Origin of the sequence: Streptoverticillium olivoreticuli subsp. olivoreticuli, from assembly GCF_003391135.1 — a bacterium.
Lineage (GTDB): Bacteria > Actinomycetota > Actinomycetes > Streptomycetales > Streptomycetaceae > Streptomyces > Streptomyces blastmyceticus.
Genome location: NZ_CP031455.1, coordinates 568,807 through 684,149, shown reverse-complemented (window position 1 = coordinate 684,149; position 115,343 = coordinate 568,807). Strand labels below are relative to the sequence as shown.

The 115,343-nt window shown below is 69.0% G+C and carries 89 protein-coding genes and 9 pseudogenes (2 of these 98 only partly in view); 53 read left to right on the top strand and 45 right to left on the bottom strand.

The genetic code is table 11. The features are described 5' to 3' along the window. Both DXZ73_RS03095 and DXZ73_RS03090 read right to left on the bottom strand, forming a co-directional pair. On the bottom strand, nucleotides 1-399 hold the beginning of the coding sequence (locus DXZ73_RS03095) for a patatin-like phospholipase family protein (protein WP_116209499.1). Its footprint begins 2,487 nt before the window's first position; only the first 399 of its 2,886 coding nucleotides appear in the window; the start codon lies at nucleotides 397-399; the stop codon falls past the left edge of the window. Between the two features lie 15 nt (nucleotides 400-414). Continuing rightward, nucleotides 415-2,229, bottom strand: a complete 1,815-nt coding sequence (locus DXZ73_RS03090; RefSeq protein ID WP_116209498.1) for a peroxidase family protein — start codon at nucleotides 2,227-2,229, stop codon at nucleotides 415-417. A gap of 808 nt (nucleotides 2,230-3,037) precedes the next feature. On the opposite strand from DXZ73_RS03090, the gene DXZ73_RS03085 reads away from it, so the two are divergent. Next, complete coding sequence (locus DXZ73_RS03085) at nucleotides 3,038-6,307, top strand: ATP-binding protein (protein ID WP_116209497.1); 3,270 nt, start codon at nucleotides 3,038-3,040, stop codon at nucleotides 6,305-6,307. A 283-nt stretch (nucleotides 6,308-6,590) separates the two neighbouring features. Continuing rightward, complete coding sequence (locus DXZ73_RS03080) at nucleotides 6,591-7,613, top strand: alpha/beta hydrolase (RefSeq protein ID WP_425315814.1); 1,023 nt, start codon at nucleotides 6,591-6,593, stop codon at nucleotides 7,611-7,613. On the opposite strand, the gene DXZ73_RS03075 is transcribed toward DXZ73_RS03080, so the two are convergent. The 5 genes from DXZ73_RS03075 to DXZ73_RS03055 all read right to left on the bottom strand — a co-directional run bounded on the left by DXZ73_RS03075 (nucleotide 7,608) and on the right by DXZ73_RS03055 (nucleotide 11,182). After that, a complete protein-coding gene (locus DXZ73_RS03075; RefSeq protein WP_162889995.1) occupies nucleotides 7,608-7,877 on the bottom strand; it encodes a hypothetical protein in 270 nt (89 codons plus the stop codon). The two genes, DXZ73_RS03080 and DXZ73_RS03075, sit on opposite strands and share 6 nt — an antisense overlap. A gap of 115 nt (nucleotides 7,878-7,992) precedes the next feature. Continuing rightward, a complete protein-coding gene (locus DXZ73_RS03070) occupies nucleotides 7,993-8,757 on the bottom strand; it encodes a class I SAM-dependent methyltransferase (protein ID WP_116209494.1) in 765 nt (254 codons plus the stop codon). 424 nt (nucleotides 8,758-9,181) lie between these two features. Then, nucleotides 9,182-9,769, bottom strand: a complete 588-nt coding sequence (locus DXZ73_RS03065) for a hypothetical protein (RefSeq protein WP_162889874.1) — start codon at nucleotides 9,767-9,769, stop codon at nucleotides 9,182-9,184. A 150-nt stretch (nucleotides 9,770-9,919) separates the two neighbouring features. Continuing rightward, nucleotides 9,920-10,417, bottom strand: a complete 498-nt coding sequence (locus DXZ73_RS03060) for an SRPBCC family protein (RefSeq protein WP_116209492.1) — start codon at nucleotides 10,415-10,417, stop codon at nucleotides 9,920-9,922. 174 nt (nucleotides 10,418-10,591) lie between these two features. Next, the gene (locus DXZ73_RS03055) at nucleotides 10,592-11,182 is read right to left on the bottom strand and encodes a TetR/AcrR family transcriptional regulator (RefSeq protein WP_162889994.1); all 591 of its coding nucleotides are present in this window, start codon (nucleotides 11,180-11,182) and stop codon (nucleotides 10,592-10,594) included. 80 nt (nucleotides 11,183-11,262) lie between these two features. Between DXZ73_RS03055 and DXZ73_RS03050 the strand changes: the two genes are divergently transcribed. From DXZ73_RS03050 to DXZ73_RS03025, 4 genes are all read left to right on the top strand, one after another. Continuing rightward, nucleotides 11,263-11,874 (top strand): pentapeptide repeat-containing protein, encoded by a 612-nt coding sequence (locus DXZ73_RS03050; protein WP_116209490.1) that lies wholly within the window; start codon nucleotides 11,263-11,265, stop codon nucleotides 11,872-11,874. Nucleotides 11,875-12,464: 590 nt separating this feature from the next. Beyond that, the gene (locus tag DXZ73_RS03035) at nucleotides 12,465-13,040 is read left to right on the top strand and encodes a TerD family protein (protein ID WP_116209489.1); all 576 of its coding nucleotides are present in this window, start codon (nucleotides 12,465-12,467) and stop codon (nucleotides 13,038-13,040) included. Nucleotides 13,041-13,704: 664 nt separating this feature from the next. Further along, nucleotides 13,705-14,508, top strand: a complete 804-nt coding sequence (locus DXZ73_RS03030; protein WP_240351115.1) for a Tellurium resistance — start codon at nucleotides 13,705-13,707, stop codon at nucleotides 14,506-14,508. Between the two features lie 87 nt (nucleotides 14,509-14,595). Continuing rightward, a complete protein-coding gene (locus DXZ73_RS03025; protein ID WP_116209487.1) occupies nucleotides 14,596-15,912 on the top strand; it encodes an NRAMP family divalent metal transporter in 1,317 nt (438 codons plus the stop codon). 169 nt (nucleotides 15,913-16,081) lie between these two features. On the opposite strand, the gene DXZ73_RS03020 is transcribed toward DXZ73_RS03025, so the two are convergent. Both DXZ73_RS03020 and DXZ73_RS03015 read right to left on the bottom strand, forming a co-directional pair. Next, nucleotides 16,082-17,671 carry an LCP family protein gene (locus DXZ73_RS03020; RefSeq protein ID WP_240351113.1) on the bottom strand — a complete coding sequence of 530 codons (1,590 nt, stop codon included), beginning with the start codon at nucleotides 17,669-17,671 and terminating at the stop codon, nucleotides 16,082-16,084. Beyond that, nucleotides 17,664-18,023 (bottom strand): DUF6542 domain-containing protein, encoded by a 360-nt coding sequence (locus DXZ73_RS03015; RefSeq protein ID WP_116209485.1) that lies wholly within the window; start codon nucleotides 18,021-18,023, stop codon nucleotides 17,664-17,666. The genes DXZ73_RS03020 and DXZ73_RS03015 overlap by 8 nt, the downstream gene beginning before the upstream one ends. 270 nt (nucleotides 18,024-18,293) lie before the next feature. On the opposite strand from DXZ73_RS03015, the gene DXZ73_RS03010 reads away from it, so the two are divergent. Together DXZ73_RS03010 and DXZ73_RS03005 are read left to right on the top strand one after the other, a co-directional pair. Beyond that, a complete protein-coding gene (locus DXZ73_RS03010) occupies nucleotides 18,294-18,632 on the top strand; it encodes an ArsR/SmtB family transcription factor (RefSeq protein WP_240351112.1) in 339 nt (112 codons plus the stop codon). A 173-nt stretch (nucleotides 18,633-18,805) separates the two neighbouring features. After that, complete coding sequence (locus DXZ73_RS03005) at nucleotides 18,806-22,084, top strand: tetratricopeptide repeat protein (RefSeq protein ID WP_116209484.1); 3,279 nt, start codon at nucleotides 18,806-18,808, stop codon at nucleotides 22,082-22,084. Nucleotides 22,085-22,209: 125 nt separating this feature from the next. Here the strand turns inward: DXZ73_RS03005 and DXZ73_RS03000 are convergent, their stop codons facing one another. Next, nucleotides 22,210-22,764 (bottom strand): hypothetical protein, encoded by a 555-nt coding sequence (locus DXZ73_RS03000; RefSeq protein ID WP_116209483.1) that lies wholly within the window; start codon nucleotides 22,762-22,764, stop codon nucleotides 22,210-22,212. 465 nt (nucleotides 22,765-23,229) lie between these two features. On the opposite strand from DXZ73_RS03000, the gene DXZ73_RS02995 reads away from it, so the two are divergent. Then, nucleotides 23,230-24,027: an IS5 family transposase gene (locus tag DXZ73_RS02995; protein ID WP_116209482.1), complete on the top strand. Its 798-nt coding sequence runs from the start codon at nucleotides 23,230-23,232 to the stop codon at nucleotides 24,025-24,027. A 44-nt stretch (nucleotides 24,028-24,071) separates the two neighbouring features. Here the strand turns inward: DXZ73_RS02995 and DXZ73_RS02990 are convergent, their stop codons facing one another. Continuing rightward, on the bottom strand, nucleotides 24,072-24,929 hold the full coding sequence (locus DXZ73_RS02990) for a maleylpyruvate isomerase family mycothiol-dependent enzyme (RefSeq protein WP_116209481.1): 858 nt from the start codon (nucleotides 24,927-24,929) through the stop codon (nucleotides 24,072-24,074). Between the two features lie 120 nt (nucleotides 24,930-25,049). Next, nucleotides 25,050-25,322 carry a hypothetical protein gene (locus tag DXZ73_RS02985; protein WP_116209480.1) on the bottom strand — a complete coding sequence of 91 codons (273 nt, stop codon included), beginning with the start codon at nucleotides 25,320-25,322 and terminating at the stop codon, nucleotides 25,050-25,052. Nucleotides 25,323-25,347: 25 nt separating this feature from the next. Here DXZ73_RS02985 and DXZ73_RS39135 point away from each other — a divergent pair. After that, nucleotides 25,348-25,659, top strand: a pseudogene (locus DXZ73_RS39135) (transposase); the annotation flags it as partial. Nucleotides 25,660-25,784: 125 nt separating this feature from the next. Here DXZ73_RS39135 and DXZ73_RS39130 read toward each other — a convergent pair. Beyond that, entirely contained in the window at nucleotides 25,785-26,216 is a 432-nt protein-coding gene (locus DXZ73_RS39130) for a DUF5958 family protein (RefSeq protein WP_240351111.1), read from the bottom strand. 97 nt (nucleotides 26,217-26,313) lie between these two features. Here DXZ73_RS39130 and DXZ73_RS02975 point away from each other — a divergent pair. Continuing rightward, nucleotides 26,314-26,436: pseudogene (locus tag DXZ73_RS02975) on the top strand (VOC family protein); the annotation flags it as partial. A gap of 335 nt (nucleotides 26,437-26,771) precedes the next feature. Here the strand turns inward: DXZ73_RS02975 and DXZ73_RS02970 are convergent. Continuing rightward, nucleotides 26,772-27,221, bottom strand: coding sequence for a hypothetical protein (locus DXZ73_RS02970; RefSeq protein WP_116209478.1), 450 nt, complete (start codon nucleotides 27,219-27,221; stop codon nucleotides 26,772-26,774). 555 nt (nucleotides 27,222-27,776) lie between these two features. Between DXZ73_RS02970 and DXZ73_RS02965 the strand changes: the two genes are divergently transcribed. Next, complete coding sequence (locus DXZ73_RS02965) at nucleotides 27,777-28,844, top strand: phospholipase (protein ID WP_240351109.1); 1,068 nt, start codon at nucleotides 27,777-27,779, stop codon at nucleotides 28,842-28,844. 87 nt (nucleotides 28,845-28,931) lie between these two features. Here DXZ73_RS02965 and DXZ73_RS02960 read toward each other — a convergent pair whose 3' ends face one another. The 3 genes from DXZ73_RS02960 to DXZ73_RS02950 form a co-directional block, all read right to left on the bottom strand. Next, on the bottom strand, nucleotides 28,932-29,453 hold the full coding sequence (locus tag DXZ73_RS02960; protein WP_205519090.1) for a DUF6624 domain-containing protein: 522 nt from the start codon (nucleotides 29,451-29,453) through the stop codon (nucleotides 28,932-28,934). A gap of 270 nt (nucleotides 29,454-29,723) precedes the next feature. Continuing rightward, a complete protein-coding gene (locus tag DXZ73_RS02955) occupies nucleotides 29,724-30,221 on the bottom strand; it encodes an NUDIX domain-containing protein (RefSeq protein ID WP_116209476.1) in 498 nt (165 codons plus the stop codon). Continuing rightward, the gene (locus tag DXZ73_RS02950) at nucleotides 30,218-30,544 is read right to left on the bottom strand and encodes a MazG-like family protein (RefSeq protein WP_338059105.1); all 327 of its coding nucleotides are present in this window, start codon (nucleotides 30,542-30,544) and stop codon (nucleotides 30,218-30,220) included. Before DXZ73_RS02950 ends, DXZ73_RS02955 begins: the two co-directional genes overlap by 4 nt. A gap of 471 nt (nucleotides 30,545-31,015) precedes the next feature. Here DXZ73_RS02950 and DXZ73_RS02945 point away from each other — a divergent pair, with 471 nt between their 5' ends. Next, entirely contained in the window at nucleotides 31,016-31,666 is a 651-nt protein-coding gene (locus tag DXZ73_RS02945) for a DUF4360 domain-containing protein (RefSeq protein WP_162889992.1), read from the top strand. 286 nt (nucleotides 31,667-31,952) lie between these two features. On the opposite strand, the gene DXZ73_RS02940 is transcribed toward DXZ73_RS02945, so the two are convergent. Together DXZ73_RS02940 and DXZ73_RS02935 are read right to left on the bottom strand one after the other, a co-directional pair. After that, entirely contained in the window at nucleotides 31,953-32,399 is a 447-nt protein-coding gene (locus DXZ73_RS02940; RefSeq protein WP_116209473.1) for a tail fiber domain-containing protein, read from the bottom strand. Then, on the bottom strand, nucleotides 32,396-32,608 hold the full coding sequence (locus DXZ73_RS02935; RefSeq protein WP_116209472.1) for a hypothetical protein: 213 nt from the start codon (nucleotides 32,606-32,608) through the stop codon (nucleotides 32,396-32,398). Before DXZ73_RS02935 ends, DXZ73_RS02940 begins: the two co-directional genes overlap by 4 nt. 688 nt (nucleotides 32,609-33,296) lie before the next feature. On the opposite strand from DXZ73_RS02935, the pseudogene DXZ73_RS39125 reads away from it, so the two are divergent. Further along, nucleotides 33,297-33,470, top strand: a pseudogene (locus tag DXZ73_RS39125) (cold-shock protein); the annotation flags it as partial. 44 nt (nucleotides 33,471-33,514) lie between these two features. Here the strand turns inward: DXZ73_RS39125 and DXZ73_RS02925 are convergent. Continuing rightward, nucleotides 33,515-34,695, bottom strand: a protein-coding gene (locus DXZ73_RS02925) for an IS3 family transposase (protein WP_116209470.1) whose coding sequence is annotated in 2 segments (ribosomal slippage) — nucleotides 33,515-34,431 and nucleotides 34,431-34,695 — 1,182 coding nt in all. Because the reading frame shifts where the segments join, the coding sequence is not laid out codon by codon here. A gap of 454 nt (nucleotides 34,696-35,149) precedes the next feature. Between DXZ73_RS02925 and DXZ73_RS02920 the strand changes: the two genes are divergently transcribed. Continuing rightward, nucleotides 35,150-36,895, top strand: coding sequence for an RICIN domain-containing protein (locus DXZ73_RS02920; RefSeq protein ID WP_116209469.1), 1,746 nt, complete (start codon nucleotides 35,150-35,152; stop codon nucleotides 36,893-36,895). A gap of 57 nt (nucleotides 36,896-36,952) precedes the next feature. Here DXZ73_RS02920 and DXZ73_RS38705 read toward each other — a convergent pair. Then, nucleotides 36,953-37,075 (bottom strand): annotated as a pseudogene (locus DXZ73_RS38705) (IS5/IS1182 family transposase); the annotation flags it as partial. 289 nt (nucleotides 37,076-37,364) lie between these two features. Between DXZ73_RS38705 and DXZ73_RS02910 the strand changes: the two are divergent. After that, nucleotides 37,365-39,560, top strand: coding sequence for a recombinase family protein (locus tag DXZ73_RS02910; RefSeq protein WP_116215378.1), 2,196 nt, complete (start codon nucleotides 37,365-37,367; stop codon nucleotides 39,558-39,560). A 20-nt stretch (nucleotides 39,561-39,580) separates the two neighbouring features. Here DXZ73_RS02910 and DXZ73_RS02905 read toward each other — a convergent pair. From DXZ73_RS02905 to DXZ73_RS02895, 3 genes and pseudogenes are all read right to left on the bottom strand, one after another. After that, nucleotides 39,581-40,302 (bottom strand): annotated as a pseudogene (locus DXZ73_RS02905) (IS5 family transposase); the annotation flags it as partial. Then, nucleotides 40,299-41,465, bottom strand: a complete 1,167-nt coding sequence (locus DXZ73_RS02900) for a hypothetical protein (RefSeq protein ID WP_116209468.1) — start codon at nucleotides 41,463-41,465, stop codon at nucleotides 40,299-40,301. The gene DXZ73_RS02900 and the pseudogene DXZ73_RS02905, both read right to left, overlap by 4 nt. A gap of 90 nt (nucleotides 41,466-41,555) precedes the next feature. Continuing rightward, a complete protein-coding gene (locus DXZ73_RS02895) occupies nucleotides 41,556-42,701 on the bottom strand; it encodes a hypothetical protein (protein ID WP_116209467.1) in 1,146 nt (381 codons plus the stop codon). 574 nt (nucleotides 42,702-43,275) lie between these two features. Here DXZ73_RS02895 and DXZ73_RS02890 point away from each other — a divergent pair. The 3 genes from DXZ73_RS02890 (at nucleotide 43,276) to DXZ73_RS02880 (ending at nucleotide 45,454) form a co-directional block, all read left to right on the top strand. Next, nucleotides 43,276-43,644 (top strand): YciI family protein, encoded by a 369-nt coding sequence (locus DXZ73_RS02890; protein WP_116209466.1) that lies wholly within the window; start codon nucleotides 43,276-43,278, stop codon nucleotides 43,642-43,644. Between the two features lie 10 nt (nucleotides 43,645-43,654). Beyond that, nucleotides 43,655-44,836: an RNA polymerase sigma factor gene (locus DXZ73_RS02885; RefSeq protein WP_116209465.1), complete on the top strand. Its 1,182-nt coding sequence runs from the start codon at nucleotides 43,655-43,657 to the stop codon at nucleotides 44,834-44,836. Nucleotides 44,837-44,968: 132 nt separating this feature from the next. After that, nucleotides 44,969-45,454, top strand: coding sequence for an ester cyclase (locus tag DXZ73_RS02880; RefSeq protein WP_338059154.1), 486 nt, complete (start codon nucleotides 44,969-44,971; stop codon nucleotides 45,452-45,454). A gap of 195 nt (nucleotides 45,455-45,649) precedes the next feature. Here the strand turns inward: DXZ73_RS02880 and DXZ73_RS02870 are convergent, their stop codons facing one another. Then, complete coding sequence (locus tag DXZ73_RS02870; protein WP_116209464.1) at nucleotides 45,650-47,233, bottom strand: GxGYxYP domain-containing protein; 1,584 nt, start codon at nucleotides 47,231-47,233, stop codon at nucleotides 45,650-45,652. A 664-nt stretch (nucleotides 47,234-47,897) separates the two neighbouring features. On the opposite strand from DXZ73_RS02870, the gene DXZ73_RS02860 reads away from it, so the two are divergent. The 3 genes from DXZ73_RS02860 to DXZ73_RS02850 all read left to right on the top strand — a co-directional run bounded on the left by DXZ73_RS02860 (nucleotide 47,898) and on the right by DXZ73_RS02850 (nucleotide 51,345). Then, nucleotides 47,898-48,581 (top strand): DUF899 family protein, encoded by a 684-nt coding sequence (locus DXZ73_RS02860; RefSeq protein WP_205519089.1) that lies wholly within the window; start codon nucleotides 47,898-47,900, stop codon nucleotides 48,579-48,581. Nucleotides 48,582-49,167: 586 nt separating this feature from the next. Beyond that, complete coding sequence (locus tag DXZ73_RS02855) at nucleotides 49,168-50,448, top strand: family 2 encapsulin nanocompartment cargo protein terpene cyclase (RefSeq protein WP_116209462.1); 1,281 nt, start codon at nucleotides 49,168-49,170, stop codon at nucleotides 50,446-50,448. Between the two features lie 15 nt (nucleotides 50,449-50,463). Then, nucleotides 50,464-51,345, top strand: a complete 882-nt coding sequence (locus DXZ73_RS02850; RefSeq protein ID WP_116209461.1) for a geranyl diphosphate 2-C-methyltransferase — start codon at nucleotides 50,464-50,466, stop codon at nucleotides 51,343-51,345. Between the two features lie 208 nt (nucleotides 51,346-51,553). Here the strand turns inward: DXZ73_RS02850 and DXZ73_RS02845 are convergent, their stop codons facing one another. Then, nucleotides 51,554-51,991 (bottom strand): nucleoside deaminase, encoded by a 438-nt coding sequence (locus tag DXZ73_RS02845; protein ID WP_116209460.1) that lies wholly within the window; start codon nucleotides 51,989-51,991, stop codon nucleotides 51,554-51,556. After that, nucleotides 51,988-52,806 (bottom strand): LLM class flavin-dependent oxidoreductase, encoded by an 819-nt coding sequence (locus DXZ73_RS02840; RefSeq protein ID WP_116209459.1) that lies wholly within the window; start codon nucleotides 52,804-52,806, stop codon nucleotides 51,988-51,990. The genes DXZ73_RS02845 and DXZ73_RS02840 overlap by 4 nt, the downstream gene beginning before the upstream one ends. 93 nt (nucleotides 52,807-52,899) lie before the next feature. Here DXZ73_RS02840 and DXZ73_RS02835 point away from each other — a divergent pair, with 93 nt between their 5' ends. Beyond that, nucleotides 52,900-53,400, top strand: coding sequence for an Lrp/AsnC family transcriptional regulator (locus DXZ73_RS02835; protein ID WP_116209458.1), 501 nt, complete (start codon nucleotides 52,900-52,902; stop codon nucleotides 53,398-53,400). Nucleotides 53,401-53,595: 195 nt separating this feature from the next. On the opposite strand, the gene DXZ73_RS02830 is transcribed toward DXZ73_RS02835, so the two are convergent. The 3 genes from DXZ73_RS02830 to DXZ73_RS02820 all read right to left on the bottom strand — a co-directional run bounded on the left by DXZ73_RS02830 (nucleotide 53,596) and on the right by DXZ73_RS02820 (nucleotide 56,489). Continuing rightward, nucleotides 53,596-54,303 (bottom strand): SDR family NAD(P)-dependent oxidoreductase, encoded by a 708-nt coding sequence (locus tag DXZ73_RS02830; RefSeq protein ID WP_116209457.1) that lies wholly within the window; start codon nucleotides 54,301-54,303, stop codon nucleotides 53,596-53,598. A gap of 182 nt (nucleotides 54,304-54,485) precedes the next feature. Continuing rightward, complete coding sequence (locus DXZ73_RS02825; protein WP_425315813.1) at nucleotides 54,486-55,028, bottom strand: hypothetical protein; 543 nt, start codon at nucleotides 55,026-55,028, stop codon at nucleotides 54,486-54,488. Nucleotides 55,029-55,439: 411 nt separating this feature from the next. Next, nucleotides 55,440-56,489 (bottom strand): sphingomyelin phosphodiesterase, encoded by a 1,050-nt coding sequence (locus DXZ73_RS02820; protein WP_162889991.1) that lies wholly within the window; start codon nucleotides 56,487-56,489, stop codon nucleotides 55,440-55,442. A gap of 307 nt (nucleotides 56,490-56,796) precedes the next feature. Between DXZ73_RS02820 and DXZ73_RS02815 the strand changes: the two genes are divergently transcribed. The 3 genes from DXZ73_RS02815 to DXZ73_RS02805 all read left to right on the top strand — a co-directional run bounded on the left by DXZ73_RS02815 (nucleotide 56,797) and on the right by DXZ73_RS02805 (nucleotide 60,236). Then, the gene (locus DXZ73_RS02815; RefSeq protein ID WP_116209455.1) at nucleotides 56,797-57,438 is read left to right on the top strand and encodes a response regulator; all 642 of its coding nucleotides are present in this window, start codon (nucleotides 56,797-56,799) and stop codon (nucleotides 57,436-57,438) included. Next, nucleotides 57,431-58,462 (top strand): sensor histidine kinase, encoded by a 1,032-nt coding sequence (locus tag DXZ73_RS02810; protein ID WP_116209454.1) that lies wholly within the window; start codon nucleotides 57,431-57,433, stop codon nucleotides 58,460-58,462. The genes DXZ73_RS02815 and DXZ73_RS02810 overlap by 8 nt, the downstream gene beginning before the upstream one ends. Nucleotides 58,463-58,814: 352 nt before the next feature. After that, nucleotides 58,815-60,236, top strand: a complete 1,422-nt coding sequence (locus DXZ73_RS02805) for a lipase/acyltransferase domain-containing protein (protein WP_116209453.1) — start codon at nucleotides 58,815-58,817, stop codon at nucleotides 60,234-60,236. 245 nt (nucleotides 60,237-60,481) lie between these two features. Here DXZ73_RS02805 and DXZ73_RS02800 read toward each other — a convergent pair whose 3' ends face one another. The 3 genes and pseudogenes from DXZ73_RS02800 to DXZ73_RS40480 form a co-directional block, all read right to left on the bottom strand. Continuing rightward, a complete protein-coding gene (locus DXZ73_RS02800; RefSeq protein WP_240351107.1) occupies nucleotides 60,482-61,489 on the bottom strand; it encodes a hypothetical protein in 1,008 nt (335 codons plus the stop codon). 328 nt (nucleotides 61,490-61,817) lie between these two features. Beyond that, complete coding sequence (locus DXZ73_RS02795; protein WP_116209452.1) at nucleotides 61,818-62,246, bottom strand: WD40 repeat domain-containing protein; 429 nt, start codon at nucleotides 62,244-62,246, stop codon at nucleotides 61,818-61,820. Further along, nucleotides 62,225-62,488 (bottom strand): annotated as a pseudogene (locus tag DXZ73_RS40480) (hypothetical protein); the annotation flags it as partial. The pseudogene DXZ73_RS40480 and the gene DXZ73_RS02795, both read right to left, overlap by 22 nt. An 89-nt stretch (nucleotides 62,489-62,577) precedes the next feature. Between DXZ73_RS40480 and DXZ73_RS02790 the strand changes: the two are divergent. From DXZ73_RS02790 to DXZ73_RS02775, 3 genes are all read left to right on the top strand, one after another. Continuing rightward, nucleotides 62,578-63,357, top strand: coding sequence for an isoprenyl transferase (locus DXZ73_RS02790; RefSeq protein WP_205519313.1), 780 nt, complete (start codon nucleotides 62,578-62,580; stop codon nucleotides 63,355-63,357). Between the two features lie 389 nt (nucleotides 63,358-63,746). Continuing rightward, a complete protein-coding gene (locus tag DXZ73_RS02785; RefSeq protein WP_116209450.1) occupies nucleotides 63,747-65,030 on the top strand; it encodes an NAD(P)/FAD-dependent oxidoreductase in 1,284 nt (427 codons plus the stop codon). 265 nt (nucleotides 65,031-65,295) lie between these two features. Continuing rightward, the gene (locus DXZ73_RS02775; protein ID WP_116215373.1) at nucleotides 65,296-66,018 is read left to right on the top strand and encodes a dienelactone hydrolase family protein; all 723 of its coding nucleotides are present in this window, start codon (nucleotides 65,296-65,298) and stop codon (nucleotides 66,016-66,018) included. A gap of 28 nt (nucleotides 66,019-66,046) precedes the next feature. Here DXZ73_RS02775 and DXZ73_RS37845 read toward each other — a convergent pair whose 3' ends face one another. Then, nucleotides 66,047-66,184 carry a hypothetical protein gene (locus tag DXZ73_RS37845; protein WP_162889990.1) on the bottom strand — a complete coding sequence of 46 codons (138 nt, stop codon included), beginning with the start codon at nucleotides 66,182-66,184 and terminating at the stop codon, nucleotides 66,047-66,049. 291 nt (nucleotides 66,185-66,475) lie between these two features. Between DXZ73_RS37845 and DXZ73_RS02770 the strand changes: the two genes are divergently transcribed. From DXZ73_RS02770 to DXZ73_RS02710, 13 genes and pseudogenes are all read left to right on the top strand, one after another. Next, nucleotides 66,476-68,443 (top strand): RiPP maturation radical SAM C-methyltransferase, encoded by a 1,968-nt coding sequence (locus tag DXZ73_RS02770; protein WP_240351106.1) that lies wholly within the window; start codon nucleotides 66,476-66,478, stop codon nucleotides 68,441-68,443. After that, on the top strand, nucleotides 68,440-69,390 hold the full coding sequence (locus DXZ73_RS02765; protein WP_240351104.1) for a TauD/TfdA family dioxygenase: 951 nt from the start codon (nucleotides 68,440-68,442) through the stop codon (nucleotides 69,388-69,390). The genes DXZ73_RS02770 and DXZ73_RS02765 overlap by 4 nt, the downstream gene beginning before the upstream one ends. Before the next feature lie 17 nt (nucleotides 69,391-69,407). Beyond that, nucleotides 69,408-70,727 (top strand): MFS transporter, encoded by a 1,320-nt coding sequence (locus tag DXZ73_RS02760; protein WP_116209447.1) that lies wholly within the window; start codon nucleotides 69,408-69,410, stop codon nucleotides 70,725-70,727. Beyond that, nucleotides 70,705-70,959: an MbtH family protein gene (locus DXZ73_RS02755; RefSeq protein ID WP_116209446.1), complete on the top strand. Its 255-nt coding sequence runs from the start codon at nucleotides 70,705-70,707 to the stop codon at nucleotides 70,957-70,959. Before DXZ73_RS02760 ends, DXZ73_RS02755 begins: the two co-directional genes overlap by 23 nt. 50 nt (nucleotides 70,960-71,009) lie before the next feature. Then, nucleotides 71,010-74,426 carry a non-ribosomal peptide synthetase gene (locus DXZ73_RS02750; RefSeq protein WP_116209445.1) on the top strand — a complete coding sequence of 1,139 codons (3,417 nt, stop codon included), beginning with the start codon at nucleotides 71,010-71,012 and terminating at the stop codon, nucleotides 74,424-74,426. A gap of 14 nt (nucleotides 74,427-74,440) precedes the next feature. Continuing rightward, the gene (locus DXZ73_RS02745) at nucleotides 74,441-81,394 is read left to right on the top strand and encodes a non-ribosomal peptide synthetase (RefSeq protein WP_162889989.1); all 6,954 of its coding nucleotides are present in this window, start codon (nucleotides 74,441-74,443) and stop codon (nucleotides 81,392-81,394) included. Then, nucleotides 81,391-85,335 carry a non-ribosomal peptide synthetase gene (locus tag DXZ73_RS02740; protein ID WP_116209443.1) on the top strand — a complete coding sequence of 1,315 codons (3,945 nt, stop codon included), beginning with the start codon at nucleotides 81,391-81,393 and terminating at the stop codon, nucleotides 85,333-85,335. The genes DXZ73_RS02745 and DXZ73_RS02740 overlap by 4 nt, the downstream gene beginning before the upstream one ends. Then, nucleotides 85,336-85,422: pseudogene (locus DXZ73_RS39120) on the top strand (ABC transporter permease); the annotation flags it as partial. It lies immediately after the preceding gene. Nucleotides 85,423-85,567: 145 nt separating this feature from the next. Next, nucleotides 85,568-86,092, top strand: a complete 525-nt coding sequence (locus DXZ73_RS02730; RefSeq protein ID WP_162889988.1) for an RICIN domain-containing protein — start codon at nucleotides 85,568-85,570, stop codon at nucleotides 86,090-86,092. Nucleotides 86,093-86,562: 470 nt separating this feature from the next. After that, nucleotides 86,563-89,367 carry a ribosome-inactivating family protein gene (locus DXZ73_RS02725; protein WP_162889987.1) on the top strand — a complete coding sequence of 935 codons (2,805 nt, stop codon included), beginning with the start codon at nucleotides 86,563-86,565 and terminating at the stop codon, nucleotides 89,365-89,367. A 490-nt stretch (nucleotides 89,368-89,857) separates the two neighbouring features. Further along, nucleotides 89,858-90,964: a NucA/NucB deoxyribonuclease domain-containing protein gene (locus DXZ73_RS02720; RefSeq protein WP_162889986.1), complete on the top strand. Its 1,107-nt coding sequence runs from the start codon at nucleotides 89,858-89,860 to the stop codon at nucleotides 90,962-90,964. Continuing rightward, the gene (locus tag DXZ73_RS02715; RefSeq protein WP_240351103.1) at nucleotides 90,961-91,362 is read left to right on the top strand and encodes a peptidoglycan-binding domain-containing protein; all 402 of its coding nucleotides are present in this window, start codon (nucleotides 90,961-90,963) and stop codon (nucleotides 91,360-91,362) included. Before DXZ73_RS02720 ends, DXZ73_RS02715 begins: the two co-directional genes overlap by 4 nt. A 449-nt stretch (nucleotides 91,363-91,811) precedes the next feature. Continuing rightward, nucleotides 91,812-92,252 carry a VOC family protein gene (locus DXZ73_RS02710; protein WP_116209438.1) on the top strand — a complete coding sequence of 147 codons (441 nt, stop codon included), beginning with the start codon at nucleotides 91,812-91,814 and terminating at the stop codon, nucleotides 92,250-92,252. A gap of 256 nt (nucleotides 92,253-92,508) precedes the next feature. On the opposite strand, the pseudogene DXZ73_RS02705 reads toward DXZ73_RS02710, so the two are convergent. The 3 genes and pseudogenes from DXZ73_RS02705 to DXZ73_RS02695 form a co-directional block, all read right to left on the bottom strand. After that, nucleotides 92,509-92,831: pseudogene (locus DXZ73_RS02705) on the bottom strand (cation transporter); the annotation flags it as partial. Between the two features lie 193 nt (nucleotides 92,832-93,024). Then, complete coding sequence (locus DXZ73_RS02700) at nucleotides 93,025-93,492, bottom strand: nuclear transport factor 2 family protein (RefSeq protein WP_116209437.1); 468 nt, start codon at nucleotides 93,490-93,492, stop codon at nucleotides 93,025-93,027. Between the two features lie 239 nt (nucleotides 93,493-93,731). Next, on the bottom strand, nucleotides 93,732-94,550 hold the full coding sequence (locus DXZ73_RS02695) for a MerR family transcriptional regulator (protein WP_116209436.1): 819 nt from the start codon (nucleotides 94,548-94,550) through the stop codon (nucleotides 93,732-93,734). A 132-nt stretch (nucleotides 94,551-94,682) separates the two neighbouring features. Between DXZ73_RS02695 and DXZ73_RS02690 the strand changes: the two genes are divergently transcribed. Further along, entirely contained in the window at nucleotides 94,683-95,060 is a 378-nt protein-coding gene (locus DXZ73_RS02690; protein WP_116209435.1) for a nuclear transport factor 2 family protein, read from the top strand. A gap of 107 nt (nucleotides 95,061-95,167) precedes the next feature. Further along, nucleotides 95,168-95,482 (top strand): putative quinol monooxygenase, encoded by a 315-nt coding sequence (locus tag DXZ73_RS02685; protein WP_116209434.1) that lies wholly within the window; start codon nucleotides 95,168-95,170, stop codon nucleotides 95,480-95,482. Nucleotides 95,483-95,671: 189 nt separating this feature from the next. Here DXZ73_RS02685 and DXZ73_RS02680 read toward each other — a convergent pair whose 3' ends face one another. After that, nucleotides 95,672-96,337, bottom strand: a complete 666-nt coding sequence (locus tag DXZ73_RS02680; protein ID WP_116209433.1) for a TetR/AcrR family transcriptional regulator — start codon at nucleotides 96,335-96,337, stop codon at nucleotides 95,672-95,674. 116 nt (nucleotides 96,338-96,453) lie between these two features. Here DXZ73_RS02680 and DXZ73_RS02675 point away from each other — a divergent pair, with 116 nt between their 5' ends. Both DXZ73_RS02675 and DXZ73_RS02670 read left to right on the top strand, forming a co-directional pair. Further along, entirely contained in the window at nucleotides 96,454-97,875 is a 1,422-nt protein-coding gene (locus tag DXZ73_RS02675) for an MFS transporter (protein WP_116209432.1), read from the top strand. A gap of 41 nt (nucleotides 97,876-97,916) precedes the next feature. Further along, nucleotides 97,917-98,756 carry an NAD(P)H-binding protein gene (locus DXZ73_RS02670; RefSeq protein WP_116209431.1) on the top strand — a complete coding sequence of 280 codons (840 nt, stop codon included), beginning with the start codon at nucleotides 97,917-97,919 and terminating at the stop codon, nucleotides 98,754-98,756. A gap of 72 nt (nucleotides 98,757-98,828) precedes the next feature. On the opposite strand, the gene DXZ73_RS02665 is transcribed toward DXZ73_RS02670, so the two are convergent. Beyond that, on the bottom strand, nucleotides 98,829-99,563 hold the full coding sequence (locus DXZ73_RS02665) for a 3-keto-5-aminohexanoate cleavage protein (protein WP_116209430.1): 735 nt from the start codon (nucleotides 99,561-99,563) through the stop codon (nucleotides 98,829-98,831). 179 nt (nucleotides 99,564-99,742) lie between these two features. Here DXZ73_RS02665 and DXZ73_RS02660 point away from each other — a divergent pair, with 179 nt between their 5' ends. The 5 genes from DXZ73_RS02660 (at nucleotide 99,743) to DXZ73_RS02640 (ending at nucleotide 108,150) form a co-directional block, all read left to right on the top strand. Next, nucleotides 99,743-100,231 (top strand): MoaF-related domain-containing protein, encoded by a 489-nt coding sequence (locus DXZ73_RS02660; protein WP_116209429.1) that lies wholly within the window; start codon nucleotides 99,743-99,745, stop codon nucleotides 100,229-100,231. A gap of 998 nt (nucleotides 100,232-101,229) precedes the next feature. Then, entirely contained in the window at nucleotides 101,230-102,753 is a 1,524-nt protein-coding gene (locus tag DXZ73_RS02655) for an RICIN domain-containing protein (protein ID WP_162889985.1), read from the top strand. Nucleotides 102,754-103,174: 421 nt separating this feature from the next. Beyond that, nucleotides 103,175-105,922: a helix-turn-helix transcriptional regulator gene (locus tag DXZ73_RS02650; protein WP_116209427.1), complete on the top strand. Its 2,748-nt coding sequence runs from the start codon at nucleotides 103,175-103,177 to the stop codon at nucleotides 105,920-105,922. 64 nt (nucleotides 105,923-105,986) lie between these two features. After that, nucleotides 105,987-106,955, top strand: a complete 969-nt coding sequence (locus DXZ73_RS02645; protein WP_116209426.1) for a helix-turn-helix domain-containing protein — start codon at nucleotides 105,987-105,989, stop codon at nucleotides 106,953-106,955. 199 nt (nucleotides 106,956-107,154) lie between these two features. Beyond that, on the top strand, nucleotides 107,155-108,150 hold the full coding sequence (locus DXZ73_RS02640; RefSeq protein ID WP_116209425.1) for an alpha/beta hydrolase: 996 nt from the start codon (nucleotides 107,155-107,157) through the stop codon (nucleotides 108,148-108,150). Between the two features lie 76 nt (nucleotides 108,151-108,226). Here DXZ73_RS02640 and DXZ73_RS02635 read toward each other — a convergent pair whose 3' ends face one another. Then, entirely contained in the window at nucleotides 108,227-108,889 is a 663-nt protein-coding gene (locus DXZ73_RS02635) for a hydrolase (RefSeq protein ID WP_116209424.1), read from the bottom strand. 220 nt (nucleotides 108,890-109,109) lie between these two features. Between DXZ73_RS02635 and DXZ73_RS02630 the strand changes: the two genes are divergently transcribed. Next, nucleotides 109,110-110,108, top strand: a complete 999-nt coding sequence (locus DXZ73_RS02630; RefSeq protein ID WP_116209423.1) for a helix-turn-helix domain-containing protein — start codon at nucleotides 109,110-109,112, stop codon at nucleotides 110,106-110,108. Between the two features lie 42 nt (nucleotides 110,109-110,150). On the opposite strand, the pseudogene DXZ73_RS39115 reads toward DXZ73_RS02630, so the two are convergent. Next, nucleotides 110,151-110,497: pseudogene (locus DXZ73_RS39115) on the bottom strand (alpha/beta hydrolase); the annotation flags it as partial. Nucleotides 110,498-110,711: 214 nt separating this feature from the next. On the opposite strand from DXZ73_RS39115, the gene DXZ73_RS02620 reads away from it, so the two are divergent. Beyond that, nucleotides 110,712-112,598, top strand: coding sequence for an amidohydrolase (locus DXZ73_RS02620; protein WP_116209422.1), 1,887 nt, complete (start codon nucleotides 110,712-110,714; stop codon nucleotides 112,596-112,598). An 85-nt stretch (nucleotides 112,599-112,683) separates the two neighbouring features. On the opposite strand, the gene DXZ73_RS02615 is transcribed toward DXZ73_RS02620, so the two are convergent. The 4 genes from DXZ73_RS02615 to DXZ73_RS02600 all read right to left on the bottom strand — a co-directional run. After that, a complete protein-coding gene (locus DXZ73_RS02615; protein ID WP_425315812.1) occupies nucleotides 112,684-113,574 on the bottom strand; it encodes a glyoxalase in 891 nt (296 codons plus the stop codon). Nucleotides 113,575-113,760: 186 nt separating this feature from the next. Next, nucleotides 113,761-114,498: a YoaK family protein gene (locus DXZ73_RS02610; protein ID WP_116209421.1), complete on the bottom strand. Its 738-nt coding sequence runs from the start codon at nucleotides 114,496-114,498 to the stop codon at nucleotides 113,761-113,763. A 307-nt stretch (nucleotides 114,499-114,805) separates the two neighbouring features. Continuing rightward, nucleotides 114,806-115,024 carry a hypothetical protein gene (locus tag DXZ73_RS02605; RefSeq protein ID WP_116209420.1) on the bottom strand — a complete coding sequence of 73 codons (219 nt, stop codon included), beginning with the start codon at nucleotides 115,022-115,024 and terminating at the stop codon, nucleotides 114,806-114,808. Between the two features lie 105 nt (nucleotides 115,025-115,129). Beyond that, nucleotides 115,130-115,343: the end of an alpha/beta fold hydrolase gene (locus DXZ73_RS02600; protein WP_116209419.1), read on the bottom strand. Its footprint extends 728 nt past the window's final position; 214 of the gene's 942 nt are visible here — the last part of the coding sequence; the start codon falls outside the window, past its right edge; it ends in the stop codon at nucleotides 115,130-115,132.

The window sequence follows — 115,343 nt, the reverse complement described above, 5'->3', positions numbered from 1 at the left end:
GAGAAGCAGCAGCTTCTCCGCCACGGCGCACCCGCACGCGGCAAGGACGCCGGCGATCCCGTACCGGACGAGACAGCGGTGTCTCATGCGCACCGCGATCGTGCGGCTGCTCAGCCAGAACACGAGCACCGTGCTGAGCGTGTACGCCCCGATGAGGAAGAAGTCGGCCGTCAGCGCCTTCCGGAAGTCGGCGGTGCGGTCTCCGACCAGGGCGTGTGCCGCATGCGCGCTGCCCGCCAGTTGCAGCCCCACGTCATCGACAGCGGGGGCATTGTGGCGGATCCAGAGCCCCGCGGCGAAGATGACGGCTGCCAGGCCGGCCAGCATGATGCCGCCCACGCGCGACAGACGCGGAGGGTCGTGCGTCTCCCGGCACGAGTGGTGCGTTGCTCGTCCCATCACCCACCTCCGGACTCACCGCGCGGCTCCCGCGGCGGTCCACGGGGCGAAGGCGTTGTCCACCGACCGCAGGGACGCACGCAGCCCCGGGAAGTGCCGCAGCAGCACGCTGGTCATGCTGTTGTTCTCGATCCAGTCCAGACCGGTCTGTGTGTACACCTGGGGTGTGTAGTCCCTGGTGAGGAACCGGTCGCTGTTGAGACGGCGGGATGCCATCAGGACGAAGATGCGGAAGGCCGTGTCGCTGAACGCGAAGCCCCGCGGCAGGGGTTCGGCGAACATGCCCACCGACAGGTCGACGCGCTCGATGTCCCCGTCGTAGACACGGCGCAGTTCCTCGGCCCAGACGGGATTGTCCGTGAGGGTGTCGAAGTCCTCGGCCGGGAGGAGGTGGAGCTGCCGCCGGAACTCGTTGTAGCGGGGAACGCCGACCTCGCGCGAGCGCAGGATGTCGACAGCCCCGAGGTCCATGAGCTTGCCGTCCGGACGCTGGAACTCCTGCAGGAAGCGTGGGTAGTTGTGCAGGGTGACCAGGCCCGGGTGCGAGGTGCCGAAGGAGTACAGGATGTCGGTCAGGGTGTGCTTGCCGAGGATGTCGTAGGCGTTCCGCCCCGTCAGTTCCCGGAAGGTGGTCTCCTGCAGCAGCGAGTCGTCCGAGGCCGACCGGAAGCTCCAGTCGTCGGGGATGAGGGGATGCATGCGGTAGACGGCGACGAACTCCTCGGTGAGCGAGTACGGGACGCCGAAGTGGTCGGTGTCCCCGCCCACGATGCCGCTGAGCACCTCGCTCTTGCCGATGCGTCCGAGCAGCTTGTGTACGCGCTTGCCCAGGAGGCCGTACCAGTTGGCGTGCAGGGCCGTGACGGTCGTGGGATGGCTGATGACGGCGGGGGTCCACTCCACGGTGTGGATCTTGGCGATGAGTGCCGCGTCGATCAGCCGTGCCCGCTGGAAGAGCTCCTCGTCGGACCACGCGGGGTACGTGTCGTGCAACGTGTCGCAGATGGCGTTGTGCTCGAGGAGGAACACCATGTGCATCATGGCGAGTCCCAGCCAGAAGCCGGGAACGCCCGCCGGGTCCTTGTCGGGGTCGTCCGGGAACAGCGGGCCGTTGGGGACCCGGAGCCTGCCGCCCTGGCCGGTGCGCAGCGACCGCTGCTCGTCGAGGGTGTTGCCGTACAGCTGGGAGGCGTCCCACCAGGGCGAGTTGTCGTTGAGGAACGTCTGTGGCAGGCCGTCGTCCCCGTCGGGGCGAGTGGGGTCCGGGATCGTTCGCGGCACGACCATCGGGGGTGCGGGCCACGGGTCGTCGGAAGCCAGGCCGATGTGCCAGGGACGGTTCATGGTGCCCTGCCCGTGGCTGACCCAGTCCTTGATCATGAACTGCAGCCAGGCGGCGACCAGGGTGTTGACGGACTCGGCGGGGATGAACTCGCGCCGGGTCAGCAGGGCCCTGCTGACCTCACGGGGGCTCGGGGAGAGGATCCCCGGCTCGGTTTCGGGGAAGGCCCGGTCCGGTGGCACGTTGCGGCCGAAGCGCGAACGGGCCATGCCCATGCGTGGGTCCGCCAGGTCGTTGTACGTCCCGTCGGCCGTGCGCCCGGTGAGGTCCTGCGCGTCCGGCGGAGCGACGTCCGGCAGGTTGCACGACGGGTAGGAGCCGGTGTCGAAGAGGTTCTTGCGGCGCAGGTTGTCCCGTAGCCCGATGAGGGTCAGCAGGCCGAGTGGCTTGGGCAGGTTCTGCCAGCCGACCTTCTGGTCGACGGCGACTGCCAGCCTGTCGTGCAGCTGCACGAACCACGGGGCCGTGCCGTGTGGTGCTGTGCTCATGAAGAGACTCCTTCCGGCGTCCCGTCCAGGGGAGTTCGGCAGGACGGCGCCGACGACGGCAGTCGCGCATGCGGCACGGGGGCAGGCATTCGCGGTCGGCGCAGGCGGCCGACAGGGCGTCGCTCGCGTGGCTGGGGGTGCCGGTCCGCAGCGCCTGGTCGAGCCCGTCCGCATCCGCGGGGCGCCGATGACCCCAGTGCGCACCTCGAACGTGCGCAGGCTGTTCGGGGTCCGCGCCCAGTCGGGCGGGACATCGCTCGCGGGGTCGGCAGTGCCACTGCGCCGTTCACCAGTCGGATTCCGGCCAGGGAATGACGCGCGGCTGTCCGCGCGTCCATCTCAGTGCCCCTTCCCGGGGACATCCAGGGCATATTGCGCCCTTGATTCGACGATATGGGAAGTGCTGCCGATGCGCGCGCCGGGACCGTGCGGCGGCCGCGGTTCTCGTTGGACGCAGCCCATGATCGCGTCGTTGAGCCTGCGGGCCGTTCACCGCGGTCCGCCCTCGGGTGCGGCTGTGCAGAGCCGGTGCAGCGCCCTTATGGCCATCGTATTTCGGCCCCTATCCCTCCGGCATCCCGGCCTCTCCCCGCATTCGACATCGGCGACGCGCACAGCGCACGATGGACGGGGGAAAGCCGTCAAGGGTGGCTGAATCGTGAACTACGCCATGAGACATCCCAAAGGCAAAGTCGCACCGCGGAGCGGCCCGCGCCTGGTCCGCCCATGGCGTTATGTTTCCCGCGCGGCCGATGCCGTCGGGCGGTTCTTCCGGACGCTACGGGTCCGTTCGGCGGCCCGCCCCCAGGTGGTCCTGCCCCGGCGCTGGTGGACGAAGCCGTCGACGACGGCGTTCGTGCAGCGCCTCTCCTGGCTGGCGCTCCCGATCACCGCGCTCTGGGTCGGGTCGGGGGTCTACGAGATCGTCACCAAGGAGCAGTCACCCGTCGAGAAGTGGTGCCAGCAGTCCCACAGCTCCGGTTGCGCCGTGACCTATGGGTTCCTGGCGCCGTTCCTGACCATCGGGCTGGCGACGTTCATCTTTCTGAGCGTGCAGTACCTCTCGGTCCGCAGGCCGTTGAGCAGGACGGCCAGGAAGAATCCCCGCAGTCTGGTGCCGACGGCCGGGCCGACGATCAAGGACGTGGTCGGACGGAAGGAAATGTGCCTGGTCCTTTCCCGGGCACTGCGCGACCGGCGCACCCGGCGGCCCTATCTGCTGGTCGGCGGTGTGGGGGCCGGAAAGACCTCGGTGCTCGTGGAGCTCACGCAGATGCTGGCCAAGAAGGGTGCCATCCCCGTTCCGGTCCGGCTGCGGGACGCGGACATGGACCGCTCGCGGCTGGACTTCCGCGAGTTGGGCATGAAGCGCTTCTGCGAGGAAGTGGACCACGGCGTGCTGTCCGGTCGGCAGGCCGAAAGGGTGTGGCGGCAACTGTGCATGGACGACAAGGCCGTCATCCTCGCGGACGGTCTCGAGGAGACGTTCACCGAGGGCGAGAAGCAGAAGGAACGGGACGTCCTCATCCGTAAGGCGATCGAGCGGGCGGAGCGGCAGAAGCTCCCCCTGGTGATCGCCTCCCGTCCGCATCCGCCGCTGCAGCAGACCCAGGCCGCTGTCATCGACCTGGAACCCCTCAGCGAGGAAGCGGCGCTGGAATACCTGGAGAAGGACCGCACGGATCCCGATCCCCATCGGATGTCCTGGATCGTCGAGACGGCGGCCGTGTCCGAAGCCCCGTTGTATCTGCAGATCGCGCACGAGCTGCAGGACCATCACCTCCTGGAGCACCTGACCGGCATCAGCCGCAGCGGGGAACTGGACACCCGGAGCGCCGACCGGGCGGAGCTGCATCTGCGCCTGCTCGACACCTGGCGAGAGGCCTTGATCTCAGGGCGCATCCACGGCGAGATCGCGCTGCCCTCCGACAAGCGCGAGGCGACCATCGAAGTCATCTCCGCCCTGGCCGGAATAGGGCTGCTCCAGGACCGGCTCGAAGTCGCATTCGACGCATTGATCGGAGTCGGCCCGGACGATGCCGGCCCGGACGCGGCGCGGGCATGGGGCCATGTGCCCACTGCGGCACCGGCTTTCCCCGGCATCTGGAAGCGGCTCACGGAGCGGCTGCCGGAATGCCCCGGCCTGACGGACATGCACCGTTGCCGCACGCTCCTGTCCTTGTGCGCCACCCAGGGCGAACAACTCGGCCTGGTGGAGGTCCGGGGCGAACGGGTCCGCTTCCCGCACAGCATCCTCCAGGCCTACCTCGGATCCGGCTACGTCGGCGTCTCGGTGACCGCCTCCCTCCAGGAACCCGGCCCCGGCCGTGAACTCCTCGTCGCGCTGGTCCTCAATTCCCGTAAGGAGGATTCCCGGAAGGAGGCGGAGAACCGGCATGAAGCCGTCGTCCAGCGGCTTCGCGAAGCGGCGGAGAAACGCACCGATGCCAAGGCGCTCGACCTGTACGCCGCCGCCCTCGACATCGACAGTGCCACAGGAGCATCCGCACACCAGGAGATCGTCACGTCCCTGCGCGACCGGTGGCAGTACATCGCCGGCGGCGACCGGAGAACTCTCCAGGGAGCGAAAGAGGACGTCGTGCACCGGGTCGGAGACGTCCTCCGCGCGATCGGCGCACGATCCGAGAAGCAGCCCGACGGCCCGGCCCCGGCCTACGCACCGTTCTTCGAAATCGCGGAGAACGAGCCCTCGTACCCCATCAGGCTCGCCATCGCGCAGGAGATAGGGGCGGGAGGCGACAACGCCTTCGATGTCCTGCGCACCATGTTCCCGCTCCCCGAGAATGGCCCGCCCGAGGAGAACGACCCCTGGGTGCAGTACGAGACGGCACTCCGCGAACAGCTGCATGCCGAGCACCGGACCCGCGAGGAGGACCTCCGCAGCCCGGTCTCCGGCGACCAGGCGCACAAGCAGTACAAGGAGCACAAGAAGGAGAGCGACGAGCAACGGTCGCGGATCTGGCGGCGGTTCACCATGCGCGCCTGGCTCGTCCCCATGATGGTGGGCTCGGTCGGGGACAAGCACCGGAACCAGGCGAAGGAGCGGCTCCGCCTCTGGCTCGCTCATCTGGAGCCGGAGCACTCCGCCTCGCAGCGGGCGGATCTGCCGCTCTCCCTGGAGATCGCCCTGGCCCAGGGCTTCAAGAGCGCCGCCAACCGCAGGGAGCGGCATCCGCACACCCACGAGGAGCCCCGGGAGTACCTGGTCGAAGAGGCGGAGGCCATGCTGACCCACGCCCGTTTCTGGTACTCCCAGCTGACGCTCATTCACGCCCTGTGTCTGTGGGAGCTGAGGGACGGAACGAGCCGCCCGTCGGCGAAGGCCGACCCCACGCAGTCGGTGAAGCGCTGGCTGGCGCTCGCAGGCAGCAAGCAGGATCCGGTCGCCCGGCATCCGGACGACCGGACCCGCAGGGGAGAGCGGCTGCACCCCTTCGTCGCCGAGGCGGCCGGCCTCGCGGTGCTCGCCCTGGAGAGCGGGCACCCCGAACGGTTCATCTGGATCGACGAGATGGGGGTGATGAACAACATCGGTTCCTCGCCCGCCGACCCCGGCGTCTACCGCAGGCACACACTCTGGATTCCTCCGTCGGTGGGGTGGAGCACCCTGCACCCCCGTGCTCAGCAGTTGCTCGCGGATGTGCTTCTGTTGCTGAACCTTGTGCAGCGGAGTGGCCGTCCGGAGGAGCTGGAGGCGCGTCTGGCCCGTGCGGACCGGTGTGTTCTGCCGCCGTGCCTCGACAGGGACCGGGAGCCGCTCCGTCCCCGCCGGACGGTGGGTATGGCCGAGGACGCGCCACCGGGAAGCACCTGTGCGCGGGACTGCCCCTTCGAGTTGTGCCCCTACCCCGCCATGGGAGAGCAGCCGCGAGCCGAGATGCGGGAGGCGTTCTGCCGGCAGCAGCAGGCGCTGCTGCGCCCCTATCGCCGCGTGGGCGTCATGGGACCGCTGTCCTGGATGCGGCGCAGGCGAGCACCCTGGCACCGCATGACGTGCAGCGAGCTGCACCGCTTCTGGGAGGACATGGCGGCCCGGTCGCGGACACCGTCGTCCTGATCCCCCTGGGGCCCGGGCCCGCGGCGGCATGAGTCGCGCGGCTCGATCGGGGGCCTGTTTCCGCTGATGAAGCGCCTTCTTAAAGGACTCTTAGCAGAGCTTGAGATACATGGTCGGAGATATCCCTCGGGGCTGGTCATCACCGGGATCCGCGGGATGCGCCGCATTGCCCCGCCCTCAGATACCAGCGCTATCCGGAGTACACACGATGACATATCCCAATACCGAAACTCCCCGTGCTGAGGGCCGCCGCGGTGGCTCCCGTACCAAGCGCTGGATCTTTGTGTCAGCTGTGATTGCCGTGCTCGGGCTGGCTGCGTGGCCGGTGCTCGACTACGCCGGGGTGTTCTCCGACAAGGGCGATCCCATCAGCTTCGGCCAGGAGGACAAGTCGGGCGGGACGGGCAGTGGCAAGGTGTCCCTGCCGACGGGTCCGGAGGCGAAGTTCACCGTCTCGGGAACGGTGCCGGAAGACGGCAGCAAGATCGCGGTCACCGAGTACGCGGGAAAGAAGTCCGGGTTCAAGGGAAAGGTGTGGGTCTGGGTCCCGCCGCAGTACAAGGATCCCAAGTACGCGAAGAGCGGGTTCCCTGTGATGATCGCGCTGCCCGGTGGCGCCGGGTACCCGAACAACTACTGGATGGGCACCGACCTCAAGCTCGAGGCGAGCATCTCCAAGTGGTCGCAGGAGGGCAAGAGCCTGCCGTTCATCGTGGTCATGCCGGTGCTCAACCCCGAGGACCACGACAAGGACGCCAAGGATCCCAAGGCGGGGCAGTACTGGGACGGCAGTGACATCCCCGGCCAGCCGAAAATGGGTACCTGGCTGACCGAGGACGTCCCGGACCTGGTCAAGGAGAACTTCCGCACGATCGACTCCCGCGACGGCTGGGCCTTCATGGGATCCTCCACCGGCGGTTTCGCGGGCCTGAAGTCCGTGCTGCAGAAGCCCGACAAATTCAAGGCCGTCATCGCCTCGGGGCCGGACATCGTCCCGGACTCCCGCCTGTGGGCCGGCCACGGCAAGGAGAAGGCAGCCAACAATCCGAAGGTGCTCGCCCCCGAACTGATCCAGGCCGGGCACCCGGACGTCTACCTCGCCTTCCAGGTCGGCACCAAGGAAACCTCCGCCATGCCCCCGATCGAGGACTTCGTGAAGCAGTACACCAAGGGCCCGATCCACACCAAGCTGAGTGTCATAGAGGGCGGCAGCCACAACGCGAAGACGTATGTGCCGAACATGGAGACGGGTGGCCTGATCCAATGGATCAGCGAGCACATGCAGGGCCCCGTCCCCTCCTCATGACTCTCGGTCCAAGGCTTTGGCGAGCAATACGGCGAGGTCGGCTGCCCGGTCCCGGGTGGCCGTGTCGAGCGGATCGGGGTTCGAGGCCGCCTCCAGGATCAGGGCCGCTGCCTGCACGAGGGCGGCGGGGAGCTGCACGTCCTGGACGGCGGCGATGAGTGCGGCCGCCTGGTCGGCCGGCGAGGTGGCCTCTGAGCGGATGATGGCCCCGACGCCTTTGCCCAAGGGGCGGGGACGGGCCGGTGATGCGGTTGTTGTCGTCACGGGGGAAGTGTGACGCACGCGCGTTTCCCGAGACCGGGTGAGGGCGTGTCCAGTGGTTCGGCGGCGGGTCCATCGGACCCGCCGTTGTCCGTGGTCTCCGTGTGGCCTGACGGGGTCAGGCGTGGTCGGGCTTGCGGGCTTCGACGAGGGTCCTGGAGGAGTGGGCGGTGAACGAGCCTTCGGCCTCGATCTTCTCGTGCAGCTCGCGCAGGCGGTCGCGGTACTGGTCGACGGTGAAGCCGGGCACCGTCCAGAGCACCTTGCGGAGGAAGTAGACGACGGCGCCGATGTCGAAGAACTCCATCCGCAGCCGTTCCGTGCGCATGTCCACGATCTCCAGGCCGGCGGCCTTCGCCGCGGCACTCTCTTCATCGGGGTGGCGCTTGCGGCGCGCCTCGGGCTGCGGCCCCAGGAAGTACTCCACCAGCTCCCACACACTGGCGGGCCCGACGTGCTGAGCGAAGTACGTCCCACCGGGCCGCAGCACCCGGGCGATCTCCTCCCACCACACGGTGGCGGGATGGCGGCTGGTCACCAGGTCGAAGGCCCCGTCGGCGAACGGCAGCGGCGGCTCGTCCGGGTCGGCGACGACCACCACCCCGAGCGGGTGCAGCAGCGTGGTCGCCTTGGCCACGTTGGGAGGCCAGGACTCCGTGGCGGCCATCGTGGGCGGCAGCTTCTCCGCCCCGGCCAGAACCTCACCACCGCCGGTCTGAATGTCCAGCGCCGCCGACACCGCCGCCAGTCGTCGGCTCATCGACCGCTGGTAGCCCCACGAGGGGCGTTCCTCGGTGGCCCGGCCCTCCAGCCAGGAGAAGTCCCAGCCGTCCACGGACACCGACTCGGCCCCGGCAACAAGATCTTGAAAAGAACGTGACATACCTGCATTGTTACGTCCAAGGTCATCTGAAGCGCGCGATTATTCCTGCCGCAGCGAGGCGCGGCCGCACCGTACGGGCCTACGGCCGTGGCCTGGCCGTCGGGGCGACCACGGCCCCGGGCCCCCGCGCGGCAGACGTCGTGCGGGGCGAACGCTTCCGTAAGGCGGGGGACGAGGCCCCGGGCCCGCTTCTCGGTACGCGGTTCGGCCTTCCAGCCGGGCAGGAGCATCGCAGTAGATGTGCACCGGTTCGGGAAGCGCTCGCCCGGGGCCGGAGTCGATGTGCACGAGAACGAGAATGGGAGGCACCCCGGCATCGTCCCGTCGGCCGGGCGAGGGCGGGCCTTGCGCTCGTCACCGCTCCGGACATGATCGGCCGGACAGGTCCCGGACGGGCGAGCCCCTGCCTGCGCAGGGGTGGGAGTCACAGGCGGGCAGCGAAAGTCTCGACCAGGCGTTCCAGTTCCGCGACGGCCTCCTCGGGCGGGAGGGCCCTCACCAGGGCGCCGAGACGCTGTGCCTGCGCGGTGGTGGACATGTATCCGATCAGCAGGGCCGGCAGGACCATGCGGCGGCCCAGGAGTTCGGGGGCGGAGACCGCGTGCGGGCGGCGGACGACGGCGACGTTGACGCGGATGGCGTGTTCGTTGCCCCAGGTCACGTCGGGCCTGTCGGTCTCGATCGCCGCGTAGCGGAAGCCGTCGGCCTGATCGCACGGTCCGCAGCCGACGGGGCCCCGGCCGAGTGGGTTGTGGCAGCGGGGGCATTCGAGCCGGTCCAGGGCCGCGTCGACGATCCGCCAGTCGTGCCGGTCCGGCTCGTCGGCCACCATCGCCGCCAGCTCCCGCTCTTCCCGCCGGTCCTGAGCTCCATCCGGGTCCCACTCCTGGAGGAAGCGCGCCCACTGGGTCTCGATGATGCCGTCGACCAGGTACCGGCACTCCGTGCAGTCCGGTGCGCCGGAGTACTGAAACCCTGTGCACTGCGGGCAGCGGTGCAGGCGTGCTCCCACCCGCGGCCTGTCCAATGCGGGTCTGGGTCTGAGACTGTCCATGGTGTTCCCGATTCTCTCTCACACGGCAGAGGCGTCAACGGACGCCCCCGGGGGCCTGGGGCAGGTCCGGGAGTCGGTGGAGTCCGAGCCGATCGATCCGGCGTCACGTCACGGTGCCGGCGGTGGTGCGGGGGCGGTGCCGGTGAGGACCTGGTCCTGGTGCGGCAGTACCAGGTCTCTCCAGGCCGCTTCAGTGCCGGCGCGGGCGGTGTCGTCGTAGAACCCGGCGTGGGTGAGCCTCAGCCGGGTCCCTGCCGTGAGCGGGGTGAGCTCGACGGTCACCACTGTCTCCGCCCCCGCCGTGCCTCCCCGGCCGGTGACCCAGGTCAGTTCGATCAGCTGGTCGGGCTCCAGCCGCAGGAAGCGGCCGTAGTGCGGGTGGCGGGTCTTGGGGGTGCCCGGCTCCATCGCGTACTCGGTCTCGAAGAAGAACGGCACATTCACCCGGGGCGTCATCACGACCGCTCCCGGCGCGGCGAACCAGCGGTCGAACTGTTCCGTCCACGCCACATAAAGGGTGTGCGGATCTGCCCGCATCTCGCGCTCGATGACCAGATGGTGGGGACGGTCCGACAGATCCGGGACGCGGAAGGGTCTGCTGCTCATGGAGGTTCTCCACTCTGCACGAAGGGCCAGGACTGCGATCACCGTAAATGTCCAAGGCCCCAGCGGATTGCAGGCGTTCTCCCCGGCACCCGTTGATCCACCGGACAGCCCCGAGGCCGCCGCCGGCTCGGGGCCTCGTCATCGGGGATGTCCGGGAGACGAGATGGTGGGCTGTCATGCGGCGCGCGGGCGGACCCGTTCCAGTAGGGCGTCCTCCAGTTGCCGCAAGGGGAAACCGGCGTCCTCGGCGGCGAGGACGAGTCCGCCCCGGATGCCGGCCATGAGCACCAGGCGGTCGCCCTCGGGGTCGGGTGAGCCGATGCGCATCAGGGCGTCGTCCAGGGCTTGGAGCAGGTCGGCGGAGTCGATGTCCGCTCCGGCCGCGCGCAGGACGTCCCTGGCCTGCGGGTCGGCGAGCAGCGCGGAGACCGCGCGCCCTTCGTCGATTTCCTCGGGGGAGGTGTCCAGTCCCAGGAGAGCCGAGCGGACGAGCAGTCGCAGTGTGGTGTCCGGATCGTCGTCCTGGTGGGCGGCGAGTGCGGCGCGGGTGCGTTCCCGCCAGCCGTCCGCGACATCGATCAGCAGGCCGGACTTACTGCCGAAGTAGCGCGAGGGCAGTCCGTCGGCCACCCCCGCGCGGGCCGCGACCTGGCGGAGCGTGGTGGCGTGGTACCCCTGCTCGGCCATCAGCAGGACGGCGGCCCGGCGGATACGGGCCCGGGTGGCGTCCCGGACAGCGGCGGAGGCCTCGGGAGTGCGGGGCATCAGGGGTTCCTTCCTCATCGGTACGGTCCGGCCTCTCGGCAGTGGCCGATGTTTACATTGAACGGTGGTTCAATGTAAACATGCCGACGAACATACCCGCACCACTACCGCCGCCCGTTGAGGTCATCCGGTCGCAGGACTGGTACGGCCAGGACATCTCCGGCCGCCGCTACACCCGCTGCGCGTTCATCGATGTCGACATGACGGAGGTGGTGAACGAGGGCGCGGTCTTCGACCACTGCACCTTCAGGGGGGTGCGTTTCAACGTCTCGCGGCACTCAGGTGCCGCCTTCACCAACTGCACCTTCAGCCACTGCGTCTTCTTCGATGCTCAGTTCACCGACTGCAAACTCGTGGGCAGTCTGTTCCAGCAGTGCACGTTCAGTCTCTTCAAGGTCAGCGGCGGTGACTGGTCGTTCGCCGGTCTGCCGGGTGCTGATCTGCGCCGGGCCTCCTTGCGGTCCGTGCGGATGCGGGAGGCCGATCTCACTGGTGCGCGGCTGGAGGACGCCGACGTCACCGACGTCGACCTGTCGGGAGCGCAATTGCACAGCGCGAACTTCATCCGCTGTGACCTGCGAGGCAGCGACCTCTCCTCACTCGACCCCCTCACAGCCGAGCTCGGGAAAGCCACGGTCAGTCTGGAACAGGCTGCCGTCCTCGTCGCCGCACTGGGGCTCAACGTAGCCTGAGCCCGGCAGCGCGACAGCGCGGACCCGGATCCGCCCTGGTTCGTGGACGTCGATGCCTTCCCAGCGTGTGGATCCATCTCCAGTACTTGTGCCGTCGTACCACTCTCACCGCGCCGCAGCGGCCGCAGCCGAATGCCGGGGAAGAGTTCGCGCGTGGGAGCTTCGTGTACGGCGGACCACACATAGCCCGGCAGTTGCCCGCTCGTCCGGCACCAGCCCGGGACGGTGGCTGGCCGCCCATGGGGGGCCAGGGTGGGGAGGACGAGGGTGTCGCCGCTCTGGAGAAAGGCATCGCACGCCTTCAGTTGCGGGCGCAGGTCCTTACTTGCCGGACTTCTCGTCCTCTCGTCGGCGCTTTGTCATACGGCAGACCGTTTGGCGCGTGGTTCGGCAACTCACGTCAGCCGCAGGCCCCTGTTTCGCAGTAGGGCGTGAACTGAGGGACGGCTCCTCTCTGCGCGCCCCCTCCGCACGCTCCGAGCCGTTGCGCAGTAGTGGTGCGAGGTTCAGCATTTCGGGAGCGGAAGGGGCCGGGGCAAGTGTGATCGGCGCCGACGGAGTTGTCCTGACTGCCTGATGCAGGGGGGTTCATGAGCGTTTCTCTGTCGAAGGAGAACGTGTTGCCGAGCGGGTCGGCGGCCGGTCTGGCCGCGGTGACGGTCGGTCTTGGATGGGGGGTGGGTGCTACGGCGGGGGTGGACTGCGATCTGGATATCTCCGCTGTGCTGTGTGACCGGTCCGGCAGGGTGCTCTCCGACCGGCACTTCGTGTTCTACAACAACCTTCGCAGCCCTGAGGGTTCGGTCCAGCACATCGGTGACTGCATCACCGGCGGTGGTGACGGCTGCGACGACGAGCAGATCCTGATCCAGCTTTCCACGCTGCCGACCGAGGTGGACAGGATCGCGCTTCTGGTGTCCATCTATGAGGCCGATGAGTGCGGGAAAACCTTCGGGCAGGTGTCCGGAGCCTTCGTTCGTGTCGTGAATCAGGCGGGTGGTCATGAGATCGCCCGCTGCGATCTCACGCAGGCCGCCCCCACGGAAGCGGCCGTGGTGTTCGGAGAGATCTTCCGGAGCGGAACGGAGTGGGAATACCGCACTGTCGGGCGAGGGTATTCGTCGGGCCTGTCCGGAATCATCAGGGATTTCGGTGTGTGCGTCTGAGTGGTGAGAAGCCTGCCTACCGGCCGACCAGAATGCAAGCAGGGCCTCGGTCGTTCTCGGGGTCGTCGCGGGGCGGAACAACGTTGGCGCTCGTTGTCGTCGACGTCGTTCCGCCCCGCCTCCGCGTTCTCACGGCCCCATGCCGGCGAGAGGTGCGGACCTGGGCTTGCTTGCCGGCTTGAAGGGCGTGCGAAAGGCATTGGGCGCCGTTCCGTCGCAGCTCGCGCTGTGCCGCATGTCCCGTGCATTCACTGTGACTTCGATGCATTCCAGTACCTGCGGGGGGATTTCGATTCAGGCCGGGGGAGAATGTTCGACTGGATGCGGTGGAACGGGAGTCTCGGCTTCCAGTGTGGCATTTTACTTGCATGCACTGTCGGGTATTCTTATACTCTGAGCTGACCGCATTTCATCTTGCGCTGTTGCCCGGACGGCGAGCGGTAGTCGACCGCTTTCGCCCCTCTGATTCTCGAGCCCTGTCATCGCCTTGGCTCCTTCCATCACCTGAGATCTTGCCTGTCGGCAAGCGGTGGCCCGTCGGTGCGGACACAGTGCTGTGCCGCGCCCTCGAAGGCTTTTTATTCACGCCCTTTGATGGATAGCCCCGGATCTTTTGCTGCATATCCGCTGGCTCAGAGGCGATCGCAAGGAAGGACAGTGGGCCATGTCATGGGAATACCGGCGCAGGGATAAAACACCTTCCTCGCGCACGCCGGCACCCTCGTCGTCGGCCGAGATGGGCGGCAGCCTGTGGAGCTACCTCATGCACAGCCGCAGTCATCCCAGGGGAAGCACCTTCAAGGATCCCCAGCACAGCCGGCTGTCCAAGGGCCACCCGGTGGTCTCGCTCGCCGATCACGGTGCGACAGCCGGCACTCTGCGCGTGAACCTGACCTGGCAGGCGCCCTCGGCCGAATTCCTTCCGGAGCGGGCACCCCTGCTCCCGTGGCGGGCGAAGCAGCCTGCTCCCTGGCAACAGGCACAGGGTCCGGTCATGGTGACCGTGGACTTGGACCTGGCCTGTATGTATGAACTGGCCGACGGGCAGAAAGGCGTGGTCCAGCCACTCGGTGACCTCTGCGGCAACCTCCACCGCCCGCCGTACATCACGCTGGGCGACGACAACCGGTTCGGTGCCGCGTCGGGTGAAACCCTCTACATCAACCTGGACAAGGCCGACCAGTTCAAACGCCTGCTGATCTTCGCCTACATCTACAGCGGTGCACCCGCCTTCAGCCGGGTGCACGCCGCCGTCACTCTCCACCCGCCGACGGGACAACGTCTGGTGGTCGAGCTCCACGAACAAGACCCCCACGCCCGCTCCTGCGCGGTGGCGCTGATCGAGAACCGTGACGGACAACTGACCATGCGCCGCGAGGCGCGCTACGTCTACGGGTACCAGGCAGACCTCGACCGACTGTACGGGTGGGGTCTGCGGTGGGGCCGAGGCCACAAAGCGACGGACTGAACGACAGGCTGTTGCCGCCACCGGAACGCGCCGCACAGGTGGGGCGACATCACGTGAACCGCCAGAGACAGCGGGAAAAGGTGCCAGATGTCGACAGCACCCGGCTCGGAGTCCAACACCACTTCGTACCTGTCCGACGTGCAGAACCGACCTCCCCGCACGCACACATGGCGGGCCCGGCCTGTCACCTGGCGCACCTATCTGCGTGCGATCGGCCCCGGACTGGTCGCCGGTGCCTCGGATACCGATCCGACTACGGTGGCGACCATAGCCGTCATCGGAGCGGACACCGTCTACGGCATGGGCTGGTGTGTCCTGCTGCTGTTCCCGGTCATCGCTGTGATCCAGTCGGTTGCCACCCGGGTCGGAATGGCCAGCCGGCTGGATCTGCAGGAAGCGGTCACAGTGATCCATCGTCCGGCTCTCGGACGATTGCTGCTGGGGTCGATTCTGATAGTCAACATCGTCACCGTCGCTGCGGACCTGGAGGCCGGTGCCACCGCCCTCGGACTCCTCACCGGCCAGGACTGGCACTGGTTCGCGGCCCCCTTGTCCCTGGCGCTGCTGGCAGCGGTGATGCTGCTGGGGTACCACGTGCTCCAGCGGGCCATGAGGTACCTTCTGCTTGTCCTCCTCGCGTACGCCGTGGCCGCGGTACTGGCGCACCCCGACTGGGCAGCGGTGGCCCGCGGCAGTCTCATCCCGCACCTGCGGTGGAACCAGGGCTTTCTCTTCAACGTGCTGTCGTTGATCGGCACCACTGCGACGAGCTACGTCTACGTCTGGCAGACGATTTCCCAGTCCGAGGAGAAGGTCCCCTGGCGGTGGCACCGTGTCCGGCAGTTCGACGCGATGGCGGGCAGTCTCTTCGCCACGGTGGTGTTCTGGTTCATCCTCGTCGCGACGGGAGCCACTCTGGGTGTGCGCGGTCTGAGCATCAACACCGCTCAGGACGCCGCACGATCCTTGCGCCCCGTGGCCGGAGCCTGGGCCAGTGACCTGTTCGCGCTCGGCCTGCTGGCCTCCGCCCTGGTGGCCCTGCCGGTCATCATGGCCACCACGGCCTATGTCACCGGAGCTCACCTGAACTGGCGGCGCGGACTTTCCCTCCGGCCTCGGGAAGCACCGAAGTTCTTCGCCGCGATGGGGGCGTCCGTCGTGGCCGGTCTGGCTGCCACCTATGCCGATCTGTCCCCCATCCAACTCCTTTACTGGGTCGGCGTCGTCGGAGCCATCGGCACCCCCGTCGGCCTGGTGATGCTCCTGCGAGTCGCTTCGCACCCCAAACTGATGAACGGGCGAGTCGTCGGAGTCCCGATGAAGGTTGCCGGATGGGCCATCACCGTGGTGATCACGACGGTCAGCGCACTGGGGCTCTACCAGCTGATCACCACCGGGCCCTGAGAGGCGGCAGAGGCGCGCAGGTCACGGGCCCGCTGCGGCTCGTGATCCGCAGGTGTTCAAGGTGCTCCTAGGCTTCACCGAGCCGGTCGGCGAGCCGGCCCCAAGCCCGCCGATCGACTCATGGTCACGGGGTGATGACAAGACGGCCACCGGGCCTCATGGCGCCCTGTCAGTTGACGCAGGGGATGCCGCCCTCCTTCACCGAATCGCCCGCGAAGTCGCTCGAGGGCGCCGACGAGGAGGAGCTCGACGGGCTGGGGGAGGGGCTCGTGGTGGGGGTGGTGAAGGCCTGGCCCAGGGTGACCTGGACGTGTCCGGCCGGCACCGAGGAACTCGCGGACGGTGCGACGGTCGCGCCCAGCTTGGCCGCGATCTGCTGGGCGGCGGTCTGCGCGCCCTCGCCGTACACGACGGTCGTCGGCTCCTGCGGCGCGGTGTTGGACGCCTGGCCCGCCGTATAGCCCATGGTCACAAGGGCCTTGAGCTCGTCCTCGGCGGCGCCCGTCTTCTCCGAGCCGTTGAGGACGTCCACGGTCGCCGGTGCGGGCTTCGCCGGGGCGGACGACTTCTTGTCGCCCGAGCCGGGCGTGGCGGAGGCATTCTGCCCGCCCATCGTCTTCCGCACGATGGCCTGGATCTTCTCCGGGTCGACGAGCTCCACGTCCTCGCCGTTGCGCATGGCGGACCCCTCGGTCGGCAGGGTGTTGAACTCGACCTTTCCGCCGGTGAGGTTGGTGGCCTGCTGGGCGAAGTCGATGACGTTCAGCTTGCTGTCGATGACCAGGTCCTTCTTCACCACGCCGAACAGGTCCTGCAGCTTGCCCAGGCTGTCGAAGGTGCCCTGGGACTTCAGCTTGTGGGTGACCGAGGAGAGGAACGCCTGCTGACGGTGGGTGCGGTCCAGGTCGCCGCCGTCCAGCCCGTGCCGCTGACGGACGAAGGCCAGCGCCTGCTTGGGGTTCACTTCCTGGAGGCCGGCGGGGAAGTCGGCGCCGGAGTACCGGTCGTGCACCGGGTGCTTCAGACAGACCTGGATCGGCTGGAGCACCTTGGCGATGTCGTAGAAGCCGAGCAGGTTGACCTCTGCGAAGTGGTCGATCGGCACCCCGAGAAAGTTCTGGACGGTCGCCAGCGTCGCCTCCCGGCCCGCCTCCCGGCTCTGCGCCTCCAGGTCGTTGCCCCGGATGCCGTCCGCGTAGAGCTTGTCGTGCGCCGCGGTGTAGGCGTACGAGTACGCCTCCTTGATCTTGTAGTGGCCCTGCGGGGAGCCGTCGCCCTTGTACGTCTGGACGTAGTCGTCCCGCGGTATGGAGAGCGCCTGCACTTTCCCGCCGTCGGCGGGTATGTGCATCAGGATCAAGGTGTTGGTGTTGTAGTACCCGATGTCGCTCGACCCCGCGTGCAGCTGGTCCTGCACGAACTCCTTCGGGAGGTCGTTGCCGTTCATGTCCTTGCGCGAATCAAGGCCTATCAGCAGCAGGTTGACCGAGTTGTCGAGGTGCTTCGGCGCGTTCCGCTTCACCTTGTCGAGGGCGTCGGACGTGTTCAGACCGCCCGTGATCCAGTGGTACGCCGCCCAGGAGACGCCACTGGTCGCCAGCACGGTGGCGGAGGCCAGACCGGCCACGGCCCGCCCGGCGATCACCATCCGGGGCGCCCGCTTGCCGCCGCGGCGCCTGGCCGCCCTGCCACCGGACGCGGCATGGTTACCGCGCCTGCCGCCACTGCTGCGCCCTCCGGCGCCGGGTTCTTCACGCACCGCTCTTCCTCACGCTTCGCCTGGACCGGAACCACCGCACCGCCAGCACGGCGAGCACGGCGGCCTCCGCCGCCGCCATGGCCGGGAAGGCGTCGACGGCCCAGTGCACCGCCCCGGTCGTGAGCCCCTTGCCGTGGGCCCCCGTCCTGCCCGCCAACTGCTCCGAGGCGACTGTGACCGATATCACCACCAGTGGCGGCGCGTACGCCACCCACCACGCGCCCGCACGCGAGCACGTCAGGGCCGCCAGTGCCGACCCGATGACCGCCGTGACCACGAAGGTCCAGCCCAGCGACGAGCCGGCCAGCTCGTCCACGACGGCGCCGAGCACCGGCAGCGCCAGGGCGGGCACGACGGCCCGGCGGCTGCCCGCCCGCGCCTTGCTACTTCGCCGGCCGCGCGTGCCTGCCGCTCTACCTCGCTGTGTGGGCACTCGGCGTCGGGACGTGGCCGGGTCGTGCGAGGGGCCCACACCCTCGCTCGGAGCTGTGGCCCGCCGGCTTTCCGCAGGCATTCCGGGTTGCATAGTTGCGCAATGTAGCAAGCATTCGGGCTAGGCTGCTGCACGGGCGTTCGACAGGATTCCCGGGAACGCGGAAGAGGAAGGGGAGGTGCCGTGCCGGTGACGGCATCAGGGGGCGCGCACGCGGATCCCCCGGCGCAGGTGTTGGACGCGGCGGCCCTGATGTTCGGGCTCCTGGCCTCCCCGCTCCGCCTGCACATCGTGTGGGCGCTCGCCCAGGGCGAGAGCGACGTGACGCAACTGTCACTCCGCGTGGGCGCCCGCGCCCAAGCCGTCAGCCAGCATCTCGCCCGCCTCAAACTCGCCGGAGCCGTCCGCGCCCGCAGTGAGGGCCGCCACCAGATCTACGAGATGGCGGATCCCCGCCTGAGCGCGTCCGCACGGGCGATGCTGGCACTGGCCGCTCAGGATGCGGACGCCGACGGGCTGTCGGCCTGAGCGATCCGGGAGCGTTCGTGTGGGACCTGATCATTGCCGATACGGAAGCTGCCGCAGCCCAGCGTGAACGGGCCGGCCGCGCGCGGTCCGCGGATCGACTGTAAACCTGCCCAAATGCGCTCTGAGACGGGACACTTGGAGCGGGCGATAGGGATTCGGGGGAAGGGAACCGCATGCAGAGTTCGCCGGGCGTACTGCGGAAGGACCACCGCGCGGAAGTCGAGAATCTGGTGCGGCGGGCCGTGGAGGACGAAGCGCGCCGTTCGGGAGGGCGTACGGACGGTGAGGCGCTGATGCGGCGGGCTCTCCGTGAGCTGGATGGCCTGGCGGGCACCGCGGCGGAGGAGTACGCGGCGTATGTGCGGGCCCTGGACGCGGACGCGGCCTCGGTACGGCCTCTGGCCACCCGCCTCTCGCGGGCCTCACTGGGCACCCCCATGGTGGTGACCGCCGTGGCGGCGGTCACGGCCTGCGGAGCGGATCTGGGTTACGGGACCCCCGCAGCTACGGCCGCGGGGGTGGGAGCGATGGTGGCGGTAGCCGGTTCGGCCGCAGCCATCGTGAAGTTGACGGCCGGTCACTGGCCGGCCGCGCACCGGCGTGCGGGCAAACGGGGGCAGCCCGGCGGAGCGGAGCAGTTGCGGCTGCAGTGGCTGACGGCGGTCGACGTACGGGGCATCCGGCCGTACCTGGACCACCAGCGGATGGTCTCGGGCACCACCCGTGTCCGTACCCCGAGGCCGGACAAGCCGGCGGCCACCACGGGACGGGGACCGGCGATCCGCGGGGTGGACCGCAGCGCGGCGGCCCAGCGGCGCAACGCCCTGGAACGGTCCTTCGACCGGCTGCCCGAAGCCGTGGGCCCCTTTGCCGGACGCCACGCACAGCTGAACCACATCGCCCAGTGGGTGCACCAGGCGCGAGCGAATACGGAGACCAAACCGACGGTCGTGGTGCTGCACGGGCCGCCCGGGTCCGGCCGGTCCACGCTCGCGCTGCGGGCCGCCCGCCATCTGCGCGACCAGTTCCGGGGCGCGGGCGCGGTGGACCTGCGCGGGGAGAGCCCGGACGAGCAGCCGATGCCCGCCAGGGACGCGCTGATGCACCTGCTGAACCAGCTGGGCGCACCGCGCGAACAGCTGCTCTTCAGGGAGCGGTCCTCGCAGGAACAGCACTTGAGCCGGCTGTCCGAGCTCTACGAGCAGCATTTCACCGGTCTGCCGGTCATCATCGTGCTGAACGATGCCTCCGACGCCGAGCAGGTCCGCGCGCTGATCCCGCAGGGCTCCGACAGCCTGGTCCTGGTCACCACCCGCAACCCGCTGGTCCTGCCGCCCGACCTGGTGGCCTGGGTGCATGACCTGCCTGTCGGACCTCTGGATACGGCCGGCACGGAAGAACTCCTGCGGACTGTGGCCGGGGAGCCCGAACCGGGTCCCTATGACGCGCCCGCGCTGGCGCGGGTGCAGGAACTGTGCGGCGGCCTGCCGCTGGCGCTCCGGGTTGCCGGTTCGGCTCTGGGGCCGCGCACCATGCGGGTGCTGGGCGCCGAGCTGGCGGCCTCCGGGCAGAGCGACCCGGTCGAGCGGGCGCTGTGGCTTCGCTACCTCGATCAGGACGACGGCGCCCGTCGGCTCCTGCGCCGCCTGGCGCTGGTCGGACGGGCCTCGCTCGGCCCCGCCGCCGCGGCCGCGCTGCTGGCTGCGGACAAGAACGAGGCGGCCGAGGGACTGGCGACGCTGGCGCGGGCCGGCCTGATCGAGCCCGTCCGTGCCAACCGGTACCGCATGCACGACCTGGTGCGTTCCTTCGCACAAGCGCGGCTGCACGACGAGGACGAGCCCGCCGAGCGCACTGCGGCACAGGACCGGCTGATCCTCAGCTACGCGGAACTGGCGGACATCGTGATCAGGATGGTCGACGGGAAAACCTCCACACGGGCCGACATGTTCAGCAAGGGCGCCGCCGGAGTCCACGGCTTCTCCTCACTCGACGCGGCGCTGAGCTGGCTGGACGAGGAGTCGGGCTTCATCACGGCGGCCCTGCGCCATACCGAGGGCTCGGACCAGGCCGCCGTACTCCATCTGCTCGGCGCCCTGTGCGACTACTGCCTGCTGCGCGGTGACCTCCACCGGCTGGGAGAGCTGAACGAGCTGACACAGGCCATGGGCCAAGGGCTGCTGGTACGTTCGGTGCAGTGGCGCACCGGGGTCGCGGCGCGCCAGCTGGGCGAACTGGACAAGTCCCGCGCGACCCTGACCTCGGTCGTCGACCTGTATTTCGACGCCCAGAACCAGACGGGCGCGGCGCGGGCCCTGCGGGACCTGGGCATCACCCTTCACCACCAGGGCCAGCTCACCGAAGCGACAGCAAAGCTGCGTGAGGCACTGGACCTCCAGAGCCCACCCGAGCTGGGCGGAGACAGGGCCTGGACGCTGCACGCATTCGCGGCCGTCGAGCGGGACCGCGGAGAGCTCGACCAGGCCCTCACCTTGCTCAACGACGCCCTGGAACTGCACCACGAAAGCGAGAGCCTGCACGGCCAGGCATGGACACACCTCCAACTCGGCCAGGTACGGCTGTGCACGGCGCAGACAGAACTCGCGGAAAGGGAGCTCGGCCACGCCCTGGAACTGCACCGGCGCACCCAGGACACCCGCGGCCAGGCCTGGGCACTGACCCAGCTCGCCCGCACCGCCCTGATGAACGGCAACGCGACAGCAGCAGCCGACCAGCTGCGGCGGGCGGCCGCCCGGCACCGCGAACACGAGGACGCCCGCGGCGAGGCATGGACGCTGTACCACCTGGGACAAGCACTGGAAGACCTCGGCGACCTGCCGGCGGCGGTACGCGAACTGGAAAAAGCCCGCACCATGTTCAACCGCATGCACGACACCTACGGACTGGCCTGCGCCCGGCACCACTCGGGCCGCGTCAGCCGCGACCAACGGGCCACCCAGACACGATCACTGCGCAACAGCGGCTACGCCCGGCAGCTGGTGCAGGAGGCCAGGACGGACTTCCAGCACGCGGGTGCCCCGCACGGCGAGGCATGGTCCTGCGTGGAACTCGCCGTCATCGACGCGGGCAATGACCGCACCGGACCGGCGATGGACCTGGTGGATCAAGCAATCCGGCTCTTCACCCGCTACGGAGACCAGCGAGGCGCAGCCTGGGCCCGTTTCCTGCGCTGCACCTTGCTGCCGTTCACCTCACCGGGCGGATCGGTGGTCGGATCAGCAGTGGCCGAGGAAGAACTCACACAGCTGCAACAGGAACTACGCGATACCGACTGGCCGGCCGACCCATCACTGGACGAGGCCACAGGGGCGTACACCTTGCAGCTGCAACAGGGAATCGAGCCGGAGACCGGCTGGCGGTCCTGGCAGCTCGGCATGACACCAGGACGCCGGTCCCGCGAGGTCATGGCCGTACTGCCCGACGGTGCGTGAACTGCCAAGGGCACGCGCATTCCGGCGAGTTGCTCGAAGGGCTCGCTCGCCCGTGGGCGGTTGCCCGGGAGCCCGTGCTGCATGCCGGGCGCGAGCCCTGGCCGCCGAGATTCGTCATATGCGGGTCAGGTCCAACCAGCGGTCTTGAGAATGGCGGACGCAACGGCCGGGAGCGGTACGTGGGTGGTGTCGATGGTGAAGTCTGCGATGTCGGCCTGATCGAGGATCTGGTGGAGCCGGCCGGCCCGTTCCAGGTGCCAGGGCAGGGACTCGGGGTCGTTGTCGGCTTCATGGCGGCGCCTGAGCCGGTTGTGTACGACAGGAAGGTCCGCCGTGAGGCGGCACACCTTGAGCGGCATGCCGATGGCTGCCTGGTAGCCGTCGCGGTCGGCCGTGTTCTCGGCCACCCCGGCCAGGACGAGCCGCCGCACACCGGCGTCGAGGTAGTTGGCGGTCAGGGCGCGCAGGTTGCGCAGCAGCAGACCGGAGTTGAACGGGTCGTCCTCAGGGGCGGGCCACGACTGGCAGAGGCGGTCCAGGTCCATGACCGCGTGCGGCACGCCGGCGTCGGAGAGAAGATCGCCCAGCAGGTCGGCGGCCGAGGTCTTGCCGACGCCGACAGTGCCGGTGATCAGCAGCGCACTCAGCTCTGCCCCGTTTGCATGGTCGTGGTGGTTCATTACTGCTCGCTCTGCATCGTATGCCTTCAGCTGATCTGCGCATTATGGCCGGAGGGACGGATAGGAGCACCAGGTTTTCCGTACGCCCATCCCGAAGAAGACTTGGCGGCCGGTGGTCAGCGGGCGGACCACGAGGCAGTCGCCTCCGACGGTGAAGCGGGTGCCGTATGGCCGACGCACGGGCCGGTGATCCCGAGGCCCGGGGTCGATGCCTGGCCGGGGGCGGCGAGCAGGAACGGATGATCGCACGGGTGCGTTCGGTGGCGTGAGCGGGCTCATCGGCAGCGGGCCAGGTCACACGGATTCCCTTCTGGAAGGGCGGGACCCTCATGCCCGCCCCCGACCCGCACTGGTAACCCGGAAGGTAAGCCCTGCCGGATGGGCCGACGAAACGACCCGCCGGACAGGCCCTGGCCATGTCCGACAGGTCGGTGACGCACTGATGGGTGCGTCGTTCGTGGTGATGTGGGGCGGGGTGATCTCAGCGACGCGGAGTGGGCGCGGTTGCAGCCGTGCTTGCCGAGGAACGCTGGCCGGAGCGGGCGATGGCAATGTCATCGGAGGGTGATCAACGGCGTCCCGTTCCGGTTGCGCACCGGGATTCCGTGGCGCGATCTGCCGCGACGGTTCGGAAAGTGGCAGACGGTGTACGACCGTCACCGCCGGTGGTCGGCGGACGGCACGTGGGAGAGGATTCTCCGTGCCGTCCAGGCCCAGGCCGATGCCAAGGGGTGCATCGACTGGTCGCTGGTCAGCGTGGACTCCACTGTCTGTCGCGCCCATCAGCATGCCGCCGGAACCCGCAAGCGTGCTCCCCGCGTCCCTGGGAAGCGGACTCGTCCGACACGGCACCGGGACGATGAGGCGCTGGGCCGATCGCGAGGCGGCCTCACCTGCAAGATTCATCTGGCGAGCGCGGGCGGCCGACGCCCACTCGTGTTCGTCATCACCCCTTGGCAGTGGGGTGATGCCCCGCAGCTGATCGAGGTCCTGGACCGCATCCGCCGCTATCTGCGCCGTCGGCAGATCAAGCACACCATCCCCGAACCGGCCAACCAGCGGGCCAGCCGCCAACGCCGGGGCAGCGCGGGTGGCCGGCCCACCGGATTCGACAAAGGGATATACCGGCGCCGCAACGAAGCGGAGCGAACCATGAACGCGATCAAGGGTTTCCGGGCCGTGGCCACCCGCTACGAGAAGCGCGCCTATATATTTCACGGCAGCGTGCTGGTGGCCGCGATCCGGCTGTGGCTTCGCAGCTGACGCTCACCGGATGCCCCGGCCGGACCGGTATATCGCGGCTGTGGTCAGTGGACGATCGACACGATCTGGCAGACCGCTTCGGCCAGTTGACGGTCGCCTTCGATACGGACGCGGGCCAGGGCGGTGTCCGGCTGGATGCCGCGCGTGCACAGGCGCCAGGCGGTCTCCGCATCCAAGCGCACGACTGCGGCGGGACGTTCGGCCACCGGCTCGGCGAGCGACCAGCCGTCCCCGGTGGACGTCGCCGTCCAGACGTCGCCGGCCGGGCCCTCGATCCGCATCTGGACCTGCGTGCCGACCGGCGTGGTGACCTCGCGCAGGGTGTGGGGCAGGGCCCGCATGAACGTGTCCAGGACCACGGACAGGAACCGCGGATCGGCGTCGGTGTCCCGGCCGATTGCGTGGCGGATCTGCTGGCGGTGGGTCCAGAACTCGGTGAAGTCGCGCGCGCTGTCCAGCCACATGGGCGCCGGATCGACGCCGGCCCAGGACACTCCCAGCGACGGGGCATCGGGGTCGGTGGCCGCGAAGAACCGGGCGACCTGCCCGCCGATCAGGTTGAGGGTGTCGGTGAGCGCGGCTGGGCTCACCCGACGGTGGGCATCGACCCACTCATGATTGATGCGGTGGATGAACGCCTCCAGCGTCTCGCCCGGCGCGAAGGCGGGGCCGTCCTGATGGCCGTCCCGGTCCCGGGCGAGGCGTCCGTAGAAGTCGCCCAGGATGTGTGCCGCGAGATCACGGACGGTCCAGCCCGGCACCGCCTCCTTGCCCCAGTCGGCGGACGCCAGGCCGCGCAGCGTGGTCATCAGCGCGGCCTGCTCAGGGGCGAACAGAGATCGGGCATCGATCGGGGCACCGAGCCAGGAATGGCCGGGCACGTCATTGAGCTGGGAGTTCATGACTCAAGCCTGCCAACCGAATGCCCCGATGACTACCTAATATCCCATTCAGGTCGATCGTGCCGTGCTCCCGCCTGCCCCCGTCAGAGCACTACCGGACCAAGACTCATCAGACACGCCTCAGTCGGCGGCGTCCCACTGTGCCTGCACCCAGGCCAGCTGCACGTCGCTCAGCAAGGGGTCGAACCCTTCCGTGAACATCAGCATCTTCGGCTGCGGCCACATATTCTCCGGCCCGTGCTCGTCGCAGTGCAGGGCGATCAGGTGTGGCCCTTCCCCACAGGACTCGTGCCAGTAAGGGCGGTCATGCGCCTGGCAGAAGTACCCGAACCTCCAGCAGCCATCTTCTTCAGTCGGCTCGTAGAAGCCGGGATCGCGAACGATCGTGGTCACCGGCTCCTGCCGGTTGAACCGGGGGATGGGTCGGGGATCGCACCACAGCAGTCGGGGAGGTATCACGCGCCCATCCTGCCCGAGGCCGACCTGTTCGGATCATTGGGTCGTTGGTCCGGTTGTGCCGTTGACTGATGTGAAGTGGTCGCGGACTGCGCCGCTGCTTCCGGACCGGACTCCGCGACGTGGTGGGCGGTGGCGTGATCGCCGGCAGATTATCGAGGCGATCGCGTGGAAGTACCGCACGGGTTCTCCGTGGGAGGACATGCCTTCCGAGTTCGGTTCGTGGAAGGGTCTCTACAACCGATTGCAGAGGTGGGCGATCGACGGCACGTGGCAGCGGGTGTTTACCGGTCTTCTCGCCCAGGCGGACGCTGACGGGGATCTCGACTGGGTCGTCGCGGTCGACTCAACGATCGGTCCGTGCCCATCAGCACGCCGGAGGGGCCGGAACGGCCGATGCTACGGCTGCTCGGTTGCAGCTGGCAGGTTGTGCCACCCATGTCCGCAGGCGCCTTTGCAGTACGTCTCGCGGCGGCGAGTGTCGGCAATGGCGAAGACGGAGACGAGGACGCGGAACGCCTTGACGTATTCGGCGGAGGGGAGGCCCGCGAACCCGTAGCGGGGCGGGTCCATGCAGATCATTACCGAGGGGTTGGCCGTGGGCTTCACACCGGACCGCGCCACCCCCGCACGGCCGTCCGCAGTTGTAATGTGCGCCTGCATCGCATAGCCGGTGACTTCCTGCAGAACCTCCTGCTGGCGTGTCGGGGCGAGGCCGGAGAACCAGCCCACACCAACGTCCAACGTGCGGAGCCCTTGGGCGATCTCGTTGACAACCCGCTCCGTCTCGCATCGGAAGGTGCGGCCGTCGTCGCCATTCGTGTCGGTCATCGCTTGATGGTTTCACGATGCCGGTTCCGAGCGAAGGCCGGTACCCGCACCCGAGAGCCGCGCGGGCGGGAACCGGGAACAGTCCGCTCCCGCGATCCGGCTGGAGCTTGGTGCGCGCCCGGCCGACATCGGTCAGACGGGGGAGGAGCAGTGGCATGTTCTGAGCGACCCCGAAGGCAATGAGTTCTGCCTGCTTGAGGCCCGCCTCAACCCACTCTGATGCGGGTCGGAACCTCGTGAGTCGTCACGGGCCTATATGCAGGGGTTGGTGCCAGCCTTCCGGGCCCTGGGCGGGGTGCCGACGGCCCTTATCCGTTACGACAACCTCAGGTCTGCGGTCAAGCAGGTTCTCTTCGGCCGTTCGCGGACCGAGAACGCGAGGTGCGCGGCTTTCCGGTCTGGTATCAGTTCTCGGCCAGGACGGCGCCCACGAGAAGGGCGATGTCGAGCACGAGGGCAGCCGGTTTCGCCGCAAGCACCTGGTCCCACCGCCTTCTCTGAACTTGCCGGGGTGGTGCGGGCGAACGCTTCCCGATGGCGCGGACGGGGTGTTGCTCACGGGCCGTCGGGGCTGATCTCCGCGTTCAGATCCCGCAAGGCGTCGTCGTATTGGTGGCGGTCGAACTGGAACGGACCGAACTTCGTGTAGTCACGTTTCGTGCGGTAGGGCTGCTCGAAGGAGTCCCAGATCACGAGATCGGCTGTCACGGTGATGCGAGCCATGAGTGGCCAGCAACCCAGCTCGCCGCATTCACAGCCGAGCAAGGGCGTCTTCGGCCCCATTGCGTCGGTGGATCGTCCGTGGAAGTGGTCCTCCATCGGGCCGAATCGAAAGTACTGTGGGGTAAGACCGCCGTAGGCATCACCTGCAGGCTGCATCCCGGCGTTAATCTCGAACTTGTCGATCAGCTCGATGAGCGGTATTCCGTTGATGCGTGGGACGACCTCAAGCACGCCAAGATCGTCGCGATGCTGGCGGTCGAACCGGATCTCATTTCTGGCCATCCCTTGATTATCCCAGTGCACTTCTTCCCACTGGGAGCCCGGGGTCGGTGGTGACGTGGCGCCCCGCGACGTCGCGGAAGGTGGGCATACCGAGTGGTGGCCGAGACCGAGATGGTCCTTGCCTTCGAACACACCCGCCCGTCGTACACGCTCCCCGACCTCACCGATACCGACCGACTCCTCGAGTCGATCCGAACGGCAACAGCCTGACAGCTTCACTCCCTGCCTGCTTCCAGGAATCCACGCGCACCCGTCCCGCTGCGCACCCATTACAGGGCGGTATTCCTCATGTCATCCGCCCTCGTACCGCCTCCAGCAGCTCTACGCGCCCGACCCGCAGGGCGAGCGCGTCCTGCCTCGGCAGCGGCTCCCCGTACCACGGCATTCACGAACCCGCTGACAGCGTCCGTCGGCTGGTTCCAACTTGACGTGCACAATGGCTAGTTGGTGATGGAAGCAGACCGAGAATATGTCACGAAAACTTCCTCGGGCGCGATATTTTCGTGACTTGGTGCTCGCCGACGCCCGGCAGACCAGCCGCTACCGGATGCGTCGGTGGGCCTGATCGTCAACTCGCCGCCGTACTTTGCGCAGATGTCCGCTTCAGGACACCGACATGAAGGAGTGCCTTTCTTGACCACTCACCTCAGACATGGCGCCGGCCCGCGGATGGTACTGGCGTTGTTGGCGGCGCTGTGCGGGATCATCGGTGCCGCCGCGCTCGGTACGACCCCCGCGGCAGCAGCCGATCAGCGTCACGCGATCTACGCCATCGCGCACCGAGTCGACACCCTGGACGGCGTGGACGCCGCGCTCAACCACGGCGCCAACGGCATCGAGATCGACGTCTGTGCCTGGTACAACCCGAACGAATGGCGCGCCTATCACGACTGTTCCTCGGCCGGTGAAACCCGGCACGGCCCCAGCTTCGACAGCATGATCGACCGCGTTGTCTCCCATGCCAAAGCAGGGCGTCGGCTGAGCCTGGTCTGGCTGGACATCAAGGACCCGAACTACTGCGGAGAAGCTCAGAACCGTGGGTGCAGCGTCGCCGGCCTGCGCGACAAGGCGCAGCGGCTGACGGCTGCCGGGATCCAGGTGCTCTACGGTTTCTACGAGTACCACGGCGGCAGCACCCCGGACGTCGGCGGCAGGGGCTGGAAGAGTCTGGAAGGCAGGCTCGGCAAATTGGAGGGCATCACGACGACCGGGACCCGCGATCAGGTGCGAAGCGCCTTCGACCGGTCCGGTTCCGGGTTCCCGGCCGGTCGCCGGGCGATGGACTACGGCGACTCCGATATCACCAAGGGGTTCGGCAACTGCACGGAAACCGGCCACAACACGTGCGCGGAACTGAAGAAGGGCGCCGGGGACCGTGCCGCTGGACAGCTCGCGGCCACGCTGTCCTGGACGACCACCTACAACGATCCGTGGTACGTCGACAAACTGCTGGGCGACGCGCGTGTGGACGGCATCATCGCGGGCTACGGCGCCTTCACCGGAGTGCGCGAGTACGACAACAGCTGGCAGTGCGCCAACGCCATCAACCTCGTCCGTGACTGGGTGAACCGCCACAGCGCCACCCATCGCATGGCCACCAGCGGTGACCGCCTGTTCAGGTAGCGACAGCCTCGGGCCGGGTCCGCATCAGCCCTGAGCCTGATGGGCCCCCTCAAACCGTCGGCCGGGATCCCGGCCGACGGCTCTTCCTCAGGGGGCGACTGCCTGTGACGCGCGCGGGCAGGGCCGGCCAGGTATTCGCGGAAGCCCCGGCCCCGGGCCGGACCAAGCCGGTGAAGAGAACATCGAACCGCGCCGCGAATCCCTCCAGCGGTCCCGGCGTGGGTGGGACACGGCGTCGTACTCCACGAGCGGGCCCAGCCCGGCGGATGCCCGCCGCTCGTCCAGCCGGTCGGTGTCTGCGACGGGGCATGGACCAAAGCGGCCGTCCTCCTCGAAGTACTGCGTCCCGTACGTCTGCTCCTGTCGCTGGGCGACCTGGCAGCGATCGGTCAGGTAGGCGAGATGCCGCGGCAGTGCTTCTCCGGCTTCGACGGCCGCTGTCAGGAGCTGGAACGCGTGCAGCTGGAAGGGCAGGTCCCGGTCGGCGTGCTGGATCATCAGCCATGCCGCATCCGCTGCTTCTTCACCGACGAGAGTGTGTCCGGGCCAGCCGTGCTGGGCCAGCACGGTCTTGAGCCACACGATGTTGTCCGCATCCACCACGCGCATCGCTTCCCCGTCCGCCTCGACGTCGTCCTCGCTGTCGCGGGCGCCGCGGGCGTACTGGTCGACGGCTACGCGCCGGACGAGTTCGGCGGCCAGTTCGGGATTGAGACGTTCACGCGCCCGTCGTACCCGGTGTCGGCGAGGCAGCGGGTAGCGCGGTCGATGAACTCCCGGTCGATGTCGATGCTTGTCACCGTGCCGCTCTCGTCCGACGAGCTCGGCGATCAGTGCCGCGTTGTACCCGCAGGTCGTTCGCGATCTCCGTTGTGCTGCTCAAGTCCAGTCTCCTGTCTCCATGTAGGACGCGCCTCCGCCCTGCCGTGCTGCCATGACTGCTGACAGGCGCCGGAACGTCAGCGGGTCGCACTCCCGCTCCCAGTCGCCTACCGTCCGGACCTGCCATTCGGTGTGCTCGTTCGGATCGAGCCGGATCGCGGCGAGCTGGTCGTCGGTGAGGGTGCCGCCGTCGAAGATGAACCCGGCCCGGCACGCCACCCAGCCTCCGACCGGCGGCATGAAGTGGGCGCCCAGCAGGCGAGGCGGGCCGGTGAACTCGATGCCGGTCTCTTCCCGGCACTCGCGCACCGCGGTCTCCCACGGGGACTCGCCCTCGTCGGTGTTGCCACCGGGGAACTGCCACACTCCTGCGACAACGGATGACAACAGTTGGAGTGGGCGCCCGGCGGTGTCGGTGAAGAACAGCGCTCCGTACATCGTGGCCTTGGGCAGGCTCGCGCTGTACTCCTCCGGTGGCACCCATCTGTTCGTCAACGCCCGCCCCCTTCGGCGAGGTCGCGCTTGGCGACGCGGTCCAGGTGCTCGGCGAAGACCGTGCGGGCGTCCGGAGTGAGCCGCTGCAACGCGACCATGGCTGTGGTGATCACGTCGCACACCTCGGCCTGCACGTCATCCCACGTGTGGGAGAAGCCCTTGCGCGGGTTCTGCCCCATCGCGCCGATGACGGCCTCTGCGGCCTCGCCGGCTTCCTCGCTGATCTTCAGGATTTGCAGGACGCGCCGCATGTCACCGCGGTGCGTGCTGTGCCGGTCGAGCCGTTCGGTCAGGCTCGCGATGGTGTCCCAAACAGCATCCACGTGTCCCCCTTCCACCGGTCCTGGTTCACGCGTCATCGGGCTTTCCTCCTCCGTCTTGCTTGCATGATCAGTGCCGCGGCCTCGGTGACCGTACGGGCCGTGCGGTGAGGCTGCGGCCTGCAAAGATGCCCAGGTGGGGCCTCCGGACGCCCACCGCGCCGGCGATCAGGTCACTGACCAGGCCGGTCGCTCACTGTTGTCTGCTGGCGGCAGCAATACGAGCACTGGGTCCGGACGGGCGCGAGCTGGGTGTTCTTGATGGTTTATGAGCCATGCTCCGAGAGTGTGCCGCCCTCAGGCCCGCCGACCGGCGAGCCGCAGGAGGTATCCCTCTGGCGAGTGAACACCACCCTTGTCCGGTACGGCACTTGACTCGCGTATCGGCCTGTACATGTCTCGCATGCGGTGGTGGCATGGATGCCGCGCGGCAGTCCTGTGGCACAGCGGAAGAGCGACGGAAAGGGGCCTTCCTTGTTCACCCCCGTGCTGATCGCCGGTACCGCCGCGGCCCTGGTGGCCGCCGCACTGACACCCACCTCCCCGGCCATCCCCGGGGAGACGCCTCCGCAGGACAGGGTCCTCATCGAAATCAGGGTGGTCAACGGCGCCTGCTCCTCGCCGCTGATGTCGGTGTCGGTCTCACCGGACAACACCGGGTTCACTGTCTCCCACGGTGGCTTCACCGCTCAGGTGGGCGTCGGCTCGAAGCCGTACGACTCCCACAAGAACTGCCAGATCCTCCTGAGCGTGAATGCCCCGCGGGGTTACACGTACGCGATCGCCGGGACGGACTACGAGGGCTTCGGGTCCTTGGAGAAGGGGGCCAGAGGCCAGGTGAAAGCCGAAAGCCACTTCCAGGGCCTGCCGTCCGGAACCTCCGGGGTCCATCCTTTCGTCGGCCCGTTCCAGGGCGGGTGGCGGGCGTCCGACGTCACCGATGACATGGACCTCGTCTACGCCCCGTGCGGTGAGAAGGGCAGCCTCAATCTCGACATCGCGTCGCAGGTGAACGCCGGTACCTCCGACCCCTCGACGACCCACAGTTCTCTTACCTACGGCTGGACGGGCGACAGTGCCGACACTGTCTATCACCTGGCCTGGAAACACTGCCCCGCGACCTGAGGCAGGACCACTGTCGTCAGCACCCCGACGAGCAGCTGGCCTACCGCGCCGAACCGGGCGGCTGCATCCGCATCGCGGGCAGCGATCCCGCCCCCGTCGCCCCGTTCGCCCCTCGCCGTGCTTCATCCGGCAGCAGACTCGCCATCAAGGTCCTCGCCGTGGTCCCGTGCACCTTGGCCGAGCAGGCACTTGAGCCGGCGGTTGCCCCTGTTCCCGGCGCGAGGGCCAGAAGAAGCGGCCCTCGCGCCGGGAAGACAGTGAACAGAGTCAGGCGGATCGGCCGTCTCTACGGCCTTGCCTGCCCCTCGGCCGCCTCGGCCAGGGACGGCCGGTCCAGGCGGGCGACCTGTTCCCGCAGTGTCTCGACCTGCGCGGTGAGGTCTTCGATGCGGCGATGGAGGGCCTGGATGCAGACGAGGGCGACGCCGTTGGTGTCGGTGGCGGAGATGGTGACGTTGTTGTCGCCGAGCCCGAAGGCCGCGTGCCAGTCCTGTGCCATCGGGCCGAGGTGCCGGACGGTCGGCGGGTCCCAGTGGTAGCGCCAGGTGCTGACCGGCAGTCGAAGGACTTCCTCCAGGATCTGGTGGCCGTTGACGGCCTCGGCGGGGCCAGTGGTGGCCGTGGTGGCGGCAGAGGCCAGACCTGCCGGCCCGGCGAGGATCTGCGGATGGGACGGGCGATTACGGCGTGCCGCCCGCGCTTCGCGGGCGGCACGCCACCAGGCGGTGATCAACGGTCCCAGCGCACCGGGGTCACGTCGGTCTTCGCATTGCGGTCCGACAGACCGCCCAGCAGGCTGTTCAGCAGTCCGGTGACGAGCGAAAGGATCTGGGGGGATGCCTGCTCGGCGATCGGGGTGAGGGTGGCCGCGCTGCCTCCGGCCCGGGTGCCGTCAGCCTGGGTGACGGGCGTGGCACGACGGTCGGGACTGATTGGTGTCATGAGCTTCTCCTATGAAGAAGGGGCCGACCCTGCACGATCTGCCCATAGCGACTGTGGAACAAGGCGTTCCGACCTGCTGTCACCCAAACGAGTCTCAGCCCCGGGACGATTGACGGACGACGTGTCCGTCGAAGTCCCGCCGAGCCCGCAACACCACAGCCAGGAGTTGAAGAACAAGCCCAGTGCCTGTTTGCCATTTCGAGGGCAAGGCAGCCGGGTGCGCCAGAAACAGGAATGAGGCCACGGACTACTGGGGCTGCTCCCGGCCGAGCCGCGGCCTCACGACGGGAGTCCCGCTCCTGGGCGGCGAGAAGCCGCAGGACCAGGGTGTGTCTCCTTGAAGAGTTGGGGCGAGACGATTGGATCGAGGGCTGTCAGCCCTTTCGGGATCTGCCGGATCAGTTGAAACGCCGTGGCACCGGAAACCTCAGAGGATCTGGCCCCATGAGGATGGACGACGGGTGCTGTCTCAGTTGATCTGGTCCTCTTCCGTGGTGTCGGCGTCGACGGAACCGACCGCTTCGTGGTGGGTCGAGTTCAGTCGCGAGCCGGGGTCCGCGCTGTGTCTGGAACAGGTTGGCGTGATTCCAGGGTTGCGTGATCCAGCCCGTGGGCACGACGGAGGAAGCCTCAGCTGCTGCACGGCTGGGTGCCGGGACTCGACCAAGGGGAGATGTAGATGTCGTCGATGATGCAGGGAACCGTCAAGTGGTTCAACGAGAGCAAGGGGTTCGGCTTCATCACCCCTGCGGACGGCAGCAAGGACGTGTTCGTCCACTTCTCGGCGATCCAGGACAAAGGCTTCAAGACCCTTACCGAGGGCCAGAAGGTTCAGTTCTCGATTCAAGACGGAGCAAAGGGTCTGAGGGGCCTCGCGTTTCCCGGACAGTCGTCTGACGGGTTCTTTCACGCGGCGATGCGCAACTTCTGGTGCTCGGCGTGGATTTCGCAGGGAGGGCGGTATCCCACTGCCGAGTGAAGGCGTTTGTGATTGTACCAGAATTCGATGTACCGGGTGATGTCCTGCCGGGCGGCCTCGCGGGTCAAGTACGTGACCCGCGATACGAGTTCATTCTTCAGAGCTCCGAAGAATGACTCGGCCATAGCGTTATCGAAGCAGATCCCGGTACGGCCCGCGGACCTCCGGAGCTGAAGGCTGTTCAGGGTCTCCCTGAACTCGTCCGACATGTAATTGCTGCCGTGATCGGAGTGGAATATGGCTCCTTTGGAGAGCTTCCGGTTCCGTGCTGCGTTACGGATCGCCCGGGATATGAGCGGAGTTCGGTAGTGGTCGTCCATCGCGTATCCGATGACTTCTTTGGTGCAGCAGTCGATGACGGTCGCCAGATACAGCCACCCCTCGCCGGTCGGTATGTAAGTGATGTCTCCGACGAGCTTTTGCCCGGGGGCCTCGGCGGTGAAGTCGCGGCCGACGAGGTCCGGTACCAGGCCGGCCGCGGCCCGGGTGAGGCCGAAGCGTTTCGGCTTGGGCTGGCAGGGCTCCAGAGCCAGTTCACGCATCAGCCGGCGGACCAGTTCCAGTCCTGCGGTGCGGCCCCAGCGGTGCAGCTGGGCGTGGATGCGCCGGTGGCCGTAGGTACTGTCGGACATCTTGAAGGCCTTCTTGATGAGCATTTTCAGTTCTTCTCGCCGCCGCGCCGTTGCCGAATCTGGGCGGCTGCTCCAGTCGTAGTAGCCAGATCGTGAGACGCCGAGTCTGCTGCACATGAACTCAACGCTGTATGCGTACTCCGCTGTATCGAGTCGCATCTCGTCGATGAACTCGTACTTGGTCGCTACCGGGGATCCCTCGCGAAGTACGCTGCGGCTTTTTTGAGGAAGGTCACTTCCATCTCGAGCTCACGGTTACGCCGTTCGAGTTCCTTCAGGCGCGCCCGCTCGCTTGCCGTCAAGCTGGCGCCGGACGCTGGTTCCTGTTGTTTCTGATACTTCTTCACCCAGCCGCGAAGGGTCTCGGGGTTCATTTCCAGTTCTCGGCCGACTTCGGAAATCGTCTTGCTCGACCTCAGCGCGATCTGGACGGCTTCCTCACGGAACTCCGGCGAGTACTTCTTCGGTGGCGCCACTGCTTCCTCGTTTCCGGTTCAGGATGATCCTATTGGACTCCTGTCCGGAAACTTCGGGGCCCCTCAGGTCCGTCCGCCGCCAACGTCACCATTATCTGACCGGCACTGCACCGCACTGCGCCGTCCGGCCGAAGCCGAACGATCCGGAGAGGGCTCTGATGCGACAAGCGAGGCCGGAGGAGAGCCAACCCACTGGAACGGTTTAAGACAGGGCACACCAGCCACACGTACCAGTAATTCGGCCGACTGTTCCCTGCCCGGCGGTCGGCGCGAGGTGAGGCTCAATCTTCTACCCCAATTCACCCGACGGTCTGTCACCATCCGTTTCTCTCACACTTTCTGACGGCTCGCCAATCCAGACAATCTCGTGGAACGTGTCCCAGCGCCTCTTGTTGATCTTTACGCTGGCGGCCGCGTCGGCACACCGCGTGCCGAGCGGAGAGGGGAACCTGCAGTGACGGATCTGCGGACGTACCACTACTACGCCCTGCACGAGGCAGACTCGCAACGACCCGGGCGCTGGGCCGTGACGGTGGTCTCTCCGGAGTCGGGCGAGGCCCTGGGCACGGTGACCAGTGAGCTGCCGGTCCGGGGCGGGCTGGGGCGGGGCTTCCTGTGCGCGGACTCCCGGGGCACCCACCTGTACGTGGGACTGAACGACGGCATCCACCTGCTGGAGACGCAGACCCTCACCGAGGTGCGGACGGAAGCATCCAAGTCCGGGCGGCTTCTGGACGAGCCGGTGTGGGACGCGGTCATCGACCACCAGCGGGAACGGTTGTACGTCGCGGTCGGCCGCGGTGGCGTCGTCGAGATCGACACCACCACCAACACTGTGCTGCGCCGGCTGGAGACCAGCGGGCGCTACGCGGGCGTCGCGGTCTCCCCGGACGGCACCCGGCTGTACACGGGCAGCTCCGAAGGCGCCCCTATGCTGAAGGTCCTTGACCTGGCCGACGGCACGCTGACTGCCACCGTCGAGCTGGCCGGTTTCGCGTACGGTCCGGCCGGGGTCAGGGTCGCACTGAACGAGGACGGTTCGCTGTTCTACACCCTCAACAGCTACCGCGAGGACTCCCTGACCGTGGTCGACACCGCCACCTTGACGGTCGCGGCCCGCGGGAGTGGGCACACCGAGGCGGTATGGCCGGGCGGGGACGGACAGCGCGTCCACGCCGTCGTACGGGGCGACAAGGGCCACGAGGGTGCCGTCCTGGCGGCCCGGACCCTGGAGCGGCTCGGGGACTTTCCCCTGGCCCCGGAGGGGAACCGGTCGGCGCCGATGATCAATGCGATGACCGGCGGCCCCGACGGCGCGCTGTGCCTGGCGACCTTCCGCGGGTTCGTCATCGCCACCCCTGCGGGCGACGGCCGGTGGGAGCACCAGCGGGTCGAAACCAAGGGCTTCAAATGCAGGGCGGTGGTGGCGGCCGCACCGACCCGGTACAGGGCCCCGGCACCCGAGCGGCCTGCCCGCACGGTCGGCGTGATCAAGAAGAGCGCGCCCGGCTACTTCCACCGCCCCGAGTCGGGCCAGATGGTCGAGAACGCCTACAGCGCCAACTTCCAGCCCGGCGAGCGGCTACCGGAGACCACCGAGGTGGTGCAGGGCTACTACAAGCGGGGCGACCGCGTCACCTACATCTGGTACCCGATGCCGGGCTTCGCCGGCAGCTACAAGTACTTCTACTACGTGCCGTTCTGGGGCGTATACATCGACGGCGACGACATTACCTGGGACGACGCGGCCAGCGCCGCGATCCCCAGGCAGGCCGGCCTGGTCGCCCGGCACAGTGGCAAGCTCGTCGAGATCCCCGACGGCACCGAAGGACTCGCCGACGGCGCCCGGGCACAGCAGTGGGAACGCCGCGACGCCGACAACCAGCGCTTCACCCTGGAAGCGGTGGAAGACGGCTACTACCGGATCACCTCCCGGCACAGCGGCAAGGTCCTGGAAGTCACCGACGCCGAAACCGACAACGGCACCGCCGTACGGCAAGGAGAGTGGAGCGGCGGCACCCACCAGCAATGGCGCCCCGAACCGGTCGGTGACGGCTGGTACCGCCTGGTCGCCCGGCACAGCGGCCGAGTCCTGCAGATCGCCGGGGGCACCGACGGTGCGCGCAACGGAGCGCCGGTGCGCCAGCAGGAGTGGGCCAACGCCGACCACCAGAAGTTCCGCCTCGACCCCCTCATCTGAACACCCGGCCCCGGCGGGGCGCCCGGGACCCAGGCAGACACTGGACTGCCTCCCAGGTCACCTGCGGAGCCAGACCAACAGGGCCGCGAGGTGGAGTGCGGCCTGGTAGGCGACGGCGAGCTTTTTTGTTCGCACGGCCAGGCCGCGCCACTGCTTCAAACGGGCGATGCACCGCTCAAGGAGCAAGCCGCACTGCACACGTATACGAGTTTGGGGCGGGGAATGCTCCGGTTGTAGGGGTTGATGGCCTGCTGGCCGTGGCTGCTGCTGTCCGGCGGTTGCGCGAGCGGCAGGCCGGTCGTGCGGAGGGTGGTGAGCCGCAGTGGACGGACCGTGTGCCGCTGAGCTCCCCAGATCCCGGAGTGGGAGACCGTTCCGGAGCTGAACCGTCAACAGGTGGTGCGGCTGCTGGCGTTGCTGGCCGCGCGGATCGTGACCATTCCCGACCTGCCGGGCGGGGGTGATCACGGTGAGCGTGACGGCTGCGCCGTGGGACCGGATTGAGGGCAAGGTCCAGTCCTGGCATCTCGATCGTCTCGCGGTCGTCTATGTCCGTCAGTCGACTCCTCAGCAGGTCATTGACCACGCGGAGTCGACCCGGCTGCAGTACGGACTCACGCAACGTGCTGTTGATCTGGGCTGGGCGCCGTCGCGCGTCCTGGTGATTGACGAGGACCTTGGCCATTCGGCGTCCGGCCTGGTGGACAGGCCCGGATTTCAGCGGCTGGTCTCGGAGGTCGGCCTGGACCATGTGGGCCTGGTCCTCGGTGTGGAGATGTCCCGGCTGGCGCGAAGCGGCCGCGAGTGGCACCAGCTGCTGGAGCTGTGCGCGCTGGCCGGGGCCCTGCTCGCCGATCCGGACGGGGTGTATGACCCGTCCGAGCACAACGACAGGCTGCTGCTCGGGCTCAAGGGCACGATCAGCGAGGCCGAGCTGCATCTGATCAAGCAGCGGATGTGGAACGGGCGGATCGGCAAGGCTCGCCGCGGAGAGCTGGCCATGCCCCTGCCGGTGGGCTATCTCCGGCTCACGGACGGCCAGGTTGTCAAGGACCCGGACGAGCAGGTCCAGACCGTGGTCCGTCTGGTCTTCGACCTGTTCGATGAACTCGAGCTGATCAACGGGGTGCTGCGGTTCCTGGTCGATCACGGCATCCAGATGGGCATCCGTGCCCGTGAAGGGCCGGAGAAGGGACTGCTGGTCTGGCGTCGGCCCAGCCGGATCCTGATCCAGAACATGCTCCGGCATCCGGCCTATGCAGGGATCTATGTCTATGGCCGCAGCCGCACCGACCCCCGCCGCCGCGTTCCGGGCCGCCCGTGCACCGGCCGTGTCCGCAAGCCGCGCGAGGACTGGCTCGTCTGCTTGCCCGGGATGCTGCCTGCCTATATCGGCATGGAACAGCACGAACGCAACCTGACCCGGATCGAGGCGAACCGGGCCCACGCGCTGAGCATGGGAGCCCTGCGCGACGGGCCGGCACTGCTGGCCGGGCTGATCCACTGCGGCCGCTGCGGAACCCGCATGACCGTCCACTATCAACGCGGCCAGGGCGGCAAGCTGTGGCCGAAGTACGAGTGCAGCCGCCTCAAGGCCGACTACGGCGGCGAGCTGTGCCAGCAGCTGTCCGGAGCCTGCCTCGATCGCTTTGTCACCGCTCTGCTGCTGGCCGCCATCGCACCGGCCGCCATCGAGGTCTCGCTGGCCGCGGCCGAGCAGACCCAGCACCGGCGCCAGGAAGTGGACCGGATCTGGCATCAGCGTCTGGAGCGCGCGGACTATGCCGTCGACCGGGCCCGGCGCCAGTACCAGCTCGCCGAGCCCGAGAACCGCCTGGTCGTCCGCGAGCTGGAACGCAGCTGGGAGTCCGCGCTGGCCGGGCGGCAGCAGCTGAGCGAGGAGTACGACCGCTTCGCCGCCGCCCGGCCCCGCTCTCTCACCGCAGCCGAGCGCGAGCAGATCCGGGCCCTGGCCGGCGATCTCCCGGCCCTGTGGCAGGCGTCTACCACGACCGACTCGGACCGCAAGCGGCTGATGCGGCACCTGATCGAGAAGATCCGCGTCACCGTCCTCGGAGACAGCGAACGCGTCACCGTTCAGGTCACCTGGGCCGGCGGACATCAGACCGACGGCGAGGTCGTCCGCCCCGTCGGCCGACTGGACCAGCTCAGCTACTTCCCCCAGCTCGCAGCCCGCGCTCGCGAACTCGCCGCGGCCGGACATGCCGCCCCCGCCATCGCCAAGACCCTGAACGCCGAGGGCTTCCGCCCGCCCAAACGTCGCGAACATTTCGGCGCTCAAGGCGTCCGCGAACTACTGCGCGAACTGGGCTGCATCAGCCAGCAGGAACGGAGCCTCCGCCGAAAGGCCCAGCCCCTCGGCCCCGATGAATGGTGGCCGAGCGACCTTGCCCGAGAGATCGGCATGCCCCGCGTCACCCTCTTCGGCTGGATCACCCACGGCTGGGTCACCGCCCGTCAGCAGCCTGACCGGCGCCGTTCCTGGGTCATCCACGCCGACCCCGTGGAAGTCGAACGACTCCGCCGCCTCCACCGACTGCCCCGCGGCCACGGCGCACGCCAACCCTGGCTGTACCACCAGGAGATGGCGATAATCCACAACGAGAAAGGAGCCCACGGCAATGACGGCGAACCGCAGGTATGACAGCACTGCGGCTTGCTCATCTCCACCGTGTTGCGTTCCTTGTAGGCGACGCGGTCGAAGCCGGGCGGGCGCCCTCCACGTGGGCCGTGCCGCCGCCGGTGGCGGACTGGTCCACCGGCTGCGGGATGACCGCCCGGATGTGCCGTTGACGCAGGTGTGAGCGGATCGTGCGGGCCGAGTACGCGCGATCCGCGATCACCGTGCCGGGCCGGGTGCGCGGCCTCTCCCAGCCGGTGAGGGTAACGCGGATCGCGGCCATGACGGACGCGAACGCCGGGGCGTCACCGGCCTGCCCGCCCGTTACCACCAGGGCCAGTGGCCGGGCCCCTGCGTCGCCAGGTGGACCTTGGTGCTCAGGCCCCCGCGTGAGCGGCCGATGGCGTGGTCGGCGGGCTCGTCCGGCCACCACCTTCCTTTCCGGGCGCCGGCCGCGTGCTGGTGCGCTCGGCACACCGTGGAGTCCACCGACACCGTCCAGCCGATCTCACCGGCAGCGTCCGCCGTGGCAAGCACGGCGGCGAAGATCCGCTGCCATGTACCGTCGACCGCCCAACGCAGCAACCGCTTGTGCGCGGTCTGAAACGGCCAGTTCCTCGGACAGATCCCGCCACAGCGCGCCCGTGCGGTACTTCCACCTGAGTGTTCGGTGCGGGCGTTCGGCTCGTCTCGCAAGCCCCCGAACCGGACAACCGGCCGTCAACAGTTGCGAGAATGGCCGAGCGCTCGCGGAACGCCCTCTCAGCGGTCGATTCCTCCGGGGGCGGTACTCGAACCGCCGAGATACCTGGCGATGGGGAGAACATGGGCGCCGATGACCAACGGTTTACCCCCTGACGCAGTGGTTTCGAGTCTCGGCTTCCCATTGTCGAAGTCGGCCTTGTTGGTGACGCCGTCGCCAGTCGGAACGAAGAACGGCCACAGGCCGGCAGCCGCATTGGCCTTGATGACCTGCTGGTCGTCGGAAGGGAACGCGGCATCCGAGGTGACCACGCTCGAGAGCCTCTCCACGATCAGCAGTGAGCCGATCGCACGCTGGAGCCTTCCGGACTTCTCACCGAACGCCATGTCCCAGTGCAGCTGAGGATCGGAAGCCCATGGTGGACTCGAGTGCTTCGTGTACGCCTCGTGAAGCCGGCTCGAGTCGTACCAGCGGGGGTCGGGATTGACGGTCCAGACCGCATACGCACCCAGTTCGGCTTCGACGGTCACCACGCTTCGGGCAAATCTGGTGGTGGTCGCGTCAAGCCGGTCGGCACCGGCCCACAGTCCCGAGAAGTCCTTGTTCACCCCTCTGGTCCAAGTGCCGGAAACATCCCCGCTCGTTGTCGCACTGTCGAAGGAAATCGTCGTGGACAGGGAGTTGCTGAGCATGCTCAGCAACTCCCTGCTGCCGCCGAGGTACTCGGCGGGTTTCGGGGGCGATCCCTGGTAGGAGTGAAGAAGCCTCTGCAGGGCCTTCAGGCGCACGATGTCCCGCAGCGCGGACGCGCCTTCGTTTGCGACATCCGGGTGATATGTCATCGCCCAGGCGTAGAAGACATCGGGCAGCCTGTCCTCGTCCGGCTGGGGCGTCAGTCCCTTGAGGTACTTGAGCCATTCCTGATGGACTCCCGAGCCGATCGCCGTCACGAGGGTGCTCTCCGGGACGGACAGCGCCTGAATCACGGCGGCGTACTCGTCGAAGAAGAGCGCGCTCTCCACTGCCTGCCAGTTGAAGGTGAGGGATGCGGGCGGGACGGTGTTCTCACGGGCCCACAGGGCGGTGTCGGACGGTTCCAGTGGGGGTGCGGGCTGGATGAGCTGGGTGGTCGACGGAGAAGCCGGCAAGTTCTTCAATACGGCGTTGTACCAGCGGTTCTGGAGCTCGGCCATCGGGTCGGGCGGTGACGGCGGCACGGTTGGCATGGCGCTGACCTTTCGTTGGGCGCTCCTGACCGGCCAGGGGGTCGCCGGCCCCTGGCCGGTCAGGTCATCGGTGTCGCCTCTGAACCAGGGCTACTGCTCACGCGCTGCCGACGTATAGCCGAGGAAGCGGCTGATCGGCAGGACGTTGACTCCGATCAGCACCGGAACGCCGGGAGAGGATTTGGTGGTGAGCGTGGTCTCGCCCCGGTCGCCGAATTGCGTATTCGTTGTCATTCCGTGCTCTCCGCTACCGTTGTAGAACGGCCAGAGCCCGGAGCCCGAGTTGCCCCGGATTATTTGCTGGTCCTGCTGGCTGAACGAAGTTCTGGCGGTCACGCTGATGTCCATGGCGTCGGCCACCAGGAGGTTGACCGTGACCCGTTGGATATTTCCCGAGGCCCCGAACGTGCTTTCCCAGGTGATCGCACTACCGCTGCGCCACGGCGGGTCGCCCTTCTTGGCGTAGGCAGTGCCGAGGGCGGACGAGCCGTACCAGGCTCCGGCGTTCGTCTGGAAGCTCAGCACGTGCCCGAAGGAGGCTCTGATGCTGATCTCGCTCTGTGCGAAGAATTCACTCAGACGCTCGGTGCTCTCACTTCCTCTCCACAGGCCGAACAGAACGGAGCGCCGCCCGGAGGACCATGATCTGCTCACGTCCGAGCTCGTGGTCGAGCTGCGCATCTCGAAAGCCCGCTGGGGCGCTTGCGAGAGGTCCTGCACCAGAGCGTCGTAGCCCCGGGCCCAGTCCGGTGGCGCGGGCGGTTTCTGCATGTAGGGCATCAGGGCCTGCTGCGCGGAGCCGATCGGGTCGAGGATGATCGCCGCGTACGCCGACGCTCCCTGTTGCGCGACGTCGGGCGCGTTCACCATCGCCCAGTTGAAGAAGATGTCGGGGAACTGGTTCACCGGAGGTATCGGCCTCAGCGATTGCAGGTATCTCACGAAACTTTGGAAGTTCTCCTCGCCGACCTCCTGCTTGACATCGATCTTCGTCGCCGGCCGTAGCGCGGACAGGGCCCCCTTGTAGTCGGAGAAGAGCTGGTTCCCGCCGCTCTGGGTGTAGTTCTGGTCCAGCGAGAGCGGCGGGATGTTGTTGAGGAAGGACCAGAGGAATGTGTCCCCACCCTCCGCGGAAAGAGGAGCCGCCGGCTGGAGGAGCTGGAAGGTTTGATCCGACTGACCCAGCCCTTGGGTTAGTGCGTTGTAGAGCTGGTTCTGTACCGTGATGAACGACATGGGACCTCTTCCCTTCGTGGCGTGCTGGACAGGAGGTAAGCCCGGACAACTTCCTTTTGCGGGCCATGGTCAGTTCTTTGCCACCGGGAGAACCAGTTCGGACATGATGCTCGCGCGAGTGACGGATAACAACCGTTGATTTTCAGGATCGGCACGTATTGGCCACGTTCATCGGTGCTCTTTGCGCACCGTGCTCACCGGGCCGCGGTGCACGTGGGCCGCACTGATCGGGCCGGACGGCAGTCGACAAGATGGTGCGGTCGGCGCTCGGGCCGTATCGGGTGAGTGCTCGAGAGGAGGGTGTGCCGTGAGAGATGGCCGGTTGGCCCCTGGCGTGGGGCGTCAACAGCATGGAGAGCAGATGGATTTGATGCTGCGGTCCCGGAGGGCCGGGGGTCGGCGCCCAGGCAGCGGCGGCACGCGCTCAGGCCACGCCAGTGCGCAGGATATAGAGGATGCCCGCTGGCGAGAGCACACAGCCGGGCAGCTGGGCGGGGGATGTCGAAAGACGTCGGACGGCTCCGACTCCCTGTCGAGCCGCCCCGGGGCGGAACCCGACACAAGGAGCAAGGACATGAAGTACCTCCTGATCATGCAGGTCAACCAGGAGATCCTGGACGCACTCTCGGAGGACGAGCGGAAGCTCATCATGGACGGCCACGGCGAGTTCATGAAGACCGTCCAGGACTCGGGGGAATTCATCCTCACCCAGGCGCTCGCCGACCCGGCGAACTCGACCGTCGTCACCGGCACCGGCGGCACGCCTGCCGTCACCGACGGGCCGTTCATCGAGGCCAAGGAGTTCATGGGCGGCTTCTACCTGATCGACTGCGAGAGCAAGGAGCGCGCGATCGAGATCGCCAAGCTCATCCCGGACACCCGGGTCAAGGGCCTGTCGATCGAGATCCGCCCGGCGATGTTCTCCTGCGGGGCCGACCTGTGAGCGGTCGTCCGTGAGCGGTGAGATCGAGGACCTGCTGCGCAGCCTGGCGCCGCAGGTCCTCGGCACGCTCGTCCGCAGGCACAGGCAGTTCGAAGCCTGCGAGGACGCAGTCCAGGAGGCGCTGCTCGCGGCGTCGGTGCAGTGGCCGGAGCAGGGTGTGCCGGGCAGGCCCGCGGGCTGGCTGGTCACGGTCGCCGGCCGCAGGCTGACCGACCACTGGCGCAGCGAGGCGGCCCGCCGGGAACGCGAACTGACCGTCAGCATGGAGCCGCCGCCGTACGACGACCCGCACCGGCACGTCGACGACACACTGCGCCTGCTGTTCCTGTGCTGCCACCCGAAGTTGTCGGCGCCCTCGCAGGTGGCGCTGACGCTCCGGGCGGTCGGCGGCCTCACCACGGCCCAGATCGCGCACGCGTTCCTGGTGCCGGAGGCCACCATGGCGCAGCGGATCAGCCGGGCGAAGCAGACGATCAAGGGCGCCGGTTTCCCGGACGGCCCCGAGCGGCTGCCGGCGGTGCTGCAGGTGCTGTACCTGATCTTCAACGAGGGCTACACCGCCACCTCCGGGCCCGACCTGCAACGGGTCGAGCTGGCCGCGGAGGCCATCCGGCTCACCCGCGAGGTGCACCGGCTGCTGCCGGACGACGGCGAGGTCGCCGGGCTGCTCGCGCTGATGCTGCTCACCGACGCCCGGCAGGGGGCACGTAGCGCGGACGGCGTGCTGGTGCCGCTCGCCGAGCAGGACCGCGGCCTCTGGGACAGCGCGCGGATCGAGGAGGGCGTCGCGCTGGTCACCGGCACCCTGACCAAAGGGTCGGCCGGGCCGTACCTGTTGCAGGCCGCGATCGCCGCGATCCACGACGAGGCGCCGTCCACCGAGGAGACGGACTGGGCCGAGGTGCTGATCCTCTACAAGATCCTGGACCGGACCGCACCGAACCCGATGGTCACCCTGAACCGCGCGATCGCGACCGCGATGGTACACGGCCCGGTCGAGGGACTGGCCCTGCTCGCCACGCTCGACGGCGACAAGCGGGTCGCCGGCCACCACCGGCTGGAGGCGGTGCGCGGGCACCTGCTCGACCTGGCCGGTCAGCACGATCAGGCCCGCGAGCACTATCGGGAGGCCGCGAGGCTCACGTTGAGCCTGCCGGAACGGGAATACCTGCTGCGCAGGGCCTCGGGGTGACCGTCAGGCCCCGGCCCCCGCCGCGAGGGCCGCCGCGGTCTGGCACAAACAACGCACCCGGTGCCTTGTCGGATTTGGTCGTCCAGGGCGCCTGTTGCGAAAGTGCTGGCCACGCACCCGTTGACGGGGCCTGTGGATCACAGGGTTACGCTCTCGGTGGCTGACAATCGATCAGATGGGGGTGCGGCCACCGTGGTGGATCACAACAAACAGGTAGTTCTGGGCTTCTTCGAAGCGGTCAGCGACCGTCGGCTCATGGACCTTCCCGAATTCATGGCACACGACGTCGTGGACCACAACAAGATCATCCATGGCGAGGCCGACGAGCCGGGTGCGGCCTTCGAGGGTATGCGCCAGCAGTTGGCCGCTTTCGACCCGCTCACCGTCCACGTGGAGGAGCTGATCGGCGAGGGTGACCGGGTGGTCGCCCGCGTCACCCAGCGCGGTGTCCATGGTGGAACCCACCCGCGCATGCCCGAGCCGACCGGCCGGAGCTTCGAGAACGAGGCGATCTGGATCTTCACCCTGACCGGGGGCAGGATCTCCGAGATCCGTGCCGTGAGCGACCGCCTCGGCTTCTTCCTCCAGCTCGGCTGGGAGTGGCCGCAGGCTGAGTAGGCATACGGTGATCGTGCTGGTCACAGCCACTCGTCTTGCGGTTGCGTAACCCGGTCCGCCGGGACCGGGACCGTGGCCTTGATACCGCGTCTGCGCAGGCAGGCCCGACTTTTGCCGGAGTCCTTGTCGGCCCGCACGCGGTCCGCTTGTGGGAGGGCGGTGTACGACCCGTTGTCACGGTGTGGGCCGTTGCCCCTACCTGTAACTGGGTTGCCCTCCGCCGGCCGGTAGGGATTGCCGGATGAGGCGGAAGAAGTGGTCGCCACGGGTGATGACGAAGCGGTCGTCGAGCCCGCGGGCGATATCGGTGACATCGCTGGGGCCGAGTTTCCAGGCCAGCACTCCGATGGTGAGGAACAGCGGTGTCCGGCGGTTCCAGCTCTGTGCGGCCTTGGCGAGGGCCTTCTGGGCCTCGCCCTTGCTGGTGACCAGTCGGCCGGTGCTGAGCGGGATTCCCGAGACCACGGCGGTGCCGAAGTGGTCGGCCCAGTTCTGCCAGATGCCCAGTGGTGCGGCATCGCGTGCGTACGCTGCGACGGTCTGAGCGGACAGGTCACGGTCTTTGCCGTTCACGCGGTTGAGTACACAGACCGCCGACAACCCGGCGTGCTCGAGGTAGTCTCCCGTCTGCCGGGTGAAGTCGGAGAGGTGCTCGCGCGGCCAGGCGTCGGGGTAGGCGTAGCCGAGGCCGGAGGGGCCTGCCACCAGCAGGTCGTTGCCGGTGGCGGTGCGCTGGTAGTACGTCAGGAACGCCGGTGCCACGTCGACGGCCAGGGGGCTGATCGACCAGTTCAGGGGCGTGCGTCCCCGCTGGGGATCGGCCCAGAGCTTACGCATGTGGTGCTGGTTGTACTGGAGGTTGTCCCCTTCGGTGAGGGTGAAGGTCACATGGATCCGGTTGCGCAGTGTGGGTACGGCCACGGTGCGCTGGGTGACGTGTTCGCGGGGCGTTCCGGCGAACACGGTGAGGTTGTTGACGTAATCGGTGGCTGCCACATAGAGGCCATGGCGGGAGGCCAGTTCGGTCCCGGTGGTCTCCTGGTCGTTCGGCCACCAGCCCAGATAGGGGGAGTTGACCGGCATGTCGTCCATCAGCGACCGGAGCAGGTCCGCCTCCTGCGACCGGGTGGGATCGGCCCACAGGACGAAGGCGCGGTTGGCCACCGCGTAATCGCGGAGGTTCTCCAGGTTCTTGACCGGGTCCAGGGCGACGAGCATGCGATGGGTGCAGTCCGGCCACAGGTTCCGCGCCGCCCACGCATATGCCGCATAGCTGCTGGCGAACCGGCCACGCAGGTCGTCCAGCACCGGCAGACCGAGGCGGGCGGCCGTCGCGGCGGATGCGACGACGGCGTCCCTGAGCCCGGCCAGAGTGGTGGCCACGTTCCGCGTGGCGGGCAGCGCGGGGTCGGGCACGATCGCCCCCGCGAGATCGCTCCGGTACTTGCGGACCAAGGAGTCCAGCCCGGGCACGGTGGTGTGCGGTACGCCCACCTCACGCAGCCAGGTGTCCCGTCCCTCCTCGAAGACTCCGGAGAGATAGATCTGCGGTCTGCGCCTGCTGGTCACCCCTTGCAGCGTGCTCAGCAGCACCCGATCGTCCGGGGAGCACCGCTCCAGGTCGACCACGTCGAGTCGACGGGGCGCCGCCAGTGCGGGCAACGCCTGACCCCCCGGCCGGTCCACCGCCGCCCGGGCTGTATGCGCGGGGAGCAGCAGTGCGCCCGCGCCCAGGGCTGCCTTGCAGAAGCGCCGCCGCGATCCGTCCGTTGTTGTCATGCCGCCTCGCCTCGTGATGGTGCCCTCGCTAGGGGGAGCGTGACAGCACTGGGGGCCGGGAGCGGGCAACGACGCGAGGCAGCGCCCCTGTGAGGCGATACGCAGTTTCGAGGTGGGGGGACGATCGTACGGCGCGACGCATACCGCAGTGTCCGGGTGTGGAGCGAGCAGGGGTACTCAGCTGACACCACCGAGGCGCTGGTGACCGCCTGTGCGCCCGGTGTGGAGGCCCGATGGCCCGCCCCGTACGCCCAGGCCCGCGCCGACGGCGACGCCTCGGTGTGTACCGAGGCGTTCGACGCGATGGTTGGTGCTCTGACCGGAAATGTTCACCGGATCCGGTGATCAGGCTGTGGCCCTTGTGACCGCCGGCTCCAAAAACGTCAGGGAAGCGGACGCGCCGACTTCGACCTCCTCCGGCGCCGCATCCTCCTCACCCCATGAGCCAGTCACGCTCGGTCATCCCGAGATGGATGCCGTTGGTGATCTCCACTCCACCGGGTGAAGATCACCAACGGCATCCGAGATGTTGATCTCGTATCCTCCGCCAGTGCCTCACCGGGCACTGTTCCCCGGCGGCGATCCTCCCGCCCGCCACCGGAGATGTGGCCCGCGTCGCAGGCCAGTATTTTTGGGCCCCGGGGCTTCCACCCAGGAGGACGCGATGTTGCGGCACACCCGACTGCCCGGCGAGTCGGCGGAGCATCTCGCCGCCCGGGAAGAACTCCGTCTCGCCGAGATCGAGCTCATGCGCCAACGCGAGAAGGTCGCGGCCCGGCGGCGGGCGCTGCCGCAGGGGGCGCCGGTCGACGACTATGCCTTCGCCGAGGGCCCCGCCGATCTCGGCGAGGGCGACGCGCCCGTTCGTGAGGTCGCCCTGAGCGGGCTGTTCACCGCACCGGACCGGCCGTTGATCGTCTACCACTTCATGTACGGCAAGCGGCAGACCGAGCCGTGCCCGATGTGCACGATGTGGATCGACGGCTACAGCGGCGTCGCCCACCACATCGCCCGGAACGCCGACTTCGTCATCGCGGCGGCCGCCGACCCGGCCACTCTGCGGCAGTACGCCCGTCGGCGCGGCTGGTCCAGGCTGCGGCTGCTGAGCTGCGGGAAGAACAGCTTCAAGTACGACCTCGGGAGCGAGGACGCGGACGGCGGGCAGGACTCCACCGTCTCCGTCTTCACCCGGGACGCCGACGGCACGGTCCGCCACGTCTACTCCGCCCACCCGCGCCTGGCGGAGGACATCCAGGAGCGCGGCATCGACCTCCTCAGCCCCGTCTGGCACCTCCTCGACCTGACACCGGGCGGCCGTGGTGACTGGTATCCACGGGTGGACTACTGACCCGGGCCGCACGCGCCAGGAAGCCCCCTACGCCGCGTCGCGACGCGGCGTAGGGGGCTTCCATGGGCGGGGCCGGAGAGACGGGGGGCGCCCGGTCATCAGTGGGCTTTCTCCGGGGGGGCGTTGACCAGAGCCATTCCTGGTGTCCACCATCGGCTTTCGACCAGGCCCGAATGCCGTCGGCAGCCCGGGCAAACGCCGCCTGGGGCAAGACCACTGCATCGAGGTAATATTTACGGTTTTTCAGGGGCGGCTGGGCTCAAGGCCGTTACTGTTCCACAGGCCGGATCCGGGCGGTTTCCCGGCTATTCGCCTACTTTTCCCTCTTTCGCCGGTGATGTGTGCGTACGCCGGTCACCGCCCTTACGAAGGAGAAATCACCCGATGACTGTTGGCGCCAGTCCGGAAGGGCAGTTGGAGCCGCTTCGGCAGGCCGGCCCGGGCTCGTCGGCTTCCGGCGGCCTTGTCTCCGCGGCCGGGTCGGCTTCGCGGACCTGCGCGACGGCCGTGGCGGCCCGGCGCTGGCCGAGCATGCCCGGGGTCCGGGACAGTCCACCCGCGTCACCAAGGAGTCAAGGAGCTACGGATGCCCGATCCCAGGCCTGCCCCTGCGCAGTCGAGCTTGCCGACCGCCGTCGGCGCCCGGCCCGTTCTGCCTTCCTTGCCCGCCCTGCCCTTCGTCCCCGTTCCTGGCGCGGGGACCGTGACCGTACCCGACGGCGGACCGGGTGACGATCCGGTCGTCGAGGACGTGCGGGAAGGCGTTGCCGCGGTGAGGCCACCGAGCCTCGTCATGGAACGGATCCTGCGCGGTCCCAGTGGTCTGGGCACGGCGGGTCTGCACCTGGCCCGGCCCGAGGAGCCCGCGGCGCCCGGGGCACCGGCGGCGGGCAATCCGATCCCGGGTCTCTACCACCACCCGATTCCGGAGCCCGATCCCGTACGGGTGGAGGAGGTAAGTCGCAGGATCAAGGCATGGGCGCTGGACGAGGTCGAGCTGTACCCCGAGGAATGGGAGGAGCAGTTCGACGGCTTCTCCGTGGGGCGCTACATGGTCGCCTGCCATCCGGACGCTCCTACCGTTGAGCATCTGATGCTCGCCGCGCGGCTGATGGTCGCCGAGAACGCGGTTGACGACTGCTACTGCGAGGACCACGGCGGCTCGCCCATCGGCCTCGGTGGGCGCCTTCTGCTGGCGCACACCGCTCTCGATGCCCTCCACACGACGAAGGAGTACCAGCCGCAGTGGGCACAGTCGCTCGGTGCGGACGCGCCGCGGCGCGCCTACCGGTCCGCCATGGAGTACTTGCTCCGGGAGGCCAGCCCGTCCCAGGCCGACCGGTTCCGGCACGACATGGCCCGTCTGCACATGGGGTACCTCGCCGAGGCGGCTTGGGCCCAGACGGATCACGTCCCCGAGGTGTGGGAGTACCTGGCGATGCGGCAGTTCAACAACTTCCGCCCCTGCCCCACCATCACCGACACCGTCGGCGGCTACGAACTGCCGGCGGACCTCCATGCGCAGCCCGACATGCAGCGGGTCATCGCGCTCGCCGGGAACGCAACCACCCTCGTCAACGACCTGTATTCCTACACCAAGGAACTCGCCGCTCCAGGGCGGCACTTGAACCTGCCCGTGGTGATCGCCGAACGTGAAGGCGTCTCCGAGCGGGAGGCCTATCTGAAGGCGGTCGAGGTCCACAACGACCTCATGCACGACTTCGAAGCCGAAGCCGCCGCCGTGGCCACCGCCTGCCCCGCCCCCAGCGTGCTGCGCTTCCTGCGGGGAGTGGCCGTGTGGGTGGACGGCAACCACTACTGGCACCAGACCAACACCTACCGCTACAGCCTGCCCGATTTCTGGTAAGGACGGTACTCATCCGTGTCCAGCTCCAACCGCGTCGCTCCTGCCGCCCCGGTGTTCGTCCCCGCCCCGACGACGCCCTACCAGGGGGACATCGCCCGTTACTGGGACCACGAGGCCAGGCCCGTGAACCTGCGTCTCGGCGACGTCGACGGCCTCTACCACCACCACTACGGCATCGGCGACATCGATCACGCCGCCCTCGGTGACTCCGAGGACAGCGAGTACGAGAAGAAGCTGATCGCCGAGCTCCACCGCCTGGAGTCGGCGCAGGCCGAACTCCTTCTGGACCACCTCGGCGCCATCCAGCGCGAGGACACGCTCGTGGACGCCGGCTGCGGTCGCGGCGGCTCGTCGGTCATGGCCCACCAGCGCTTCGGATGCCACGTCGAGGGCGTCACCCTGTCGGCCAAGCAGGCCGACTTCGCCAACCGGCGTGCCCGCGAACTCGGCATCGAGGACCGCGTCCACGCCCGTGTCTGCAACATGCTCAGCACGCCCTTCGAGACCGGGCAGGCCGCGGCCTCGTGGAACAACGAGTCGAGCATGTACGTCGACCTGCACGACCTCTTCGCCGAGCACTGCCGCATCCTTGCCGTCGGCGGCCGCTACGTGACCATCACCGGCTGCTGGAACCCGCGTTACGGTCAGCCCTCCAAGTGGATCTCGCAGATCAACGCGCACTTCGAGTGCAACATCCACTCCCGCCGGGAGTATCTGCGTGCCATGGCCGACAACCGTCTCGTACCGCAGGCCGTCATCGACCTGACGCCTGCGACCCTGCCCTACTGGGAGCTGCGGGCCACGTCTTCCCTGGTCACCGGTATCGAAGAGGCATTCATCAACTCCTACAAGGACGGCTCCTTCCAGTATCTCCTGATCGCAGCCGACCGAGTCTGACCGACCGCCGGCCGGCTGTCTCGTGAATCCTGGGGGCGGCCGCCGGAGCCTCTCACAGCCGTTCCAAGCGGAAGCCGACAGCCGCCCGTACGGGCACGGATCCTGTGCCCGTACGGAGCGCGGGTCTCGGTCGCCGGGTTGATCGCAATGCGGCCGGGTTCCAGGACCGGCTGTGTCACACCAAGGTCAGCTTGAAGAGCCGATGTCATCAGCTTGGTCGGTAGTAGGCGTCGATGGGAGCGCGCGCCTCTTCGAACAGGGCCGGGCCGTCCTGCGCCACCGTCGGCCAGTCGCCCGACTGCGGGTTGAGTTCGACGAGTTGCTCGGTGGACAGTGCATAGACGACCCGGCCGATGCCGGAGCGGACGATGCCGCCGGCGCACATGGTGCAGGGCTGGCAGCTGGTGTACATGGTGGTGCCGGCGGCCGTGTCCGGGTCGAGTTCGCGGGCCGCCCAGCGGGCGAGCTTCAGTTCCGGGTGGGCGGTGATGTCGTTGTCGCGCCGTACCGTGTTGTGGGCTTCGGCGAGGATCGCGCCGTCCGGACCCGTCAGCAGAGAGCCGTACGGTGCGTCGCCCAGGGTGACCGCGTGGGCCGCGATGCCAATGGCGCGCCGCAGTAGGGTCTCGTCGGCGATGGTGATCACGATGAGGTTCTCCTGTGTGTGGCCACGGCGGTGAGTGCCTGCCAGGCCGCGTGTGGCCGACGGGTCTCCTCCGGATCTCCGTGGTAGGGGTCGAGTACGACGGTGTCCGCGCCGAGCAGACGGAGCTGGTCGAGATCGTCGAGGATCTGCTCGATGGTGCCGACACCGGCGGGCCGCTCGGGGTCGTCGACCGGCGTGCCGGTCATCCGCAGGGCGATGCGGGGCGCGAACGCCGGCAGCGAGTGGTTCGTCAGGATCGAGCGCATCAGGGGGAGGGGGAGCCGCAGCGGGTGCCAGGCGTCGCCGAACCTGATCGTGCGTCGGATCGCCGCCTCGCTGTGGCCGCCGACCCAGACAGGTATCGGGGCGGCGCCGTCCCCGGTCTCCGTGCGCCAGGCATCCCGCAGGGCACCCAGGTACTCGTCGGTCAGTCGACCGCGCGCGGTGAACGGCACGCCGAGTGCGTCGAACTCCTGACGCGCCCAGCCGACGCCCACCCCGAGGACGAACCGGCCGCCGCTGAGTTGGTCGAGGTTGGCAGCCATCCGAGCCACCAGCAGCGGATGCCGGTAGGGCATGACGAGCACGGTCGTGCCCAGCCGCAGCTTCGTGGTGAGGCCGGCCAGCCAGGACAGCGTGGTGAACGGCTCGTAGAACGGCTCCGGGTACCGCACGGCCACGTCCGGGGTGACGGCCACGTGGTCCGACACCATGAGGAGGTCGAAGCCGAGCCCCTCAGTGATCCGCGCCCATTCACGCAGTACGCCCGGATCGGTTCCGGGCCCGAAGTTCGGTACGTTGACGCCAAGTTGCATGAGTCGAGGCTATCCCTGTGATCACGGCATGTGGAACCGTATCTTCCCGGTGATGGCGGCATTCTTCCGTGGTTCTACCGGTAGAGTCGCGACATGGCCGTGAATCTTGACGACATTGACTGGGCGATCATCGGGCAGCTGCAGCGGGAGGCCCGCATCTCCCTCAGCGAGCTGGGTCGGCGTGTGAATCTCAGCCCGTCGGCCACTACGGAACGGGTACGGAATCTGGAGTCGCTGGGCGTCATCACCGGCTACCACGCCGTGGTCGACCTGGCCAAGGTCGGTTATCCCGTGCTCGCCGTCGTCCGGCTGAAGTACCCGGGCAACCGCCACCAGCCGTTGCGTCGGCTGCTCGCCGATCGGCGGGAGATCCTGGAGTGCCTGCGCACCACCGGCGACGACTGCTACACGCTGAAGGTGGCCGCGACCGACATGGAGCACCTGGAGACGCTCGTGGACGAGCTGGCCGGCTTTGGCAGCACGACCACGAGCGTCGTCTACAGCCAAACGCTGCCCCATCGCGCACCCAACCGGCCCCGGCCGACGGCCGACCCCGATTCAGCAGAGGTCACCCTGACAAGCCGACGTCAGTGATGGTGTGAGGGCGTTCCTGGCGGAGTGCTGGGTCTGCGCGTGGGTGGTGGCTCCCGGTGAGCGTGCTTTTGCCGGCATCAAGATCGACGTCACCGGCGACGTCAACCTGTGACAACCTCAACGCGAAGGCCGCACCCGGGGCCGGGCAACGCCCGCATGAGTGGTCACCTCTCTACGCGAGTGCCGAGAGGTAGTTCAGACCGCCGGGTGGATGGCCTCAGTACGGTTGCGGGTGAGGAGTAGTTCCCACACGAGGTCGGCGAGCTCGTCGGGGTCGACGGAGGGCAGTGTGGCGGCGAGGTCCATATCGCTGTATGTCAGGGCCTGGTGGGTCTCGCTGTGGCCGATCACTGCGCGTACGGCCAGGGTGCCCGCGTATACACCGCGGTCTGCCACCTCGTCGTGGAGTGTGTGGATGTAATTCCGGCAGGCTGCCATCGCCGGTACCGGGCCGGACAGACCGGCCGACGGCGCCACGACCGAATAGCCGAAGCCGACGAGAATGCCTCCGTCGCCGCGCTCCAGCATCTCCGGCAGCACCGCGTGGACCAGCTCGACAGGAGTCAGGAAGTACAGGTTCACCCAGTCCCGCAGCATCGCGGCATCCAGTTCGGCGGCGGGGACCAGGGGAGCCGGGCTCAGCGGCGCGTACTGCACCACGTCGATTCGCCCGAATCGCTCGCGGATCGCCGTGACCAGTGCGGAGATGTCCTCGGTACGGCTCAGGTCTGCGGTGAACGCTTCCGCCTCGATACCTTCCGCTTTCAACGCCTCGACGAGGGCGTCCAGAGCCTCCCGGCGGCGGGCGATCAGCGCCACCCGGTAGCCCTCGCGGCCGAAGCGACGGGCCACCGAGCTGCCCAGTCCGGTGCCGGCGCCGAACACAGCGATCGTCTTGTCCACAGCACGCTCCTCGATGAACTCACGGCCAAGGCCCGACACTCAATACTCGGTGAGAACGCTCAACCTTTGAGTGAGAATGCTCAACCTTCCTGAGATGGGGCACCGTGCCCCGTCCGTGTCCGTTGCCAATGAACCCAACCCGTTTGTCACCGATTCCAGCCGCTCGCCTGGTGTCGGGGCCCTCAGTCGGTCGATCCCCGGCGCTGTGCGGTGCGATGGCGGCGGTAGTAGGAGATCGTGACGGCCGCGGTCAGCGGGCCCCAGAGGATCAGCGGCTGGTAGAGAATGCCGACGAGCAGGTGTCCGGTGGGTGTCATGTCCTCATGCGGATATGTCCACCACCAGGGGACGTTGGCCCAGAGCGCGGTCAGAGCGGTTGCGCCCAGGGAAGCAGTGACGACAACGGCCATGGGGCGAACCCTGCGCGCTCCGACCAGTGGCATCCAGCGCGGGACGACCTCGCCCCAGGGCCGTACCAGGCCGATCGTCAGGAAGGCGACCAGCTCGCAGAGCACGCTGAGCGTCAGCATCCATGTCTTGGATCCGAGCGTCTCGAAGGGCCCGAATCCCGCCTCTGTGTAACCGGCGGGGTATCCGAGCACCATGGCGATGCGCCACAGACCGCTGGGCAGGACTACCAGCGCGGTCAGGTGCGCGGCCCCGACCGCCCAACGGGGAGGCGCCGCTGGGGATGTGACGGGAGAGGAGGACGGGTGAAAGCTCATGTGACTCATCCTCAGACACCCCCGACGCTCTTCGTCAGCCTGCGCGGCGCACTTGTATGAGCCGCCAGTACGAGACCTGCGCGGCGTGATCGTGCAGGCGGTGGAAGCACAGTCATCCTCCGCGACGATGTGGCCGACGGCCTCGAACTCGACCAGCGTCCCGGTGTCCCAGGCGGCGGCACGCTCGATGACCGTGTCAGCAGCTCGTCCGCCCACTCCCGTCCGCTCTCCGGCCCGTCCGCCGTGCCCGGGGGTAGCAGTTCCTCCTCCTGCCGCCCCACAGGCAGGCCCGCCACCGCGATCCTGGCGCGGTCACAGCCGAATGGCGGCGCTGGAGAACGAGCCGGAACGAGACACCTCGAGCACTCGGTACAGTCTCTTGACGCCTGCGACGGAGCCCGGCCGGATGCGCTAGTTGCCGACGGCTACGCGGGAAACGATTGGTTGGTGGTCGGAGGGAATCTCGGCCAGGGGGTCGCCTCCCTTGCGCAGCCCGTCGTAGCTCACGATTTTCTCGTCGGAGATGGAGGGCTGGGTCCCCGTCCCCTTGATGTAGCCGATGTAGTCCAGCCGGTTGCGGTACTTGGCGTAGCGGTTGTTCTCGTCGCGCAGCTTGGCGCGAGGGTTGTTCACCATGTCGTAGGTGTATCCCGAGGTGTTCGGCGTCGCGAGGACCCCGCCGAGTGCCTCGTTCGCCTTGGCGACCTCACTGCTGACGCCCCCGGGCGCGTGACCGTTCTTCGGGTCCGTGGTGTAGTACTCGACGTTGAAGTCGCCGGCGACCACGACGGGCTCGCCCTTGGCCTTCTGCGAGGCCCAGGACCTGAGTTCCTTGAGCTGCTCGAGACGGACCTTGCGCGTGTTCTCGACCGGGCTGCTCCCCGTCTCGTCCGCCTGCAGATGGGTTCCCGCGACCCAGACCGATTTCCCGCTCACGGAAAGGCGCGCGAGCGCCGCTCCCTTGTTGGACTTGTAGTCGGCGGTCTTGGAGTCGGAGTTGTTGTACACGAGCTGGTGGGACTCGAGGATCGGGTACTTGCTGAGGATCGTCACACCTCCGTTGACGACAAAGGGAGAGTTGCTGCAATTGCCCGTGAAACTCGTCCACTTGTCGGATCCGCTGCAGTATTCGCCGACCAGTTTTGTCTGGTAGGGGTAGATCTCCTTCAGTTCCATGTTGCGCATCGCCTGGGCGTACTTGTTGAACGCTTCGTCCAGCACGACGACGTCGGCGTTCTCACGCTTGATGACCGCGGCCGCGGCCTCGCGCCGCTCGGCCTTGCGATCGCTGCCCGGGGTGCCGGCGATATCGGTGATGGACGGCAGCTGTTCCACGTTGAACGCCATGACGCTCAGGGACGGGGTACTGTTCGCGGCTGCTGCCGTGTCCATGGGCAGCTGGGACAACAGCAGCGCCGCCCCGGTGACCGCGAGTGCTGTGCGAGGGAGGTTGAGTGCCACTTGCTTCTCCATTCCCGATCGGATTCGGTGAGGCTGGTGGTCTCGCCTGTGACCTTGCGGAGCGAGAACCGAGCGGATCGAGAATCCCAACGTTGTGTCCGCGCGCACATCCGGGATATGCCGCAAGATTCTTGCGGGTTTCCCGCAGCATGCTGTCGCCGGGTGCGCGATGAATTCATGGCGCGACGCTCCGACTACCGTTCGTGCGAATGGTTGACAGTGGTTGTCGCGTATCGGAGGGTGGGACGCGTCCCGTCCCCGCACAAGGAGCCGTGGTTTCCATGCGATACCCAGGACATGGTGGTTGATGACCGCTCCCGTGACCGTCGTTCTGGTCGACGATCACCTGACGGTGAGAGCCGGTACCCGGGCGCTGCTGGAACCGGAAGGTTTCGTGGTGGTGGGGGAGGCCGCGGGTGAACCCGAGGCGATCGACCTGGTGAGCACGAGTCGCCCCGATCTCCTCGTGCTGGACATGGTGCTGGAATCCGGACCGGTGCTGTCGGCAATTCCCGCACTGCTGGCGGCCGCCCCGAAGATGGGAATCCTCGTGCACAGCATGTACGAGGATGCGGCACTCGTGCGCGGGGCCCTGGCCGCAGGGGCATCGGGCTATTTGTCGAAGAGCACGTCCGTTCCCGAGCTGGTCCTGGCGGCCCGTACGGTCGCCATCGGAGGAAGCTATGTCCAGCCCCCGCTCGGGGCGGACATGGCGCATGTCCCGGTGCCCCAGAAGGCGTTGAGCCCGCGGGAGGAGCAGGTGCTGGTGCTGCTGGCCGACGGGCACACCAACCGCGAGGTCGCCGGGCGCCTGACGCTGAGCGTACGCACCGTGGAGAGCCTCAGGGCCGCGCTGCGCAACCGTCTCGGCCTGGTCACACGGGCCGACCTCGTCGCCTACGCCCGGCGCACCGGCCTGATCCACGAGGCTCAGGGGTCTCATGGGTAGCGGCTCACGCGAGCGCTCCGCGATCCATCGGCCACACGTCCTCGGCCGCGTACATGACCTGTGCCTGGCGCTGGCCCTCCTCGGAGCGGTCGCGTACGCGGTGGACGCCCTCACCCAGGAACCGCTGCCCGTCCAGCCCGTCGCGGCCCTCACCGTCGCCTCGGCCACCGGCGTCCTGGCGGTCATGGTCCGCGCGATGCCGAAGGTCCGTGTGCTGCTGGCCATGGTGGCCTGTGGTTTCGGGGCCCTGGCCGGCAGCTGGCTGTTCCGCGCGGAGGTGGGGTACGCGGCGTTGGCCTTCCTGTTGGTGGCGGTGGTGTACGCAGGGCTGGCCTGGCCCGAGGCCAGGGCGCTGTTCGGGCAGGGCAGGGCCCGCGCGCTGATCGGCAGGCAGGAACACTACGCGGGGCTGATGGCCGGAGAACTCCACGACGAGGTGCTCCAGCTTCTGGCCCTCACAAGACGGCAACTCGACGCGGCGCTCACCGAAGAAGACCCGGACGCGCTGCGGGCGTCCGCGCGAACAGCCGTGGGCCGTCTCGACGAACTGGCCTCCGTGCTCCGCAGCATCGTCGCCACCCTCCACCCCGTGGCCCTGCGCGGGCTGGACCTGGCAGAGACGGTCCGCTCGCTCGCCGCGCGGGTGGCGGCCGAGAACGGGCTGATCGTGGACGTCGACATCCAGGGCGACCGGCTCGGGGCGCCCATGGCGAACGACGAGGCGCGCCTCGCCGTCTACCGCGTGGTCCAGGAAGCCCTCAGCAACGTGGTCAAGCACGCCGACGCGGAGAGGGTGCGCGTGTCCCTGGCGTACCGCCACCACCACGTCGTGCTGTCCGTCACCGACGACGGACGCGGCCTGCCGCGCACCTCGCCGACGACCGCACCCGGGTACGGGGTGGAGGGCATGCGCTGGCGGTGCGAGGCGTACGGCGGGACGTTCTCCCTCACCTCCGGCGGCACCGGGTGCGGCACCACGGTGCGGGCCACCATCCCGATCCTCGGCGGTCGCCGCGGCGCGTGAGCGCCCGAGGCCCGGTGAGGGCGTGGTGAGCGCGGCGGCCTGGGTGCGCGGTTCGGTCAGGGCCAGGCGGAGCGAGGGCGGCCACGGCCGGGGCGACCACCTTGGTGCTGGAGGCGGCGATGGCCACCTCGCCATCCATCCATGCATGCGCCCGCTCCGCCGTCGCGCTCCTGGTCGGCTGGCCCCCCGGCCTGACCCGCGCCTTACGCGATGCGGTGCCGCGGTCAACGGCGGCGGTGCGCACCGCGGCGGAGTACGTGTTGTCGGCGTAGCGGCAGGAGTCCGCCGCTGACGTGCGTGAACTGTCCGTCCGGCTGCGGGAAACCCGCAGATTCCTTGCGGGTTAACACCGATGCCCAGCGTCGGCCGACCGGAGACGATCAATTCGACGGTTCTCGCGATGGACGAGGAACGGAGCGAGGCGGTCAAGCCGCGCTCCTCGTCTTCCGGCTTCGACGCTCATGCGGCGCAGCGGATCTGTTCAACCATGTGCTCAAGCCATGGAGGGGAAGGTAATTCCATGTCATCGGCTCATTCCGGCAAGTTCCAACCGGACGGTCGCTACGTGCGACAGCGCCTCATCTCGTTTGTCGCCGCAGGCGCGGTCACTGCGATCCTGTTCCAGGTTCAGCCTCCACCGGCGCATGCTGCCGTTCGCCAGGACGGAGGGCGCAGACCTGTCATATTCGTCCATGGATGGAGCGGTAAGCCCGCAACGTTTGACGACATGAAGAAGTATTTCCGGAGCGCCGGCTACGCCGAGGATGAACTCTTCGCCTGGGGCTACGACTCGATAAAAAAGGGGAACGAGGAGATCGCGGGCGAGCTCAAGAAGTTCGTCGAAGAAAAAGCGAAGAACTCGCCTGACGGGAAGGTGGATATCGTTGCTCATTCCATGGGCGGCTTGTCCACCCTCTGGTATCTGAGAAAAATGGGAGGAAGCTCCCAGGTCGCCCACTGGGCGGGAATCGCTGCTCCGATCCATGGAACCGCCCTGGCCGTCCAGGGTGCAGAGATGGCTGAAGGGTCCGCTTTCGTCAAGAAGCTGAACGAGGGCGAAGAGGATCCGGCCAAATCCACACCGGGCCCGACTCGGTATGCCACATTCCGCTCGAATGTGGGAGAAGGCAGGACCAACGAACTGCCCGGGTACTACTGCGATGGGATCGTCGGCGGAGTGCCGAGCAATTTCCCGGTGAGAGCCGGCAGGACCTCGGCCGTCAACGGCGCAACCAATGTCGTTACTCCCTGCCTGGGGCACAACGAGATCCACAGGGACCCATGGGTGGCGAACAAGGTCATGGATTTCCTTGCCTCCCCCTACGAAGGTGTGACTCCGCGGAGGGGGAACACGTATTGCGGTGACGGGTACGACTACGAAGGCCGGGACGGCCTGGTGGAATCGCGCGTACAGCACTGCCTGGAAACAGACGGAAATGGAAGAGCGCGCGCGACAACCCGTGTCCGGAACTGTGCCTACAAGTGGGGAGGTGTCTGGTATACCTCAAAGAGCAATTACAAGTGCCTTCCGGAGCAATCCCATGTCGTCAAATACAAGGGCGCGGTGGTGTCGACGGGGAGCGTTGCCGACAATACTGTTGAACGCGCCGGTGAATTCCATGGCGAATGGGCGAGGCTTCCGGGGAGTGGGAAGTATTCCGTATCCGTGAAGTACTCGCAAAATGGTCCGTACTGGGGTGCCGGTCCGGCACGGAGCGGTGAATTCTCACTGGATATCCCGGCGTCAGAACTGGCTGACTCTCGAACTCCATAACTGACGTCGCCCGAAGCGTGTCGCAGAAGGTCGTGAACTGGGAAAAGCCCGGGCCTGGCAGGGGTGTCGGGTGCACGGTGCGGGCGCAGCGGGGTGGCAACGGCACGATGATGGGCCGCCCCATGGAGCCTGCCGTCGGGCTGAGCGGGGGCTGGCGGTGGCGGCGTACTGCCGCCCGGCCCGTCCCCGGTCGACCGGGGACGGGCCGGCGTGATCCCCCTTTGGGGGCCCGGATGTGGGAGCTTCTACTTGCTCGCGCCCTGGTGGAGCCACGGCGAGGAGGTGGCCCAGAAGATGATGTCCGCACCCAGGTAGTCGTTGGCGAAGTCGACGAACTCCTGTCGTGTGTACGGCTTCCCTGTGACGGGACTGGTGTATTCGAAGTCGGGTTCCTGTACGGCCATCGCCACAAGACCAAGCTGCCCTCGGTACTGGTTCAAGAACCGGTACGCGTTGTTCATATGCGGCTTGTTGTACGGGAGCAGGTCGGGTCCGCCAACCCCCACCCCATGCTTCTTGGCGAACTCGAACGACCGCTTCATGTAGCCGTTCTCATCGCCCCAGCCGCACGGCCAGAAATTGATGTACTGCACCACGGTGCTGGTCTTGAACACCTTCTTGGCGTAGGCCGCGTTCTCCAGCTCCGCGTTGAAGTATGCGTCACAAGTGAAGTGAGTCTTGTCCTTCTCCGTGTCCACGGAGACCGAGCTCTCCGGAAGATTGACGCCGGCGACCCGTCCGTCGAACCGCTGTGCCAGCGCCTTCAGCAGATGCTGGAATCGGTCCTGGACGTTCTTGTTCCACTGCGCCGCGACGGAACCGGGTGGACCGGGTACAGGTCCGTCGTCGTTGAGCTGCGGGGTGACCCCTCCTGCATATTTCGGATCGGTCAGCAGATACCCGGGAACCCGTGCCGGGGGCTCGAAGAAGCGGTCCTGGATCTGGAGGAACAACTTCTTGTGCTGTGACTCGACCTGACTCACCACCCGGTCCACAGCCGAGAAGTCGTAGCGATTCTTCTCCTTCTCCAGCATCCCCCACGGGACCACTACCTGCACGCCCTTGATGTCAGGCCGCCCCAGTAGCGGCTTGGCATTGGCGTCGAACTCCCCGATGGACGTATACAAATAGTTCGCCGCATGAGCGTGAGACTGTGACGGGGCCGCTGTGGCCGTACCACAGGCCGCTACCCCGAAGCCCGTCAGTGCGGCGACGACCGCTGCAGCTCGCCTGCGACTGTCCTTCGGCAACATGCACCCCCATGATGACACCCTGTTTATCGCGGATCGCGGCGTGAGTTCCGCCGGGAGTCCGGACCACGGCAACCGATCAGAACGTTTTGAATCCGGTCTGGACATGCCGGCCAGCATGCCGAGGCGGCATAAGAGAAGTGTGAGAGCCGCCATTTGACGGCAAGTGGGTCCGAAGCCGACCTCGCGACCACCTGGCACACCCCAGCCTCACATGCTCGGCTCAGTTTGAGGTCCCTCCCGCTGGTCCCGCATACACGGGGTATGACCTCACCTGCTTGTCAAGCGGCCGGTCCAGCCCGGGCATTCGGACCGGACCGGCGGCGCGGTCCTATAGGCAGGGTGTGCCGGGAGGCAGTTCGGTGAGGAGGCTGTGCCACTGCTGGGTGGTGCTGAGGGAGCAGACCCGGCTCGCGATGGTTTCGGGGTCGAGTTCCCAGGGGCGGCTGGTGCGGTCCAAACTCGCCGTGGCCAGGGCGCGGCCGTTGGGCGCGACGGCGAGAGAGGCGATGGTGTCGTCGTGACCGATCAGGATGGCGGTGGTCCGGTGGCTGCCGGCGTCCCACAGGCGGATCGTGCGGTCGGCGCCGCCGCTGGCCAGGGTGCGGCCGTCAGGGGAGAACGCCAGGGTCTTGATGACTCCGGTGTGGCCGCTGAGGGTCTGGGTGCTGCGCTGTGTGGTGGTGTCCCAAGGCGTATGTCCCCGTCGGAGCCTGCTGTGGCGAGGAGACGGCCGTCCGGGCTGAACGCCACGGACCATGTGGTGGCCGACTGTCCGGGGAAGGTTGCGACGACGCGGCGAAGATCGGAGCAGCCGCAGCGTGACACAAACCAGAGGGGGAAACGATCAGCCAGAGCCTGTGCCTCGAGGGGCCTCGTCAGGTGTGGACGGTTGTGCGGCGAGCCGTCGGCCAGGGCAGCCCGGGACGCCTGGGCGCACTGGCTCGGTTCATTCCATGGGACGGCGTTGAGCGCGGATTCGATGCGTTCGAATGTGTGCATAAAACTCCTTGTGTGGAGCTGGAGTTGACGGCCGGGCTGGTACGTTCAGCGCGGTGGTCGACCGTGGGTCAGACTGTGGAGGCGTGATGGTGCTGTCAGCGATTCGCTCGGCTCTCGAGGTGGTGTACGTCCGCCGCCTCGCCGGGAAACTGGAGGACCTGCCCCGCCCGCAGCACGTCGGGATCATGCTCGACGGCAACCGCCGGTGGGCACGGGAGGCCGGGCACGACGACCTCTGCGAGGGATACCGGGTGGGCGGCGCGAAGGTGCAGGAGTTCCTGCGCTGGTGCGTGGCCGCGCGGATCGAGCACGTGACCCTGTTCATGCTCTCCGACGACAACCTGCACCGGCCGCCCGAGCAACTGAGGCCCCTGATCGAGATCATCGAGGAGACCGTGCGGGACATCTGCGCGCCCGGCCTGCCGTGGGAGGTCGAGGTCATCGGCTCGCTCGACCTGCTGCCCGGCGGCAGCAACCGGAGGCTGAAGGAGACCGCGGCCCGGAGCGCCGGGACGGGCGGGCTCCGGGTCGACGTCGCGGTCGGGTACGGCGGCCGCCGCGAGATCGTGGACGCGGTGAAGGCAGCGTTCGAGGCGCACATCGCCGCCGGCGGCGACCCGGCCGACCTAGTGGAGACCTTCGACATCGAGCACATCTCGAAGCACCTGTACTCCTCGGGCCCCGGCCGCGACAAGACCGACTTCATCATCCGTACCTCCGGTGAACAACGGCTGTCCGGCTTTCTGCTGTGGCAGAGCGCCTACGCCGAGATGCACTTCGTGGACTGCTTCTGGCCCGCGTTCCGCCGCCTGGACTTCCTGCGGGCGCTGCGCGCGTACGCCGCGCGTGAGCGACGCTTCGGCAAGTAACCCCCTCACACCAGGTGCGCCAGCCGCTCATGGGCGAGGAGAGAATCCAGGGCCGCTGCCACGTACTCCTCCATGCGCTCCTCCACCCGCACCACCGGGCACTCCCACTGAGCAATGCTCAGGGGAGCACGCGAAGGTCACCGGCGAGCGCAAGCGGTTCTCCTCCGACTTGCCGAGGACCGCGCGCACGCGGAGAAGGCCGGGCAGCCCGGCTGCCGCCCTGGCGATGGTGTTCAAGCCGGTCGAGTCCGCCGTACGGAGGAGGCCACCGCAGCCTGATCACACATCAACCGATCCACAACTCTTGACAACTGCTCATGTTCCCTGACAGCACTGGCACCGCACCACTCCCACAAACGGCACCGCACCCCGAAGGGAGCGATCAGCACATGACCAGGCCTGAGAGCGCGGGATACGAGTACGACGTCGTCATCAGCGGAGCCGGCCTCGCCGGCAGCGCCGCGGCGGTCTTGCTCGCTCGACGCGGCGTCCGCGTCGCACTGTTGGAACGCCGCTCGGACCCCGAAGCGTACAAGGTGCTTTGCACCCACTCCATCACGGCCAATGCCTACCCGGTGCTGGACGAACTCGGCCTGATACCCGCTCTCGAAAAGGCGGGAGCCGTCCGCAACGAGGCACGTTGGTACACCCGATGGGGATGGATCGAGCCCAGGGCGGCACCGGCGGGCCCCGAGCTGCCGTACGCGTACAACATTCGGCGCAGCACCCTCGACCCGTTGATCAGGTCCCACGCGGCAAAGACTCCTGGCGTCGATCTGCTCCTCGGTCATCATGTGACCGGGCTGGTCCGGGAAGCCGGGCGAACCTCGGGGGTGCGCGCGTCGACACCACAGGGCGAGCGCGAGATCCGGGCCCGCCTGGTGGTCGGAGCCGACGGCAAGGACTCGGCCGTAGCGGAATTCGCCGGGGTGCCTGCTCGGCTGTACGAGAACGCGCGGTTCGGCTATCTCGCGCACTTCCGTAACCTTCCGCTGCACGGCGGAATCGGTCACACATGGTTCCTCGAGCCCGACATGGCGTACGCGTTTCCCAACGATGACGGGGTGACGGTCCTCGCAGTGCTCCCGGACAAGAAACGGCTGCCGGCATTCCGGGAAGACCTGGAGGGCAGTTTCTTCGAATTCGTCCGCGCCCTGCCCGAGGCACCGCCCATCGACTCCGCCGAGCGCATCACGAAGATCACCGGCACTGTCAACTACCCGCTTCACAGCCGCAAGCCGACCGCACCGAGCGTCGCGCTCATCGGCGACGCCGCCCTGACCGGCGACCCCCTGTGGGGAGTGGGATGCGGGTGGGCTCTGCAGTCCGCGCAATGGCTGGCAGAGGCGGTCGCCTCGGCCGCAACCGGTCGGGGAGACCTCGACAGGTCGCTCGCGGTGTACGCGCGCAGACACCGGCGGCGGCTGAGCGGTCACCAACGCCTGGCCGTCGACTTCGCCAAGTCCCGTCCGTTCAATCCCGGGGAGCGGCTGATGTTCTCGGCGGCAGCGCGCGATGAATCGCTGGCGCGGCACATGCATCTGTTTGCATCCCGCCTGATCGGTCCGCTGCGTTTCTTGAACCCCGTGGCGCTGGCCAAGGCCTCGGCCGTCAATATCAGGCATCGCGGGGCGACTGTGCCAGCCGCGCACCTGTCACACACAGGGTCGTGACCGACTCCTGGCACGTCCGTTGAGGATCCCATTGAGCTGCGCGGCCGGGCGGTGCAGGTGGCCACGGAGGTGCGGCCACCGAGCCTCCGTAAAAACCTGTTGGCGGACCACGGCGACCACTGCTACTTTTCCGGAGGCCGTGCGAGAGAACGAGGAGGTGGTACCCGTGAACGCAGTATCGACATGGGTGCTCCCCTCCGGGGTCACGGTCGGGCGATAGGTCGTCCGGGAGCGCCGTCTCTGAGCACTCCCGAAAGGCATGACCATGCAATTCACTTCCGAACAGCGCCTCGACGACGGCGTCCTCGAACGCGAATTCACCCTCGGCGAGATCCCCGGCACCCTGTGGACGCCTGAATCCGCCGCACCGGCCCCGCTGATCCTGATGGCCCACAACAACGGCCTGCCCAAGGGGGAAGCCCGGCTGGTGGCCCGGGCCCGGCTGTCCGCGGCGTACGGGTACGCGGTGGCCACCATCGACGCCCCCGGGTGCGGTGACCGGCCCCGTTCCGCCGCCGCCGACCAGGCCCGCGCCGACCTCCGCCGGGCGATGCAGGCCGGCGAGCCGGTCGACGAGATCTTCGAGTCCCTCGTCGGCCCGCTGGTCGAAAAGGCGGTCCCGGAATGGCGGACCACCTTGGACGCCCTCCTTTCGCTGCCCGAGATCGGCGGCCCGGTCGGGTACTCGGGGTGGACCGCCGTCGGCATCCGCCTTGCGGTGGTCGAGCCGCGCATCGCGGCCGCCGGTCTCTTCGCCGGGGGTTACGTGCCTCGCGCCCAGCGAGAGGAGGCCCGGCAGGTCACCATTCCGCTGCTGTTCCTGCTGCAGTGGGACGACGAGGGGAACCCCCGGCAGCGGGCCCTGGACCTGTTCGACGCCTTCGGCACCAAGGAGAAGACGTTGCACGCCAATCTGGGCGGGCACCTCGGTACCCCGTGGTTCGAGAGGGAAGACGGGGACCGGTTCTTCGGCCGGCACCTGAAGTGAGGCCGGGCCGCCTGGCCGGCAGCAGACGCTAGGCGGTGTCGGCCAGGATGCCGCCATCGAGGACAGGCCCCCGGCCCTCCTCGATGGCGGTGTCCGGCAGATGCACGACCGCCCCGACCGGGCGGTACCGGCCGGTCGGGGCGGCGCTCGGCCACCATCCGTACATCGTCCACTGGACGCGGTGACGAGGCGTACGTCCAGCGGTCGGACTTCCCCTCCGCCGGCGCAAGCGCTTGTTGCAGTTGGCTGGATCATCCCCCCGCCCCGATCGCGTCGTCCCGCGCGAGGACCGGCCGCCACGCCCGCGAAATCTTCGGCGAACATACGTCCGACCATGGCGAACGCGCCTGTGCGGCAGCAGGAAAAGGACCCGAGTCCATCCGGACCTCACCCGGCGCCCGTCGGGATTTCCGTTGGCCTGAACATCCCTGCCGACTCAAGCCATGGCGCACTAGACTTGGAACGATTGATCACGGGGAGGTCGCAGTTGCTGCATGTCGCTTTAGTGAACATGCCGTTTGCCGACTGGAATCGTCCGTCATTCGCCCTGGGACAGCTGTCGACTCTTGTTCACCGGGAGTTCGGCGACCGGGCGCAAGCGCGCGTGTGCTATCTCAATCAGGACATGGCCGAGTTCTTCGGGACGCGTCTGTACGAGGCCCTCTCGGCGAGTCACGATCATGTGGACACAGGGATCGGGGACTGGCTGTTCCGGCACATCGCCTTTCCCGGCGAGGCCGACACCGACACCGAGTACTTCCAGCGCTATTACCGGGGTGCCCGGTGGGCCGATTTCCGTGAGCAGATCCTGTCGGCGCGGGACGGACTACGGGAGTTCTGCGAGGAACTGATCGACCGCTACCGGCTTGACGAGGCCGACATCGTGGGGTTCAGCTCGATGTTCGCCCAGCATGTGCCGAGTATCGCCCTGGCGCGGCTGATCAAGGAGCGCCGCCCGCGTACGCTCGTCGTGCTCGGCGGGGCGAACTGCGAGGCGCCCATGGGCTCGGTGGTCGCCGAGCATGTGCCGGCCGTCGACTTCGTCTTCTCCGGGCCCGCGCTGAACACGTTCGCCGAGTTCGTGCGGTGCGTGCTCGACGACGACTTGGAGCGCGCCGACACCGTTCCGGGAATCCTTTCCGATCGGAACTGCCGAGACCCGCGCTTCCGCAAGGCCATCGGCGCGGAACGCGATATCGACGACTTCTTCCTGCCCGACTACGATAGTTTCTTCGCGGCGCTGGAGGGCCATCCGGAACTGCGGCGCACGGGGACCAGTAAACCGATGCTGTTCTTCGAGACGTCCCGCGGCTGCTGGTGGGGGCAGCGTTCGCACTGCACCTTCTGCGGGCTGAACGGCGAAAGCATGGCTTTTCGGTCCATGGCTCCGGACCTGGCCGTCCGGCAGTTCGAGTGGCTATTCGGCTTCGCGCCCGCCTACACCTCGCTCTTCTGCACGGACAATGTCATGCCACGCAATTACTCGCGCGAGGTCTTCCCACGGCTCGACCCGCCGCCGGGGGCCGAGATCTTTTACGAGGTCAAGCTTCCGCTGAGCCGTCAGGACCTGCGCGCCATGACGGACGCGGGCGTCACCGTCGTCCAGCCCGGCATCGAGGCGCTGTCCTCCTCGACGCTCAAACTGATGGGCAAGGGCACGACGGCGTTCCAGAACCTGCAGTTCCTCAAGAACTGCGAGGAGTTCGGGATCAAGCCCGAGTGGAACCTGCTGATCGGCTTCCCGGGCGAGGATCCGGAGGTCTACCGGAAGTACGCCGAGGAGCTGCGCGACTTCGTCCATTTGATGCCGCCGCACGGCGTGTACATGGTGCGCTTCGACCGTTTCAGTCCCTACTTCAAGCGGAGCGACGAGTTCGGGCTCGTCCTGAAGCCAGTGGACTACTACTCCCTCACGTATCCCTTCGACGAGTCGGCGCTGGCCGATCTCGCGTACTTCTTCGCCGACCAGAACCTGGCGCCGTACATGCTCAACGCGGTCGAGTGGCACGACGAGTTGAGCCGGATGGTCACCCAGTGGCGTGCGGCCTGGTACGGGGAGGGCGGAGCCGTCCGTCGTGAGCTGCGGCTCGTCGTCGGCGGCGACGGCCGGCTCACCGTCCGGGACTCCCGCTCCGGGGCTCTCCGGGTGCATCCGGTCGACGCGGCTACGGGGCTGCTGCTGCGCCGGCTGTCCTCGCCGGCCAAGCCCGAGCAATTGGCCCGTGACTGGCCGGAGGGGCCGGACGACCTGCGGCGGCGCCTGGACGTGCTCACCGAGCAGCGGTTCCTCTTCGCGGAGAACGGCCGGGTGATGAGCCTGGTGCTGACCGGAGCGGACGGCGAGATCGAGGAGCCCGCCGGGGAGGAGCCCGCCATGGTCGCCGCCGGGCGGCTGTTGCCGCTGTTGCCGAAGGCGCCGCGATGACGGTCGAGAGTGCCCCGATGCTCCCGCTGGTCGTCGAGGGGCCCGGCAAGTCGGCCGTCGAACGGCTGCGCGCCGGGCGGGAGGAACTCCGGGTCGTGCTGCGCGAACGCGGTGCGCTGCTGCTGCGCGGCTTCGACGTGGGGGGCGCCGACGGCTTCGCGGATATCGTCCGCGCGCTCTCCGGCGAGCCGCTGCCGTACACCGAGCGTTCCTCCCCGCGGAGCGTGATCAAGGGGAACGTCTATACGTCCACCGACTACCCGCCCGGTGAAGAGATCTTCCTGCACAACGAGAACTCGTATCAGGCGAGTTGGCCGCTGACGCTGTACTTCCACTGTGTGCGCCCGCCGCTCACCCGGGGTGCCACCCCGCTGGCCGACACCCGCCGGGTGCTGGCCACCGTCGACGACGACGTGTGCCGGGAGTTCGTCCGGCGTGGCTGGACGGTCGTGCGCAATTACGGCGACCTGGTCGGTCTGCCGTGGCAGGAGGTGTTCGCCACCGCGGACCGCGCGGAGGTCGAGCGGTACTGCGGGGAGCGGGGCATCGAGGCGCAGTGGCTACCCGGCGGCGGGCTGCGCACCCGGGCGGTACGGGATGCCGTGCACCGGCATCCGGTGACCGGAGAGTCGGTGTGGTTCAACCACGTGACGGTCTTTCACGTCACCACGCTGCCGGAGTCGGTCCGGCTCGGGCTGCTGGAGATGCTGGGCGAGGAGAACCTCCCCAGCCAGACCTACTACGGCGACGGCGGGCCGATTCCGGACGACGTCATGGACCATCTCCGGGCCTGCTACCGAGCCGCGGCGACCCGCTTCGACTACCGTGCGGACGACGTCCTGGTGATCGACAACATGCTGGTATCGCACGGCCGCGAGCCGTTCACCGGGCCCCGCCGGATCGCGGTCGCCATGGCGGAGCCGTACACCCCCGACCGCAAGCCCTAGGACGGAAGACCTCTCGCATGTTCGCGCGTTCGCTCTGGTCCAATCGGGACTTCTCCGTCTTCTGGGCGGTCCAGGCGCTGTCCGAGGTCGGCAACGCCTTCTCGCTGGTGGCGCTTCCGCTGCTGGTGCTGCACACCACCGGGTCGGCGGCGCAGATGGGGTTGCTCACGGCCGTCGCGGGCGCCACCTCGCTGCTCACCGGTCTGGTGGGGGGTGCTTGGGCCGACCGCTTCGACCGGCGGCGTCTGCTGATGCTGTGCGATGCCGCCCGGCTGGTGCTGTACGGCGCGATCCCGGTCTGCTGGGCCCTGAGCCCGCAGATCTGGCTGCTGTACGTGGTCATGGCGCTGGCCTCGGTCTTCGAGATGCTGTTCAAGATCACATATGTCACCGCCGTGGCGAACCTCGTCGACAAGGAGCAGATCGTCGCGGCGAACGGCCGGCTGGAGGCGACGAACGCGATCGCGTACATCGTCGGCCCGGCCCTGGCCGGTGTGGTGGCCGGGTTCTTCGGGCCGACGGCCGCCGTCGCCATCAACGCCGGCAGCTTCGGGATCTCCCTCGTGGGTCTGGCGTTCATCAGGCTCAGGCCCACCGCGCGGCCGTCAGCCGACGAGGCCGGGAGCAAGGCGGACCGGGCGCAGGACCTGCGCTCCGGCTTCCGGGTCGGCGCCGCGTTTTTGTGGCGTACGCCGGTGCTGCGGGCGCTCACCGTGCTGCTGACCGTCACCACATTCCTCAGCCTGGGCATGACCGACGTGTTCATCTACCACCTGCGGCACGGTCTGGGGCAGGACGAACGCACGGTGGGCTACGTCCTCGCGCTGGCCGGGCTCGGCACCTGTGTGGCCGCCGCCGCGACCGCCGGGCTGCGCCGCTCCTGGGGGTTCGGCCGCTGCTGGCTCGGTTCGATGAGTCTGTGCTCGGTGTCGGTACTGGTGCTGGGCGGCACCGGGCAGGTGCCCGTGGCGGCCGTGACGATCTGTCTGTACTCCTTCGGCATGGCGCTGGCGGGCATCTGCTCGATGTCCCTGCGGCAAGAGGTCACGCCGGACCATCTGCTCGGCCGGGTCACCTCCGCGTTCTGGACGATCCACGGCAGCCTCGCGCCTCTCGGCGCGGCCCTGCTCACCGCCTTGGTCGGCCGGCTGGGGACACGAGGGCCGCTGACCGCGGTGGCCGTCGTCTTCCTGGCGGTGGTCGTGGTCGCCGCCTTCACTCCCATCAGACAGCGCCACCCGGAGCAGACCGCTGTACAGCCCCCGCAAACGCCGCCCACCGACGCGCCGGCACCACGAGAGGAGAGCTACGGGGATGACACCGAAGCCCGACGATGACGACCGGCTGTACAAGGTCGTCGTCAACCACGAGGAGCAGTACTCCATCTGGCCTGCCGGCCGGGACAACCCGGCCGGGTGGTCGGACGCGGGCAGGACCGGCCCCAAGGCCGACTGCCTCGCTCATATCGAGGACGTGTGGACCGACATGCGTCCGCTGAGTCTGCGCCGTCGCCTGCGGGCGAGTGAACAGGACGGAGCGTTGGCGGAGGGCGCCGACCCGGCGGGCTGACTCCCGGCCCGTCACCGCACCCGCCGTACCGCGAACCAGGGAAGGCCACCGTGCACGACGACCCGGAAATACGACCGACGGCCCGCTCGGCGGCGCCCCGGCTGCCGCTCTCCCACAGCCAGGAAAGATTCTGGTACCTGGAGCGGATCGCCGTCGGTGCCCCCGTCCACCATGTGTCCGCCGCCACCCTCGTCGAGGGCCCACTGGACGCCGGCCGGCTCGCGTCCGCGCTGCGGGGCTGTGTCTCCCGCCACGAGCTGCTCCGCAGTACCTTCGACGACCGCGGTGACGGGCCACGCCGTACCGTCCGTGCCACGGCCGAGGTGCCGCTGCGGCGACTGGACCTCGGGGGAGGAACCGCGCCGGGGCCGGACGTCCGAGGCGGATCCGTGCCCGAGGTGGCGTTGCACGGTGTGCTCGCCGAGGAGAGCGCCCGGCCCTTCGCCCTCGACCGCGGGCCCGCGCTGCGCGCCACCCTGGTGCGCACCGGCGAGGAGCGGCACGTGCTGCTGCTCACGGCTCACCGCATCGTCGCCGACCGGGCCTCGCTCACCGTGCTGGAGCGTGAACTTGCCCGCCATTACGCGGCGTTGAGCGCGGGCTCGGCGCAGCTCCCGCCCTCGTGCGCGGACGGGGCGGCGCTGGAGCGTGAGGGTCTGGACGAGGGGCTGTCGTACTGGAAGCGGCGGTTGGAGGCGCTCCCGCCGCTCGACCTGCCGCTCGACCGGACCCGGCCGAGGACGCCGACCCACCGGGCGACGGTCCGCAGGCTGCTCCTCGACGCCCGGCACGCCGAGGCCCTACGGCTGCTCGCCCGCGAGGAGGACGTACCCGTGTGGGCGGTGCCGGCGGCCGCCTTCGCCGTGCTGCTGGCACGCTGGACGGGCCGGAGCGACGTGGTGTTCGGCACCCCCGTGGACCGTCGCCCGCCGGCGTCCGAGCGGACGGCGTTCGGGCCGTACGAGGATCTGCTCGTGCTGCGGGCCGATCTGACGGGCCGCCCTTCCTTACGGGAAGCGGTCCGTCGCGTGGCGCGCACCCGGGACGAGGCGGAGCGGCACGCCGGAGTCCCCTTCGGGCGGCTCGTCCAACTCTGCGGTCAGGAGCGGGACGTGAGCCGCCATCCGCTCTGCCAGGCGGTCTTCGCCGTGACCGGCGCGCGGCGTACGGGCTTCACCGTGGCGGGGTTCACCACGTCCGCGCTCACCCTGGACGACGCGACGGTCCCCTACGACCTGCAGTGCACGGTGATCGATGACGGTGACGACGGGCGGGGCGGCCTCGGGGCCGAGTTGCGCCTCGCGTCCGACCTCTGGCTGCCGGAATCGGCCGACCGCATGGCGACCGCCTTCCGCACGCTGCTCACCGCCCTCGCCGAGAATCCCGACCGGCGGATCGGGGACGTCCCGGTGCTGTCACCCGAGGACCGGGCCCGGATCGACGCCTGGAACGCAACCGGCCGTCCGCTGCCCGAACCGGCCACCGTGGACGGCCTGTTCGATGCGTGGGCGGACCGCGCCCCACACGCTCTCGCCCTCACCGACCGCACCGGAACCTGGACGTACGCGCAGCTGAGGGAGCGGGCCGGCCGAGTCGGACGGACCCTGATCGCGGCCGGGGTCGCCCAGGACTCCGTCGTCGCCCTGCACATGCGACGCTCCGCCGACCTGGTCACGGGCATGCTCGGGGTGCTCCTGGCCGGCGGCGCGCCCCTCGTCCTCGACCCCGGCCACCCCGAGGAACGACTGCGGTTCATGGCCGACGACGCCGAGATCTCGGCCGTCCTCAGCCGCGCCGAACCCCCCGCCTGGCTGCACGGCCTGGGCGTGCCCGTGCTGGGACTCACCGAGGCGGAACACGACAGCGCCGAGACGGTCGCCTCCGAACGGCAGTCTGCGACACCCGACTGGGAACACGACACGCCTGCGGCAGACTCCCCGCCCGCCCAGGCGACCGCAACCGGTCCGGAGCACGTCAGCCATGACCCCGTCGGCCCGCTTCCGCGGTCCCGTTCCCACCCCGTCGGGCTGGCCGCCGTGGTGCACACCTCCGGGTCCACCGGGCGGCCCAAGGCTGTCGGTATACCCCATCGGGCCGTCGTGCGGCTGATCACCGCGACCGACTACGTGTCCATCGGCCCCGGCGACGTCCTGTTGCACCTCGGCGACCCGGCCTTCGACATCACCGCCTTCGAGGTGTGGGGGGCGCTGTGCAACGGCGCACGGGTGGATGTGCTGCCCGGCGACGAACCTCTCGGGCCCGACGAGGTGCTGGCCGCGATGCGTGAGCTGCGGCCCACGATCGTCGCCCTCACCGGCACGCTCTTCAACCGGGTGGCGGACATCGACTCGAGGGCCTTCGGCGGACTGCGCCATCTCTTTGTCGTCGGAGAGGTCATGGACCCCCGTCGCACGCGTGCGGTGCTGCGCGGCGGCGCGCCGCCCGCGCACCTGCACAACGGTTACGGCCCGAGCGAGAACGCGACGTTCTCCACGACCCACCTGGCGGACCGGCTGCCCGAGGACGCCCCGAGCGTGCCCATCGGCTCCGCCCTCACCAACACCACGCTGCACGTGCTGGACCAAGAGCTGGGCCCCGTGCCGATCGGGGTGGCCGGCGAGTTGTACGTCGGAGGGCTGGGGGTCGCCCGGGGGTATCTGGGCCGCCCGGGCCACACCGCGGAGCGCTTCCTGCCGGATCCGTTCGCCTCCCGGGCGGGTGCGGTGATGTACCGCACCGGCGACCTGGTGCGGAGGCTCCCGGACGGGGCGCTGGACTTTCTCGGCAGGGTCGACCAGCAGGTGAAGATCCGCGGCTACCGCATCGAGCCGGGGGAGGTCGAGGCAGCCCTGCTGGCCCGCGGCGATGTGCGCGAATGCGTCGTGCGGGCGGTCGACGTCGCCGGGGACCGGCGGCTCGTCGCCTATGTCGTCCCTGCGCCGGGGCGTCGGCCGACCCCGTCGGAGCTGCTGGGCCGGCTGCGGGACCGGCTGCCGTCGCACATGGTGCCCGGCCATGTCGTTCCGCTCGATGCGCTGCCCACGACGCCCAGCGGGAAGATCGACGGACGGTCGCTGCCCGGCATCGCCGAGGATGCGGCCGACCCGACGGACGCGGACACGGTGGCGCCGAGGACGGCGACGGAGCGTGCGCTGTGGGAGATCTGGGCGGATGCCCTGCGGGTGCGGTCCTTCGGGGTGTACGACAGCTTCTTCCTCATCGGCGGTCACTCGCTGCTGGCCTCGGTGGTGCGCGCCTCGGTCCGCGAACGGCTCGGCGTGGCCCTGCCGTTGCGGACCCTGTTCGATGTGCCGACCCTGGCCGGCCTCGCCGTCGAGGTCGAGCGGGCCGCCGATGAGGCGGCGGCTGCAGGAGCGTCCGCGGGAGCGGACGACGACTCGGAACAACTCGACGGCCTGGTGGCCGAACTGGGGCGGCTCGCCGAGTCCCGGCGTGCCGAGGGATGAGCGGGGGGAGCCGCATGACGCGTACCACGAAGACGGCCGACGGGATCGACGCGGACCTGTGGGGCAGGATCGAACGCCTCCCTGCCGGGCGGCGGGCCCTGCTGCGCCAGCGTCTGTGGGAGAAGGGTGTCCCGACCGGGCTGCCCGCCCTGGACGACGACGGCGAGGCCCCCGCGTCCTTCACCCAGCGGCGGATGGCGTTCCTGTCCGGGCTGGATCCGGACAGCCCGGCTTACCACAGTCCTGTCGTGCACCGCCTCACCGGACCGCTGGACGACACCGCCCTCGAAGCCGCCCTGAACGACCTGCTGCGCCATCATGCGGTCCTGCGCACCGTCCTGCCGGCCCGGGAGGGCCGTACCGTGCAGCGGGTCCTGCCGCACCGGCATCGGGGGCTGCCCGTCGTCGACCTGACCGCGCTGCCCGGCCAGGACCGGCAGGCGGAGGCCGAGCGGCTCGCCCGTGCGGACGCCGAGGTGAGGTTCGACCTGGCCGAGGGACCGCTGGTGCGGTTCCTGCTGCTGCGCCTCGCCGCCGAAGACGCGGTCCTGGTGCTCACCTTCCACCACGCGGTCGTCGACGGCTGGTCGCTGGGCGTCCTCCTGAGCGACCTGGGCACCGCGTACGGGGCGCGCCTCGACGGGCGGGCGCCAGAGCCGCCGGCCCACACGGTGCAGTACGCCGAGTACGCGCGCTGGCAGCACGAGTGGGCCGAAGGCGCCGAAGCCGCCGGCCAGCTGGACTACTGGGAGCGCCGACTGGCCGGCGCCCCGGATCCGATGCCGCTGCCTGCCGACCGTCCCCGGCCCAAGGCTCCCGAGGGGCGCGCCGGGTCCACAGTGTTCACGGTTCCCGCGTCCGTGACCGACGAGTTGCGCAAGGTGTCGGCGCGCACGGGCGGCACCCTGTTCATGGTGCTGCTCGCCGCGTTCCAGATCGTGCTCGCCCGGTACGGCGGCCACGACGACGTGGTGGTCGGCACCCCTGTCGCCAACCGGCGCTACCGCGGCTTCCACGATCTGGTCGGCTTCTTCGCCAACTCGGTCCCGCTGCGCTCGCGGGTCGTACCGGAGACGACCTTCGAGGACTTCCTCGCCGAGGTCCGCACGACGTGCCTGGAGGCTTACGACAACCAGGACGTGCCCCTCGACCTGGTCGCCCGGCGACTGGACCCGGAGCGCAGCCCCGGCCGGAACCCGATCTACCATGTCAACTTCACCCTTCATAACACGCCGCAGCGTCCGGTTCGCACCCTTCCGGGCGGGATCGGTCTCACCCCGCTGGATCACCTGGACCACGATGCCGCCCGCTTCGACCTCGACCTGAACGTCTGGGAGACCGGCGCCGGACTGGAGGGCCGGCTCATCCACGCCACGGACCTGTTCGACGCGGCGACCGGTGAGCGGCTCGCCCGATCGCTGGGTGTCCTGCTCGCCGCCGTGGCCGCCGCCTCCGACACGCGGATCGGTGAACTGCCGCTGCTGACGGCCGAGGAGCGCGAGCGGGTCCTGCGCCAGGGCCACGGCGCACCTGCCACCCGCCCCGAGGACGTGCGCGTGGAACGGCTCTTCGCCGAGCGGGCGCGCACCGCCCCCGACGCGGTGGCCGTCTCGGCGCCGGGCCGCGCCGACCTGACCTTCCGGGATCTCGACCGCTGTGCCAACGGCCTCGCCCACCGGCTGCGCGGCCTCGGTGCCGGTCACGGCCGCGTGGTCGCGGTGCTGCTGCCCCGCACGCCCGAGGCGGTGGTCGCGCTGCTCGCCGTACTGAAGAGCGGAGCCGCGTACGTGGCGCTCGACCCGGCCTATCCGCAGGCCCGGCGTGAGCACATGCTGCGCGACAGCGAGGCCGTACTGCTGGTCACCGATGCACAGCAGGACGTCCCGGACACTCCGGATGTCCCGGTCGTGGCGCTGGACCCGGACCGGGTGGCCGAGGAGGCGACCGGGGCCCCGCCGGAAGGCGACGGCGGGCCCGACGACCTGATGTACCTGATGTACACCTCCGGCTCGACCGGCGGGCCCAAGGGCGCCATGCTCTCCCACCGCCAGGTCGCCAACTACCTGCTGTGGGCGGTGGAGACGTACCTGCCGCCCGAGGCGGGCGGCGCCGTCCCCGTGCATTCCTCGCTGTCCTTCGACCTGACTGTGACGAGCCTGTTCGCCCCGCTGCTGGCCGGCCGGTGCCTGCTGCTCGCCGACGACTCCGGCGCACCGGGCGAGGCCCTGCGCGCCTCGGCCGAGGCGGACACGGGCCTCGCCTTCGTCAAGCTCACCCCCTCGCACCTGAGGATGCTGGAGGGCGCCACGGCCCCCGCGCGTGCCGGGGCGTGGACCCGCACCCTGGTCGTCGGCGGCGAGGAACTGCACGAGGAGCGGCTCGCGGCCTGGCGCACGGGTTCCGGAGCGCCCCGGATCGTCAACGAGTACGGCCCGACCGAGACCGCCGTGGCCTGCGCCGCGTACGACAGCGCGCACCCGGCCGGCGGTTTCGGCCGGGTGCCGATCGGCAGGCCCGTGCACCACGCGCGGTTGTACGTGCTCGACGAGGCGATGAACCCGGTGCCTCCGGGCGCGCCCGGAGAGCTGTACGTCGGCGGTGAGGGCGTCTGCCACGGCTACTGGAACCGCCCCGGCCTGACGGCGGAGCGCTTCGTCCCCGACCCTTTCGGCGGTGAGCCGGGCGGACGTCTGTACCGGACCGGTGACCGGGTGCGCCGGACGGCCGGCGGAGACCTCGAGTACCTCGGCCGCCTCGACGACCAGGTGAAGATCCGCGGTCACCGGGTCGAGCCGCAGGAGGTGGCCGCTGAGCTGGCCCGGGATCCGGCGGTCCGGGAGGCTGCCGTGATCGCGCACGGCTCCACCCCCGAGTCCCGGCAACTGGTCGCCTTCGTCAGCCCGGACACCGCCGTCGGCGCACTGTCGGGTGCGGAGGCCGAGACGGACTGGGTGAGCCGCTGGCGGACGCTGTACGAGGACACCTACGGCTGCGCGGAGCGCCCCGCCGACCCGTCGTTGGACCTGGCCGGTTGGAACAGCAGCTACACCGGCGAGCCGATCGGGACCGACGCGATGCGCGAGTGGCTCGACGCCACGGTCGACCGCATACGCGTGCTGCGGCCGCGCCGGGCCCTGGAGATCGGCTGCGGCATCGGCCTGATCCTCGCCCGGGTCGCCCCCGACTGCGACTTCTACCAGGGCGTCGACCTGTCCGAGCGGGCCGTCGAACGGCTGCGGCACGAGGTTGCCACCGCCGTTGACACCCCCGAGCGGATCGGGCTGCGGGCCGGCCCCGCCCATCTCGCGATCCGCCCGGGCGAGACGTACGACACGGTGATCCTGAACTCCGTGGTCCAGTACTTCCCGTCCGTGGACTACTTGTTGGCGGTCCTGGAGCGGGCGATCGACGCGCTGCCCGCCGGCGGCCATGTGTTCCTCGGCGACCTGCGCAACCTCGCTCTCCTGGACGCCTTCCACGCCTCCGTCGCCGCCCACCGCGCGAAGCCGGGCACGCCCGACGCCGTCCTGCGCGCCGAGACCACCTGGGGCGTGGAGACCGAGAGCGAACTCTGCCTCGACCCCCGGCTCTTCGGCGCGCTGACCGCACGGTGGCCGCGGGTCGGCTCGGTGAGAGTCCTGCCGAAGCGGGGAATGGCCGACAACGAACTGACCCGGTACCGCTACGACGTCGTCCTCACGGTCACCGGCGAGCGCACGGCGGACGACGGCCCCGGGCCCGGGGCGCCGCGGGAGCGGGACTGGCAGGCGGAGGGCCTGGACACGGACGGGCTGGGCGCGCTGCTCGGCGCCGAGCGTCCCGACCGGCTCGTGCTGCGCGGCATCCCCAACGCCCGGCTGGCGGGGGACCTGCGGCTGCTGGCCCGGCTCTCCGGCGCGGCGCCGGACTCCGTACGGCCGGGCGCCGACCCGGAGGAGCTGTGCCGCCTGGCCGAGCGCCATGGGTACGACGCCGAACCGAGCTGGGCCGAGGGACAGCCCGACGGCTCCTACGACCTGCTGCTGCACCGCCGGGGAACGACCCCGCCGGCGCCGGCGCCGGTCGTCACCGCCACGGAACCGCACCGGCTGGCGACTGCACCGCTGTGGCGCCCCGCGGCGCTCGCCGCACTGCCCGGGATCGAGTCCCGGCTTGCCGAACGGCTGCCCGGCCCCCTGCTCCCCTCCCGGTACGTCGTGCTGCGCCGGATCCCGCTCAACGCCAACGGCAAGGTCGATCGCGCCGTGCTCGCCGACCTGCCGCTGACACCCGAGGGCGAGGACGGCATCGGGGAACCGGGGGCGCGGCCGGAGGTCGAACTCACGTCCACGCAACGGCGGATGGCCGCCATCTGGAGCGAACTGCTCGGCCGTGACGGCATCCGTGCCCAGGACGACTTCTTCGACCTCGGCGGGCACTCCCTGCTCACCTTCCGGCTCGTGTTCCGGCTGCGGGAGGAGTTCGAGGTGGAGGTGCCGATCCGCGGGCCGTTCGACGCCTCGACACTGGGCGCACTGGCCGCCCTCGTCGACGGCCTGGTCGCGGAGAAGAACCAGCCCGTGCTGCCCGCACTGGCCCCCGTCGAGCGGGACGGGACCGTACCGGCCTCCTTCGCCCAGGAACGCCTGTGGTTCCTCCACCAGATGGATCCGGACACCGCCCAGTACAATTTCCCGGTCTTCGTCCGGCTCACGGGCGAACTCGACATCGGCCTGCTGCGCCGGTCGGTGGCGGAGATCGTACGCCGGCACGAGGTGCTCAGGACCGTGATCACCGCCCGTGACGGGCAGCCGTTCCAGACCGTACTGCCCGCCGAGCCGCCCGCGCTGCCGCTCGCCGACCTGACGTCGTACCCGCCGGAGCGGAGGGAGCAGGAGGCGCGGCGGCTGGCCAAAGAGCAGTACGCCGGGCCTTTCGACCTGGCCACCGGGCCCGTACTGCGGGCCGGGCTGCTCCGGCTCGGCCCGGCGGACCACGTGCTGCTGCTGACGGCCCATCACATGACGGTGGACGGCTGGTCGGCCGCCGTCCTGCTGGACGAACTGGCCGAGCTGTACGCGGCGGACCGCGAGCAGCGCCCGCCCCGACTGGCCGAACTGCCCGTGCAGTACGCGGACTATGCGGTCTGGCAGCGCCGGCTGGCCGAGGCCGGCCACTTCGACCGTCTGGTGGAGCACTGGACGGCACGCCTGAGGGGCATCCTCGACCTGCCGGGGCTGCCCCTTGACCGGCCGCGCCCGGCGCACCCCGAGCACCGGGGCGAGAGCCTGCGCTTCCGGATCCCGGCCACGGCCGCGGACGGGATGCGCGCGCTGTGCCGGGAGGAGGACAGCACCCTGTTCATGGCGCTGCTCGCCGCGCTGTTCGCAGTGGTGAACCGGCGGACGGGGGAGACCGACCTCGTGGTGGGCTCGGACGTCGCCGGCCGCTCCGACAGCAGGACCGAACCACTGATCGGCTTCTTCGTCAACCAGATCGTGCTGCGAGCCGATCTCACCGGCGCCCCGACCTGGCGCGACCTGCTGGGCCGCACCAAGGAAGTGGCGCTGGACGCCTACGCGCACCAGGACCTGCCGTTCGAGGAGGTCGTCAAGGCCCTCAGCCCGCCCCGTACCCGCAACCAGAGCCCGCTGTTCCAGATCAAGCTGGTGCTCAACAACAACCGGCGGGCCGCCGACGCCATGGCCGGCCTGCGGCTGAGCCCGTTCCAGGTGGACCTCATCGACACCAGCCGCTTCGACGTCACCCTCGTCCTGGAGGAGGACGACGACGGGATCGCCGGGTTCCTCAACTACGACCCCGACCTCTTCGACGCGTCGACCATGGAAGAACTGCGGGAACAGTACGTCACGCTGGTCGCGGACATGGCCGCCCGGCCGGACGCCTCGATCGCCGAAGCACCCCTGCCCACGACGGAACCCACGGCCCGCTCCGCGCCGGGGCGGGCCGGGCGGCGCGGCCCCGGGGCCCTGCGAGGGATCAGGCCCACCAAGGTCGCCGTGGCCTCGGACGACGTGGTCGTGCGGGAGCCGCTGCGGGACGGAGCCGACCTGCCGCTCGTGCTGCGGCCGGCCCGCGCCGACGTCGACCCGGTGGCCTGGGCCCGCACGCACCGCACCCGGCTCGACGCCGATCTGGAACGGCACGGCGCGCTGCTGTTCCGGGGCTTCGCCGTCACCGACCCGGACGCCCTGGAACGCTTCGCCTCCGTGTTCGTCGACGACCTCTTCGGCGAGAACGGCGAGCACCCGCGCGCCGCACTCGGCGGCAACGTCTACACGCCGGTGTTCTTCCCACCGGAGGAGAAGCTGCTCTGGCACAACGAGAACTCCTTCAACGACGAGGGCCCGACCCGCATCTGGTTCTGCTGCGCCCGCCCGGCCGACTCCGGCGGCGAGACACCCGTGGTCGACAGCCGCGCCGTCCACCGCGGGCTGGACCCGGCGCTGCGCGAGGAGTTCACCGCGAAGGGGGTCATGTACGTCCGCAACTACGGCACCGGGCTCGGGCTCGACTGGCGGGACGTCTTCCGGACCGGGGACCGGGCCGAGGCCGAGGCCCGCTGCGCCCGGCAGGGACTGCGCTACGAGTGGTACGGCAACCGGCTGCGCACCACGGCCGTACGGCCCGCCGTGCTGCGCCATCCACGCACCGGCGAGTGGTCCTGGTTCAACCAGGCGCAGCACTGGCACACCGCCTGCCTCTCCACAGAAGTACGGCAGTCGCTGCTGTCCGCCATGGCCCCGGAGGAACTCCCGCGCAGCTGCCGGTTCGGCGACGGCACCGCGATACCCGACGAGGCGATGCGCGAGATCCTGCGGATCTACCAGGAGCTGGAGGTCTCCTTCCCCTGGGAGCGCGGTGACGTACTGCTGCTGGACAACATCCTTGCCGCCCATGCCCGCAACCCGTTCCGCGGCGAGCGCGAACTCCTCGTCGCCATGGGCGGCATGGTGAGGTACCGGTGACGGCGGAGACGCAGCAGGCGCGGCAGGTGGAGGGATTCCGGATGTCCTTCCAGCAACAGCGGCTGTGGGAGCTCGCCGAGCTCGGCGAGCCGTCCTGGGCACAGGTGCTCGTCACCATCGACGGCGAACTGGACACGGACCGGCTCACGTCCGCGCTGCACGACACAGTGGACCGGCACGAGATCCTCCGCTCGGTCTACCGGCGGGTGCCGGGCGCCCGCACCGCGCTGCTCGTCGTCCACGACGCGGATCGTGCAGGCCCGCGCTGGTCCCACGAGGAGCTGGGGCACCTGGACGAAACGGCGCGCCCGCACAGGATCGACGAGGAGGTCCGCGCACGGCGGGAGCTGCCCCACGGCGGGCCGGACGACCCGGTGCTGCGGGCGGCCCTCTTCGGCCTCGGCCCCCGCAGGCACGCGCTGCTGCTCACCACCACCGCCCTGGCCGCCGACGGCCACACGCTGCGGCTGCTCGTCGACGAGCTGGCCGAGCGGTACGCGGGCACACCGCCCACCGACGAAGTGCTGCAGTACAGCCAGTTCGCCGAGTGGCAGCACCAGGAGTTCGGCGAGGAACCACCGCACCCGGCACCCGGCGGCCCCGCCCCACGGCTGTCCCTGCCGCTGCGCCGGCCGACCGGCTCCGGCCGACCGGATCGCCGCACCGTCACCGCGCCCCTGCCGGAAGGCGTCACGGCCGCCGTCCACGGCTACGCGCTGCGGCGCCGCGTGCGACCGGGGGTTGTTCTGCTCGCCTGCTGGCAGACGCTGCTGGCCAGGATCGGCGGACAGCCCGACATCACCGTCGATGTGCTGCTCAGCGGCCGGGAGTTCGAGGAGACGGCCACCGTCCTCGGCCACTTCGAGCAGTGGGCCGAGATCACCGCGCGGATCGACCCCGGTCTGGTCCTCGACGCCCTCGTGGCCCGCGCGGAACGCGCCCTGTCCGACGCCGAGGAGGCCCGGCAGGACGCCCCCTCCTCCGGTGCCGCGAAGCAGGCGGGGCGCGACATCGGCTTCGTCTGCGCGGACGCCCCGGCACCGCGGTGCGCCGACGGCGTCACCTTCGCCGTGGCCTGCGAAGACGTCGAGACCGAGCCCCACGCTCTGCGGCTGGCCTGTGCCCTGGGCGCGACGGAAGGGCGCACGACCTGGCACTACGACGGCCGTCAGTTCGACGACGCCTATGTCCGGGTGATCGCCGACCAGTACGCCGCACTGCTCGCCGAATTGCTGGCCGCGCCCGCCACCCCCGTGCGCGAGGCGAGCCTCCCTCCTGCGGCCAGTGCCGCCCGGATGCGGGACCGCCTGCCGGTCCCGGCGGAAGGCCGGTGTCTGCACGACCTCGTCGAACGGCAGGCCCGACGCTCTCCGGACGCCCTCGCCGTCGTGGCCGGAACCGATCGGCTGACCTTCCGGGAACTCGACGCGCGGGCGGCCCGGTGGAGCGGAGTGCTGCGCGCCCGGGGCGTCCGCGTCGAAACCCCGGTGGCGGTGCAGGCGGCCCCCTCGGCCGCGCTGGTCGTGGCGCTGCTGGCCGTGCTCAAAGCCGGAGGCGCGTATGTGCCGCTCGACCCGCAGCTCCCGCCCCTGCGGACACGGGAACTGCTGGAACGGGCCGGATGCCGCATGCTGCTCACCGATCGGCCGGACGAGGCGGTGACGGCCGAGGGCATCGCGTGCGTCGACCTGCGCGACCTGCCGCACGCGGGTACGGACGCGGAAGCCGAATCCGGACGGCCGTGCGAGGCAGGGCCGGACAGCCTCGCGTACATCATGTTCACCTCCGGCTCCTCCGGGACGCCGAAAGGGGTGATGCTGCCCCACCGGGCCGTGTGCGACTACCTGCTGTGGAGCGCTCGGACGTACGTCGCTTCAGGCGCCGTTCACGACGACGGTGAAGACAGCGACGAGGGTGGCGACGGTGCGGACCGCCGGGGTGGTGAGGGCGGTGCGATGGCGCACTCCTCGATCGGATTCGACCTCACTGTGACGAGTCTGTTCCTGCCCTTGGTCGCCGGTCGTCCCGTTCTGCTCGACCCCGCCTGGCGGGACGCCCTCGTCCTCTCCGCGGACCTGGCCGGCCGGACCGGCCTGGACCTGCTCAAGCTGACCCCATCACACCTGAAGGTGGTCAACCAGTCCGTGGAACCGGGGGACTTGGCCGGCACCACCGGCTGCCTCGTCCTCGGCGGTGAGGCCCTCGACAGGGGCGCGGTCGACGCCTGGACCGCCCACGCCCCGGAGACGAGGATCTTCAACGAGTACGGGCCGACCGAGACCGCCGTCGGCGTGTGCGTGCACGAGGTGAGTGCCCACGACGGCCCCGGTCCCGTGCCCATCGGCCGACCCATGGACCACGCCGAGGTCCTCGTCCTGGGCGAGGACCTCACCCCCGTGCCGGTGGGCGTGCCGGGTGAGATCCACATCGGTGGCACGAGCCTCGCCCGCGGATACCTGGGCGCCCCCGCGGCCACCGCCGAACGGTTCGTACCGCACCCTTTCTCGCCGGAACCCGGCCGCCGTCTGTACCGTTCGGGCGACCTGGCCTGCATCGGTCCGGACGGCCTGATCCGGTACCTGGGGCGGGTGGACGACCAGATCAAGGTCAACGGGGTACGGGTGGAACCCGAGGAGATCCGGGCCGCGCTGCTGCGGCACCCCGCTGTGCGGGACGCAGCGGTCGTCCTGGTCGCGGACGAGGAACGCGGCGACCACCTGGCCGCCTGTGTCGTCGCCGACGACGTCCACGCCACAACGGCGCAGGCCCTGCGCGACCACCTGGCCGAGCGGCTGCCGGCCCAACTGGTGCCGGCCACGTATGCCAGGACCGAGGCGATACCCCTCACAGCGAACGGCAAGGTGGACCGGCCCGCAGTGTGCTCACTCGTCCAGGCCGACGCCACCGGGTCCCCGGTCTCGGTGGCGGGCCGGACGGGCCCGCCACCGGCCGACCCGGTGGAGGCAGCCGTGGCCCGGGTCTTCGAGGAGCTGCTCGGCGTCGCCCCCGTCGGCGCGGAAGACGACTTCTTCGAGCTCGGCGGCCACTCCCTGCTGGCCGTCCGGCTGATCGCCCGGCTCAACGAGGAGTTCCACGCCAAGCTCCCGGTTCCCGTCCTGTTCTCGGAACCGGAACCGCGTCCGGGGACGGCCCATGAGGTGAGGCGGCCCGGAAGGGCGGCCACGCCGGGGCACCTGGCTCGGCTGCTCAAGACGGGCAACGCCGTCCCGCCCGCCCTTCCTGACGACATCGTGGCGCTGCGGCCCCGGGGTGAGGGCACCCCGCTGTTCTGCGTTCATCCGGCGGGCGGCGAGGCCACCGGCTTCCGCCACCTCGCTGCTTGCCATGAGCTGCGCGGTCCGCTGTACGCCCTCCAGACATCGACGGACGGCGCCGACCACGAGGACCGGAGCGTCGAGGTGCTGGCCGCCCGCTATCTGGCGGCCGTACGCGCGGTGGCGCCGACCGGCCCGTATCTGCTGCTGGGCTGGTCGATGGGCGGGCTGGTGGCCTTCGAAATGGCCCGGCTGCTCGAACTGCGGGGTGAGCGCGCGGAAATGGTCTTCCTCGTCGAGAGCTACCTCTCCGCACAGCTCCCGGAGTTCGACGAGGACGACGACCGGGGGAAGCCGGACGCCACAGTGGGGGAGGAGGACGTGAGCGCCGCCGAGCTGCTCCGGCTGGACCTCCGACGGCGCACCAACCGCGCCCATCTGCGGGCCGCCCGGACCTACCGCCCGTCGCGGTACGCCGGCCCGGTCGCACTCGTCCAGGCCGACAAACAGAACGGGGACTTCCGGCGCGCCGCGATCCGCTCCTGGTCCCGTGCCTGTGACCCTGCCCGGCTGACCCATCACGTCCTGGAAGGAGACCACCTAACCCTGTTCGAGCCGCCGTACGTCACCGAACTCGCCCGCCTGATAGACCGGACGACGCGGTAGTCCGTGGTTCTTGTCGGCGCCGTCGCCGTGGCCATCGGCTTCCGGTCCACGGACACTACAGCCCAGGAGTGTCAGGCGACGTTCGGGCCAGGGCCCATGAGAAAGCGCAGTACCTGTCCGGTTCCAGGGGTGTACGGAGCCGAGTACAGCAGCCACCCTTGAGCGACGCCTGAGAGGCAGCCATGGGGAGGGACTCCACATGATCGTTCGCTTGAACCGTCGGCTGGGACTCATGAGTACGCTGATCGCGAGCGCTGTGCTCGCCCTGACCGGGGCAACGGCTACGGCAGCGCCGTCAACGGCGACACAAGCCGGCCCCCTGTTCAACCTACGGAACGCGGCCGACCCGAACGGGAACAAGTGCGTGGGACTGGCGAACAACGGCAGCACCGCCAACGGGACGATCCTTGTCCTGTGGGACTGCCACCTCAACTTCGATCAGTGGTGGTACAGAGGCGACGACGGGGTCTCCCTGCGCAGTAACGCCTCCGGCTATCCGCAAGGCAAATGCATAGGGCTGGCGGACAACGGCAGCGACAGAAATGGAACGCGCCTCGTTCTGTGGGACTGTCACCTCCACCCCGACCAGTGGTGGCGGATGCAGGATCTGGGTGACGGCACCTTTGCCCTCGTGTCCGCGGCAGGCCAGAACAAGTGCGTGGGACTGGCGAACAATGGCAGCACCGCCAACGGGACCCCGCTGGTCCTGTGGGACTGTCACTTCCACCCCGACCAGCGGTGGTTCACACGTTCGTAGGCCCGGTCCCTGAGGGACTACCCGTCAGCCAGTCTCCATTGAATCATGAACAACCAATATTCTTGCTAAACTTTCACCAAGAGCTGCCCGACTTGGTTGCAAGCTGCGAAGAGTTGAGGTAAAAGCGCCGACCTCTAGGGTCGGCGCTTGTTTGTGGGCAGCCCCGGATATCCAGGGCTGCCCTGACTCTCTTCGTGCTGCAGCCGCACGTCTTGCAGTCTCGCTTCCCCGAGACACGTTTCGCCAGTCCACTGGTGCAGCTCACCGTCCTGCCCTTTTCAGGGGGATGCGGGTGGCGCCAGTGGATTGGCATGCCCAATTTGAGAAGGAAGATGAGACCGGATTTCAACAGGCCGACGCGAGTGCCGCTCGTGGGCGGGCCCGTCGCAGCCGCCTTTGCAGCACGCAGTACGAGGAGAGCCCCGCGTGATGGCCTGGCCGGGCCCCGACTCCTGGAGGAAGACGGCGTGTTGGACGCCTCCGTGCGTCGGCGCAGCCGCGCGGCGATCCAGGCCGTGCCCGCGCGGGGCCGCCGCGTTGCGGCCACTTCGGTTGTGGCCTTGGCGGCGCTGATCGCACCGCTGGCTGCTGGGCCCGCTCTCGCTGCCGACGGCGGCGCGGCCCGTGCCCGTGCGCTGACCGCCGTGCGCGGCGCGGCAGGACTCGCTCCTGCCGGGCAGGGGCCGGCCCGTGACATCGACCGTGGTTTCCGCGGCGGGGCCGTCATCGATCTCGACGAGCTGGACAAGGAAGGTTTCCAGAAGCTCATCGAGGATCTGCGTTCCTACGTCGCACCCCGAATGGCGAACGGAATCCCGGCCCTTGACGCAGCGCGGGACGGAAAGTATCTGGCGCTGCCGCTCGAGACTGAGGGCAAGACCGTCACCCTGCTGCTCAATATGGACGATCTGTACCTCGAGGCCTGGGAAAGAGGGGCGGGCAACGGAAGGGAGATATTCCCCCTCGAAGCATTCCACGGCAAGTGGGAAGCGTACGCCCAGAATGTAAACAAAAGTGCGCCGCCGAACGAAAAGATAACGGTGGTGAAGACCGGACTCCCCGAGAATTACGCCAAGTTGGGAGGGCTCGGTAAGCCGGAGTACGGGAGATATCTGCTGGCCCAGACGATCCAGAATCTCCACGACTTCAAGGTCGGCGCCGGAGGGCAGTTCGTCCACGCCGACGTAGTGCGTCTGGCGGTCACGGTATCCGAAGCCACACGTTTCAAAGCCGTGGAGAAATCCCTGGCGGGCAAATGGGAAGAAGGAGCGAAGCTCTCCCAGACGTATCAGGACCTGATCAACGAGTGGAAGAACATCACACGGCAGCTCAACGAACCGGGCGACAGGATCAAGGTCACGCTCAACGGGAAGACCAACGAAGTTGAGCGGGACAAGGTCCAGAAGTGGATAGGGGTGCAGCACAGCTGTGCCATGGACGCCACCGGCGTCCGCGCCACCGCAAGAAGCGTCGACGGCCTCGAGATGCCTGCTCTCCTCAAGGGGGCCACGGCCAACCCGTGCGGTCCCTCGCCGGATGACACCGTGGACCGGGAGAAGGCGCGTTCGGAGGCGGTGGCTGCGGGCAAGCAGCTGGAGAAGCGTCTCGGGGAGCGGGCGAAGGAGCTCTGCGCTGCGTCGGGTGAGGCGGCGTGCCTGGGGAAGGTGGACTGGGAGAAGGCCCGCAAGGAGCTGAGGGCGGACGCCGAAGAGCTGGTGGGCAAGAAGCTCCTGGCGGTGGAGAACGTCAAGGACATCAAGCTCGACAAGGACTTCGCGGCGGCGCTGGGGGATGCGTCCGGCTTCTATCTGCCGTATGACAAAACACGCGAGGCGGTCTCCGGCCACACCGGGGCGGACAGCACCCACTCCGGTATCAACGCCTCGAAGTTGGCGGATACGGCAGGCAAGGCGATGTGGGTCCAGGGCATCGCCCAGGCTTTCATGGCCGACAGCAGTGACCTGGAGAAGGCTGCGGCGATCACCGCGATGATGCCCGCGGTGGGCAACCTGATGCAGCTGTCTTCTGACGCGGTCAAGCAGGACTGGACCCACCTCGGCTTCGACGCGGCCTTCGTACTGCTGGAGGGCGCCGAGTTCCTGGGCCTGGAAGCGGCCGGCCCCGCCGGGTGGGCCGTGATGGCGGTCGAGCTCATCGTGGACCAGTTCATCAACTTCGCCAAGAAGGACGCGGAGAAGGCCGCGATGCTGGACACGATGGCCACACGGTGGCACGACGGCGTCATGCACGTCGTCTCGGACACCAGCGGCAAGGGATGGATGGCCAACGGCGGCTCCCGGACGATTGTGCAGATGGCTCTGGCCATGATGCAGACGATCGAGGTCCAGCGTGCCACCGCCAAGGGGCTCGCACGCGCCATCGAAACCGCCGATGCGTCCGGGACGGTCCCGGACGGCACAGACCTGGGCACCAAGACCTGGGCAGCCGACAAGCAGTTCGCCGACGCCGACACCAAGACCGATGCTCTTGCCACGAGGTCGGTCGCCGAGATCCGCAAGGCGGTGGCCCGCGGCCTGGCGGACAAGCTGAACAAGCTCTGGGAGGACAAGGCCACCCAGCAGAAGTTCGTGACCCCGTTCGGGGAGCGGTGGGCCGAGTTGTCCTACGACGGCCACATCGACGGCCGCGCCCGCAAGGAGATGGCCTGCGAAAAGGACGACCGCGGTAACGAAGGTCCCTGGTACGACGAGCAGGCGTGCGCGATCTGGAACTTCACCCCGAAGAAGGTCGACGCCGCTGAAGTCGAAAAAGCCCTCAAGGGAATGGGCTGGATGGACCCCGGTTTCATGCCGTTCGACACCCCTGTCCGCCTGCAGACCAAGGGCCTGTACCTCACCGCCGACGTGGCGAACAAGAAGCTGACCCACACCGACAAGGTCGCCAACGACGGGACACAGGCGTTCGCCTACCACCGTGACGGGCGCCTGACCACCGGCGACGGTCAGTGGTGTGTGGAATCCGCAGGCCGGACAATCGCTGAGCCCTACGGCGCATGGGGAGACGTCACCCTGACCGCCTGCCAGAACAAGGACACGCAGAAATGGCAGCTCTCGGACGGCAACCGATTCGCCAACTACGCCAACGGAACGTTCCTCGCAATCGAGTCGGACCTCGACCCGAACGAGGACTGTGACGGCTGGGACCACGTGTGCAGCTCCTACCTACCCAAGGAGCGCGTGGTCACCAACGATGTGGACCCAGGGCGTGTGGGTCGCAGGCCGTACGAAAACTGGACAGTGCTCAAGGCCGGGTAGGTGCTGTAACCACCTCGGCCAGAGCAACAGGCCCTCGCCCGGATCGGTCCGGGCGAGGGCCTGTCAGCAACGCCCGGTAGCCCTTGGGATCATCTGTCCCTGTGCGTGGCGTCTGGGGGAGCGGGTCTTCCGGACACCGGCGTCGTGGTTGGCCGGTTCCCTTGCTGGACGGCTCTTGCGGGGCCGTTTAGCGTCCGCATACGTCACGCCTCGTTATGTGCATGCCATTGACTGGTAGTGGGGAGCTGACGTGTCGGAAGTAGCCCGGCAACGCGTACGCACCCGGGCGGTGCGGGCGGTCGCATGTATGTCCGTCGTGGCCTTGGCCGTGATGCTGGCGCTCGTGAGCCCGTCCGCGGCCTCGGCGGGACGGCCACGGATTCCCTCCGGGAGCGACAGGGCCTGGGTCTCCCACAACGGCGGGCCGGCCCTCGGCCACGCCGTACATGCGCCTCCCGGAACGCGGGTCACGGACCGTCAGAATCCGGTGATGGCGGCTGACTACGACTACTACGGTCTGGACGAGTGCCGAAAACGTGACGACGGAACCGATGTCCAGTGGTATTACAAGAACCGGTTCGCAGTGTGCTCCATAACTCATCGGCAGTACTACATACTCGATGCGGAGAACGTAGTCATCGGGATGTACGAGTACCGGATGACTGTCCTCGGCCAAGGGTACCGTGACCACGAGGAGATGAAGTATTTTCTCTATATTGATAAATTGAACCAGATTTTTGGTCTGCCGAAGCCGGATGCGCCGCTCGTCGTATCCATGACATGTGCAGCGGGCGGGAAAACCCCGAATGCCACCTGCGAGTACAACTCGAGTTCGGTGAATGCGACGATCGGCGAGTGGCAGAGCAACCCTGACACGGCAGCCGCCTTGCATGTCTCGACCTATGGTTCGCCCGGCGGTCGTGACGGGGTTCATGACAATCAGGATCAGGTCAACTACCACCGCCTTGAGATTGCCGTTTACTCCCAGGTGGTCTCACCCCGGGCCATGGTGATTGATTTTCGCTGTGACAGGCCTCTCCTGGACTACGGCGGCAGCATGAAGGGAGGGTGCCTCTACGATCAGGTCGAGTCGACCCTGCATTACTCGTACAAGAAGTACCCGAACCTGGCCGACCACATCTACACGGCGCAGAAGCACCCTGAGAAGACCTATCCGGCAACCGAATTCCCGAGTATGAAGTGGGCCATCCCGGGGGACAAGGATGCCAAGCCTGAGAACCGGAAACCGCTGACGCGTCTCTACCCCGGATCGAGTCCGGAGGCGTTGAGCTACTATGACGCCAACCGGCAGCAGGTCCAGACCAGTTGTGTCACCGCTCCGCGGCCGCCCGTAGGTGGTCTGGAGTGCGACGAGTACCCCTTTGCCTCTACCTGGGAAGGCGCGTCGTACCACACGCGGCACAACGACCCCGCATCGCCGGACTTCAAGTGGTACTACTCCGTGCGTTACGTGCCCGGGGCGGCGGAGAACGGGCCGGCGGGCAGATACTTGGCTGACTGGTACGTCCGCGACCACCTCATCGCCAAGGACCCCTTCTGGGTCAGGATCGACGATGTGCCAGAGGAGAACAAGTGACCAGACGCTCCCTCAGGACCGCGGTGGCTGCCGCGCTGGCCGTCGGCTTCTCCGGCGTCGCTGTGCCCGCGACCGCCGGCGCGCAGACTGTCGCGGCGCCGGCTGCGTGCACGGTGTCGTGGCGGGTCGCGGAGAAGTACCACGGCTTCACCGCCGGCTACAGCTGGGCCTGGACGGACATTGTCCGCACCGGTGCCAGCGGGGACGAGGTCCGCGAGATCCAGTGCTTGGCCAAGTACTGGGGATCCGACCCCGGGCAGGTGGACGGCATCTTCGGCCAGCTCACCCAGGCTGCGGTCAAGCAGCAGCAGCGCACCTGCAACATCGCCCAGGACGGGGAAGTGGGCCCGAACACCTGGCGCTGCATCCGCGGCGGCGGACCGGACGGCACGGGCTGAACGGGCAGCCGCCAAGGAATCAGTCACCTGTCCGGCTTTTGGGTATCCCGGGATCGTCGGCCCGTCGGTTCCCGACGGGCCGACGGCTGGCAGGTGGCCTTGATTCCGGTAGACGGAGGCCAGGACGTGAGGGCGGAGCAGTCGGATCGGAGAAGCGGTAAGGCTGATAACTCCCCATAGGGGGCCGCCGCACGCGGGTCAACTGCCGCGGCCTTCATGATTCGCTCGCAGGTGCAGGCGATCGCCCGCTCGGTGAGCGGGTGCCCTGCGGGGACTGGTGGAGCGCGATCGGCCAGCATGGTGATTCCGGTAGTACCTGCATGGCAGATTGTGTGTTCCGCGGCGGGGGCAGCTGTACAGAGCCGTCGCCTCCAACGCCGCCACTGTCATCCCCGTTCCGCACACGGCGACCCCGCGCTACCGCGTATCGAGTCGTTAGGCTCAGAGACATGACTATTCAGCGGATGGACAACGTCGCCATCGTCGTCGACGATCTGGACGCGGCTGTCGCCTTCTTCACCGAGCTCGGCATGGAGCTGGAAGGCAAGGCGCAGATCGAAGGCCTTTACGCGGACCGCACTGTCGGACTCGACGGCGTCCGGAGCGACATCGCGATGATGCGAACCCCGGACGGCCACAGCAAGCTGGAGCTGACCAAATACCACACCCCCGCGGTATCCGACGCCGAGCCGCGGAACCTTCCGCCCAACACGCTGGGCCTGCATCGTGTCATGTTCGTCGTCGACGACATCGACGACACCATCGCCCGCCTGCGCGCCCACGGCGCCGAACTCCTCGGCGAGGTAGCGCAGTACGAGAACATCTTCCGGCTCTGCAACCTCCGCGGCCCCGCAGGCATCATCGTCGCCCTAGCCGAACAGATTGGCTGACGCGGGCCTGTCGCGCGGAGCATGTCGACGGTCAGCACCGCTATGACGCATCCGCGATAGGGGCGGTGCAGGCTGCTGTACGAGCCCGGGGATTCCGCCGGCGGACGGTGTCGGGCGTGGGGAGGACTTCGCGGGCCCGCACGGCAAGCGACTGCGTTACACACCGCGCCGCGCTTGGCGCACTCCCCGCGGGCTCCAGCCACACATTCCGGTTCCGGTTCGCCGTGGATCCGGACGCGTGCGAGGAAGTACCACTCAGTGGGGGCGCGTAGTAGCCCTTTCCGTGCCAGGCGTCGCGGCCTTCCTTGGCCTGATGGCCAGGGCGCTGGTGGAGTCGGCCCAGGACCAGCCCAGGGCGGCGTTGGCGAGTAGTCCGGCCAGCAGCACTGCGGACAGGTGGGTGCACAGCAGGGTCTGCTTGGAGTCGCCGACCGCCGAGCCCGGTTCCCGCCCGGTCTTGCGCTGGGCGGCGGACAGGACCGGCATCACGAGCAGGGACAGGGCGGCCAGCGCGATGCCCGGGATCGAGCGGTCTGCTTCCCCGGCGTCGGCCACGGTGCGGGCGGCGTCGACCTCGACCAGGTGCGTACCGCCGTGAACGCCCACCATCAGTGAGCCCGCGCGCGAAGGCGGCTCGCCCGAGCACGGCAGCGGGCAGCCGGGGATCCAGCGCGGGCTCGGCGACCCGTGCGCCCCCAGGCCGTTCCCGGATGCATTCGCTCGCCAGTTGAAACCAGCTGGACCGGGCTACGTGTGGGCCTGGCTGAGCGATTCAGGGAGTGCTGAGGCGAGTGTCGGTCCAGTCGACCATCAGACGTCGTTCGGCGAAGAACCACTCGCCTTCGCGCTTGACGAACTGGTCCAGGTAGCGGATGGACGCGATCATGATCGTGCGTTCGGCATCCGTGCCGTAGGAGATGTGATGGGCCAGGCAGTAGCTCTCGCCGCTTGCGCGGTCGCCGTCCAGTGTCACGGTGCTCTGGCCGTTGAAATGGGTGGTGACCTTGTAGGCGTTCAGGTTTTCGAAGACCGGCGCGAGGGCTTCGCGTCCGTGCAGTTCCTGGGTCGGCTCGGACGCGGAGGCGTCCATGAAGATCAGGAAGCGGTTGTCCTCGGTGAACAGGGCCATCTGTCCCTTGGCGTCCCGACGGTCGGCGCAGTGGGCGTAGGCGTCGATGAGCTCCCTGATGGCCAGCCGGTCGGCGGCCTCCTGGGGTGAGATCGGATCGTGAGAGGACATGGCGATTCCTTCGTGAAGTATGTGACACCTGTAGGAGAGCACCGGTGGCGGGGCTGCTCAACCGGTGGTGGAGGTCTGAAGGCGGCGGTCGGGAACCGCCGGGCCGGTTCCGTGCGAGGGGACGTGTGGGCCGGATCGCCTGCCTCCAAGGCTCCGGCAAACCGCCGTCCGGGCGCGGCGCGAAGGTTCGGGCCCGGATCAAGGCGCGTCGCAACCGCTCCGGCGTGAGCGAACCACCGCTAGCCGTTCGAGCGGAAGATGGGCCAGCCGACCTCGGTGACCCAGTCGTGCTCGTCGGCCACGTCGAGGGGGCTGCGCAGGTAGAACTCGCGCAGTGGGCCGTCGACGCCGATTTCGTGGCGTGCGGCGTAGGTGCCCAGGTCGCCGTAGGTGAGATCGATGGTCTGGAGGGGGCCGTGGTGGACCGCGACCGCGAGTTCCGCGCCGGGCACGACCACTGCATCGATCCGGCCGACCGGGCGCACATCGCCGTCGACAGGGACGAACACGAGCGCCTCACCGTGCTCGTCCTGGAGCAGCTCGCTCGCGAACAGACCGCCCATCGGGCCGGTGCGGCGCAGTCCCCGGGCCGTGACGAAGCCGTGCAGCTCGCCGAGGGCGCCCTGCCACCAGCTCACCACGTCCTGCCGGTCGACGACTTCGCGAATGCCGATCGCCGGCTGCTCACGGACCGTGCGGTACTCGATGGTCGATCCGTGCGCCGGCCGGGACAGCAGCTCGCGCAGCGACTCGACGGCGCTCTGCGCCTGCGCGAGCCGGTCCTCCAGTCGTGCGAGATGCGCGCTGATCAACTCGTTGCGGGTACTCACGTCCTCTGCGGCGAGCACCGCTTTCACGTCCGCCACGGGCATGTCCAGGTTGCGCAGGCGCAGGATCACCTGTGCGGTGGGCACCTGGTCCAGGGAGTAGTACCGGTAGCCGGTGCCCGGGTCGACGTCGGCCGGCGCGAGCAGTCCGACGTCGTGGTAGTGCCTCAGCGTCTTGATGCTCAGATGGGTCACCCGGGAGAACTCGCCGACCGTCAAGCCTGTGTGCATGGCGTCAGTATCAACCCTCCCCCTGCCGGAGGGTCCAGTAGATGACCCCCGTTTGACTCTCCTGTGGGGGCAGGGCGCAACGTTTTTGGAGAAGGCACCGCACGGTGCCGAGGTCATCGAAGGAGGGCCCCCATGAACACCGTCGGCCGGACTGCCGCTGCACTGCCCGAGGTCTTCGCCGCCCACATCAAGGCGGTCAATGCCTTCGACCTGGATGCCATCATGGCGACCTTCTGTGACGACGCCGTGGTCAACGACGCGCGCCGTGAATTCGTCGGCACCGCATCGATCCGCGCCTGGGTGCGCCGCGAACTGGTCGACGACAAAGTCACCATGGACGTGACGGAGGTCGCGCACCACGGCACCCTGACGATCGTGCGGGCGCGCTACGACGGCGAGTACGACAAGACGAACCTGCCCGAGGAGCTGGTCCTGACCAGCTACCTCACGGTCGCCGACGGCAAGATCAGCTCCCTGATCATCGTGCACAACGAGCCGTCTCCCTACTGAAGGCGGGCCCCGGCGATGGCTGGCTGCGCTGCCCTGCCCCCAAGCCCCGCTCAGCTGCTCCCCGGTGGAGGACCGGCATCGATACTGTCCGTGGAAGGAACATCCCCATGAGCACACTGGTCACCGCCGAGCTCTTCGCTCGGCCCGGCCGCGGCGACGACGTCGCGAAGCTGCTGCTGGACATCCTGGGCGAGAGCCTCGAGCACGAGGGCTGCGAGGAGATCCGCATCCTGCGCGACCAGAACGACGCCGACCACGTCGTAGGCCTGACCCAGTGGACCGAGGCGCACCACTACGCCGACTACCTCGCCTGGCGCACCGCACACGGCTTCACCGCCGCCTTCGAGGCCATGCTCACCCGCCCCTTGGTGATCCACTACTACGACGAGATCTACCAGGGCCAGGGCATCGCAGCACGCTGAGCGCCCCAGGTGCCTTATGGCAGCAGAGCTTCGTCCGGGTGTCGTCGTGGGACCGGCGGTGGTGGCGTTCGTCCACGGTCTGCCGGGGGCGTGGTGTTCGGGCGGGTCATGCCGGGGAACCCCGGTCCGTCCTCCGGTGCGGCACTTCGTCGGCCATCGTGTGGTGATCAGCCCGCCATCCAGCCGGGGTCAGCGGGCGGGGGTGTGGAGGATGCCGTTGATGAGGACGTTCAGGCTCCAGGTGTCGCGGTCGCCGGGGGAGAACAGGGCCTGGCGCAGTGAGGTGATCATCGGGTAGCGGTCGGCGGGCAGGGCGGCGTAGCGGCGGTCGGCCGCGGTGACGGTGGTCTCCTCGTCTGCGCCCTTGGTGTTGTAGGTGCTCTGTTCGGTGGCGGCTGCGGCGGTGTGGAGCCAGAGGAGGTCGACGGCCCAGGCGGCGGTGGTGTCGTCGAGGCCGCCCTGTTTGAGGAGGGCGAGCATGCGGTCGAGGACGAGCAGGGCGTTGTCGCCGGTGGGGATGGTGCCGAGGGCGACAGCAGCCAGGCCTTCGTGGCGGCTCATGGCCTCGACAGCGGCGGTGGTCAGGGCCTGGAGCTGTTCCTGCCAGGTGCCCTCCCAGGTCAGGCGGACCTGTCCGAGGGCTTCGTCGAGCATGGCGGCCATGAGGTCGTCGCGGTTGGCGACGTAGACGTAGAGCGAGGCGGGGCCGGTGTCGAGTTCCTTGGCGACGCGGCGCATGGTCAGGGCGTCCAGGCCGTCGCGGTCGAGGACGTCCAGGCCGGTGCGCACGATGGCGTCGCGGCTGAGGGGGGCCTTGGCGGGCCGCGCGCGGCGGCTGATCGGCTGCGTGCTCATGAGGAAATCCTAGCCCCGGAACGAACACTGTTTGACACGAACGCCGTTCGTTGCCTACCGTCGAAACGAACGATGTTCGCGACGAACGCGGTTCGTCTTGTTTCTGGAAGTGCCACATGACCAGCACCATCGCCCCGCCCGGCCCGGCCGGGGTGTCCTCTCCGGCGCGGCGCTGGGCGATCCTCGCCGTGATCCTGGCGGCCGAGGTCCTCGACCTGATCGACGCCACCATCACCAACCTCGCCGCGCCCACGATCACCGCCTCACTCCGTGGCGGCCCGTCCCTCGTCCAGTGGCTCGGCGCCTCCTACGCGCTGGCTCTGGGCGTGCTCCTGGTCGTCGGCGGCCGGCTCGGCGACAAGTACGGACGCCGCCGCGTCTTCCTGACGGGCCTGGCCGGGTTCACCATGGCCTCCGTGGCCTGCGGCCTGGCCACCGGCCCGCAGATGCTCATCGCCGCCCGCCTGGTGCAGGGAGCATTCGGCGCCCTGCTGATCCCCCAGGGCTTCGGCATCCTCGGCGCCGTCTTCCCCCGCGACCAGATCGGCAAGGCGTTCAGCGCCTTCGGCCCCGTCCTGGGCCTGTCCGCGGTCGGCGGCCCGATCCTGGCCGCCACCCTGATCGACACCGACCCCTTCGGCCTGGGCTGGCGCTCGATGTTCCTGATCAACATCGTGCTCGGCGGCGGCGCCCTGATCGCCGCGCACCGCCTCCTGCCCCGTGACACCGGTGACCGCACCGTTACGATCGACACCCCCGGCTCACTGCTCCTGGCCGGAGCCATGTCCACCCTGCTGTACGGGCTGATCGACGGTTCCGCCCACGGCTGGCGCCCGGCCGCCTGGGCCGCGCTCGCCGCCGCGGCGGTGTTCTTCGCCCTCTTCGCCCGCCGCCAGACCACCGTCGCGAACCCGCTGATCCAGCCCTCCCTGTTCCGCAACCGCGGCTTCGTCTCAGGCCTGGTACTGGGCACCGCCTTCTTCGCCGCTGTCGCCGGCCTGCTGTACGTGGTCTCCCTGTTCCTCCAAGGCGGCCTGGGCTACACGCCCTTGCGCACCGCCCTGACCGGCAGTGCCCCCATGGCCGTCGGCATCGTCATCGCCTCGATCGCCTGCTACCAGCTCATCGGCAGGCTCGGCCGCACCCTCGTCCTGACCGGCCTGCTCACCACCCTCGCCGGCACGCTCGGCCTCTGGGCCGCCGTCCACACCACCGGCGCTGCCACCGGCCCCGCCGTCGTCGTTCCCGCCGTCCTGGTCATCGGGCTCGGCATGGGCACCTGTTTCGGCACCGTCTACGACATCACCCTCGGCGACGTCACCCCCGACGAAGCAGGATCCGGTTCCGGCTCCCTGACCGCGGTCCAGCAGCTCGCCAACGCTCTCGGCGCCGCCGCCGTCACCACCGTCTACCTCCACACCCCCGACCGCCCTGCCCACGCCATGACCACCAGCCTCCTGATCGTGGCCGCCATCACCCTCGGCTGCTGCGGCCTGGTCCGCCTGCTTCCGCGCAAGGTCCAGCCGCAGCACCACTGACCCGATCACCACCATCTGACCAACAGGAAGAACCAAGCATCATGATCCTCATCACCGGAGGCCGCGGCGCGGTCGCCACTCACCTGACCGGCCTGCTCCACCGCGACGGCCTGCCCGTCCGGCTCGGCTCCGCCCACCCCGAGGACCTCACCCCGCCCGCGGGCGTGCCCACCGTCCGCCTCGACCTCACCGACCCGGTGACCTTCCCCACCGCCCTGACCGGCGTCACCACCGTCTTCCTCTACGCCGCTTCCGACCACATCACCGACTTCATCGACCACGCCCACCGGGCCGGAGTCGGACATGTCGTGCTGCTGTCGTCCTCCAGCGTCCTCGGCCCCGACCCCGACAGCGACCCGCTCGCCAAATCCCACCTCGATGTGGAGCGGGCGCTGCTGGCCTCGCCGCTGACCACCACGATCCTGCGGCCCGGCTCCTTCGCCTCCAACGCCGGCGCCTGGGCCTGGCCCATCAAGGCAGGACGCCCCGTCAGCCTGCCCTTCCCCGGTGCCCACAACGACCCCATCCACGAGAAGGACGTCGCCGAGGCCGCTCACGCCGTCATCACCGGCCCCCGCCACCACGGCGGCCGGTTCACCCTCACCGGACCCGAGTCGATGACCTTCGCCCAGCAGATCGACCAGCTCACCACCGTCACCGGCCGGCCCATCACGGTCAACCACGTCACCCGCGAGGAATGGAAGCAGGAGATGGCCGACTACATCCCCGCCGCCTACGCCGACGCCCTGCTGAACTGGTGGGAATCCAACGACGGCAAACCCGTCACCCTCACCCGCACCGTCGAGCACCTCACCGGCCACCCCGCCCGCCCCTTCACCACCTGGGCAACCGACCACATCGCCGACTTCATCACGCCCTGACATCCCGTCGGCAAAGGACCGTCCTCGGGGTGTGTCCGGAAGAGCCGAGTCATTGACACGCCCTGGAATCGGCTACCGGGACTGTCTGAATACCTGCTGGATGATCTTGTCTGCTGCGCGGACAAGATCAGCGTTGGTCTTGGCAGGCGTGCCGTTGGGGAGCCGGAGTGTGTCTTCCAGGCCGATCCGCGTGTCCAGCCGGCGGGAGGCGGCCAGTTGGAGGATGGGCCAGGCGGCGTCGTCCGCGCCGTGGAGGAGTACCGGTGAGGTCGTGGCGGGGCGGAGCTCGTCCAGCAGGTCGGCCGCGGTATGGATCGCGGTCTGCGGGCCGGTGTCGGTGATCTCGGCCAGGACGCGCAGGACGCGGTGGGATTCCGGCCAGTTGAGGAAGTGCTGTGCTGCCGGGGTTCCGGAGAAGATGCCGGCTTCGATGCCGATGCCCTGGTCGAGGAGGGTGGTGGCGACTTCGGTGGCGCCGTCCTCGTGCCAGTTCACGGAGGCGTGGTCGGGCAGCACGGTCCAGGACCGGACCTGGGCAGCGCGCGCTTCGGGGTCCGGTGTGGCCCAGGCGCCGGTGGTGACGCCGAGGGGAATGCCCGGGACGGCGGCCCGTACCGCTGTGAGGGCCGCGGCGACGGCGGTGGATTCCAGTGTGTCCTCGCCGTCGTGGTCCTTGGGGTGGAGGTGGATGTCCTGGGCGCCGGCGGCGACAGCGTCGCGGGCTGCCGCTGCCAGTTGTTGCGGGGTCACGGGGAGGTGAGCGCATTGGGCGCGGTTTCCGGCGCCGTTGAGACAGACTTGCAGCATGGCGTGATCATCTCAGGCGGGCCTGGCATGCGAAGGCCCCCTCGCGCTCATTGCGTGGTGGTGTTGCGACGGCCAACGGCCACGTGGAGTCGCCGGCCGCGTGAGGCTGTGGTGGAATGCGAAGGCAGCCGGGACCTGGTGACGGCTGCCTTGTGGCCAGTGGGGGCGAAGGAGCCTCTGTGAAGTTTCCCCGGTTCATGTGCGCGGCGGTGCCTGTGGCTTTTGCCTTGTGCTGCACCAGTGCTCCGTCGGCCGAGGCGACGCCGTCCCCCACGTCGCGTGGCGACTCGGAGTGCACGGCCTGGGAGCGGGGATACGAGGACGCGACGGTTCCTGCCGTCGGTCAGACGTGGACCCTGGACTTCGGCGTCAACAGCCCTGTCGGTCCCGGTCCGTTCGTCGCCACGATCGCCTTCGCTTCGGCGAGCCAGGCGACGATCAAGGTGGTCCAGGGGCCGGGAACGTACCAGGGCCTGACCCAGGACATCACCTACACCAGCACGCGGTTGCGTTCCTGCCAGTACGTCCTCACCTGGCACGAGCCCAAGACCGGTCTGTTCGTCACCCAGGTGGAGGACTACTCCGAGCACCGGGCGTACGACACCGTTGTCGACCCCGCGAAGGGCACGATGATCCACTTCACCGGCACGCTCTTCCGCGCCCGGTGAATCCCGGCCGGCTCCGGCCGTATTCGCCGAGGGCGGCCCCCTGTTCCCAACGGGTGGCCCACTGAGCGGACCACGCACCGGCACTGACCGCGCTCTGAGTGGTGTCGGCCGGCTGCCGTTGTCCGGGCAGCCTGGCGTCCTGGAACTGGGTGCGCTGCATCTCGTACGGGTCCCGGAAGACTCCCGCGGTCGGTTTGTGGAGCAGTCCTCGAAGGTGCCGCTCGCGTAGCTCGCCGTTCTCGATGACGTGGATGAGGTCGGCGTGGCGGTGCCCACGCCCACAACCGAGACGGCAGGGGGAAACACGACGGCTGAGGTGCGGACGAGCGATCCGGCGTGGTCGGTGGCCTGGGACGCGCATGTCGAGCTGACTACCCGGCCGCCCTTGGCCGATCGTGGTGACGCCGCCGAGATCCCAGGCCAGTTCCTGGACGACGCCGTGCGTATCGACCAGTTGCTGTCACACGTCGCCGCACGCGCCCTGCCGCCGGACCTCGTTGCGCACGTGGTCCGCGGACGGCAGACCTTGGCCACGCTGCTGAAGCTCCGGACCCCGTTCGAGCAGTGGAAGTGCGAGCAGACCCGACCCCCGGTCGGCGAGAGCGGAGGAAGAAACCCACCAGATTCGGCGCCAATATTTCATTGGCGTTTCATCCTCTGCTGTCAGGGTCGATGGGTCAGCCTCGGGACAGCGCAAGGGAGGGGTATCCGTTGTGCTGGATGTGTCAGGGCACGTGGGGTGGACCACCAGTACGCGGCCCATTGTGTTCCGGGCACGCAGTTCTACGAACGGTTGGACCGGGTCTCCGTCACCGCCTCGGCGAGTGAGTGCCCCAGGTCACGAAGGCGAGTCCGTCAGGAATCCTCCGTTCCGGCTTCCACCGTCCTACGTTCGCCGAACGCGACAGGGAGACCACAGGGAAGTGCACATCACCACCACGAAAGTGATCATGAATAGACATATAAAAAGAGCCGCGAAACTCCTCACCGCGCCGGCCTTGACCTTGACCCTTCTCATACCCGTCGTCGCCGTGACCGCGACTCCCGCAGCCGCCGCGACCGACGCCTACACCTTCACCAACACCGACGGCACCCTCAACGCGACCGGCACCCGCGACGGAAACCAGATCTCCGTCACCCCCGACGGCACCAACTACACGGACTGGCGGCTGATCAAGCTCAGCGCCCCCGGCACGTTCAACATTGCCAGCACCTCCTCCGGGAAGTGCATCTACGCCACCCAGCCCGCCGTACAGCAGTCCTGCGGCAAGGACGGCGAGCAGTGGCACTTCCGCCCCGTGGACGGCAAGCCCAACGCCTTCGGCATCGTCCGCCGCAACGACTCCAGCGGCATCGAGTACTGCATGGACAACCGTGGTGGCCTCCACCTGTGGGGCATCCTCGCCCAGCCCAACGTCTGCAACGGCAGCGCGAGCCAGGAATGGACGATCCCCGCGTCGAAGGCGGCCGAAGCGAAAAGCCTCGCCCTCGACTACTACGCCGACCTGTGCGCGAAGAAGACCTCCACCTGCTCGTGGACCGAGAAGTCCGAAGGGCAGCCCGAAGTCCTGCCCCGTCAGCCCGCCTCGTCGGTTTGGTACAACGACACCAGTGCCACGATGAAGCAGGTCTTCACCACGATCTACCACTCCGGCTGGGCGCAGTCGTACTCCGTGGGCGTGTCGTCCTCCGTCGGTGTCTCCACCCCGGTCCAGGCGATGATCACCAGCCAGCTCACCGCGACGCAGGCCTACCAGTCCGACGAGACCACCGTGAACGGCATCGCGATCGACGTCCCGTCCAAGAACTACGGATGGGTCGACTTCGCCGCCGTCGGCAAGAAGGTCACCGGCACGTGGACCTTCGACACCGACAACCAGCCGTGGACCACTGACGCGACCGTGACCGTCCCCGTCATCAACTCGGCGGCCGGCTCCACGATGTACGTCGCCCACACCAGCGCGGACGCGCCCGGCAGCGGCACCAGCAGCACCGACGTCAAGCCTGCCGCTCTCGCGAAGACCGCAACAGGCACCATGGACGTGCCCGCAGGCGCCAGGCTGACCGCCTACAAGGGCGGTGTCCAGGTCAGTGACGCCAACGGCAGCACGATCGCAACGGTGCAGCCCGGCACCGTCACGGACACCAACGGCACGATCCACAAGGTCGATCTCGCGGTGGACGGCAACACCGTCACCCAGACCATCGAAGGCGTCACCGGCGACACCATCACCGGCACGATCACGCCCCCGACCTACTCCTTGAGCGGCGGCACCTCCGCGGCCCCCGCCGCTGCGAAGACCGTCAAGACGATAACGGCGGCGAAGTGCTTCTTGGCCGCTCCCGCTGCCAAGAACAGCGACGAGCACGACAAATGCATGGCCATGAAGATCGGCACGAGCATTGTCAAGGACGGTCTCGTCGGCACCCTGATGGGCGGCCCCGAAGGAGCCGCCATCGGCATGCTCAAGGGCGCGTTCACGGGCATCGCCAAGGGCGTCATCGAATGCCGAAACAAGTGACCTGACCACCCTGAACGACCGGGTCCCCCTGCCTACGGACTGGCAGGGGGACCCGGTGTCTTTCCGGGTATAGGGCGACGGTTCAGGCCATCTGTCCAACGGGAGCCTCGATGCGTTCGTGGCGGCCCTCGCGCACATCGCCACCACGTCGTCACCAGCAAATACCCCAGAACAGCCGGACTTTGAAACAGTCCTGGCCTCAGGCGACCGGTCGAGCTCACCTCGGACGGGCAAGGAGTGGCCGGAAGCTTCCGCATGGAGCTGCGCTCCGGCGGCGGCGAGCACCTTTGTCGGCGGATAACCTTCGGGATGCCCGCTGACGGGCGCCTGCTGGACGAACGGGTCCGACGAGTACCGCGGACAGCGTCCGCAGAGCTCGCGTAGTCCGGCTCCAGGAGGTTGGCTGACCTGGGGGTCGAGGATGCGATGCGACACGGAGGAGCTGGTTCCGCTTGGGCGGCGGAGGGAGACGGACCTGCTGGAGGCGGCTCTGGAGCAGGCTTCGGACGGCGGGGGCGGCTCGGCCGTCCTGTTGCGCGGTGAAGCCGGTATCGGCAAGAGCGCGCTGCTGGAGTGGGCCGGGCGGCGGGCGCGCGAGCGCGGCTTCACCGTGCTGCGGGCGGTCGGCGTCGAGGCGGAGACGGAGTTCGCCTTCGGCGCCCTGCACCAGGCGTTCTGGTCGCTGCTACAGCAGTCCCGTGCCCTCTTGTCCCACCATCGGGAGGCGCTGGAGAGCGCCCTGGGCGGCCGCGCGGGAACCCTGCCGAACGGCTTCGCCGTCGGGGCGGCCGCGCTCGCTCTGCTCGCCGAGACCGCGCGGAGCAGCCCGCTGCTGCTCGTCCTCGACGACCTGCACTGGGTCGACTCGTCGAGCGCGACCGTGTTTGCCTTCCTCCGGCGGCGCTGCGGGGAGCTGCCGTTGGTGATCGCCGGCGCGAGCCGCCCGGACGGCGCGGCGGCGGAGGCGTGGCCGACCGAGTCCGTGGAGGTCCGGGCGCTGACCCGCCCGGACGCGGCGGAGCTGCTGCGCCGGTGTCACCCGGAGCTGGCGGCCACTGCGGCCGACCGGGTCCTCGAAGAGGCGGCGGGCAACCCGCTGGCGCTGGTGGAGCTGCCGCGGCAGCTGCGGGACGAACAGCGGATGGGTATCGCTCCGCTGCCCGAACGGCTGCCGTTGGGGCGGCGGTTGGATCGGATGTTCGCCGACCGGCTGGCCTCGCTGGCTCCTGCGGCCGGTCGCGTTCTCCTGCTTGCGGCGCTCGCCACGAACACGGACTGCGGAAGCGGGGCGTGGCTGTGCGAGGCGGCGGGCGACGGCGCGGAGGAGGCCCTGGAGCAGATCGAGGCCGGCGGTCTCGCCCGGCTCGACGCGGCCGGGCGGCTGATTTTCCGGCACCCGCTGATCCGTACGGCCGTGATCTCGACGGCGCCGGAGTCCGCGAGGCGCGAGGCTCACCGCGTCCTCGCCCGTTGCCTCGCGCCGGACGACCCCCGGCGTCTGCTCCACGAGGCCTCGGCGGCACTGCTGCCGGACGAGGCACTCGCGAGCCGTCTGCAGGAGGTCGGCAGCAGACTCGCCCGGCGTGGCGGCGACGCGGAAGGGGCGATTCTGCTCGAACGGGCCGCCGCGCTCAGCGCGGACCCCGCCCAACGAGCCCGTCGGCTCACCTGGGCGGCCGTGATGACGGCTCGCGGCGGCCAACTGCGTCATAGCGCTGCCCTGGTGGAGGAGTTGAAGCGCGCCCCGGTGCCGCCGGACATCGCTCCGCTGTTCGCGTATGCGGTGGTGTACGTCGACCAGAGCCACCGGATCGATTTCGCGTCCTCCTCCGCTCTGCTGCCCGCGGCCCTCGACGCCCTGGCCACGCCCGGTGCCGAGTCCTTCGGTGGACTGGCCGAACAGGTCTACTTCAAGCTGCTGCTCGCCGCCACCTACACGGACGATCCCAGGGCGTGGCAGGCCCTGGAGCGGCATTCGGACAACGTTTCCGCCACGGGCCGGCTCTGCCACCGGGCCTGGACCGACCCAGCTCAGGGGGTGGCCGAGGAACTGCGTGCGGTGGCTGACAGCATGAACGCGGAGCAGGGGGCGGGGGCGGCCTGGCTCCTGCTGTGGACCGCGTCGGCCGTCGACTGTGCCGACGACGGGCTGTGGCGGCGCTTCTCCGGGCTGCACGGCTACGCCACCCAGGGCTCCGTGGCGAAGGCCAAGTGCTACCAGGACTTCCTGCGCGGCCGCTGGGACCTGGCGCCCATTTGTCTGCGCGAGGCCGAAGCGGCGGAGGAACTCGGCTACCACTGCAACGCGCTGGTGTTCCGTCACTACTACGCCCACTTCCTCGCCGGCCGGGGGGACGAGGCCGGGCTCCGTAGGATCGAACGGCTCGTCAAGCCGGTCGCCACGCGTGCTCGCATGCGGTTCGTCCTGGACCGGCTGACCCGATTGCAGGGGCTGGCAGCCCTGGCCCACGGACGCTACGAGCAGGCGTACGCGCACTTCGCCGACATCACTCCGCCCGGACGGCTGCCCAGTGGTCCGCCCTGGTTGCACACATTGATCTTCGATCTCGTGGATGCCGCCGTGCACACGGGCCGGCGCCTTGAGGCCCGCGCGCACATCGCCGCCGCGCGGACCGGGCGGTCCGCGGAGATATCCGGCCATCACGCTTTCCTCCTGGCGGCTGCCGCCGCACTGACTGCGGACGACGACGAGGCCGATGCCGCCTACCGGGCCGCGTACGCCGTGCCGGGGGCCGAGCAATGGGTCTTCGAGCTCGCCCGCCTGCGACTGGCCCACGGCTCGTGGCTTCGCCGCCGCCATCGCGCCGAGGCCCGGGAGATGCTGTGTGCGGCGCACCACGCCTTCCGCCGGCTCGACGCCACGCCGTGGGCCCGACGCTGCGAGGAGGAGCTCCGGGCCGCGGGCGAGCCGGTGGCACCGACGCCGGGCGGGGCCGGCACGGAGCTGACCGGCCAGGAGCTGCGTATCGCCCGACTCGCCGCGACCGGTCTGAGCAACAAGGAGATCGGCCACCGGCTGCGGCTGTCACCCCGCACCGTCGGGGCGCACCTCTACAAGATCTTCCCCAAGCTCGGCATCACCTCACGGGCCGCGCTCGCCCACGCCCTCGACACCCCGTGTGGCCGGAGTGGCAGTCAGATGACTTAACACACCTGCCGCCGCGCGGACCAGGCTGACTGTGCAGTGCTCCGGCCGAGAGGGAGACAGTCAGGTGAGCGTGCTGTTGACGACCGCATCGATCCCCGATGAGAGGAAGGCGGCGTTCTGGGGGGAGGCCGTGTCGCGGACGCTGGTGCCGGTGGAGGTGGTGCCGTTGGCCGGGCGGCCGTTCGAGGGCAGTCTGATATCGCACCGGCTGGGGTACGTGCAGGTGTCCACGCTGGAGGCGGAAGCAGCGCGGGTCTCGCGCACGGCCGGCCTGATCGAGCGGTTCCCGCGGACAGAAGCGCAGGTGGCGGTGGGAGTACAGATGTCCGGCCGCGCCGTGCTGGTGCAGGACGGGCGCCGGGCGGAGGTGGCCGAAGGCGGCCTCGTGCTGTACGACACGGCACGGCCGTACTCCTTCCACTACCCGGAACGCTTCCGCTCCCACGTGTTCCAGGTGCCGCGCAGGCTGCTGGGAGTACCGGAGGGCAGCATCCGGCAGGCGGCCGGGACGGCCGTCACATCCGCCGAGGGCATCGGGTCCGTCCTGCTGCCTTTCCTCGGCACACTCGCTGCCGCCGCGCACTCCTGTCCTGCCTCCGTCGGTGACCGGCTGGCCGGTAGTGTCGCTGACCTCCTCGGCACGCTCGTCGCCCAGCTCACCGGGCGGACGGCTGCCGACATCCGCACCTCGAACGGCCATTTCGTCCTGCGCATACGGGAACACATCGACCGTCACCTCGGTGATCCGGGGCTCTCGCCGGAGACCATTGCCCGCGCGCACCGCATCTCGGTGCGTTATCTGCACCGGCTCTTCGAGGGGGAAGGGGTCACCGTGGGCCGGCTCGTCCAGCAGCGTCGGCTGGAGGCCTGCGCCGGGGAGCTGGCCCGGCGCAGCCGCACCGCGCCGACGGTGTCGGCGGTCGCCCAGCGGTGGGGATTCGTCAATCCCGCGCACTTCAGCCGGGCCTTCCGTGCCGCCTACGGGATGTCCCCGCGCGAGTGGCGCGCGCTGCGTACGGCCGACGGGATTTGACGGCCTGTCGCTCCGTGCACGGTCGGGCCAGGTCTTTTGCTCTGCCCGGCAACACGTTCGGCCGATGTGTGCCTAGCGTGGTGAGGTGCTCGGCAGGCCGACGGGCGTGCACCGTGCTCCGGCTTCTCTGCGGCGACACCGTGCAGCCACCGCCCGCGTGCCATCCGACCCGACCGGCCACTACGCCAGGAGAGCAAGAGTGTCCGACACCACCCCTTCGCACGGTCGGCGCCCGGTGCTCGACGGCGCGCTCCAGGCTTTCCTGGACGCCCGCGCCCGAGGTCCAGCGGGGGAGGGAGGTGGAGACGGGCTCGTGGGGGCGACCCCGGACCTCTCGTTCCTCCTTCCCCCGGACGGGACGGACAGCCCGCAGGACACCACCGCCACGTGGTTCTCGCTGCCCGGCGGGCCGACCGGGCGGGTGCGGGTGCAGGTGGTCAGACCGATCGGGGCCGCCGAACCGACCCCGGTGGTGCTGTTCCTCCACGGGCTCGGCTGGGCTCTGGGAGACGCCACCGCATACGGCCGCCTGCTGCGAGAGTTCGCCGTGGGAACCGACGCGGCCGTGGTGTTCGTCGACTACGCGCGGGCACCCCTGGCGCGCTACCCGGTGGCCGTCGAACAGTGCTACGCCGTCGCCCGGTGGATCCACGCGCACGGCCGCGAGATGGGGCTCGACGGGCACCGGATCGCCGTCGTGGGCGACTCGGCGGGTGCCAACCTCGTCGCGGCCCTGACCCTGCTCGCCCGGCAGCGCGGCAGCGTGCGGCTGGTGCACCAGGTCCTGCTGTGTCCGGTGACCGACGCCGACTTCGACACCCCGTCGTACCGTGAATTCGCCGAAGGTTACTTCCTGCGACGCGACGACATGCGCCGGTTCTGGGATGCCTACCTGCCCGACGTGTCCCGCCGACGGGAGGCCACTGCCGCGCCCCTGCGCGCAGCCTTGGAACAACTCGCAGCTCTCCCCCCGGCGTTGGTGATCACCGCGGAGGCCGACGTCCTGCGGGACGAGGGCGAAGCCTACGCGGCCAGACTGCGCGCGGCCGGTGTTCCCGTGGTGGCCACGCGCTACCAGGGCGTCGTGCACGGCTTCCTGCTGCTCGACGCCTGCTGTCGTACCGGCACCGCCCGTGCCGCCCTCATCCAGGCCGTTGACACCCTTCACATCACCCTGCACCACCACCCCGGGTGAGACCGGGTCCGCCACTGGCGTGCAGGAGCGGGCGACGACGGAACTCGCGAGCACCGCCCTCCAGCCCCGGGCAGGCTCAGCCCACCGCGTGGGCGCCGAGGATGCTCTGTGCGTACACCACACCGATCCCGTAGGCGCCGGCGTGCTCCTTCACGATGTCCGTCACCACGCCATAGGTCTCCTGGCGGGCCCAGTCACGCTGGAGTTCCAGCAGTACCTGGAGCCAGGTCACCGGTACGGCTCCGGCGGCGGTCATCCGCTGCAACGCGTGCTCGTGCGCGGCCGGGCTCACGCCGCCGGAGGCGTCGGCGACGACGTAGACCTCGTACCCCTGGCCGAGCGCGCACAGCGCCGGCATGACGAGGCACACCTCCGTCCAGAGACCGGACAGTACGATCTTGGTCCGCCCGGTGGCCTTCACGGCCTCGACGACGGCAGCGTCCTCCCAGGCGTTCATGCTGGTCCGGTCGAGGACCTCGTGCCCGGGGAAGACCTCGGCCAGCTGAGGCAGAAGCGGCCCGGAGAACGACTCGGCGGCCACCGTGGTGAGCACGACGGGTATGTCGAAGGCGCGCGCGGCCTTGGCGAGGCCCACGGTGCTGTTGACTATCGATGTACGGTCGCCGCTGCCCACGCCGAAGAACATCTGCGGCTGGTGGTCCACGAACAGCATGACGGCGTTGTCGGGCGTCAGCAGGTCCGCGCTGGGGGCGGCCTTCACCCGGGCAAAGTCGACCATGGGGAGAGTCCTTTCGGAGACGGGGCAGTCCCGCGCACAGGGCGGGAAAGGGAGATGGCAACGGCGTCCTGCCGCATCGCGCGGGTTTCACGGTAGGCCCGCCCGTAGAGCATTCTTTCCCCGTTGCGCCCCACCGATGGTCCAGGACTGCATGGTGGAGGCGAGTTCGGCTGGTCTGTTGTTCTGTTTGATGCGAAACCGTGAAGCCGTAGGAGCGCTGATGTCCGTCGTTCTCGACACCACCCCGATACCGGTCACTGAACGCGCCGAGTACTGGCACGAGGCGATCTCCCGCACTTTCATTCCGCTGGACGTGTCCCTGCTCGAAGGCATGCCGTCGGCGGCGAGCATCACCAGCCATCGCCTGGGCTCCTTACAGATTTCCCTGGTCCAGGCCGGTCCGCAGCGGGTCGTGCGCAGCCGCAGCCTGATCGCCCGGGGCGGTGAGGACCACATCACGCTGGCTCTCCAGCACCGCGGTACGGCCAGGCTCGTCCAGGACGGCCGTCAAGTGCTCCTTCGGCCGGGGGCGTTCGCCGTATCCGACGCCGGACGCCCGTTTGCCAAGGAACTGCCGGAACCGTTCGTGTTCACGGCCTTCCACTGGCCGCGGACCGCTGTCGGCATGTCCGAGGAGGAACTGCGGGAGCTCACGGTGACGGCCTTCGAGCCGGACGGCGGTACCGCCGCGCTGGTGGCCACCTATCTGGGGCGCCTGGCCCGGTCGGCGGGCTCGCTGGAGCCGCACATCGCGAGCAGGCTCGCCGCCACGGCCCTGGACCTGCTGGCCGCCCTCGCCCACGAGCGGCGTGGGCGGTCGGCCCCGGAGGCGCCCGAGTCGGCACTCGCCGCACTGGCACGTTTCAAGGACTACATCCTCCGGCACCTGGGCGACCCCGGTCTCGGCCCGGAGCAGATCGCGGGCGCCCATCACCTGTCGGTGCGCTATCTCCACAAGGTCTTCCAGTACGAGGGCGTCACTGTGACCCGCTGGATCCAGCGTCAGCGCCTGGACATGTGCCGGCGCGACCTGGCCCGTCCGGGGGCGGGGCAGGCGACGGTGGCGGCCGTTGCCGGCCGCTGGGGGTTCGTGAGTGCCAGTCATTTCAGCCGGGTTTTCCGGGCCGCATACGGTGTTTCGCCGCGTGAGTGGCTGGCGGACACCGCCCTGCCGGCCGTGCACGCGGTGCCCGCGAGTGCATCCGATGTCCCGGGGTGATCCCGCCAGGGGCCGCCGGATGACGGGACGAAGACCGAGCCGTAGGGCGACCGTGGCGGTCATGTTGCCGTCCACGCTGTCACCGACGACAGCGATGCGGGGGTGGCGTCCAGGCCCTTGCCGGCTCCGTCGGTGACGATCCAGCGGGCGGCAGTGCAGTTCTGCTTGTTGGCGACGGGGTATCGGGCCTCGAGGGACAGGTCGTACTTGGGGAAGACGATGGCTGCCTGGGCACCCACAGCCAGTTCCCGCATGAGTCGGTCGTGGGTGTGGGCGTTGCCGAACACCCAGCCTGCGCCGTGGACGTAGACGATGACGGGCAGGGTGCCGGTGGTGCCGACGGGCTTGACGATCCGTGCCCTGACGGAGCCGGTGGGTCGGCCGGGCACGGGGGCTCTTCCTGTTGCTGAACGACCAGCTTTGCTTCGCCCACGAGCTCGGGCTCCCGTGGCGGACGTGCACCGACCGGCAAGAGGCCATGCACCGCTGACACAGCCGCCCGTCCCGGGTCGGTCTAGGTTCAGTCGTTCCGCCGGACCCGAGTCCGTACCCGCACCGACCCGCTCTCCGTCCCTCGGGGCGCCGAGCAGAAAGCGACCCGCAATGCCGAGCATGCCCGTCGCCGGGATCCGTCCTGGCACCCCGGACCAGGCCGCCGACCTGGTGATCCGCAATGCCAGGGTGTACACCGCGGACCCGCACCGACCCGAGGCGAGCGCCCTGGCCGTCCGCGACGAGGTGATCATCGCCGTGGGCGACGACGCCGAGGTGATGCCGCACATCGGCCCCGCGACCCGGGTGGTCGACGCTCTGGGCCGCCGAGCCGTACCCGGTCTGAACGACTCACACCTGCACGTCATCCGTGGCGGCCTCAACTATGTACTGGAACTGCGCTGGGACGGGGTGCCGACGCTGCGTCAGGCACTGGCCATGCTGCGCGAGCAGGTGGAGCGCACCCCGCCCGGCCAGTGGGTGCGGGTGGTGGGCGGATGGTCCGCGGATCAGTTCGCCGAACGCCGTCTGCCGACCCTCGCCGAGCTCAACGCCGCCGCCCCCGACACCCCGGTGTTCGTCCTCCACCTGTATCAGTCGGCCCTGCTCAACCGGGCCGCCCTACGAGCTGCGGGCTTCACCCGGGATACGCCGGACCCGGCGGGGGGACAGATCGTCCGCGGCCACGACGGGCAGCCCACCGGCCTGCTGCTCGCCGCCCCCGGCGCTCTGCTGCTGTACTCGACGCTGGCCAAGGCGCCCGTACTGGACGAGGCCGACCGGGTCGGTTCCACCCGGCACTTCCTGCGCGAACTCAACCGCTTCGGGCTGACCTCCGCCATCGACGCGGCCGGCGGCTTCCAGAGCTTTCCCGAGAACTACGGCACGGTCATGGAGCTCGCCCGGCGGAACGAGCTCACCCTGCGGATCGCCTACCACCTGTTCCCACAGACCGTCGGCCAGGAGCTCGACGACCTCACCCGCTGGGTGAACACCGTACGCCCCGGCGACGGCGACGCCTGGCTGCGCCTCAACGGCGCCGGAGAGAACCTCACGTGGGACGCCGCCGACTTCGAGAACTTCAGTGAACCGAGGCCGCAGCTCGGCGAGTTCGAGCCCGGCTTCGAGAAGGCCGTGCGGCTGCTGATGGAGCACGGCTGGGGCTTCAGGCTGCACGCGAGCTACGACGAGACCATCCGCCGCGACCTGGCTGTCTTCGAGCGGCTCGCCGCCGACGGGCTCTTCCCGGGCGGGAACCGCTGGCTCTTCGACCACGCCGAGACCGTCACCCCCGACAGCCTCGACCGGATCGCCGCGCTCGGTGGCGCGATCTCCGTGCAGAACCGGATGTCCTTCCAAGGCGAGGCGTTCACGGCCCGTTACGGTGCCGCGGCCGCCGCCGAGGCGCCCCCGATACGTGCCATGCTGGACCGCGGCCTGACCGTCGCCGCCGGCACCGACGCCACCCGGGTATCCTCCTACAATCCCTGGGTCTCGCTGCACTGGCTGGTCTCCGGCCGTGCGGTCAGCGGACGGCGGCTGGCCACCGACCGCAACCGGCTCAGCCGGGAGCAGGCACTGGAGCTCTACACCCTGGGCGGTGCGCGCCTGACCGGTGAACAGGACGTCAAGGGCCGACTGGCCGTCGGCTACTACGCCGACCTCGCCGTGCTGAGCGCCGACTACTTCGGCGTGCCGGAGCCGGACATCCCGCACATCGAGTCGGTCCTCACCGTGGTCGGCGGGCGCATCGTCCACAGTGCGCAGGAACATGAGGGGCTCGCCCCGGATCTGCCCGCGGTGTCCCCGGTCTGGAGCCCGGTCGCCCGCTTCGGCGGGTACCAGGCGACGGCCGCACCGAGCCGGGCCGGCCTCCTCCAGGCCGAGGGGGTCCTCGATGCCGTCTCCGCCTCGGAGGAGCAGCGGCGCTGGCGCGAGGGGCGCGGCTTCGCGGTGACGGACCGGTTCGGACCGGCGGACGACCCCTGCTTCCACTGACTTCTTCTGTCGGCCGACGGGCCGGGCCTCCGGGCAGCGCTCGCCCGGTGGCCCGGCCCGTCGAACCTTTCCCTGCAGGGGAAGTTCACCGACCGGAGTGGATCTCGGCCACATAGCCACCAGGGAACTGCACGATCGCGCTGTGCCGGTCGCCGCCGGCGACCGGTCCCCACAGCACGGATGCACCGGCTGCCTTCGCTTTGCCGAGCGTCGCGTCGAGGTCGCGCACGCCGTAACCGGTGAACTCCCGGCCGAAGGGGTACGGGAGGTGGCCGTCCGTCACCATGACCGCGGTGTCGCCGAAGCCCGAGCTGATGCGGATTAGCCGGTAGGCCGTCCCCGGCATGCCGATCCCGGCGCCGTCGGCCTTCCGGTCGTCGCGGACGACCCGCCCGCCGGTGAAGGGCAGGTAGCTGCGCAGGAAGGCGCCGACCGCGTCGGCCGACAGGTAGAGCCGGTTCTCCGGCACGCTGGCGAGGGCCGGGTACGACGGCGGTGTGGTGTGCACGTAGAGCTGGGTGTTGACGCCCCCGGGGAACTGGACGACGGCATCCCGGCCGATCGGGTCGTCGAACGGCGCCACGGTCACCGCCGCACCGCTGGACCGGGCGGCGCGGATGCCCGCGTCGAGATCCGACACCAGCCAGCCCGTTCGCTCGGCGCCGAAGGGGTACGGGACGGGCGTGGTGTAGTCGAAGACCGAGAGTGTTCCGACGGGTGACATCACCAGCTCGGAGACGGTCCGGCTGGGCGTCGGCGTCACGCTGGTGGGGGTCGGCTCGGTGTGGGTCCCGCCGAAGGTGGCCAGCCAACTCGCCACGAATTCCTGTTCCTTGACCGGCGTGACGTACACGTGGGTGGAATCGTACTGCGGGCCGACCGCCAGGTGCCGGTGAGCTGCCTGTGGCCTGGTCGTGGCGGTCTGGGCCAGCGACGAGGTGGGGACCGCCGCCAGCACGGCGATCCCAACCGCCAACGGAACCACCCGTCGAGCGATGCCCTGCATCATCAAGAACCTCCGATCGTCGTTCACTACGGCGCTCGGCGCGCCGGAGCCCGACGCTAGGTCCTTGCAGGACAAGGTGGTTGACCACCGCTGCACAGGCCGTGACCCTACGATGCAGCCGAACCGGACCGGGGGCGCCCGTTCCTGTCCGGAGGCTCAGGCCGTCGGCGCGGCCCAGTGCACGTCAGGAGCGGAGATACGGCGGGTGGTCACCGCAGTGACCAGGAGCAGCAGCCATGCCACTGCGAGAGCCGCCGCCAGCTGCCCGTGCAGGACCAGCTGGGCTCCGGCAAGAGCCCCGGTGAACATCGCCAGCACGGAGAGCATCCGTCGCCCGGGCCGCGGCGCCCCGCCCCCGGCCGGGGGAGAGTCGGCGGCGAGGCCGGTCAGGGTGAGAGTGAGAACAGTGGTGGTCAGGTCGGGGACGCCGAGGCGCCGGGCGACGGCGTTCTGCAGGCCCATGCCCAGGCCGAGCAGCACGATCAGGGTGTACTCGACGCCGGTGCCGACCCGGTCCCGCGCGAGGGCCGCGATGAGGGTGGCCGCAGCCATCAGCACCGCCTGGGTGCCGGTGGACACGGCCAGCAGCCGCCCGCGATGGGCCGCCTTCCGGACGCCGATCCGCCCCCCGGCGACTGCACCGGTCAAAAACGCCGTCAGCGAGACGACGGGTGCCACCGCCGACAGTCCCTTGGCTCCTGCCAGTGCGAAGCCGAGAAAGACCACGTTGCCGGTCATGTTGGCAACGAAGACATGCCCGAGCCCGAGGTAGCTCACCGCGTCGACCACGCCGGTGACCACGGTCAGCGTCAGCATCAGTGGCGGCAGCGGGCCGTGCCGGTCCGTGCGGGGCGGCACCAGGGTCCGGGCCGCGTCAGTCAGCAGCTTGCGCATCGGCTGCCGTCCTCCCGTCTGCGAGGGCGTCGTGGTGGAACTTGCGTACGGCTGGGGCGGATCGAGCGGTCGGGGTCACGGGCCCGGCCGACTCGAACCGCTTGACGTTAGGCAGCACCTGGGCGCCGGTATTGGCCGACAGTGCACGGCCTCCGCCCTGGCCGTGCACCGGAGCGTCTCGTGCATCCCGGAGGGTGCCGTCGTGGCCGACCCCACCAGCGCAGCGCGTCGCGGGTGTCCTTGAGTCCGGGCAGGGCGCGGGGCACCCCGCCCAGCGGGGGAAAGGGGGTGCCGTCGTCTCCGAAGATCACGGTGGAGGCGGCGGCGGTCGCGGCGAGGTAGCCGCGACGGGCGGCAGGTGGCGTCGGCTCAGGCCCAGTTCCCGCTGGACGCTCCGGTCGCCGGACAGGCCCAGGGCACCCAGGCGTTCCTGCTCGTCCTCCAGTTCGGCGACGAGGTCGGCCACCGACCACTGCGGGTGCATGACCAGACGGCCGCTCCCGGCCGCCCCGGCGACGACGAGCACACGCGACGCCCCTGCCCTGATGTCGGCGCAAGCCTCGTCGAGCCAGACCTGAGGATGCTGATGTCCAGCACACGGCGCACGATGGTGCGGGCTATTCGATCGGGGTCACACCGGAATCGGCATGAGGGCGCAGTGCACCGGCTCGGCGTGTGCGGGGTCGAGGGAGTTCAGTACCAGTTGGTTTACGTTTGGGTCGTACGGGCTGCCCAGGTGACCGGTGAGGTCCAGCGGGCACACGTCCTGCAGCAGGATGTTGTGCACGGTGGCACGGGGCCCGGCGGTGAGGAACTGGTTGGTGTACGGGGTCACGACGATGTCG

What these genes read in the sequence shown, in the direction of transcription:
- DXZ73_RS03030 (WP_240351115.1), top strand. Translation starts at nt 13,705, where the DNA reads ATGTCATGGGAATACCGGCGCAGGGATAAAACACCTTCCTCGCGCACG.
- DXZ73_RS02670 (WP_116209431.1), top strand. Translation starts at nt 97,917, where the DNA reads ATGATCCTCATCACCGGAGGCCGCGGCGCGGTCGCCACTCACCTGACC.
- DXZ73_RS02755 (WP_116209446.1), top strand. Translation starts at nt 70,705, where the DNA reads ATGACACCGAAGCCCGACGATGACGACCGGCTGTACAAGGTCGTCGTC.
- DXZ73_RS02635 (WP_116209424.1), bottom strand. Translation starts at nt 108,889, where the DNA reads ATGGTCGACTTTGCCCGGGTGAAGGCCGCCCCCAGCGCGGACCTGCTG.
- DXZ73_RS02860 (WP_205519089.1), top strand. Translation starts at nt 47,898, where the DNA reads ATGTTGCGGCACACCCGACTGCCCGGCGAGTCGGCGGAGCATCTCGCC.
- DXZ73_RS02745 (WP_162889989.1), top strand. Translation starts at nt 74,441, where the DNA reads ATGACGCGTACCACGAAGACGGCCGACGGGATCGACGCGGACCTGTGG.
- DXZ73_RS03035 (WP_116209489.1), top strand. Translation starts at nt 12,465, where the DNA reads ATGAGCGTTTCTCTGTCGAAGGAGAACGTGTTGCCGAGCGGGTCGGCG.
- DXZ73_RS02695 (WP_116209436.1), bottom strand. Translation starts at nt 94,550, where the DNA reads ATGCACACAGGCTTGACGGTCGGCGAGTTCTCCCGGGTGACCCATCTG.
- DXZ73_RS02765 (WP_240351104.1), top strand. Translation starts at nt 68,440, where the DNA reads ATGACGGTCGAGAGTGCCCCGATGCTCCCGCTGGTCGTCGAGGGGCCC.
- DXZ73_RS02900 (WP_116209468.1), bottom strand. Translation starts at nt 41,465, where the DNA reads ATGCCAACCGTGCCGCCGTCACCGCCCGACCCGATGGCCGAGCTCCAG.
- DXZ73_RS02700 (WP_116209437.1), bottom strand. Translation starts at nt 93,492, where the DNA reads ATGTCCTCTCACGATCCGATCTCACCCCAGGAGGCCGCCGACCGGCTG.
- DXZ73_RS02970 (WP_116209478.1), bottom strand. Translation starts at nt 27,221, where the DNA reads ATGGCCAGAAATGAGATCCGGTTCGACCGCCAGCATCGCGACGATCTT.
- DXZ73_RS02690 (WP_116209435.1), top strand. Translation starts at nt 94,683, where the DNA reads ATGAACACCGTCGGCCGGACTGCCGCTGCACTGCCCGAGGTCTTCGCC.
- DXZ73_RS02840 (WP_116209459.1), bottom strand. Translation starts at nt 52,806, where the DNA reads ATGCAACTTGGCGTCAACGTACCGAACTTCGGGCCCGGAACCGATCCG.
- DXZ73_RS02835 (WP_116209458.1), top strand. Translation starts at nt 52,900, where the DNA reads ATGGCCGTGAATCTTGACGACATTGACTGGGCGATCATCGGGCAGCTG.
- DXZ73_RS02665 (WP_116209430.1), bottom strand. Translation starts at nt 99,563, where the DNA reads ATGCTGCAAGTCTGTCTCAACGGCGCCGGAAACCGCGCCCAATGCGCT.
- DXZ73_RS02680 (WP_116209433.1), bottom strand. Translation starts at nt 96,337, where the DNA reads ATGAGCACGCAGCCGATCAGCCGCCGCGCGCGGCCCGCCAAGGCCCCC.
- DXZ73_RS02935 (WP_116209472.1), bottom strand. Translation starts at nt 32,608, where the DNA reads ATGACACCAATCAGTCCCGACCGTCGTGCCACGCCCGTCACCCAGGCT.
- DXZ73_RS03050 (WP_116209490.1), top strand. Translation starts at nt 11,263, where the DNA reads ATGCCGACGAACATACCCGCACCACTACCGCCGCCCGTTGAGGTCATC.
- DXZ73_RS39130 (WP_240351111.1), bottom strand. Translation starts at nt 26,216, where the DNA reads ATGACCGACACGAATGGCGACGACGGCCGCACCTTCCGATGCGAGACG.
- DXZ73_RS02810 (WP_116209454.1), top strand. Translation starts at nt 57,431, where the DNA reads ATGGGTAGCGGCTCACGCGAGCGCTCCGCGATCCATCGGCCACACGTC.
- DXZ73_RS02960 (WP_205519090.1), bottom strand. Translation starts at nt 29,453, where the DNA reads ATGCGCGTGGTGGATGCGGACAACATCGTGTGGCTCAAGACCGTGCTG.
- DXZ73_RS02720 (WP_162889986.1), top strand. Translation starts at nt 89,858, where the DNA reads ATGGCGGCTGACTACGACTACTACGGTCTGGACGAGTGCCGAAAACGT.
- DXZ73_RS02800 (WP_240351107.1), bottom strand. Translation starts at nt 61,489, where the DNA reads ATGTTGCCGAAGGACAGTCGCAGGCGAGCTGCAGCGGTCGTCGCCGCA.
- DXZ73_RS02650 (WP_116209427.1), top strand. Translation starts at nt 103,175, where the DNA reads ATGCGATGCGACACGGAGGAGCTGGTTCCGCTTGGGCGGCGGAGGGAG.
- DXZ73_RS02825 (WP_425315813.1), bottom strand. Translation starts at nt 55,028, where the DNA reads ATGAGCTTTCACCCGTCCTCCTCTCCCGTCACATCCCCAGCGGCGCCT.
- DXZ73_RS02785 (WP_116209450.1), top strand. Translation starts at nt 63,747, where the DNA reads ATGACCAGGCCTGAGAGCGCGGGATACGAGTACGACGTCGTCATCAGC.
- DXZ73_RS02870 (WP_116209464.1), bottom strand. Translation starts at nt 47,233, where the DNA reads ATGACAACAACGGACGGATCGCGGCGGCGCTTCTGCAAGGCAGCCCTG.
- DXZ73_RS03070 (WP_116209494.1), bottom strand. Translation starts at nt 8,757, where the DNA reads ATGTCACGTTCTTTTCAAGATCTTGTTGCCGGGGCCGAGTCGGTGTCC.
- DXZ73_RS03055 (WP_162889994.1), bottom strand. Translation starts at nt 11,182, where the DNA reads ATGCCCCGCACTCCCGAGGCCTCCGCCGCTGTCCGGGACGCCACCCGG.
- DXZ73_RS37845 (WP_162889990.1), bottom strand. Translation starts at nt 66,184, where the DNA reads ATGTACGGATGGTGGCCGAGCGCCGCCCCGACCGGCCGGTACCGCCCG.
- DXZ73_RS02630 (WP_116209423.1), top strand. Translation starts at nt 109,110, where the DNA reads ATGTCCGTCGTTCTCGACACCACCCCGATACCGGTCACTGAACGCGCC.
- DXZ73_RS03025 (WP_116209487.1), top strand. Translation starts at nt 14,596, where the DNA reads ATGTCGACAGCACCCGGCTCGGAGTCCAACACCACTTCGTACCTGTCC.
- DXZ73_RS03060 (WP_116209492.1), bottom strand. Translation starts at nt 10,417, where the DNA reads ATGAGCAGCAGACCCTTCCGCGTCCCGGATCTGTCGGACCGTCCCCAC.
- DXZ73_RS02895 (WP_116209467.1), bottom strand. Translation starts at nt 42,701, where the DNA reads ATGTCGTTCATCACGGTACAGAACCAGCTCTACAACGCACTAACCCAA.
- DXZ73_RS03005 (WP_116209484.1), top strand. Translation starts at nt 18,806, where the DNA reads ATGCAGAGTTCGCCGGGCGTACTGCGGAAGGACCACCGCGCGGAAGTC.
- DXZ73_RS02730 (WP_162889988.1), top strand. Translation starts at nt 85,568, where the DNA reads ATGAGTACGCTGATCGCGAGCGCTGTGCTCGCCCTGACCGGGGCAACG.
- DXZ73_RS02710 (WP_116209438.1), top strand. Translation starts at nt 91,812, where the DNA reads ATGACTATTCAGCGGATGGACAACGTCGCCATCGTCGTCGACGATCTG.
- DXZ73_RS02990 (WP_116209481.1), bottom strand. Translation starts at nt 24,929, where the DNA reads ATGAACTCCCAGCTCAATGACGTGCCCGGCCATTCCTGGCTCGGTGCC.
- DXZ73_RS02815 (WP_116209455.1), top strand. Translation starts at nt 56,797, where the DNA reads ATGACCGCTCCCGTGACCGTCGTTCTGGTCGACGATCACCTGACGGTG.
- DXZ73_RS02620 (WP_116209422.1), top strand. Translation starts at nt 110,712, where the DNA reads ATGCCGAGCATGCCCGTCGCCGGGATCCGTCCTGGCACCCCGGACCAG.
- DXZ73_RS02775 (WP_116215373.1), top strand. Translation starts at nt 65,296, where the DNA reads ATGCAATTCACTTCCGAACAGCGCCTCGACGACGGCGTCCTCGAACGC.
- DXZ73_RS02675 (WP_116209432.1), top strand. Translation starts at nt 96,454, where the DNA reads ATGACCAGCACCATCGCCCCGCCCGGCCCGGCCGGGGTGTCCTCTCCG.
- DXZ73_RS02685 (WP_116209434.1), top strand. Translation starts at nt 95,168, where the DNA reads ATGAGCACACTGGTCACCGCCGAGCTCTTCGCTCGGCCCGGCCGCGGC.
- DXZ73_RS03090 (WP_116209498.1), bottom strand. Translation starts at nt 2,229, where the DNA reads ATGAGCACAGCACCACACGGCACGGCCCCGTGGTTCGTGCAGCTGCAC.
- DXZ73_RS02795 (WP_116209452.1), bottom strand. Translation starts at nt 62,246, where the DNA reads ATGGTCCGTGGCGTTCAGCCCGGACGGCCGTCTCCTCGCCACAGCAGG.
- DXZ73_RS02610 (WP_116209421.1), bottom strand. Translation starts at nt 114,498, where the DNA reads ATGCGCAAGCTGCTGACTGACGCGGCCCGGACCCTGGTGCCGCCCCGC.
- DXZ73_RS02805 (WP_116209453.1), top strand. Translation starts at nt 58,815, where the DNA reads ATGCCCAGCGTCGGCCGACCGGAGACGATCAATTCGACGGTTCTCGCG.
- DXZ73_RS02890 (WP_116209466.1), top strand. Translation starts at nt 43,276, where the DNA reads ATGAAGTACCTCCTGATCATGCAGGTCAACCAGGAGATCCTGGACGCA.
- DXZ73_RS02855 (WP_116209462.1), top strand. Translation starts at nt 49,168, where the DNA reads ATGCCCGATCCCAGGCCTGCCCCTGCGCAGTCGAGCTTGCCGACCGCC.
- DXZ73_RS02760 (WP_116209447.1), top strand. Translation starts at nt 69,408, where the DNA reads ATGTTCGCGCGTTCGCTCTGGTCCAATCGGGACTTCTCCGTCTTCTGG.
- DXZ73_RS03000 (WP_116209483.1), bottom strand. Translation starts at nt 22,764, where the DNA reads ATGAACCACCACGACCATGCAAACGGGGCAGAGCTGAGTGCGCTGCTG.